The sequence below is a fragment of the Pantoea sp. Taur genome (assembly GCF_009830025.1).
GTDB classification, from domain to species: Bacteria; Pseudomonadota; Gammaproteobacteria; order Enterobacterales; family Enterobacteriaceae; genus Pantoea; species Pantoea communis.
The window spans coordinates 1-115343 of record NZ_SZZZ01000008.1; the positions used below are offsets into that span (position 1 = coordinate 1).

Sequence of the window (115343 nt, forward strand, 5' to 3'; positions counted from 1 at the left end):
AGTCCTGAAGGGACGTTGAAGACGACGACGTTGATAGGCCGGATGTGTAAGTGCAGCGATGCATTGAGCTAACCGGTACTAATGACCCGTGAGGCTTAACCTTACAACGCCAGAGGCGTTTTTGAGAAGACGCAACAGATTTTCAGCTTTGTTCGAACGGATTGATTTGCGTGGTGACGATTGTCACGGCGTGAATAACAGAATTTGCCTGGCGGCTTTAGCGCGGTGGTCCCACCTGACCCCATGCCGAACTCAGAAGTGAAACGCCGTAGCGCCGATGGTAGTGTGGGGCCTCCCCATGCGAGAGTAGGGAACTGCCAGGCATCAAATAAGTGAAGAAACCCTGAACGAAAGTTCAGGGTTTTTTTACGTCTGCAAATCGGCGAAATCAATGCTAACAGCCACGAAGATCGCCAAAACACCGCTAAATGCGCTGCGAAAATAGATCGAATTGCTCCGTAAAGCCTCCCATTTTTCCTCTCAAACACTGTCATTACACCTCATCTATATGCAAAAAACGCATAGAACACCGCGTTGGTCGCGCAAAGATGTAGCATAAATAGGCGGATCAGACCTCCAAATCCCGCTTTAAACTGAAACATTTTCATAATCCGCATGAAGACTCGACATTCAGCGGATGCCAGGCTAACCTCGGGCATCTGGATGTCTAAACGTTTATATGGTTATCAGTAAGAGGTCAGTCAGTTATGCCAATCAGAATCCCCGACGAATTACCGGCAGTGAATTTTTTGCGTAATGAGAACGTGTTTGTCATGGCCTCATCGCGCGCCAGTGTTCAGGAGATTCGCCCGCTAAAAGTACTGATCCTCAACCTGATGCCAAAAAAGATCGAAACGGAAAATCAGTTCTTACGCTTACTCTCCAACTCACCATTGCAGATCGACATACAGCTACTGCGCATCGACAGCCGTGAGTCACGCAATACGCCGAGCGAGCATCTCAATAACTTCTACTGCAACTTCGAAGATATTGAGCACGATAATTTCGATGGTCTGATCGTTACGGGTGCCCCGCTGGGATTGGTGGATTTCAATGATGTGGCATACTGGCCGCAGATTCAGCGTGTGCTGCACTGGGCGAAAGAACACGTCACATCCACGCTGTTTGTCTGTTGGGCGGTACAAGCCGCGCTGAACATTCTGTACGGCATTCCAAAGCAAACGCGTCAGAACAAACTTTCAGGCGTGTATGAACATCAAATCCTGCATCCGCATGCTTTGTTAACCCGTGGATTTGACGACAATTTCCTCGCGCCGCATTCGCGTTATGCTGATTTCCCGAGCCAGTTAATTCGCGACTATACCGATCTCGAGTTGTTTGCCGAATCTGACGCCACCGGGGCTTACCTGATGGCGAGCAAAGATAAGCGCCTGGCGTTTGTAACTGGCCATCCTGAATACGATGCGCTGACGTTATCCGGTGAATACCATCGTGATTATGATGCCGGGCTGCATCCGGAAGTACCATTTAACTACTTCCCACAAGACAATCCTGAACTGCCACCGCGTGCCACCTGGCGCAGCCACGGTAATCTGTTGTTCTCAAACTGGCTAAACTATTACGTTTACCAGATTACACCGTTCGATCTGCGTCATATGAACCCCACACTCGACTAAAGCAAAGCTCGCTTTTCTCGTTAAATGTGCCGTGACAGCCTTGTGCTGTCGCGGCATTTTTTTTGCCTTGCGCAAGCTTGTGGAATCCATTGCCTTTAATTTGAGAGTTTAAATTACATATTTATCAGTATAATAAGTCAGTTTAAATATAAAAATGGAAATAGTTTTTGAAAATAAGATAAAAATCATTATGCTCTGATCTTGCCGGTTAAAAATCACCCTACACCCGGATCCCCGTAAATGGGGACGGATCATAACAGGAGCAGCCCGCATGACAGATTCGGTTATCCACAATACGCTGACCTTCACTCAGCCCTTTACCTACGCGGAAAAGCAGCTGCTCACCCCGCAAGCCATCGACTTCCTGCACACACTGGTCGCGCGTTTTGCACCGGAACGTGAGCGCCTGTTAAAAGCACGTCAGCAGCGCCAGCAGCGTTACGATCAGGGTGCCTTACCTGACTTTGATTCGGAAACAACTTCCATTCGTGAACGTGACTGGCAGGTTCGCCCGATTCCCCAATTGCTGCGCGATCGTCGCGTCGAGATCACCGGCCCGCCGGATCGCAAAATGGTGATCAACGCGCTGAATGCGAACGTCAACGTCTTCATGGCCGATTTCGAGGATTCGCTGGCACCCACCTGGCAGAAATTGATGGATGGCCAGCTGACTCTACGGGATGCGGTCAACGGCACGCTGAACTTCACCAGTGAAGCGGGCAAGATCTACCAGCTGAAATCCGATCCTGCTCTGCTGATGTGTCGTGTACGTGGGCTGCATCTGAATGAAAAACACGTTGAGTGGCGCGATCGGGCCATTCCTGGCGGGCTGTTTGATTTTGCGCTTTACCTGTTCCACAACGTTGATGCGCTGCTTGAGAAGGGGCATGGCCCCTGGTTTTATCTGCCAAAAACCGAGCATGCATCTGAAGTGGCGTGGTGGCGTGAGATCTTCCGCTTTAGCGAGGATCGCTTTGATCTGCCGCGCGGCACCATCAAAGCCACGGTATTGATCGAAACGCTGCCGGCAGTATTCCAGATGGACGAGATCCTGTGGGAACTGCGCGATCACGTGGTCGGCCTGAATTGTGGTCGCTGGGATTACATCTTCAGCTACATCAAAACCCTGGCACAGCACGGCGATCGCATTCTGCCGGACCGCCAGCAAATCAGTATGGATCAGCCCTTCCTCGATGCCTATTCACGGTTGCTGATCAAAACCTGCCACCGCCGCGGCGCACTGGCGATGGGCGGCATGTCCGCGCTGATTCCGAGCAAAGATGCCGAGCGTAATGCGTGGGTGATGCAGAAAGTACAGGAAGACAAAGCGCGTGAAGCCGGTAACGGCCATGACGGCACCTGGGTCGCGCATCCGGGGCTGGCCGATATCGCCATGGCTGAATTCGACCGTCAGCTCGGCAATCAGCCTAATCAGCTGCAGGTCAGCCGCGATCAGGATGCACCCATCACCGCCGAACGTCTGCTGCGGCCATGTCGGGGTCTGCGCACTGAAGTGGGTATGCGCGCCAACATTCGCGTGGCGTTGCAGTACCTTGAGGCGTGGATTGGGGGTAACGGCTGCGTGCCGATTGATGGGTTGATGGAGGATGCCGCCACGGCAGAAATTGCCCGCACCTCCATCTGGCAGTGGATTCATCACAAGCAGATCCTCAGCGATGGCCAACTGGTGACCGCCGAACTGTTTGAGCGGCTACTCGATGAAGAGATGCTGGCCCTGCAACAAACGCTGGGCGAGGAGCGCTTCCGTAGCGGACGCTTTGCCGATGCCGCCGCGCTGATGTCGCAAATCACCACGGATAACGAACTGGTTTCTTTCCTTACTCTGCCGGGCTACCGCCTGCTGCCATGAACCTGGAGATAACGCTATGAATCGTCACCAACAGATCAAACAACTGGAATCGAGCTGGAACGACGCGCGCTGGCAGGGCATTACCCGCCCCTACAGCGCGGAAGATGTTATCAACCTGCGTGGCTCAGTGAATCCGGCCTGCACGCTGGCAGAGCGCGGGGCGCATAAACTGTGGTCGCTGCTCAATGGTGAGTCCACCAAAGGGTATATCAACAGCCTCGGCGCCTTAACCGGCGGGCAGGCAATACAGCAAGCCAAAGCCGGAATAGAGGCGATCTATCTCTCCGGCTGGCAGGTGGCTGCGGATGCGAATATGGCCGGGCAGATGTATCCCGATCAGTCGCTCTATCCGGCGAACTCGGTGCCGAATGTGGTCGAGCGTATCAATCAGAGCTTCCAGCGCGCCGACCAGATTCAGTGGGCGAATGGTCTGTCGCCAGAAGATGAAGGCTTTATTGACTACTTCCTGCCGATTGTGGCGGATGCAGAAGCGGGGTTTGGTGGCGTGCTCAATGCCTTCGAGCTGATGAAATCGATGATTCAGGCAGGTGCCGGTGCGGTGCACTTTGAAGATCAGCTGGCCTCGGTGAAGAAGTGTGGCCATATGGGTGGCAAAGTGTTAGTGCCCACTCAGGAAGCGATTCAGAAACTAGTGGCTGCGCGGCTGGCAGCTGATGTCATGGGCGTGCCGACGATATTGCTGGCACGCACCGATGCGGATGCCGCTGACTTGATTACCTCCGACTGTGACGAGCGCGATGCGCCGTTTATCACCGGGCAACGTACCGCTGAAGGGTTCTTCCGTACTCGCGCCGGTATTGAGCAGGCGATCAGCCGTGGCTTGTCGTATGCGCCGTACGCAGATGTATTGTGGTGCGAAACCTCGACGCCGGATCTCGAACTGGCGCAACGTTTTGCCGACGCGATTCACGCGCAGTATCCGGGCAAGTTGCTGGCCTACAACTGCTCGCCGTCATTCAACTGGAAGAAGAATCTCGACGATCGCACCATCGCCCGTTTCCAGCAGGCATTAAGCGACATGGGCTATCGCTTCCAGTTCATTACGCTGGCCGGCATTCATAGCATGTGGTTCAACATGTTCGATCTGGCACACGCGTATGCGCAGGGTGAAGGGATGCGCCATTACGTTGAGAAAGTGCAGCAGCCGGAATTTGCCGCGCGCGAAAAAGGCTACACCTTCTCCTCTCATCAGCAGGAAGTGGGCACCGGCTATTTTGATCGCATCACCAATGTGATTCAGGGCGGCCAGTCCTCAGTCACTGCGCTGACCGGTTCGACGGAAGCCGCGCAGTTCTGATCAGTCTGCATGCGTACCCTACGAAAATTGCACGACCCATTCGTAGGGTCGCCATTGATGCCGACTAAAACCGCATCGCGGACTTTCATCACGCCTGGCCCATGGATGGGCTCCCTTTGCCGGAGCGTTGCCGATGACACCAAGAGAATCTCTGATCGCCCACACCATTCTGCAAGGTTTCGACGCGCAGTATGGCCGCTTTCTGGATATCACCGCAGGCGCCCAGCAGCGCTTCGAGCAGGCCGACTGGCATGCCGTGCAGCAGGCAATGAAAGCGCGTATCCATCTTTACGATCACCATGTTGGATTGGTGGCCAACCAACTGCGCATCCTCAATGATGTGTCGAACTGGGATGAGGCGTTCTGGCTGCGGGTAAAAAGCCACTATGAGACGCTGCTACCCGGTTATCCGCGCCATGAAATTGCCGAAAGCTTCTTTAATTCCGTCTATTGTCGCTTGCAGGGGCACAGCCATCTCGATCCCAATCGGCTGTTTATCTTCCCGTCGCAGCCCTATGTCGCCGCGCCGATGGCACAACGTCCATTGTCGCGGCTGTACCGTCCACAAGGCAGCTGGCATGAAGTATTAAGGCAGGTTCTGAACGATATTCCTTTGCGCTTGCCCTGGCAGGATATCACCCGCGATATCGGCTGGATCGTCCGCCACTTGCATGAACAGTTCAGCCCCGCTCAACTGGCCACCGCCACGCTGGATGTTGCCGGTGAACTGTTCTACCGCAATAAAACCGCCTGGATCGTGGCGCGATTACAGTTGAGTGATGGCATGGTGCCTTGCTTGCTGCCCATCCAGCGTGATGAGGCGGGACGCTTGTGGATCGACACCTGCTTAACCGATAGCGACGACGCCAGCATCGTGTTTGGCTTCGCCCGTGCCTACTTTATGGTATATGCACCCGTGCCCGCGGCGTTGGTTGCCTGGCTGCAACCGATTCTGCCGGGAAAAACCCTTGCCGAACGCTACATGGCCATCGGCTGCCAGAAACACGGCAAAACCGAATGCTACCGCGAATACCTGCATTATCTGTCACACAGCGACGAAGAGTTCACCATCGCGCCCGGCATCCGCGGCATGGTGATGCTGGTGTTTACACTGCCCGGATTTGATCGCGTATTTAAGGTGATTAAAGATCGCTTCGCGCCGCAGAAAGAGGTCACTGATGCGCAGGTGCGTGACTGCTATCGCATGGTTAAAGAACACGACCGTGTGGGACGCATGGCTGATACGCAAGAGTTTGAGTACTTCGCGATACCGCGCGCACGTATTCCGGCAGCGCTGATGGAGGAATTTCAACGCGATATTCCGGAGAAGATGGAACTGCGTGAAGATGTGCTGATTATCCGTCATCTGTGGCTGGAGCGTCGTATGGAGCCACTCAATTTGTGGCTGGCGCAGGCCACACCAGAACAGCGTCAGCACGCGATTGGCGAATATGGCGATGCGATTCGCCAACTGGCGGCAGCCAACATTTTCCCCGGCGACATGCTATTCAAAAACTTCGGCATGACGCGTCACGGTCGCGTGGTGTTTTACGACTACGATGAAATTCGGCCTATGACCGAACTGCAGTTCCGCGATGTGCCGCCAGCACGTTACGAAGAGGATGAGCTGCAAGCCGAGCCGTGGTACAGCGTGGGGCCGGATGATGTGTTCCCGGAAACTTTCCGCTACGCACTCTGCAGCGAGCCGGGCACCGGTAAGTTATTGCTCGCGCTGCACCCGCAGCTGTTTGATCCGGGCTGGTGGCGCGCGCTGCAAACGCGCATCCGGGAAGGGCATATCGAAGAAGTGATCGCCTGGCGCGCCGGACAGCGTTTCAGCGCGCGCTATGCATCAGTGGCCGCTTAGCGGCCAGAATAGGTCTGCGTGACCAGCCTGGCGGCGCGGATCACCAGCGCGCCGAGTTCAGTCACACGGTCGTCGGTCATGCGTGCTATCGGGCCGGAAATTGAGATAGCGGCAAAAGGCTCGCCGTGCTCATCATAGATGGGTGCCGCCACGCAGCGCAGGCCCAGCGCGTGCTCTTCATCATCATGTGAAAAGCCCATCTTGCGAATCAGCGCCAGATTCTCTTTCAGGCTGTGCGGAGACATCAAAGTTTTCGGCGTGTAGTGGTGCAATCCTTTCTGATGCAACAGCGCGGTCACCTGCTCATCGCTGAGATGGGCGAGAAATGCTTTGCCTGCGCCAGACGCGTGCATCGGTAGCTTACCACCAATCGGTGCCGACATACGCATCAGCTGCGTACACTGCACCTGGTCGATAATCACTGCCTGATAGTCGCTGAGATCCAGCACCGCCAGATTCACTGTCTCTCCGGCATCTTCCATCAGTTTACGCAGGATGGGATGCACAATCGCCAGCAGATTGCGGCTCTGGAGAAAACTGCTGCCGACCACAAAGGCATGTGAGCCGATGGTCCAGAAGCCCAGATCACCAACCTGATGCACAAATCCCTGCTGCTGCATGGTGGTCAGCAAGCGATGCGTGGTGGAATTCGGTAAACCGGCCTGTTGAGCCAGCTCGGTCAGCGCGACGCTGCCGTGAGATTCGGCGATCAGTTCGAGTAAACGCAAACCGCGCGTCAGGGATTGAACTTGCCCACCTACCGGGGCGCTGGTGGCTGTTGCGGCACGCGGTTTTTTTCCACGTTTCGCCGGTACTGGGGTTGCCATAACGTCTCCACAATCGCATCAATGCTGGAAACCATTTTCGTTTTTGGGCGTATGAATGCAAACGCTGCTTTACTGGTCGGATCTGTAATGCTTTCAGGCTGAAAATGTCTCATCTGTCGTGACTTTTGCTCACCGGAAAGTTATGCCAGTATGTTTGGCTGGCATATTAGCCAACGCAATGACGTGGACGGGGCGAGAGTGAGCAATAAAACAGAAATGCTGCATCAGCAACTGGCACAGCGGATTATGATTTTGGACGGTGGCATGGGCACCATGATTCAGAGTTATAAACTCAGCGAAGCCGATTTTCGTGGCAGCCGTTTTGCCGACTGGCCCTCCGATTTGAAAGGCAATAACGACCTGTTAGTGCTCACCAAACCGGACGTTATTCGCGAAATTCATGATGCTTATCTTGCCGCTGGCGCAGATATTCTGGAAACCAACACCTTCAACTCCACCACCATTGCGATGGCAGATTACGCGATGGAAGCTTTGTCAGCGGAGATAAACTTTGAAGCGGCAAAACTGGCGCGCGCCAGTGCGGATGCATGGACGGCGAAAACACCTGACCGACCGCGCTATGTTGCGGGCGTGCTCGGCCCCACCAATCGCACCTGCTCCATCTCGCCGGATGTGAATGATCCTGCCTTCCGAAACGTCACCTTCAATCAGCTGGTGGAAGCCTACCGCGAATCAACGCATGCGCTGATTGAGGGTGGCTCCGACCTGATCATGATAGAGACGGTGTTCGATACCCTGAATGCCAAGGCGGCGATTTACGCGGTGCAGGTCGAGATGGAAGCGATGGGCGTGAAGCTGCCGGTGATGATCTCCGGTACCATTACCGATGCCTCGGGTCGCACACTCTCCGGCCAGACCACCGAAGGTTTCTACAACTCACTGCGCCACGCCGAGCCGCTGTCGTTTGGCCTGAACTGTGCGCTCGGTCCAGACGAGCTACGCCAGTACGTGCAGGAGCTATCCCGCATTGCGGAAGGCTATGTCACTGCTCACCCTAACGCCGGTTTGCCGAATGCGTTTGGTGAATACGATTTAGATGCGGCAACCATGGCTGAACAGATCGGCGAATGGGCGCGAGCCGGTTTCCTGAATATCATCGGCGGCTGCTGCGGTACCACGCCGGAACATATCGCGGCGATGGCGGCGGCGGTTGAGGGCGTTGCCCCCCGCCAGCTGCCTGAAATCCCTGTTGCCTGCCGTCTGTCCGGTCTGGAACCCCTGAATATTCACGCTGATTCGCTGTTTGTGAACGTCGGTGAACGCACCAACGTCACGGGTTCGGCCAAATTTAAGCGTCTGATTAAAGAAGAGAAATACAACGAAGCGTTGGATGTGGCCCGTCAGCAGGTGGAAAGCGGCGCGCAAATTATCGATATCAACATGGACGAAGGCATGCTGGATGCGGAAGCTGCGATGGTGCGCTTCCTCAACCTGATTGCCGGTGAACCCGATATCGCGCGCGTACCGATCATGATCGACTCCTCCAAGTGGGAGGTGATCGAGAAAGGGCTGCAGTGCATTCAGGGCAAAGGCATCGTTAACTCAATTTCGATGAAAGAGGGCGTTGAGCCGTTTATCGAACACGCGCGTAAAGTGCGACGCTACGGTGCCGCCATGGTGGTGATGGCGTTTGATGAAGTCGGCCAGGCGGATACCCGCGCACGTAAAATCGAAATCTGTCGTCGCGCCTACAAGATTCTGACGGAAGAGGTCGGTTTCCCGGCAGAAGACATCATTTTCGACCCAAACATCTTCGCAGTCGCCACCGGTATTGAAGAGCATAACAACTATGCGATGGACTTTATCGGCGCCTGTGAAGACATCAAGCGCGAGCTGCCGCATGCGATGATCTCCGGCGGCGTGTCTAACGTGTCGTTCTCGTTCCGTGGTAACGATCCAGTGCGCGAGGCGATTCACGCGGTGTTCCTCTATTACGCGATTCGCAATGGGATGGATATGGGCATCGTCAACGCCGGTCAGCTGGCGATCTATGACGACTTGCCCGCAGAACTGCGCGATGCGGTGGAAGATGTGGTGCTGAACCGTCGTGACGATGGCACTGAGCGTTTGCTGGAGCTGGCGGAGAAATATCGCGGTAGCAAGAGCGACGGTGATCAGGAGAAGCAGCAGGCCGAATGGCGCAGTTGGGATGTGGTTAAACGTCTGGAATACTCGCTGGTAAAAGGCATCACAGAGTTTATTGAGCTGGACACCGAGGAGGCGCGTCAGGCTGCCGCACGGCCCATTGAAGTGATTGAAGGGCCGCTGATGTCCGGCATGAACGTGGTCGGCGATTTGTTCGGCGAAGGCAAAATGTTCCTGCCGCAGGTAGTGAAATCGGCGCGCGTGATGAAGCAGGCGGTGGCTTATCTCGAACCTTACATTGAAGCCAGCAAAGAAGCCGGGCACAGTAACGGTAAAATCGTGCTGGCGACGGTGAAGGGCGATGTGCATGACATCGGTAAAAACATTGTCGGCGTGGTGCTGCAGTGTAATAACTACGAAATTATCGATCTTGGCGTGATGGTGCCAAGTGACAAAATCCTGAAAACCGCCATTGCTGAAAATGCCGATATCATTGGGCTTTCCGGGCTGATTACGCCTTCGCTGGATGAGATGGTCAACGTGGCGAAAGAGATGGAGCGCCAGGGCTTCACCATCCCGTTACTGATTGGCGGTGCGACCACGTCGAAAGCGCATACGGCAGTGAAGATCGAGCAGAACTACAGTGGTCCAACGGTGTATGTGCAAAACGCCTCACGCACCGTGGGTGTTGTCTCTTCACTGCTCTCAGAAAGCCTCAACGAGGAGTTTGTGGCCCGCACGCGCAAAGAGTACGACACGGTGCGCATGCAGCACGCACGTAAGAAGCCACGCACGCCGCCGGTCAGCCTGCAAACCGCACGCGACAACGATTACGCCATCGACTGGGAAAGCTATACGCCGCCGGTCGCGCATCGCCTTGGGGTCAGCGCGGTTGAAGCCAGTATCGACACCCTCCGTAACTACATCGACTGGACGCCGTTCTTTATGACCTGGTCGCTGGCGGGGAAATACCCGCGCATTCTCGAAGATGAAGTGGTGGGTGAAGAGGCTAAACGCCTGTTTGCCGATGCCAACGCCATGTTGGACAGGCTCAGTGAAACCGGCACCCTCAATCCGCGTGGCGTAGTCGGGATTTTCCCGGCAAACCGCGTCGGAGACGATATTGAAGTCTACCGTGATGAAAACCGCGATCAGGTGATAGGTGTGAGCCATCACTTACGTCAGCAGACCGAGAAAACCGACTTCGCCAACTACTGCTTAGCTGACTTTGTGGCACCGAAATCCAGCGGTAAAGCCGATTATCTCGGTGCGTTTGCTGTCACCGGTGGACTGGAAGAGGATGCGCTGGCCGAAGCGTATGAGCAGCAGCATGATGATTACAACAAGATCATGGTCAAGGCGCTGGCAGATCGTCTGGCAGAAGCTTTTGCCGAATATCTGCATGAGCGGGTACGTAAGGTGATTTGGGGCTTTGCCGCTCATGAGAACCTGAGTAACGAAGAGCTCATTCGCGAAAATTATCAGGGCATTCGTCCGGCACCGGGCTATCCGGCCTGTCCGGAACACACCGAGAAAGCGCAGATCTGGCAGTTGCTGGATGTGGAGACGCACACTGGCATGAAGCTCACGGAGTCCTTTGCTATGTGGCCGGGCGCGGCAGTATCCGGTTGGTATTTCAGCCATCCGGACAGCAAATACTTCGCTGTGGCGCAGATTCAGCGCGATCAGGTGGAAGATTACGCGGCGCGTAAAGGGATGAGTGTCAGCGAGGTTGAGCGCTGGCTGGCACCGAATCTGGGTTATGACGCGGATTGATGGGCTGATGGCGTAAAAGGATACGCAGAGCATTCAGTCGGGGCCCAACCAGGCAAGGCCCCGAAACCTCCAGGTATGCGCCTGGAGGTCAACGCCGTTTCAACCTTCCACACTTGTCGTTAATTAAACCGCGCATCACGATCTGAGGTCATGTCATACAGCTGATATTTACGCCCCAGCATCTGTCCGCCATCACGCGTTAGCGGCACCCAATTCACCTGCGCACGGCCACGGGTTGGCGTCACGGTAAACAGATCCATTGGAATCGAGATATAGAAGCCTTTGGTGAAGTCGCCTTCGCCATAGGCTTCGGCGGACACGTTGGTTTTGGTGGCGTAGAAGCCGACCATCACACCGCTGTCGAAGCGCTTCGACACATCGACCGTCACACCTTTATCTTTCGCCAGATATTCACCGACGCTGGCTTTCACCAGCACGTCCTGCATGAACCATGGGCGCCAGTACGCGGTGAAGTGTCCGGTTGGCGCTTTGTAGTCGGTGAACTGCATCATGTTGTCCCAGTCACGTTGTTTCACGTAGTTGGCATCAACACCAAAAGCCCAGTTGCTGTCTATCGGACGATACAACACTTCACCACCCACGCCGCCGTACATGGTTTCGAGATAACCGCCGTACACCTGGCCATAGAAGCCATTGCCGAGATACCCCATGTAGTTGGCTTGCAGGTCATTAACGTAGACATTGTTCTCGACGTAGTCGCGAATATGGGTACGCACGCGCGGCAGGGTGGAGTCAGCCGGTGCGCCGTTGTAGTTAAATTTGTCGTAGTTATTGGCGAGGTTACCAAACAGGCTGCCGCTAACCAGCAGGTGATCGGTCAGTGCGTAATCAACGCTGCCCATCACGCCCAGTTGGTACATGTAGAAGCTCTCAGGCCCACCAACCGACTGATTGAGCACCGGTGCCAGATTGTAGTGAAGGCGATCTTTGCGGATAAAGAAGCCTTGTTCAGTCTCGCCAGGATCGACCGGATTCTCACGCGTCTGCTGCAGCGGCTGCTCATGACCCAGCGGGTAACCGCTCAGCGCATTGTGCAGACTGGCGACATCAGTGCGGGTGGTCACCTGCGGCATATTGAGACGCGACTCGGTGACATCTATGGTATCAATGCCGGCCGGCAGGTTGTTCATGATGATGCGATTGGCACGATCGACGCCTTCGCGCGTATCGCGGTATTTCGTCTGTTCGCCAGAGACATACAGCGTACTGCCTTTGGTCTGGATGCGCGGACCGCTTAATCCGGCGTTGTACTTCAGATCGGTCAGCTGGTTGGCTACCACCGTCGGTTGCAACAGATCGCCCTGCGGCTGCGGGTTATAAGCCGGTTTGGCACTATCAATGTGCGACTGGCGCAAATCGTTGAAGTTAGTGCGCACGGTCACGCCAAACATAAAGGTGTTGCCACGCTCATAGCTGGCGTTGATATCGGCCCAATCGGTCAGGCGATAAATCGCTCCCACGTTGACCTTGCTGCGCTGTTCCAGACGTCCGGCAAAGTCATCCTGATAGTCATTGCCTTCATATTCCACCTTCAGACGTAGCGGCTGCCAGGGGGTTTGATACTCCACGCCGCCAAACAGTGCTGCCGGGCCGTGGAACATCTGGGAACCATTGATAGAACCCGCCGAGCCACCGCCGGTACGGCTACAGAAGCTATCGCTGTAGGAGCAGAACGGGTTTTTGATACTGCCGCTGTTACCGAGGTAGCCCCAGCCGATGCCCATGGTGAAATCAAACGGTCCCCAGGCTTTGGTTGCCACCAGATATTCACTGTCAAACAGGCCGGTACCGCCCAAATCACGCGATCCGACTGCCACTTCAGGCAGCCAGTAGCTCTCCTGCCACAGACGCAGCTTCACATCGAAGGCTTTGTCTTTATAACTTTGGTCGCCACTGAAGCCTTCAACTGCGCTATAGCGGCGCGTACGCACGTCAGTGTAACGCACGGTGGTTTCCAGCCATGGGAACAGCTGCAGCGAAGCAGAGTAGTAGCGATATTGATCGTTATCGCGGAAGTTCAGGCTGAATTCGCCCTCTTTCGCCATGCGTGCCGTGGGGGTCTGCATCAAACCCACGCCGCCGAAATCCGATTGTGATGGCCCGATGGGTTCCGGCCAGGTTTCCGCGTGCACCTGGCATGCCGCAGAGACAGAAGCAGCCAACAGGCTGAGAAGTAATTGTTTTTTCATCAGTCTGGAATCCGGTGTGTCAGAACAGAAAGCATGCGCGCATTCAAATCAGCTTTTCCCCACGGCAGGCTCCACGAGGTAAAGCCCAGCCAGATGATGCTGCCGGGTGCCACTTCCACGTGACGTTGATTCCAGTAGGCGACCGGCACCTGCTGCATCTGGCCCGAAGGCGAGATCACCGTGGCGAAACTGCGCTCGGCTCCTGACAGGCGATCGTGGGTATCAAGGTAATCACGCACGGTGCGACCGGGTTGCCAGCTTGCTTTGCCGGGATGTTCCAGCGCGCCGAGAATCAGCACCTGGTCAGGCCGAGGCAGCGTGTAGAGGTCGTAGCTGCCCTGTAGCGTGCGATTGGCTTCTGGACGCAAGCGCACCCAATCAGGATCGAGTTCAGTGAACTGGCGTCCGGTGACCTGTATCGCGCTGAGCTGGTGGATCACCGCGCCAATGGTCGCTGCCAGCGCATCGCCGCTTTCGGCCTGCCAGGTGCGTAAATCAGCCAGCAACTGTTGCTGTTGTTGCTGTGCCACCGCCGTTGCGCCACGTTCAGCGATCACCGTACCGGGCCACCAGGTGTGCAGTGCCGGGTTGGTGACCAGCTGCGCCAGATTCTGCGCATGATCGATCTGCAGGATGTTTTGGTTGTGCAGGTTATGCACCGTTACCTGACTATCAGCCAGCGCATAACCGGCCGTCAGCAGCGCGATGGCCGTTAACAGAGGGGAGATTATTTTCATGATTTTGCCGGCTTCAGAATAGTGGTTTCAACTGGGAAGGCATCTGCGGCGAGCATTTGATTTGCCTGCAAAACGCTGCCATCACGGTTATCGATCCAGAAGGTGTTTTGCCATTCTGCGCCGACATCATCCATTCGCACGGTCTCGATCCAGATACGGCAGGGCACGCGCTCACCGGCGATGTTCAGCACGGTGTCATCGCCGCGCTGAAAGGTGGAAGTGGCGGTGGCAGCGCGTACTTTCTCTTTCTCGCGCCACTGCACCACGCGGGTCCAGCTGACATTGTTTTGCAGATGCAGCGCATCGGCGAGCGGATCCTGCGCCAGATTGCTGACCTCATCAAGGTTGCTGGCCAGCCCCAGTGTTTTGACGAGCCTGCCATGCTGCATCACCAGCATCGCCTTATCCTGGGTGATCCATTTCTGCTGGCCGTTTTCGTCATACCCAAGTACCACGAAGATACGCGGTCCTTCATTGATGCGCGCATACAGGCTGGCGTAAGGGAGACTGGCAACCTGCTCATCGGTGACGGTGACATCATCCGGACCTTTCACGGCCAGCATCACGGTTTGTTCCAGGCCTTTTTGTGTTTGTGTGCAGGCCTGCAGCAGCAGGCAGAAAAGTAGCAAGGAGAGTCGGTGCACTGTGTATATCCCTGTCAAAAATAAAACCAGGCAAAAAATAACCACACGGCTGTGTGGTTATGTTTAAAGGTGCTACATCAACGCGTGGTGCTCGTTGTGGTGGTGGTTGTTGTGCCGGTATTTGCGCCGTCACCGCCGCCAGCAGCAGCGATGCCGAGTCCTACTAACGCGCCCAGTGCGCCGATACCCACAGCGGTCGTGGCACCGGTCGAGATTGCTCCCGCCTGCGCGCCCGCTGCAGCACCAGCTTCTTCCGGTGCGGCAATCGCAGCGGAAGAAACGGCGACGTAAAGTAAGGCTGCACCGGCAAGCATCAGTTTTTTCATAACAACGTTTCCTGCATTTTTAGAAACAAATGAATGAAGGATGTACCCTAATTTCGGGCGCGTTCAGTATAGGGCAACAAATTACCAGAGTTCATCGCCAGTAAAAGAGGGTGAAAAACAGGGGTTATTCTGGTGATAAATACGGCGAATTGGCGATAGCTGCTTTTTTTAAATGAAGATTTTTCAGGTGGCGGGATATTTGAGTGGTTGTGGCTGACACGGCAGCATTTTTCACTTTTGCATTAAAAAATGGTACGGAATAGGATTAATCAGATTTTCCTGAGTGTGCTTTAATTTTAATGATAGATTAATCAAATAGATGCTTGTTTTTGGTGGGCGAATTAGATCCATTTTTTGATGAGTGCCATGCTATTCATTTTAAACAAACTCCGATTTTCCTTAGCGCATTTTAAGAATTATCTAACCGTAACGGGATCGCTAAATAACAAAATTGCGAGGTTTATTGCATGTTTGATAGAAATAAGGCGGCAATTAAGCCGCCTTATTCAGATTGGCAGGAAAATTAACGCCAGGATTTATAGCGGTTAATTAAGCCATTCGTGGAACTGTCGTGGCTGCTGATCTGCGATTCATTTTCCAGCTCTGGCAGAATACGGTTTGCCAGCTGTTTACCCAATTCAACACCCCATTGGTCAAAGGTGAAGATGTTGAGAATCGCGCCCTGGGTAAAGATCTTGTGTTCGTACAGCGCAATCAGTGCACCCAGGCTGAACGGGGTGATTTCACGCAGCAGGATGGAGTTGGTTGGGCGGTTACCCTCGAACACCTTGAACGGCACGATGTGGGCAACAGACTCAACGGATTTACCGGCATCGGTAAACTCTTTCTCGACCACCTCACGAGATTTACCAAACGCCAGCGCTTCGGTCTGCGCGAAGAAGTTCGACAGCAGCTTCGGATGGTGATCGGTCAGTGCGTTGTGGGTCTGCGCCGGCGCGATAAAGTCGCAAGGGATCAGTTTAGTGCCCTGATGAATCAGCTGATAAAACGCATGCTGGCCGTTGGTGCCTGGCTCGCCCCAAATAATTGGGCCGGTCTGGTAATCCACCGGGTTACCTTCGCGATCCACGTACTTACCGTTGGACTCCATGTTGCCCTGCTGGAAGTACGCTGCGAAACGGTGCATGTACTGGTCGTAAGGCAGGATGGCTTCGGTTTCGGCACCAAAGAAGTTGTTGTACCAGATACCGATCAGTGCCAGCAGCACCGGCAGGTTTTGCTCGGCTGGCGTGTTGGCGAAGTGGTTGTCCATCGCATGTGCGCCGCTCAGCAGCTGTTCGAAGTTCTCGAAGCCCACTGACAGGATGATCGACAAGCCAATCGCTGACCACAGTGAATAGCGACCGCCGACCCAGTCCCAGAACTCAAACATATTGTCGGTATCGATACCGAACTCGCCCACCGCTTTACCGTTGGTCGACAGCGCAGCAAAGTGTTTGGCGACATGCTGCTGGTCGCCCGCAGTTTTCAGGAACCAGTCGCGCGCGCTGTGGGCGTTGGTCATGGTCTCCTGCGTGGTGAAGGTTTTAGACGCCACGAGGAACAGGGTGGTTTCCGGGCTGAGATCTTTCAGCGTTTCGGCAATGTGCGTGCCATCAACGTTAGAAACAAAGTGCATGTTCAGGTGATTTTTATACGGGCGCAGCGCCTCAGTCACCATGAATGGACCGAGATCCGAACCGCCGATACCGATGTTCACCACGTCGGTGATCGCTTTGCCGGTATAACCTTTCCACTCGCCGCTGATGATGCGCTCAGAGAAGCCTTTCATCTTCGCCAGCACCGCATTCACTTCTGGCATCACATCTTTGCCATCCACGATGATTGGCGTGTTGCTGCGATTACGCAAAGCAACGTGCAGCACGGCACGCTCTTCGGTGCGGTTAATCTTCTCGCCAGAGAACATGGATTTGATGGCGCCCGCCAGATCGGTCTCTTTTGCCAGCGCCTGTAACTTATCGAGGGTTTCCTGGGTGATGCGGTTTTTTGAGAAATCCACCAGCATCTGGTCATCGAAGGTGGCAGAGAATTTCGCAAAACGATCGGCATCATCTTTAAACAGGTCGGCGATTTGCACCGATTTCATCTGGTCAAAATGCTGCTGCAGCGCTTTCCAGGCTGCGGTTTGTTTCGGATTGATATTTTTCATGGCAACACTCTTGTTGAAATAAGAACCGTCATTCCAGCCGGGCGCGTCCTGCTGGCCCAGCGTGCTAAGCATTTCTTGTGGCTGATACGCTACCGCGAACGGGTTTCAGTATGACCACAGTTGCAAACGAAGGGAAAAAATTTGTGACCGTGGCCGCAAGGTTTCAGGTTAATCCGGCGGCGATTGTCGATGTTCTGGCAAAAAAATTCCCTGTGCCGCATCAGCAAAAAGCCGCGTTTTTGCGCGCCGTTGACTACTTTAGGCGGGTGCGAGCGCCAGCGTTTGTTCTGCGATGCGCTGGCGTAATTCTAAAAAAGAATTTTCAACGTGTTGCAAGGCTGGACAGCGGAAGAATTAATCAGTATTTTGTGCCCGCGACTTGCACCTTTGGGTGCAAGCCAGAAGAGGCGCGTCGCCCAGGCAGTGTGTTTGAGGATCCGTATCCAACGACAACACATCATGGGGTGCGACGCCGAGATGGAACAACACGCGGAGTGTTGTCCTGTCGGCTGCAGGGGCTGAATCCTCTGGGTTGTCACCAGAAGCGTCCGCAGTCGGACGTTTCGCAAGGTGAAGTGCTTTTGGTGACTCATCTCCTGATCTTGTCTGTCCAATTCTGCTCTTCTCTTGTGCCAAGGCTGAAATCACCGCTTCCGTTTAACCACGGGAGAAAGCTAATCTGACACGAGGTTCGTAACATGTCTCAAAACCTGATCGTGGCAAAATTTGGCGGCACCAGCGTTGCCGATTTTGATGCCATGAACCGCAGCGCGGATGTTGTGCTCTCCGATGCCAATACCCGTTTAGTGGTGCTCTCTGCGTCTGCTGGCGTGACTAATCTGCTGGTTTCTCTGGCTGAAGGCCGGGAACTGGAGCAGCGCGCGCACCTGCTGGACGAAATTCGCAACATTCAATACGCCATCATTGATCGCCTGCAATCCCCTGAAGTGATTCGCCAGGAGATTGATCGCATGCTGGAAAACATCCTGATGCTGGCGGAAGCGACTGCGCTGGCGACCTCACATGCGCTGACCGATGAGTTGGTAAGCCACGGTGAGCTGATGTCGACCCTGCTGTTCGTGGAAGTGCTGCGTGAGCGTCAGGTCAATGCCGAATGGTTTGATGTGCGTAAAGTGATGCGCACCAGCGACCGTTTTGGTCGTGCTGAGCCTGATGTTGCCACGCTGAAAGAGCTGTCCACCGCGCAACTGGCTCCACGTGTTGCAGAAGCACTGGTCGTTACTCAGGGCTTTATTGGTAGCGAAGGCAAAGGGCGCACCACCACGCTGGGACGTGGCGGCAGCGACTATACCGCAGCACTGTTGGGAGAAGCGCTGCAGGCGTCGCGTGTGGATATCTGGACCGACGTGGCCGGCATCTACACCACCGACCCGCGTGTGGTGCCCACCGCGAAACGCATCGAAGAAATTACCTTCGAAGAAGCTGCTGAAATGGCGATCTTCGGCGCGAAAGTGCTGCATCCAGCGACCTTACTGCCTGCGGTGCGCAGTGACATTCCGGTGTTCGTCGGTTCGAGCAAAGATCCGGCTGCGGGTGGCACGCGCGTGTGCAATGAAACGCAGAATCCGCCGCTGTTCCGCGCGCTGGCACTGCGTCGTAAGCAAACGCTGATGACGCTGCATAGCCTGAACATGCTGCACGCGCACGGCTTCCTGGCTGAAGTGTTCGCGATTCTGGCTCGCCATAACATCTCCGTCGATCTGGTCACCACGTCAGAAGTGAGCGTGGCGCTGACGCTGGATACCACCGGTTCTTCGACCACCGGTGAGAGCCTGTTGACGCAAGCACTGCTGACCGAACTCTCTTCACTGTGCCGCGTGGAAGTGGAAGAGAACCTGGCGCTGGTGGCGATTATCGGCAACAACCTGTCGAAAGCCTGCGGCGTTGGCAAAGAGGTGTTTGGTGCCCTTGAGCCGTTTAACCTGCGCATGATCTGTTACGGAGCCAGCAGCTATAACCTGTGCTTCCTGGTGCCAACGCCAGACGCAGAAGAAGTGGTGCGCGCGCTGCATAAGAATCTTTTTGGTTCTTAAGGCAAATTTTTAGCGCAATCCATCAAGCCGGACCTGGTCCGGCTTTTTTATTTTATAAATTTCGTTAAACAATAAATTAAGCCAAACGGCAGCCCGCTTTCCGCACCAGTGATTTCTTGATAACCCCATGATTCATAGCTATTTACTTCGTTTTCCCCACTGGAATTGTCTCCATATCCCACTACGCTGCTAATCAGCGGTTACGTTTTAATCGCCCTTATCGATTGTCCCAACGAGAAAACATTCAATTTTTGAGGGAATGGCTATGCAAAGATTGGTTGCTGAAGGGGTAGGCACGTTTGTTCTGGTGTTAGGCGGGTGTGGCAGCGCGGTATTAGCCGCTACCTTCCCACAAGTGGGGATTGGTTTTGCGGGCGTGGCGCTGGCATTTGGTTTAACGGTGCTGGTGATGGCCTTCGCTGTAGGGCACATTTCCGGTAGCCATTTTAATCCGGCCGTCACCATAGGGTTGACAGTGGGAGGGCGTTTCCCGGCCGCTCAGGTGATCCCTTACATCATCGTGCAGTTAATCGGCGCCGCAGCCGCAGGCGGCGTGTTGTATCTGATTGCCAGCGGTAAACCCGGCTTTGATGCCGCTGCCAGCGGGTTCGCTTCGAATGGCTATGGCGAGCATTCACCGGGCGGATTTAGCCTGCATGCCGGGATGATCTGTGAAACGGTGATGACGGCAATCTTCCTGGTGGTGATCATGGGCGCGACCGATAAACGCGCACCGGCCGGTTTCGCACCGATTGCCATTGGGCTGGCGCTAACGCTGATCCACCTGGTCAGCATTCCGGTGACCAACACCTCCGTCAATCCAGCACGCAGCACCGGTGTGGCGATTTTCCAGGGCGGTTGGGCATTGCAGCAACTCTGGATGTTCTGGCTGATGCCGATTATTGGTGCGGCAATCGGTGGTGTGATCTACCGTGTTTTACTGGAAAAAGCAGAGTAATTTCTCTACAAAGCGCGGATCGACCGCAGACGATCCGCATTTTATCCTGCCAGCGACTTCCCGCCTTACGTCACGATAATGAAATGTTATGATCCCGCGTCCGTCGCTGTGGTCGTTCCCCGCGCGGCACTTCATCTGTGGCATATGAAATAAATTAAAAAATATCTAAGGAAGTCTCTCCATGCTCGCCAAGTTAACCCGCCTGTTCCCGCTCTGGGCCGTGCTGCTCTCGGTCGCGGCGTATTACTCGCCCTCGACATTCCTCGGCATTGGGCCGTGGGTCACTTACCTGCTAATGCTGATCATGTTCGGCATGGGTGTGACGCTGAATATTGATGATTTCAAACGTGTGCTGACACGTCCGGCACCGGTTATCGCCGGCACCTTTTTGCACTATCTGGTGATGCCACTCGCCGCCTGGGGCCTGGCTAAGCTATTCCACATGCCGCCGGACCTTTCAGCCGGGATGATCCTGGTGGGCAGCGTGGCCAGCGGTACCGCGTCCAACGTGATGATCTATCTGGCGAAGGGCGATGTGGCCCTGTCCGTGACCATCTCTTCAGTGTCTGCGCTGGTGGGTGTTTTCGCCACGCCGCTACTGACGCGCTTCTATGTCGATACTCACATTCAGGTCGATGTGATCGGCATGCTGCTCAGCATTATTAAAATCGTGGTTATCCCGATTGGTCTGGGTCTGATCATCCACCACTCAATGAACAGCGTGGTACGCCGTGTTGAGCCCTATCTGCCGGCATTTTCCATGGTCTGCATTCTGCTGATTATCAGCGCAGTGGTAGCGGGTTCTCAGGGCTTTATCGGTTCTGTCGGCCTGGTGGTGATTGCGGCGGTGATCCTGCATAACGCCATCGGCCTGCTGGGCGGTTACTGGGGCGGCAAGCTGTTTGGCTTTGACGAATCCACCTGCCGCACGCTGGCACTGGAAGTGGGTATGCAGAACTCCGGTCTGGCGGCAACGCTGGGCAAACTCTACTTCTCGCCACTGGCCGCCTTGCCAGGTGCGCTGTTCTCGGTGTGGCACAACCTGTCAGGTTCGCTGCTGGCCGGTTACTGGTCGGGCAAACCGATTGAGAAGAAGCAGAAGTAATCCTGCGAGCGGGCGGCCATAGTGCCGCTCGCTGTCTATTTACTTACGCGCTACCGAAGCAGGGAATGCCAGGAAAGGGAACAGCAGATAGGGCGCGATGAGCAAGAGAATAAAAACACCTCGCGAATAACCCGCATCATTAATCCTTCGACTGCCACAGGCCAGCAACGGCATGATAAACAGCAGCAGCGGTACGAAAGCAATTTCGCCACTCTTCAAGGCAAACAGTTGTAGGTAAAGGCAAAACCAAACCACCTGAAACACGACGAACACCACGTAGCCTGCACGTCTTTCCAGCCCACTAAAGTTAAATGTCTTGAGAAAGCCATCTTTGATAATCGTAAAAAATCGGGTTATCAGCATCTTCCCTTCCTATGGCTACAGTTTCAGATAAGCGCGAATCCCATCCAGGAACATCTGCGTTGCCAGCATAATCAAAATCAAGCCCATCAACCGCTCCAGCGCGTTAACGCCTTTGTCGCCCAACAGGCGTAAAAACAGTCCTGACATCAGCAAAATGACCACGGTAACGCCCCAGGCAATCAGCAATGCGCCAACCAAATGTGACATCTGATTGGGATATTGATGTGACAGCAGCATCAGCGTGGCTAACAGCGAAGGGCCTGCAACCAGCGGGATCGCCAGCGGCACCAGAAATGGCTCTTCACCCGCAGGTAATCCGCTGGTACTGGTTTCGCCAGAGGGAAAAATCATGCGGATGGCGATCAGGAACAGGATGATGCCGCCGGAGATCGAGACGGTTTCGGTGCGCAAATTCAGGAACGCCAGAATACGTTCGCCGGTAAACAGGAACAGCAGCATGATGATCAGTGCGATCAGCATTTCACGTATTAGCACCGCGCGCCGGCGCTTGGGTTCGAGATGCTTAAGCACCGACATAAAAATCGGCAGGTTGCCTAGCGGATCCATAATCAACAGCAGCAATATGGTCGCAGATATCATTTCAGTCATAGGTAAAAGCCATCCCTTGTTCCCGTCATTCTTCAACTCAGGTGCGTTGGCGGCGATGGGCTTGCGGAGCGCTGAATCGTGTAGCCGATCGAGATACTCCGAATTTCCGCCTGCCCGTACCTCGATTCATTGAGGGGAGTATTAGTTGTACTGCTGAAAAAGTTGGCGCAATCGAATTAATTCACTTGCCAGAAAGCCTGCATTTTGTAGAGTTGGAGGTCGCAGGTAAACCTGATTATTACGCAGATCAACTGGATATTCCGCTTGGTCTTTTCCTCGCACCACGAAGGGCACAGTGAAAACGCCCCGGACGGACAGAAAATGAAGAATGTAGGCTTTATTGGTTGGCGTGGCATGGTCGGCTCTGTGCTGATGTCACGCATGAGTGAAGAACGCGATTTTGATGTGATCAATCCGGTCTTCTTCTCCACGTCTCAGCTTGGTCAGGCAGCACCGACATTCGGCGGCAAGTCGACCGGTGCGCTGCAGGATGCTTTTGATATCGAGGCGCTGAAGGCGCTGGATATTATTATCACCTGCCAGGGCGGTGACTACACCAGTGAAGTTTACCCTAAGCTGCGTGAAAGCGGCTGGCAGGGTTACTGGATTGATGCGGCCTCGACGCTGCGCATGAAAGATGACGCCATCATCATTCTCGATCCGGTTAACCACAATGTGATTCGTCAGGGCCTCGACAACGGTATCAAAACCTTCGTTGGCGGTAACTGTACCGTCAGCCTGATGCTGATGTCACTCGGCGGCCTGTTCGCTAACGATCTGGTGGAGTGGGCCTCTGTCGCTACTTATCAGGCGGCGTCGGGCGGCGGTGCGCGCCATATGCGTGAACTGCTGACCCAGATGGGCATGTTGCACGACCACGTGGCGAAATCCCTGCAGGATCCGGCTTCGGCGATTCTGGATATCGAACGCAGCGTCACCGATTTCACCCGTTCAGGCACTTTGCCGACCGACAACTTCGGCGTACCGCTGGCGGGCAGCCTGATTCCATGGATCGACAAGCAGCTGGATAACGGCCAGAGCCGCGAAGAGTGGAAAGGCCAGGCAGAAACCAACAAGATTCTGCGCACCAGCAGCGTGATCCCAGTGGATGGTCTGTGTGTGCGCGTCGGTGCACTGCGCTGCCACAGCCAGGCATTCACCCTGAAGCTGAAAAAAGATATCCCGCTGAATGAAATCGAGCAGCTGCTGGCTTCTCATAACGAATGGGTGAAAGTGGTGCCAAATGACCGCGAAATCACCATGCGTGAACTGACGCCAGCGGCCGTCACCGGCACGTTGACCACGCCGGTTGGTCGTCTGCGCAAACTGAACATGGGGCCGGAATACCTTTCCGCCTTTACCGTGGGCGATCAGCTGCTGTGGGGCGCGGCTGAACCGCTGCGCCGCATGTTGCGTTTGCTGATCGACTAAGCGCAGCGACAAACCAGACAGGCCGGGATTTCCCGGCCTTTTTTATGCCAACCAGGTTGCAAAACTTAACCCAAATTGCGCCTGACAAGTGATCCGCTTCCCCTTTTTGCTTGCCCGACAAGATTTTTTTGCTTTCCCCCCTGGCTTCTGCCAGCCCCAAGCTATGATTTAACAGTGATGTGCCGGTTGTTAACTGTTTTTGCTTTCCGAACTGAATGGTTGTTGTACACGGCAAAGATCTTCTCCCATGGACGGTGTCCTCTCTTGCTGGTGTACGTATGGCTCAATGAAAAGCAGCGCACCAGAGGCGGCATTGTTGTCCACTCCGGTCGCCTGCGCAAAATCATAGGAAGAAAGTCATGTCAGAGCTTCCCGATCGCCAGGCGATCAATGCCCTTTTTGCCGGGAATTATGCCGATCCCTTCTCTTTTTTGGGGATGCACCAAACTGTCGAAGGCCTTGAAGTGCGCGCGCTGCTGCCCGATGCCTCCGAAGTCTGGGTGATTGAAACCAACACCGGACGCAAATGCGCGCAGCTTAAATGTCTCGATTCACGCGGCTTCTTCTGCGGTGTGATCCCACGCCGTAAAAACCTGTTTCGCTATCAGCTGGCGGTCACCTGGCACGGCCAGCAAAACCTGATCGATGATGCCTATCGTTTTGGCCCACTGCTTGAAGAAATGGATGCCTGGCTGCTGGCAGAAGGTACACATCTGCGCCCGTATGAAACGTTGGGGGCGCACAACGCGACCATTGACGGCGTCAGCGGCACCCGTTTCTCGGTGTGGGCACCGAACGCACGTCGCGTCTCCGTAGTGGGCGAATTCAATTTCTGGGACGGTCGTCGTCATCCGATGCGCTTCCGCCGTGAGCTGGGTATCTGGGAGCTGTTTGTGCCGGGCGCGGTGAATGGTCAGCTGTACAAATATGAAATTATTGATGCGTCAGGGCAGATGCGCATCAAAGCCGACCCGTTTGCCTTTGAAGCACAGATGCGCCCGCAAACCGCCTCAATGATCTGCGGTTTACCGCCGAAGGTGGAGATGCAGCCGCAGCGCAAAGCCGCCAATGCTTTTGATCAGCCGATCTCGATTTACGAAGTGCATCTGGGTTCGTGGCGCCGCCATACCGACAACAATTTCTGGCTGAGCTACAAAGAGCTGGCCGAACAGCTGGTGCCTTACGTCAAAGAGATGGGCTTCACCCACATTGAACTGCTGCCGATCAACGAACATCCGTTTGATGGCAGCTGGGGCTATCAGCCTCTTGGCATGTATGCACCCACACGCCGCTTTGGTACCCGCGATGAGTTCCGCCACTTTATCGCCGCAGCGCACGATGCCGGCCTCAACGTGTTACTCGATTGGGTGCCGGGCCACTTTCCCAGTGACGATTTCGGATTGGCGAAATTTGATGGCACCGAACTGTATGAGCACAGCGATCCGCGTGAAGGCTACCATCAGGACTGGAACACACTGATCTACAACTTTGGTCGCCGCGAAGTCAGTAACTATCTCTCCGGCAACGCGCTGTATTGGATGGAGCGCTTTGGCATTGATGGCCTACGTGTGGATGCCGTGGCATCGATGATCTACCGCGATTACAGCCGCAAAGAGGGCGAATGGGTGCCTAACCACTTTGGCGGTCGCGAGAATCTTGAAGCCATCTCATTCCTGCGCCACACCAACCGCACGCTGGGCCGTGCTGCACCGGGCACCATCAGCGTGGCAGAAGAGTCCACCGACTATCCGGGTGTGACACGCCCTTCTGAAGATGGCGGCCTCGGCTTCTGGTTCAAATGGAACCTCGGCTGGATGCACGACACGCTTGACTACATGAAGCTCGATCCAGTGCACCGTCGTTATCATCACAACCTGATGACGTTTGGCATGCTTTATAACTACACCGAAAACTTCGTGCTGCCGCTGTCGCACGATGAAGTGGTGCACGGTAAACGCTCGATTCTTGATCGCATGCCCGGCGATGCGTGGCAAAAGTTTGCCAACCTGCGTGCCTATTACGGCTGGATGTGGGGCTTCCCCGGTAAAAAGCTGCAGTTTATGGGCAACGAGTTTGCTCAGGGCCGCGAGTGGAACCACGATTCGAGCCTCGACTGGCATCTGCTGGAGGGCGAAGACAACTGGCACAACGGCGTACAGCGTCTGGTGCGCGATCTCAACCACAGCTACAAACACTTCACGCCATTACATCAACTGGATTTCGATGCGCAGGGCTTTGAATGGCTGGTGGTCGACGATCATGAAAACTCGGTGTTTGTGTTTGCACGTCGCGATCGTGACGGCAATGAAATCATTGTTGCCAGTAACTTCACGCCGGTGGCGCGCCATGACTATCGCTTTGGCGTTAATCAACAAGGCGGCTGGCGTGAGGTACTGAACACCGACCAACAGGATTATCACGGCAGTGATGTGCGCAATCATGGGGTGGTGCATACCGACGTGATTGAGAGCCACGGTCGGCCGCAATCGCTTAGCCTGGTCTTGCCGCCGCTGGCCACGATTTGGCTGGTGCGGGAGGGCGACTGATGCTGGAGACCGGGCAGCCGATGCCGTTGGGCGCCCATTATGATGGGCGCGGCGTAAACTTCACGCTGTTTTCCCGCCATGCCGAGCAAGTGGAGCTGTGCCTGTTTGACGCGCACGGCGTTGAACGGCGCTTTGCGCTGCCCGCGCGCAGTGGGGATATCTGGCACGGCTATTTTCCGGCATTAAAGCCCGGCCAGCGTTACGGCTATCGCGTCCACGGACCATGGGCACCGCAACAAGGACATCGTTTCAACCCGGCAAAATTACTTGTCGATCCCTGCGCGAAAGCGGTGGTGGGGGATATTCCCGACGATCCGCGTTTTAGCGGAGGTGAGCAGCAGCCGGATGAGCAGGATAACGCCGCCATTGCGCCCAAATCACTGGTGATCGCTGAAGATTTTGACTGGGATGATGAGAAACCACTGCGTACGCCGTGGGGCAAGACGGTGGTGTATGAGGCGCACGTGCGCGGCTTAACCCGGCAACATCCGGAAATTCCGGAAAGGCTGCGCGGGACTTATGCGGCACTGGGCCATCCTGCTATGGTGAAGTACTTGCGCCATCTCGGTATTACCGCGCTGGAACTGCTGCCGATAGCGCACTTCGCCAGCGAGCCGCGTCTGCTACGACTCGGGCTGAGCAATTACTGGGGTTACAACCCGTTCGCGCTGTGGGCGGTGGATCCCCGCTACGCGTCCGGCGAGCAGGGTTTAACGCCCCTGCAGGAGTTTCAGCAGGCGGTCAAAGTGCTGCATGCGGCGGGTATCGAAGTGATCCTTGATGTGGTATTCAACCACACTGCCGAGCTGGAAGAGATTGGCCCCAACATTTCACTGCGCGGCGTGGATAACGCCAGCTATTACTGGCTCGACGCGCAGGGTGAATATCAAAACTGGACCGGCTGCGGCAACACGCTCAATCTCAGCGATCCGCAGGTGATGGAATGGGCATTAGAAGCGCTGCGCTATTGGGTGCGGGACTGCCATATCGATGGCTTCCGTTTTGACCTCGCCAGCGTGCTGGGTCGTACGCCGGACTATCGGCAGGATGCGCCGCTGTTCATCGCCATTAAAGCCTGTCCGGTGCTGTCACAGGTCAAATTGATTGCTGAACCGTGGGATATCGGCCCCGGCGGCTATCAGGTGGGCAATTTTCCCGAAGGATTCGCGGAATGGAATGACCATTTCCGCGATGCCGCGCGCCGTTACTGGCTGCACGGCCAGCTCAATAATGGCGAATTTGCCCGGCGGTTTGCCGCCTCCAGCGATGTGTTCCAGCGAGAGGGACGCTTGCCGCACGCCAGTATCAATCTGATCACCGCGCATGACGGTTTTACGCTGCGCGACGTGGTGAGCTTCAACAATAAACACAATCAGGCCAACGGCGAAGACAATCGCGACGGCAGTAGCAGCAACTTCAGCCACAACCATGGCAAAGAGGGGCTACAGGTCAATTTCGATATTGTCGAACGTCGTCGGCGTAGCGTGCATGCTCTGCTGACCACGCTGCTGTTGGCGCAAGGTACACCGATGCTGCTGGCCGGGGACGAACGCGGTCACAGCCAGCACGGTAACAATAACGCGTACTGTCAGGACAACCCACTCACCTGGTTGCACTGGCATCAGGATGATTTTGGACTAGTCGACTTCACTGCCGCGTTAATCCGGCTGCGTCAGCGCATTCCTGCACTGACAGCGGATCGCTGGTGGCAGGAGGGCGATGGCAATGTGCAGTGGTTCAATGCCAGCGGCAAACCACTGGGAAATGAGGAGTGGGAACAGGGGGCGCACAGAATGCAGATCCTGCTCTCCAGCCGCTGGTTAATAACAATCAACGCCACGGAATCGGTGAGTGACCTTGCCTTACCAGACGGAGAGTGGCGTGCCATTCCTCCTTTCGCCGGGGAAGATAACCCCATCCTGACAACTGTCTGGCACGGGCCCGCACACGGCGTGTGTGTGTTCCTAAAGCAATCATAAGGAGTCAGACATGGTTAAGTTAGATAGAACAGATCCACTGATGCTGGCGCGCCAGCTCCCTACACAAACGGTGGCGTTGATCCTTGCTGGCGGGCGCGGTACGCGTCTGAAAGATCTCACCGCGAAACGCGCCAAACCTGCCGTTCATTTCGGCGGCAAGTTCCGCATCATCGACTTTGCGCTGTCGAATTGTATCAATTCGGGTATTCGGCGCATCGGCGTGATCACCCAATATCAGTCGCATACGTTAACGCAGCACATCCAGCGTGGCTGGTCGTTATTCAACGAAGAGATGAATGAATTTGTCGATTTGCTGCCGGCGCAGCAGCGTGCATCCACCGAGCATTGGTATCGCGGTACCGCCGATGCAGTTTCGCAGAACCTCGACATCATTCGCCGCTATCGAGCGCAATACATCGTGATTCTCGCCGGGGATCATATCTACAAAATGGATTACTCGCGGATGTTGCTCGATCACGCTGAACGTGGCGCGAAGTGCACCATCGCCTGCTTACCGGTGCCGCTCGCCGAAGCCACGGCGTTTGGTGTGATGGCGGTGGATGCGGACAACAACGTGGTGGATTTTGTGGAAAAACCGCCGAAGCCACCGTCAATGCCGGGCGATGACACCAAAGCGTTAGCCAGTATGGGGATCTACGTGTTCAACGCTGATTACCTCTACCAGCTATTGGAAGAGGATTTGCTAATCCCTGAATCGAGCCACGATTTCGGCAAGGATTTGCTGCCAAAAATTGTCGCCAGCGGTGAAGCCTACGCGCACTCCTTTACGTTGTCGTGCGTACAGAACGATGAAAACGCCGAGCCTTACTGGCGTGACGTCGGAACGCTGGAAGCTTACTGGCGCGCTAATCTCGATCTGGCCTCGGTCACGCCGGAACTGGATATGTACGACCACGACTGGCCAATCCGTACGCATATGGAACCCTTGCCGCCCGCCAAATTTGTGCAGGATCGCTCGGGCAGCCACGGCATGACGATGAATTCACTGGTTTCCGGCGGCTGCATTATCTCCGGTTCCGTGGTGGTGAATTCGGTGTTGTTCCCACGCGTGCGCATTAACTCGTTTTGCAATATCGACTCATCGGTGCTGTTACCGGATGTGGTGATCAATCGTTCCTGTCGTCTGCGCCGTTGCGTGATTGATCGCGCCTGCGTGATTCCGGAAGGCATGGTGATTGGTGAGAACCCAGATGAAGACAGCCGCCGTTTTTACCGTTCAGAAGAAGGCATCGTTTTGGTGACGCGCGCCATGCTGGCCAAATTGGCTGGCTGACCACGAACGCAACGAGCAAGCACACAGGCAATCGCCGCGGGGAACGCGCGCGATAACACAATAGGGGTCCAGGATGCAGGTTTTACATGTCTGTTCAGAACTTTTCCCGCTGCTGAAAACCGGCGGGTTAGCTGATGTCGTCGGCGCATTGCCTCAGGCTCAGATTGCGGGTGGTACGGATGCGCGAGTATTGCTTCCCGCTTATCCGGATCTGCGTAAAGGGATTCCTGACACCGAGATCGTTGCGGAATTGCATACTTTTGCTGGCCCGGTCCGTTTATTATTTGGACAATTCAATGGAGTTGGCATTTATTTAATTGATGCGCCGGGATTGTATGAGCGTCCCGGCAGCCCTTATCACGACACATCGCAGTTTGCCTACGTGGATAACTATCTGCGTTTTGCGCTGCTGGGCTGGATGGGCGCCGAGCTGGCCAGCGGGTTGGATACCTACTGGCAACCCGATGTGGTGCACGCGCATGACTGGCACGCAGGGTTAACCTGTGCTTACATCGCGGCCCGTGGACACCCGGCAAAAACGGTGTTTACCGTGCACAACCTCGCGTATCAGGGGCTGTTCAATGCGCGTCATCTGGATGAGATCCAGATCCCGCGCAGTTTCTTCACCATGCATGGCCTGGAGTTCTACGGACAAATTTCGTACCTAAAGGCGGGATTATTTTATGCCGATCATATAACCGCAGTCAGCCCGACGTATGCTCTGGAAATCACCCGGCCAGAATTCGGTTATGGCATGGAAGCGCTGCTAGAGCAGCGTCTGAAAGAGGGGCGGCTGAGTGGCATCCTGAATGGCGTTGACCCGGGTATTTGGGACCCGGCGCACGACCTGTTGCTGACGGCGCGTTACGACCGGGAAACGCTGGAGAGCAAAGCGGAGAACAAGCGCCAACTACAGATCGCCATGGGCCTGAAGGTGGATGACAAAGTGCCGGTATTTTGTGTCATCAGCCGTTTGACCAAACAGAAAGGGCTGGATCTGGTGCTGGAAGCGTTACCGGGGCTATTGGCGCAAGGCGGCCAGCTGGTGCTGTTGGGCCAGGGCGATGCAGAGTTACAACAAGGTTTCCTCGCTGCGGCGGCGGAACATCCAGGCAGCGTCGGCGTGCAGATCGGTTATCACGAAGCCTTCTCACACCGCATTGTGGGTGGAGCAGATGTCATCATGGTGCCGAGCCGTTTTGAACCGTGCGGCTTAACTCAGTTGTACGGTTTGAAATACGGCACGTTGCCGCTAGTGCGCCGCACCGGCGGGCTGGCAGATACCGTGCAGGACAGTTCGCTGGAGAACCTCGCTGACGGGGTCGCAAGCGGTTTCAGTTTTGAAGACAGTAACGCCTGGTCGCTGCTGCGGGCGATTCGACGTGCTTTTGTCCTTTGGTCCCGTCCTTCTCTCTGGCGCTACGTTCAGCGGCAGGCGATGGGGATGGATTTTAGTTGGCAGGTGGCCGCACAAGCCTACCGCGATCTTTATCAACGTTTGCTGTAATCAGAGATTGGGATACTGGATATGAATGCACCTTTCACCTATGCCTCACCCACGCTAACGGTTGACGCACTGAAGCACTCAATCGCCTATAAACTGATGTTTACTATTGGTAAAGACCCGTCGATCGCCAATCAGCATGAGTGGCTTAACGCCGCCTTGCTGGCAGTGCGCGATCGTATGGTGGAACGTTGGTTGCGCTCAAGCCGTGCGCAGCTGTCGCAGGATGTGCGTCAGGTTTACTACCTGTCGATGGAATTCCTGATGGGACGCACGCTGGGCAATGCATTGCTGGCGATGGGCATCTATGACGATCTGAATCAGGCGCTGGACGAGATGGGGCTCGACCTCAGTGAACTGATGGACGAAGAGAACGATCCGGGGCTTGGCAATGGCGGCCTGGGTCGTTTAGCGGCCTGTTTCCTCGACTCGCTCGCCACCCTCGGCTTACCGGGACGCGGTTATGGCATTCGTTATGACTACGGCATGTTCAAGCAGAACATTGTCGACGGTCAGCAGCGTGAATCGCCGGATTACTGGCTGGAATACGGCAATCCGTGGGAGTTCCAGCGCTTCAATACCCGCTACAAAGTCCGCTTTGGTGGCCGTCTGCAGCATGAAGGTGCTCGCGTACGTTGGCTGGAAACCGAAGAGATTATTGCGGCGGCTTACGATCAAATCATTCCGGGTTTTGACACCGATGCCACCAACACGCTGCGTTTGTGGAGCGCGCAGGCCAGTAATGAGATCAACCTCGGCAAATTTAACCAGGGTGATTACTTTGCGGCGGTAGAAGATAAAAACCACTCAGAGAACGTATCGCGCGTGCTCTATCCGGATGACTCTACCGATTCTGGTCGTGAACTGCGTTTGCGTCAGGAGTATTTCCTCGTCTCCGCCACGGTGCAGGATATTTTGAGTCGCCACTGGCAAATGCATGAAACCTGGGACAACCTGGCGGATAAAATTGCTATCCATCTCAATGACACCCACCCGGTTTTAGCCATCCCTGAATTGATGCGCTTGTTGATCGACGATCACAAGTTCAGCTGGGATGACGCTTTTGAGGTCACTTGCCAGGTGTTCTCTTACACCAACCACACATTGATGAGTGAAGCGCTGGAAACCTGGCCGGTGGATATGTTCGGCAAGATTCTGCCGCGCCACCTCAGCATTGTGTTTGAAATCAACGATTACTTCCTGAAAACCATCCAGGAATACTATCCGGATGATTGGGATTTGATGTCACGCATCTCGATCATCGACGAAAACAACGGCCGTAAGGTGCGCATGGCGTGGCTGGCGGTGGTGGTCAGCCACAAGGTGAATGGCGTTTCAGAGCTGCATTCCAATCTGATGGTGCAGTCGCTGTTTGCTGATTTTGCGCGCCTGTTCCCGGGTCGCTTCTGTAATAAAACCAACGGCGTAACGCCGCGTCGCTGGCTGGCGCTGGCCAACCCGGCGCTGTCCGATGTATTGGACGAGACCATCGGCCGCACCTGGCGAACCGACCTCAGTCAGTTGAGCGATCTGACGCCACACATTGATTATCCGGTCTTTATCGAGCAAATTTCCGACGCCAAATTCGCTAATAAAAAACGTCTGGCGGATTGGGTGGCGAAGAACATGGATATCGTGCTGGATCCGCATGCGCTGTTCGATGTGCAGATCAAACGTATCCATGAATATAAGCGTCAGTTGCTCAATGTGTTACATGTCATCACGCGCTACAACCGCATCAAAACTGATCCTACTGCGGATTGGGTGCCGCGCGTGAATATCTTCGCCGGTAAAGCCGCATCGGCCTATTACGTGGCGAAGCACATTATCCATCTGATCAACGATGTTGCCAACGTGATCAACAACGATCCGCAGGTGAAGAACAAGCTGAAGGTGGTGTTTATTCCTAACTACAGCGTGAGCCTGGCGCAGATCATTATTCCGGCGGCGGATCTCTCCGAGCAGATCTCTACAGCGGGCACCGAGGCGTCCGGCACCAGTAACATGAAGTTTGCCCTCAATGGCGCGTTGACGATTGGTACGCTGGATGGCGCGAACGTCGAGATGCGCGAGCATGTGGGTGCGGAGAATATCTTTATCTTCGGCAACACCACGCCGCAGGTCGAACAACTGCGCAAGGATGGCTACAACCCGCGTAAATATTATGAGGAAGATGCCGAGCTGCACCAGGCACTGACGCAAATTGCCAGTGGTGCATTCAGCCTGGGAGAGCCAGGTCGCTATCGCAATCTGTTTGATGCGCTGGTGAACTTCGGCGATCACTATCAGCTGCTGGCCGATTATCGCAGCTATGTGGATGCGCAGGATAAGGTGGACAAGCTTTATCGTCAGCCGGATGAGTGGCAGCGCCGTGCGGCATTGAATATCGCCAACATGGGCTACTTCTCAGCAGACAGGACGATCCAGGAGTACGCGGACGAGATTTGGCATATTTCGCCGGTGAGATTGTAAGGTATGAAATGGGTCGCCATTAAAGGCGACCCTGAACGCAATGGATGAGATTTTCGAAGGGTGCGCTTTTATGCGCACCTATAAAGCATTACTTGAGAGTGATGCTTTTCACGATCGCATCAGCATCGCTCTGCGCCTGCTGCTGATTGTCGGCTGGCAGGGTAATTTGCAGGGTCAGCAGTTTGCCATCCACTTTTGCCAGAATCACGGAAGACCATGAGGTTTGGTTGTTGGCCGAAATCACGGTATCCAACTGCTGAGCTGGCTGATCTTTCAGCGTCACCGCTTTGTTAGAAACGACCTGCAACTGCGGATCGCGACCGCGCTGCTGCTGTTCCAGACGCTGTGACAAGGCATCCAGCGCTTCGTTGGTCGGGTCGCCCGCAATCACAATAATTGCGCGCTGGCCGGTTTCATCGGCGTACACATGCATATTGGTAGATTCAGAACCGAGTTTACCGCTTTTATCAGACATGCCCGCCGGCAGACTGAAGCTCAGCTTGCCGTCCATCAGGTTCACCGTCTGGGCTGACTGGCTGGCGCTGGCACCGTTGCTGCCTGCCGCCGCATCTTCTTTCTTCTGATCACAGGCCGCAAGACCTAACACCAACAAACCAATACCCGCATATTTCACTAAGTTACGCATTCTTTTCCCTTTGATGATTCCAGTCAGGTGCTTTCTACCCGGTATAAAAACGGAATCGGCGGTCAAAAGCAACCGCCGGTTTGTCAGGAAATCTTAGCGCGCTGCGGCGTTTCGTCTATGTGCAATTAGCCGAAATTGATCTGACGCTGTGTCGAGCGCTCTGCCAGACGTTTTAGCAGGCTGTTCAGCAACACACCGTAAGCGGGCAGGAAGAAAATCATGCAGATCAGCACTTTGAAGCTGTAATCCACCAGTGCGATCTCCACCCAATGCGCGGCCATGAACGGGTCCGGGCTCTTGTAGAAGGCGATGAAAAAGAAGGCCAGCGTATCGCTGATATTGCCGAGGAACATGGCTGCAGCAGGGGCGATCCACCACTGCGGTAAACGACGCAAACGGTTAAAAACGTGGACATCCAGAATCTGACCGAGCGCATAGGCCATAAAGCTGGCACTGGCGATACGTGCGACAAACAGATTCACCTGTTCCAGCGATGCCCATCCCTGCCATTCGCCCTGGTAAAACACACAGGACACCACGTAAGAGATAAACAGCGCCGGGATCATCACCGCCAAAATAATACGACGGGCTAACGGCGCGCCAAAGATGCGCACGGTGAGATCGGTAGCGAGGAAGATAAATGGAAAGCTAAAGGCACCCCAGGTGGTGTGGAAGCCGAAGATGGAAACCGGCAGCTGGACCAGATAGTTACTGGAAGTGATCACCAGCAGATGGAATAGGGAAAGCCAAAACAGCGCATGCATGCGCTGACGTGCAGAGAAATCAATCATGTCTGACCTTTTTGAGTAATGGGGTGAGGGAACCCAACAATCCTCTTCATACTTCGCGTTGTCGCTTCGTTGGCTACGTTCGCGTACCCCAGCCACTTACTTATGTAAGCTCCTGGGGATACACGCACTTGCCGCCTTGCTAAAACGCGAATTATTTCGAGGATTAAGCAATTTGGTAAAAAAACGGCGGCATCTTAGCGCGTTGCGCAATTAATGCAATGGTTAATTTTAACGCAATCGTTATCGCCTTGCGCTGTGCATTTAGCGCGCTAGAATGAGCGCCCATCTTGAATGAAGACAGAGAATCATGAGCGATCCCTTTTCTGCGCCGGACCACAAGCTTGATGCCCTTGGCCTGCGCTGCCCTGAGCCGGTAATGATGGTGCGCAAAACCGTGCGCACCATGCAGGCGGGCGAAACCTTACTGATCATTGCCGATGATCCGGCCACCACGCGTGATATTCCCGGTTTTTGCCGCTTTATGGAACATCAGTTGCTGGCACAGCAGACGGAAACGCTGCCGTATCAGTATCTGATTCAGAAGGGCACGGCTTAACGCTGTCGCAGCAATCGCAAAGCGTTGGCTGTGACCAGCGCTGTTGCACCTGAATCTGCCAGCACCGCCAGCCACAAACCGGTGAAACCGAGCAGTGTGGTGATCAGGAAAATGCCTTTCAGCCCCAGCGCTATCGCGATGTTTTGACGGATGATGGCGCGCGTGCGACGGGCCAGTGCGATAGTGCGTGGCAGAATTGCCAGACGGTTTTGTGTCAGCGCGGCGTCGGCGGCTTCCAGCGCGACATCGGTGCCGCTGCCCATGGCAATGCCAATCGTGGCCGCTTTCATCGCCGGGGCGTCGTTAATGCCATCGCCTACCATCGCCAGCGGCTGCTGCTCCTCCAGTTTGCGCACCATCTCCACTTTATCGGCAGGCAACAAGCCGGCGCGATAATCGATGTTGAGTTGCGCCGCCATCGACGCCGCCGCACGCGGGTTATCGCCAGTCAGCATCAGGCTATTAATGCCCAGCGCTTGCAACTGTGCCAGCGCCGTGACGGCTTCCTCGCGTAGCTGATCCTGCAACGCCAGGGTGCCGATGACGGTCTCATCCTGTAACAGCACCACCACGGTTTTACCTTGAGCTTCCCGTTGCGCGATCGCCTGCTGCTGATCGACCGTGAGCGTGCTGGCATCGCGTGGTGCCAGCAGCTGATAGGTCACGCCATCAATCTGCGCCCGGATGCCACTGCCAGCCAGCGTTTGCTGCTGCCGGGCGTGCGGTAGCCTAAGCTGGTGCTTTTCGGCCTCGCGCACGATGGCGATCGCCAATGGATGGCTGGAACCTTGCTCCACTGCCGCCGCAATGCTCAGCAGTGCATTTGCTTCCATCGCACTGAAAGATTCGACCTCGGTCACCTGCGGTTTACCCAGTGTGAGGGTGCCGGTTTTATCGAATGCGATGGTCTGGATACGGCTGAGACGTTCCAGCGCGGCACCCCCTTTGATCAGAGCGCCCTGTCGTGCGGCCGCCGCTAAGCCAGAGGTGATTGCAGCGGGGGTAGAAATCACCAGCGCACAAGGGCAACCAATTAACAGCAGCGTCAGGCCTTTATAAATCCACGGCAACCACGCTGCCCCCGCTAACAGTGGCGGCAGCACCATCACTAACAGCGCCAGCAGCATAATGGCAGGCGTATAAATGCGGCTGAAGCGATCGATAAAGCGCTCAACCGGTGCACGGTGGCTTTCAGCTTCTTCGATGAGCTGCAGGATGCGATCAATCGCGCTCTGGCCAGGTTCGGAGATGACTTTCAGCGTGACCAGGCGATCCACGCTAGTGGCGCCAGCCATCACCGTTTCGCCCGGCTGACGGGCAACCGGCACGGACTCGCCCGTCAGCGCACTTTCATCAAAACTGGCGCTCTGGTTCAGCAGCTCGCCATCGGCCGGCAAACGACCGCCAGCCGCGACTTCAATCGTATCGCCAGGATGCAAGTCAGCCAGCGCCACCTGCTCGCGCTGCGTGCCTTTCAAACGCGTAGCAGTATCGGGGCGCAGTGCCATTAACGCCGTCACACCGCGTCGTGCGCGAGAAGCTGCAAATGACTCCAGCCGTTCACCCAGTTGGAACAGCAACAGCACCATCGCGGCTTCGGCATGTGCGCCAATCACCAACGCACCGGTGGCGGCAAGGGTCATCAGGGTTTCGATACTGAAGGGTGAACCGCCTCGCAGCAGTTTCCACGCGCTGAATGCAATCGGAGCCAGGCCGATCAGCGTGGTCATCACAAACAGGCGATCGCCCCATACCGGAGAAACCTGGCTCAGCAGCCAACTGGCAAGCATCAGCAGCGCCAGTAACAGCAAACCGGCATTTTCCTGCCAGCGGCGTTGCGGTTCGGGCTGAGATTGCGGATCGTTTGAGGTCAGGGTAAAACCGACATTTTTGACGGCCTGTTCGATGGCCGGGCGAATATCCTGGTCGGCATCCACCACCAGTTTTTCACTGGCAAAAATCACGCGAGCGGTGCGCACCTGCGCCAGCTGTTGTACAGCACTTTCAATTTTTCGCGCGCAGCTGGGGCAATCCATTCCGGCAATCTGCCAGCGGAATTGATGAGATGTGGATGAGGGCCTGTCGCTTTCGGCGTCGCTTTCGCCGCCGGGACTGCCGCTGTCGTTGTCACAGCAACCGCAACCACTTTCTGGTGTGGCGGGGAGGGCGGCTGAGATTTTCAGCGTCGTAGGTGAAACACTGCGAATGGCGCACAGCGGCTGGGTTTTGCTGTGGGATTTTCCACAACGGCATGAATGAGAATGGGCGTGCATAGAGCCTCCGGGATCAATGCGGGCCACTGCCCGCATCCCGAATGCTACACTCTGGAGTCAACTCCAGAGTCAAGCAAAAGGTCATCTTTTCTTCAATACAGCCACAGCGAACGCACAATCATAAAGTGGCCGGCGAAGTAGCAAGCGGCAACAATGGCGCTATCGGCACTGAAACGGCGGCGATAATGGGTGATAAACCAGATAATGTTGCCTAATAGCAGCAGTCCGGCGCCAACCAATAGTGAGAAGCTGTAATCCGTCGGGCGGAAGAAGTAATTCTCTGCCGCCATCCAGTTCATCACCAGCGTCATCCCAATTAGGGTACAGATCGGCCAGCGCAAATCCTCCAGCTTCGACCAGATAATGCCAATCACCACCACCCCAATCACCAGCAGCGTGACCGGAATCGGCCAGAAGAAACTCATGGTCATGTGGGCAGCAAAGCTGATGGTGTAGAGCAGATGTGACAGGAAGAATGCACCCAGTGCATAGAGCATTTGCTGGCGAGGCAGTAACGTCAGTGCATCACCGACCAGAGTGGCAACCAGGCCAGCCAGAATCAGGTAATCGGTGGTATTCAGTGTGGGTGCTTGCCAGGCCCAGGCGACCAGCAACAGCAAGGTAACAGGTTTGAACAGCCAGCGTTGCCACTGCGGGCCACGGTATGAAGCATCAACGTACAGCCAACCGGAAAAAAGTACGGCAAGGAAAGACCAAAGCATGTTTTCTCCCTTTTCTGAACGCGACGTCCAGAGTCATGAATTTTCCCAAAATCGCGATCTCAGTGTAAGTTACCGGCGACGAATGTGACAATCGGTCAACTCTGGTTGTATGCTTTGTCGTCTTTTACTGTTCCGACATTAACGCAAAGTGCGAGAGAAAACATGAGCAAACCACCGCTAATCTTTTTCATCGTTCTGGCGATTATTGCCGTATTGGCGACCCGTCAGTTTATTAAGCAACGCCGTGAAACCGCGGTAAATGATGCTTCACCGATTCGCTCACTGAGCGTAGAAGTGAAAACCAAACGTGAGTTCCCTTCCCCCAATCGCCGTTCGCGCCAGCGTGAAGAGATTGTGGCTGAAGATATGAAGTACGAAGCCTGGTTTCATCCACTCAATGGGGCGAGTGATATCAAGGTGGTGGTGAGCGCCGATGACTATCATCATATCGATAAGGGCGCGAAGGGAGAGTTGAAAATGCAGGGCAGTCGCTTTGTCAGTTTCACGCCTGCGCCATAAAACGGGCCGCTGCAGCGGCCCGTATCCTTACATCTTCGGGTAATGCTTTTTCTGCCACGCCAGCAGTTCAAACACACCAAAAAAGAAAATCTTCGCTTGCGTGACGCCACTGAGTTTTGGCGCCTCTTTCGGCTGAGTCGCGCGCAGCAGAACCAGCTGCAAGCCGTGCATGATCACCATGAAGAACAGTGCCACATGCACAAAGTAGCGCAGCGGTGTCGGGAAAGGATGCACCAGATTGAGCAGCAGAAATGCCCAGACGCAAATCATCAGTAATCGTCCCAGATTAAGCCACATCGTGCGTCTCCTGTTGGCGTTGATAAAGGCGATATGCCACCTGACCGGCAATTTTTTCGCGGTACAAGTCCCAGTTAGCGGGCGCCACAGGCGTGCCGTGCTCCACTTCGCTTTCGACGTAAATCAGTGCGTTCTCCGCCAGCCAGCCGTTGTTTTCCAGCAGCGTTAGCGTCTCCAGCAGTAATCCTTTACGGAATGGTGGATCAACAAACACCACATCGAACGGCTCTCCGGGTTGGCTCAACCACTGTAGCGTATTGGTCTGCACGACGTTGCCTTGCGTCGCACGCAGGGTTTGCAGATTCTGCGACAGCTGTTGGGCGACGGAACGTTCCATCTCAAGCAGCGTAGCAGACGCCGCATAGCGTGACAGTGCTTCCAGGCCGAGCGCACCGCTACCGGCGAAGCAATCGAGACAACGCGCTTCCTGAATATCCGGCGCTAACCAGTTAAACAGGGTTTCACGCACGCGATCGGTGGTCGGGCGCAGACCCGCGCTATCCGGCACCGGTAATTTGCGACCGCGCCACTGTCCGCCAATGATACGAATCTGGCCAGCAGCGCCGCTGCTGCGGGGGGATTTACTCATTTTGCTCACAACTCGTCATAATTTGTTGCGTAGTTTAACGGGCGTGGCAGGCAGAAGAAACGTAAAAAAGGGTGCTGTGGTGCGCTGGCTGGAAAGTGTTAGACTACTGAGTTGATATGGCGCGCGTAATTGCCTGATTTTTACGCCGCTCACGAACAAAAAATTGAATTTTTTATCCCCTGGGAACAGCGTGCTACCGGGAATAAGCCATCGAGGAGTGTGGTTACACAATGGCAAAAGAGAAAAAACGTGGCTTTTTTTCCTGGCTAGGCTTTGGCAAAGAAGAAGAGAAGCAGCAGCCTGCGGAAGAGCAGCAACCGGCCGAAGCGGCGCAACAGCCGATCGCTGAAGAGAGCGCGTTAGCAAGCGCCGAAGCGCAGGCGGAAGAGACGGTTGCCGTCACTGAGCACGTAGCCGAAGAACAACGGGCACAGCCGGAAGTGGTGGTGTCCAAGCCGATCACGGCAATTGAAGAGGAAGTGCTACCGGAGGAGGAAATCCATCCGGACGTAGCACCTGTCGAAGAAGAGCCTCAGGCAGAAGAACTGATTGTTGAAGCGCCAGCTGCGCAGCACGAGCCGGAGATCGAAGAAGCGTCCGTTGCGCCAGTAGTTGCGCAGTACGAGCCGGAAATCGAAGAAGCAGTCGTTGAGCCAGTGATTGCGAAGCACGAGCCAGAGATCGAAGAAGCGGTCGTTGAGCCAGTGGTTGCGCAGCATGAGCCAGAGATCGAGGAAGCGGCTGTTGAGCCACTCGTTGCGCAGCATGAGCCGGAAATCGAAGCAGCAGCCGTTGAATCGGAAGACGACGCGTTAAGCGACGAAGAACTTGAAGCCTTGGCGTTGGCCGAAACCTATGCGGAAGACGCTGAAGCCGAAGCGCAGGATACCGTCAGCGATTTACCGCTGGCCGCAGCGCCGCTGGTCACGCAGGAGCAGGATCGTCCGACCAAAGAGGGCTTCTTTGCTCGCCTCAAGCGCAGCCTGGTCAAAACCCGAGAAAACCTCGGTTCCGGTTTTGTTAGCCTGTTCCGCGGCAAAAAAATCGATGATGACCTGTTTGAAGAGCTGGAAGAGCAGTTGCTGATTGCTGATGTGGGTGTAGAGACCACGCGCCGCATCATCACCAATCTGACGCAGCAGGCTAACCGCAAGCAGTTGCGTGATGCTGAAGCACTTTACGGCCTGCTGAAAAGTGAAATGGCCGGCATTCTGGAAAAGGTTGATCAGCCACTGGATGTGGGCGGCAAAACGCCGTTTGTTATCCTGATGGTAGGCGTCAACGGCGTGGGTAAAACCACCACTATCGGTAAGCTGGCGCGTCAATATCAGGCTCAGGGCAAATCAGTGATGTTGGCGGCAGGTGATACCTTCCGTGCAGCAGCAGTGGAACAGCTTCAGGTCTGGGGTCAGCGTAACAACATTCCTGTGGTGGCTCAGCATACGGGTGCTGACTCGGCTTCCGTTATCTTCGACGCCATTCAGGCCGCGAAGTCACGCAACGTCGATGTACTCATTGCAGATACCGCTGGTCGCCTGCAGAACAAAGCCCATCTGATGGAAGAGCTGAAAAAAATCACCCGCGTGATGAAAAAGCTGGATGAGGATGCACCACATGAAGTGATGTTAACCCTCGATGCCAGCACCGGGCAAAACGCCGTTAGCCAGGCCAAACTGTTCCATGAAGCGGTGGGACTGACAGGCATCACGCTGACCAAGCTCGACGGCACCGCCAAAGGTGGTGTGATCTTCTCGGTTGCCGATCAGTTTGGCATTCCGATTCGTTATATCGGTGTCGGGGAAGGCATCGAGGATTTACGGCCGTTTAAGGCCGCAGACTTTATTGAGGCACTGTTTGCCCGAGAGGAATGATTGGGATGATTCGCTTTGAAGAGGTCAGTAAAGCATACCTGGGAGGACGTCAGGCGCTGCAGGGAGTGGATTTCCATCTTCGCCCCGGCGAAATGGCATTCCTGACCGGCCACTCCGGCGCAGGGAAAAGTACCTTGCTGAAGCTGATTTGTGGCATTGAGCGCCCGAGCGCCGGGCAAATCTGGTTTAGCGGCCACGATATTTCACGTCTGCGTCGCAGCGAAGTGCCTTTCCTGCGACGTCAGATCGGGATGATTTTCCAGGATCACCACTTGCTGATGGATCGTTCGGTCTATGACAACGTGGCGATTCCACTGATCATTTCCGGCGCCAGTGGTGAAGATATTCGTCGCCGTGTATCGGCAGCGCTGGATAAAGTCGGCTTGCTCGACAAAGCGAAGAGTTATCCGATCCAGCTTTCTGGTGGTGAACAGCAACGTGTGGGTATTGCCCGCGCGGTGGTGAACAAACCTGCGGTGCTGCTGGCGGACGAACCCACCGGTAATCTGGATGATGCCCTGTCAGAAGACATTCTGCGCCTGTTTGAAGAGTTCAATCGTGTTGGTGTGACCGTCTTAATGGCGACGCACGACACCGGGCTGATTGCCCGCCGCAATTACCGCTTGATGACGCTGAATCAGGGACGCCTGCACGGAGGTCATGATGGTCAATAAACGCAATAAGCGCCCAGCGGCGCCGAAGGCGGCGAAGGCGCCTTCAAAAAGTAAGGCGCTGAAAGGCGGCTGGCAGGAGCAGTGGCGCTATGCGCTGCGCGGTACGCTCTCGGATATGTGGCGTCAGCCGCTGGCCACGCTGCTGACCGTGATGGTGATTGCCATCTCGCTGACGCTGCCGAGCGTCTGCTATATGGTGTGGAAAAACGTCAGCCAGGCGGCGACGCAGTGGTATCCGGCACCGCAGTTGACGGTGTATCTGGATAAAGCGCTGGATGATACGGCGGCTGAGAATGTCGCTGCTGAGCTGAAAAAGTTAGATGGCGTGGATAACGTTAACTATCTGACCCGTGAAGAAGCGCTGAATGAGTTCCGTAACTGGTCTGGTTTCGGCGGTTCAATGGACATGCTGGAGCAAAACCCGCTGCCTGCCGTGGCCATCATCACGCCGAAACTGAATTTCCAGAATTCAGACACTATGGCTAACCTGCGCGACCGCGTGTCGAAAGTGCAGGGTGTGGATGAAGTGCGCATGGATGACAGCTGGTTTGCCCGTTTAGCGGCGTTAACCGGGCTGGTAGGGCAAATTGCTTCGATGATTGGTCTGCTGATGGTGGTGGCGGTGTTCCTGGTGATTGGTAACAGCGTGCGCCTGAGCATCTTTGCCCGTCGCGATACCATTAACGTGCAAAAGCTGATTGGTGCCACCGACGGCTTTATCTTGCGTCCGTTCCTGTATGGCGGCGCGCTGTTAGGTTTCAGTGGTGCAGTGCTTTCACTGCTGCTGTCCGAAGTGCTGGTACTGCGTCTGCAATCAGTCGTAGCGCAGGTGGCGACGGTGTTTGGCACCACCTTTGTTCTTGAAGGTTTTTCCTGGGACGAAGGGCTGCTACTGCTGCTCATCGCCGCCATTATTGGCTGGGTTGCCGCATGGTTAGCCACTGTACAACATTTACGCCGATTTACGCCGCAGTAACCAACAGCAACGTTTTTTGATATACTCTTCCTCTGCTGCCGACGATCTGGGAGCAGAGGAATCTTCCTATTTTCCCCGCCGTCATCTGTGTGTAAAATATTCACTGCTAATATTGAACTTGTGGATAACTTTGTCGTCCAAGTAGCACAGATTGCTTTTGGTTTTTTCGCGACGTTGACATAATGTAACGTCTGCGCAAAATACCGCGCAGCAAGTCCATTGAATTTGTGAGGGTTTGAATGACCAAAGAAATGCAAACTTTAGCGATTGCGCCTCTGGGTAACCTGGAATCTTATGTCCGGGCTGCCAACAACTGGCCGGTATTAACGGCAGAAGAGGAGAAGGCATTAGCGGAGAAACTGCATTACCAGGGCGATCTGGATGCAGCTAAGACGCTGATCCTGTCTCACCTGCGCTTTGTTGTTCATATTGCTCGTAACTACTCAGGTTACGGCCTGCCACAGGCGGACCTGATTCAGGAAGGTAACATCGGCCTGATGAAGGCGGTGCGTCGCTTCAACCCTGAAGTTGGCGTGCGTCTGGTGTCATTTGCCGTGCACTGGATCAAAGCAGAGATTCACGAATACGTGCTGCGTAACTGGCGTATCGTGAAAGTCGCGACCACGAAAGCGCAGCGCAAGCTGTTCTTTAATCTGCGTAAAAGCAAACAGCGTCTTGGTTGGTTTAATCAGGATGAAGTGGAGATGGTTGCGCGCGAGTTAGGCGTGAGCAGCAAAGATGTCCTCGAGATGGAATCTCGTATGGCCGCGCAGGATATGACTTTCGACATGTCTTCGGATGACGAAGCTGGCGAAGGTAAGCCGATGGCACCGGTACTCTATCTGCAGGATAAAACCTCAGACTTTGCCGACGGCATTGAAGAGGATAACTGGGATGCGCACGCTGCTGATAAGCTGAGCGATGCCATGCTGAGCCTTGATGAGCGCAGCCAGCACATCATCCGCGCCCGTTGGCTGGATGATGAGAACAAAACCACGCTGCAGGAGTTGGCCGACAAATATGGCGTCTCTGCAGAGCGTGTGCGTCAGCTGGAAAAGAACGCCATGAAGAAACTGCGTATGGCGATTGAAGCCTGAGAACCATCAGGTGAAAAACGGGGCGACTTTATAGTCGCCCTTTTTATTTGCACGAAGTCCGTAGCCGCGCAATGTATTGCGCATCAGTCACCAACCCTGGCGCTTCAGGACAGCGCGATAAATCGCGCCGTTACGTGTCCGCAATAATTAGCGCACCCAGCCATCGGCCTGCGCGCGAAAACCACAGGCCTGCATAAAGGCCGCGCGCACACTCTGATCGTCTTCGCCGTCATCGGCTACCCACCAATCCGCCAGCGCGCTATTCTGCGCTATGGTGTCCTCCAGCAAATATTGCCCGACGCCGCGACGCCGCGTCACTTCGCGCACGGTGAGGTGTGAAATCTTCCCTTGCGTGCCACAAATCTCCAGCTGCAACCCGCCCAACAGACGATCGTTAAACCTTGCCGCATACAACCGCTGCGTCTCGCTTAATGCAGCCTCAAGTTGCGAAATATCGATCTGCGACCAGACTTTAGCTAAATCCAACCGATCCTGCGGCGTGAGTGCGGTGATTCGCTGAATAGTGAGCTTCATTACCCTTACCTGTACTGCCAGAAAGGCCATAGTGTAGCGAATTTAGACAGTCAGCGTGCTGTCACTTTTTTGCGATGAAAATAGGTCAAATGCCAGCCACTTTGCCAGGATTGTGGAGGAAGTCATCAATGTTAGCTGAAAAAGCCAGCATAACGCGCTGGCATTTTGGCTAATAACCGGCCATAAAAACCAGATGATTCTGCTGTGCAACGCGACTAATACTGAATATGTCAGTTGATTTACAGAAGAAAGTTCCTGTTTAATAACCTGAAAAATAAAGCCTTATTACCAATAAATGCCAGAAAAGAGCGCTAACTCATTATTCTTGAATCAGTTTTCCTCTTTGACTGGCAGAAAATAAACCAAACACAACGACACACGACACAACAGATGGGGAAGTTCGCATGAAAATGAGTAAAGGACGCGCATTACTGGCGGGTTGCGTTGCGCTGGCGCTGAGCCACGCGGCACTGGCGAAAGATATCAAGATTGCCATCGTTGGCGCAGCAACTGGTCCGGTTGCACAATACGGTGATATGCAGTTCACCGGTGCAGCGCAAGCCATTAAGGACATCAACGCCAAAGGTGGCGTGAACGGTGACAAACTGGTTGGCGTGGAATATGACGACGCCTGTGACCCGAAACAAGCGGTTGCAGTGGCCAACAAAGTGGTTAACGACGGCATCAAGTATGTGATCGGCCACCTGTGCTCCTCTTCTACTCAGCCTGCTTCCGACATCTATAACGATGAAGGCATTCTGATGATCACCCCAGCGGCAACCGCACCAGAGCTGACCGCGCGTGGCTATGCGGATGTGCTGCGTACTACCGGTCTGGATTCCGATCAGGGTCCAACCGCTGCAACTTACATTCTCAATGAGATCAAACCAAAACGTATCGCTGTGGTGCATGACAAGCAGCAGTACGGTCAGGGACTGGCCGAATCGGTGCAGAAAACCCTGAAAGCCAAAGGCGGCAATGTGGTGCTGTTCGAAGGTATCACCGCGGGCGATAAAGATTTCTCTACGCTGATTGCGCGTCTGAAGAAAGAAAACGTCGATTTCGTTTACTACGGTGGCTACTACCCAGAGCTGGGCCAGATTCTGCGTCAGGCAAAAGCAGCCGGTCTGACTGCTGGCTTCATGGGACCAGAAGGTGTAGGCAACGCCTCACTGTCTAACATCGCCGGTGATGCATCTGAAGGCCTGTACGTCACCTTGCCGAAACGTTATGACCAGTTGCCAGAGAACAAGGCGATTGTTGAAGCCATCAAAGCCAATACCGCGTCAAACCGTAAAGATCCAACCGGTCCGTTCGTCTGGACCACCTATGCGGCCATTCAGTCGCTGGTGGCCGGTATTGAACGTAGCAAGAGCGCTGAGCCAGATGCCATTGCTAAAAACCTGAAAGAGGGCGCAGCGGTTCCAACGGTGATGGGCAACCTGAACTGGGATCAGAAAGGCGACCTGAAGGGCTTCGAATTTGGTGTCTTCAAATGGCACAAAGACGGTTCCTCTACCGCTGTTAAGTAATTCCCAAGCTTAAATAGATTGGCCCTCTCTTTTGCCGGAGAGGGCTGGGGGAGGGACAGCGCGTACCGTCTTGATGAGATCCCGCGCGCCTGTTCCCTCACCCTAACCCTCTGCCAAAAGGGAGAGGGGATTTTTAGTCCACATGCAGGTCCTCACTATGTCCGAGCAGTTTCTCTATTTCATTCAGCAGATGTTCAACGGGGTCACCCTCGGGAGCACTTACGCGCTGATCGCCATTGGTTACACCATGGTTTACGGCATCATCGGCATGATCAACTTCGCCCATGGCGAGGTGTATATGATCGGCAGTTATGTCTCCTTTATTGTGATTGCCGCCCTGATGATGATGGGTATCGATACCACGTGGCTGATGATTGCCGCCGGGTTCGTGATGGCGGTGATCATCTCCAGCGCCTACGGCTGGAGCATTGAGCGCGTGGCGTATAAGCCCGTGCGCTCCTCTAAGCGCTTAATCGCGCTGATTTCGGCTATTGGGATGTCGATCTTTCTGCAGAACTACGTCAGTCTGACGCAAGGTTCGCGCGATCTGGCGTTGCCAAGCCTGATTACCGGCCAGTGGACGCTGGGCGAGAGCAACGGCTTTGCTGCCACGCTCTCCACCATGCAGCTGGTGATTTGGGTCGTGACCTTCCTCTCGATGCTGGCCCTGACGCTGTTTATTCGTTATTCACGTATGGGCCGCGCCTGCCGCGCCTGTGCGGAAGACCTGAAAATGGCCAGTCTGCTGGGGATTAACACTGACCGCGTGATTTCACTGACCTTCATTATTGGTGCGGCGATGGCGGCGGTGGCGGGCGTGCTGCTCGGCCAGTTCTACGGCTCTATTAACCCGTTCATCGGCTTTATGGCTGGGATGAAGGCGTTTACTGCTGCGGTACTGGGCGGCATCGGCAGTATTCCTGGCGCGATGATTGGTGGTCTGGTGCTCGGTATCGCTGAAGCGCTGACCTCGGCGTATCTGTCGACCGAATACAAAGATGTGGTGTCATTCGCACTGCTGATTGTGGTGCTGCTGGTGATGCCTACCGGCATTCTGGGCCGTCCGGAGGTAGAGAAAGTATGAAACGCCTCGGTCTGGTCAATGCCGTGATTTCAACGGTGATGTTACTGATTCTCGCCACTTTCTTTATGGGCGTCCGTCTTGATCTTGATGGCACCAAACTGGTGGTGGCTAACGCTGGCGCGGCGCGCTGGAACTGGATTTTCATCGGCTGTGCGGTGGTTTTTGTCTTCCAGCTGCTGCGCCCGGTGTTCCATGGAAAGTTCAAACGCAGCGGTAAAGGCTTTGTGCTGCCGGGCTTCGATGGTTCGACGCCAAAGCAAAAGCTGGTGATGGCGCTGTTGATTGTTGCTGCGGTGCTGTGGCCGTTTCTGGTGTCGCGCGGCAGTGTCGATATCGCCACATTAACGCTGATCTACGTGATGCTCGGTCTCGGCCTCAACGTGGTCGTCGGCCTGTCTGGTTTGCTGGTGCTGGGCTACGGTGGTTTCTATGCCATCGGCGCTTACACCTTTGCGCTGCTCAATCACTATTACGGTTTTGGTTTCTGGGAAAGCCTGCCGCTGGCGGGGATTGTCGCAGGTGCGTTTGGCCTGATGCTCGGCTTCCCGGTACTGCGCCTGCGCGGTGACTATCTGGCGATTGTGACGCTCGGCTTCGGTGAGATCGTGCGTATTCTGCTGCTCAACAGCACCTCTATTACCGGCGGTCCAAACGGTATCGCGCAGATTCCTAAACCAAGCCTGTTTGGCATTGAGTTTGGGCGTCGCGTCAGTGAAGGCGGCTGGACTACTTTCCATGAGCTAACGGGCCTGCAGTACGATCCTAACCACCGTGTAATCTTCCTCTATCTGGTGGCGCTGCTGCTGGTGGTGCTGACCTTGTTCGTGATTAACCGTTTGCTGCGTATGCCATTGGGTCGCGCGTGGGAAGCGCTGCGTGAAGATGAGATCGCCTGTCGTTCATTGGGGCTCAGCCCAACACGCATCAAGCTGACCGCTTTCACCATCAGCGCCGTGTTCGCCGGTTTTGCTGGCACGCTGTTTGCCGCACGTCAGGGTTTTGTTAGCCCGGAATCCTTCACCTTCGTCGAATCAGCCTTTGTGCTGGCGATTGTGGTACTGGGCGGCATGGGTTCGCAGTTTGCGGTGATCCTCGCGGCCGTGCTGCTGGTGGTGTCGCGCGAATTGATGCGTGATCTGAACGAGTACAGCATGCTGGTGTTGGGTGGTTTGATGGTGCTGATGATGATTTGGCGTCCGCAAGGATTGTTGCCGATGAAGCGTCCACACCTGAAGTTGAAAAGCAGTAAACAAGGAGAGCAGGCATGAGTCAGCCTTTGTTAGCCGTTGAAGGCTTGATGATGCGCTTTGGCGGGCTGTTGGCCGTCAACAATGTGGCGCTGGAACTGCATCCCCAGGAAATCGTGTCACTGATCGGGCCGAACGGTGCCGGTAAAACCACGGTGTTCAACTGCCTGACCGGTTTTTACAAGCCGACCGGCGGTACCATCAAACTGCGCGATCAGGAGTTGCAGGGCCAGCCAGGCCAGAAGATTGCGCGTATGGGCATCGTGCGTACTTTCCAGCACGTGCGACTGTTCCGTGAGATGACGGTGATTGAAAACCTGCTGGTCGCGCAGCATCAGCACCTGAAAAGTGGCGTGTTCTCCGGCCTGTTCAAAACCCCGGCGTTCCGTCGCGGGGAGAGTGAAGCGCTGGATCGTGCTGCCACCTGGCTGGATCGCATCGGCCTGCTGGAGCTGGCCAATCGCCAGGCGGGCAACCTCGCTTATGGCCAGCAGCGTCGTCTGGAGATTGCGCGCTGCATGGTGACGCGTCCGGAAATCCTGATGCTGGATGAGCCTGCCGCAGGACTTAACCCACGCGAAACCCACGAACTGGACGAACTGATTGCCGAACTGCGCGGTGAGCATAAGGTCTCGGTGCTGTTAATCGAACACGATATGAAGCTGGTGATGGGCATTTCTGACCGCATTTATGTGGTGAACCAGGGCACACCGCTGGCTAACGGTACGCCGGAAGAAGTGCGTAACAATCCAGATGTGATCCGTGCTTATTTAGGTGAGGCGTAATATGGCAAACCCAATTTTAACGTTGCAAGGGGTGAGTGCCCATTACGGCCCGATTCAGGCACTGCACAACATCAACCTGCACATCAGTCAGGGTGAAATTGTCACCCTGATTGGGGCTAACGGCGCGGGTAAAACCACGTTGCTCGGCACCCTGTGCGGTGAACCGCGTGCCACCAGTGGCACTATTATCTTCGACGGCAAAGAGATCACCGACTGGCAAACCGCCAAAATCATGCGTGAAGCGATTGCGATTGTGCCGGAAGGCCGCCGCGTGTTTTCCCGGATGACGGTGGAAGAGAACCTGGCGATGGGCGGTTTCTTTGCCACGCGCCAGCAGTATCAGGAGCGCATTGAGCGGGTTTATCAGTTGTTCCCGCGTCTGGCTGAACGTAAAGTGCAGCGCGCGGGCACCATGTCCGGTGGTGAACAGCAGATGCTGGCGATCGGTCGTGCGCTAATGAGTCAGCCGCGTTTGCTGTTACTCGACGAACCTTCTTTAGGTTTAGCGCCGATTATTATTCAGCAGATTTTCGATACGATTGAACAGTTGCGTAAAGAGGGCATGACCATTTTCCTGGTGGAGCAAAACGCTAACCAGGCGCTGAAGCTCGCCGATCGCGGCTACGTACTGGAGAACGGTCATGTGGTGCTGGAAGACAGTGGTGAAGCGTTGCTGTCCAACGAAGCGGTACGCAGCGCTTACCTCGGCGCCTGACCTGGCTTACTTGCCAGCTTGCGGTTGGGCAGTGCTCGCCATCCTCACGTACTAAGAGTACGTTCCGGTGGCTGTGCGCTGTCCGCCCGCAATCTGGCTGCGCCGCCGACGGTCTGATAAAAGGTGCGGTCTGACTGCAACGCTGGCGGTCTAAACAGTGGCTCAAGTTTGAGATAACTTGTGCCACTTTAAACTTTCTAATACGCGCAATCTCCGTCACATTCCCGTCATAAACCTGTTATTAATCCGTCATTTCCCCGTGTCATGTTACTTCGCGAACAAAAAAATGCGTGATATCGCGCGTACCTAACAGCACAGGAAAAAACTTATGTCCGCTTTTACGCTTCGTCCCCGCCTGATGAGTGTTTTGCTTGGTCTGGCGCTCAGTGGTAACGCGCTGGCTGCCACTGACATTCCTTTCTGGCACTCAATGGAAGGCGAGTTAGGCAAAGAAGTCGATTCTCTGGCACAACGTTTTAACCAGGCTCACCCAGAATACAAAATCGTACCGACTTACAAAGGTAACTACGAGCAGAGCCTGGCAGCGGGTATCGCTGCTGTGCGTACCGGTAAAGCACCGGCGATTCTGCAGGTTTACGAAGTGGGTACGGCGACCATGATGGCTTCAAAAGCTATCGTGCCTGTGCATGACGTGTTCAAAGACGCGGGCGTGCAGATGGATCCAAAACAGTTCGTGCCAGCGGTTGCAGGTTATTACAGCGACAGCAATGGCCAGCTGATCTCTCAGCCGTTCAACAGCTCAACCCCAGTGCTGTACTACAACAAAGATGCCTTCAAGAAAGCCGGTCTGAACCCAGACCAGCCGCCTAAAACCTGGCAGGAACTGGCAAAAGACGCCGACGCACTGCGTAAAGCGGGCATGACTTGTGGTTACGCCAGCGGCTGGCAGGGTTGGATTCAAATCGAAAACTTCAGCGCCTGGCATGCACTGCCGGTTGCCACCAAAAACAACGGCTTTGACGGTACCGACGCGGTATTGGAATTCAACAAGCCGGTTCAGGTGCGCCACATCCAGATGCTGGAAGACATGAACAAGAAGGGTGATTTCACCTACTTCGGTCGTAAAGATGAATCCACCGCGAAGTTCTACAACGGCGATTGCGGCATCACCACGGCTTCTTCCGGCTCTCTGGCGGATATCAAGCATTACGCTAAGTTCAACTTCGGCGTCGGCATGATGCCTTATGACTCAACTGTGCCTAACGCACCGCAGAACGCCATCATCGGCGGCGCGAGCCTGTGGGTGATGAAAGGCAAAGATGCCGACACCTACAAGGGCGTAGCAGAGTTCATGAAGTTCCTGGCTCAGCCAGAAATCGCCGCAGAATGGCACCAGAAGACCGGTTACCTGCCAATCACCACTGCTGCATATGAGCTGACCAAGCAACAGGGCTTCTATGACAAGAACCCAGGCGCAGACATCGCCACGCGTCAGATGCTGAACAAAGATCCACTGCCGTTCACCAAAGGCATGCGTCTGGGCAACATGCCACAGATTCGTACCATTGTGGACGAAGAGCTGGAAGGCGTGTGGACGGGCAAACAGGCTCCTCAGGCTGCACTGGATAACGCTGTGAAGCGCGGAAACGAACTGCTGCGTCGTTTTGAACAGCAAGTGAAGTAATTCCGTTGTCTCGGGGCTGGCGCATGGCGTCAGCCCCGATTTCTCTTTTGGCGAGTCTGCTATGTCCTCATCACGCCCCGTTTTTCGCTCCCGTTTTTTGCCCTATTTGCTGGTGGCACCACAGCTGGTCATTACTGCTATATTCTTCCTGTGGCCGGCCGGTGAAGCGCTGTGGTATTCGCTGCAAAGTATCGATCCCTTTGGTATTTCCAGCACCTTCGTCGGGCTGGATAACTTCAAACGCCTGTTCAGCGACAGCTATTACCTGGATTCTTTCTGGACCACCATCGAATTCAGCGCACTGGTTACGGTGTGCGGCATGACCTTCTCGCTGCTGCTGGCGGCGCTGGTCGACTACGTGGTGCGTCTGAAAAAACTGTACCAAACGCTATTGCTGCTGCCTTACGCCGTTGCACCGGTGGTCGCTGCCGTGCTGTGGATGTTCCTGTTCAACCCTGGCCTCGGCCTGTTCAGCCATCTGCTGAACCAGATTGGCTATAACTGGAACTACGCGCAAAACAGCGGTCAGGCGATGTTCCTGATCGTGCTGGCATCCATCTGGCAGCAGATGAGCTACAACTTCCTGTTCTTCTTTGCCGCACTGCAATCGATCCCCAAATCGCTGGTGGAAGCGGCGGCGATTGACGGTGCTGGACCGGTGCGCCGTTTCTTCAATCTGTCACTGCCGCTGATCACCCCGGTGAGTTTCTTCCTGCTGGTCGTCAACCTGGTGTATGCCTTCTTCGACACCTTCCCGGTGATCGATGCCGCGACCGGCGGCGGTCCGGTGCAGGCCACTACCACGCTGATCTACAAAATTTATCGCGAAGGCTTTACCGGTCTGGATCTCTCGTCCTCTGCCGCGCAATCCGTGGTGCTGATGCTGCTGGTGATTGGCCTGACGATCCTGCAATTCCGCTTTGTCGAGCGTAAGGTGCAATACCAATGATTGAGAATCGACGCGGGCTGGACATCTTCAGCCATACCCTGCTGGTGCTCGGTGTCCTGACCATTCTGTTCCCGCTGTACGTGGCGATAGTCGCCGCCACGCTGGATAACGAAGCGGTGTATCAGGTGCCGATGACCTTAGTGCCCGGCACACATCTGTGGGACAACATTTCACGCATCTGGACCCAGGGCGTCAACGGTAGCGGTCCGGCCTTTGGCATGATGATGCTCAACAGCCTGATCATGGCGCTCGGCATCACGGTGGGTAAAATCGCGGTATCGATGCTCTCCGCGTTTGCACTGGTGTGGTTCCGCTTCCCGTTGCGCTCACTGTTCTTTTGGCTGATCTTCATCACCCTGATGCTGCCGGTGGAAGTGCGTATCTTCCCGACGGTAGAAGTGATTTCAAACCTGCACATGCTCGACAGCTACAGTGGCTTAACCCTGCCGCTCATGGCTTCAGCAACGGCAACTTTCCTGTTCCGCCAGTTCTTTATGTCGCTGCCGGATGAGCTGATTGAAGCGGCGCGTATTGATGGTGCCAGCCCGATGCGCTTCTTCTGGGATATCGTTTTACCGCTGTCAAAGACCAACCTCGCGGCGCTGTTCGTGATCACCTTTATCTACGGCTGGAACCAGTATCTGTGGCCGCTGTTGATCATCAACGATCCCAGTCTCAGCACGGCGGTCGCCGGGGTGAAAAGTATGATCAACACCAGCGGTGGGCCGACGCAGTGGAACGAAGTGATGGCGGCAATGTTATTAACCCTGATCCCACCGGTGGTGGTGGTACTCGTGATGCAACGTGCCTTTGTGCGTGGCCTGGTGGAGAGTGATAAATAAATGGCAGGCGTAACCCTTCAGACCGTCACCAAATCGTATGACGGCAAAAATCAGATCATTCAGCCACTGAATATCACCATCAACGATGGCGAATTTATGGTGATGGTGGGCCCTTCCGGCTGCGGCAAGTCGACGCTGCTGCGCATGGTGGCTGGCCTGGAACGTGTGACTTCCGGCGATATCTACATAGACGACAAACGCGTCACCAATATGGAACCGAAAGATCGTGGCATCGCCATGGTATTCCAGAACTACGCGCTTTATCCGCACATGACCGTGGGTGAGAATATGGCCTATGGCCTGAAAATTCGCGGCATGGGTAAAGAGCAGATCGATCAACGCGTAATGGAGGCCGCGCGCAGTCTGGAGCTGGATCACCTGCTGTCACGTCGTCCGCGTGAGCTTTCCGGTGGACAGCGCCAGCGTGTGGCAATGGGCCGCGCCATCGTGCGTGAACCAGCGGTGTTCCTGTTCGATGAGCCATTGTCGAACCTCGATGCGCGCCTGCGTGTGCAGATGCGTCTTGAGCTGCAACAACTGCACCGTCGCCTGAAAACCACCAGTCTGTATGTGACGCACGATCAGGTAGAAGCCATGACGTTGGCCCAGCGCGTGATGGTGATGAACAAAGGTGTAGTCGAGCAAGTCGGCACGCCGGTGGAAGTGTATGAGCGTCCGGCGAGCCAGTTTGTGGCGTCGTTTATCGGTGCACCGGCAATGAACTTGCTGCCAGGCCAGATCAACAGCGACGGCACGCGCTTTACGCTCGATGCGCTTAATAGCTTGCCATTGGGCGAGAGCAAAGCGAAGTGGGCGAATCGTCCCCTTACGTTGGGCATCCGTCCTGAGCATCTGGTGCTCAGCTCGCAAGCAGCGGGCGGCATTCCATTAGTGGTCGATACGCTGGAGATGTTGGGTGCGGATAATCTCGCGCACGGCCGCATCGGTAATACCCGTCTGGTGGTGCGTTTGCCGCACAGTGAACGTCCGCAATCGGGCAGCACCTTATGGCTGCAACTGCCGCCAGATGCGTTACACTTCTTCGATTCAACCCATGGAAAGCGTCTGGAATGAGTGTAGAAAATTGGCCATACCCACAGATCGTCGCCCATCGCGGCGGCGGTAAACTGGCACCGGAAAATACGCTGGCGGCAATAGATGTCGGTGCGCAGTACGGTCATACCATGATCGAGTTTGATGCCAAGCTGTCGGATGATAAACAGGTGTTCCTGCTGCATGACGATACGCTGGATCGCACCAGCAACGGCTGGGGTGTGGCGGGCGATCTCTCATGGAGTAAGCTATCGCAGCTGGATGCGGGCAGTTGGTACAGCCGTGAGTATGAAGGCGAGCCGCTGGCGCTGCTGCGTGACGTGGCCGATCGCTGCCGCCAGCATCAGATGATGGCGAACGTTGAGATCAAGCCGACCACCGGCAAAGAGGTGGAAACCGGACGCGATGTGGCGTTGGCCGCGCGAGAACTGTGGCAGGGGCAAACGGCGCCGCTGCTCTCTTCCTTCTCTTATGAAGCATTGGAAGCAGCGATGCAGGCGGCGCCTGAATTGCCACGCGGATTATTGCTGGATGAGTGGCACGATGACTGGCAGGCGCTGACGAGTGCACTGGGTTGCGTCTCCATCCATCTGAACCATAAATTATTGGATGCCGAACGCACCACGCAGCTGAAAGCCGCCGGATTGCATATTTTGGTGTACACGGTGAATCAGCCCGCGCGAGCGCGCGAGCTGCTGAACTGGGGCGTCGATGCCATTTGTACTGACCGCATCGACATTATCGGTCCCGACTTCCGTTAATTCTGGTTTTGCTGCTGGCCCGGCTGTTGCTGAATCATGCGCTGCTGGGCGCTATCCCTTCGCTCCTGCATTTTCCGCTGTAATTCCTGATTCTGCTGCTGCTGATCCTGACGCAGTTTTTGCTGCTGCTGCTGTTGCTGAACCTGCATCTGCGTTTGCATCCGCTGCTGGCTCGGGTTATAGCCGGGTTTAAAAGGCTCATTCGTATTGTTGAGCATGTTCGCCATGCCGCTCAATGGCAGCAATGCGGCAATCACAATTAGCCATTTTTTCATGGTCTTCCTCCATTAATGCAGCCTGCTGTGTGTAGTTACCGATGATCTGGCAACCAAGGCTGCTGTCATAAGTTTATGCGATGTCACAAAGTCCTGAACCAGGAGTGCGCCGAATTTGGCTTACTGCTACGCTTTTTATCGTGTTTGCAAACACTTGCATCAAAAAATAACAAATGTAAATAACCGCAAAGGAAGATCGCAAATGAGACTAAAGGGCAGCGTGCGCCAGGTTGGCTGGGCATTATTGATGAGTTTCACCGTGGTGCAGGGCGCGTTCGCCGCGCCGGCCAGTGCGCCACCGGTGTCATATGGCGTGGACAGCGACACCTTCCATCCGGTGAAGGCGCAGCACGGTATGGTGGCGTCGGTGGATGCGATGGCCACCCAGGTGGGCGTCGATATTCTGAAGCAGGGCGGTAACGCCGTGGATGCGGCCGTTGCAGTGGGCTTCGCATTAGCCGTCACTCATCCACAAGCCGGTAATCTCGGCGGTGGTGGCTTTATGATGCTGCGTACCGCCTCGGGACGCACCACGGCGATCGATTTTCGTGAAATGGCGCCAGCGCGTGCCTCACGCGATATGTTCCTCGATAAGCAGGGTAATGCTGACCCTAAACTGTCGCTCACGTCCCATTTAGCCTCGGGCACACCGGGCACTGTTGCTGGTTTTGCGCTGGCGGCACAAAAATACGGTACGCTGCCGCTGAGTAAACTGCTGGCACCGGCGATTAAACTGGCGCGTGAGGGCATCATCGTTAACGATGCGCTGGCGGACGATTTGGCGACCTACGGCAAAGAGACGTTGATCAATCACGACAACAGCCGGGCGATTTTCTACAAGGCAGACGGCAAGCCGTATCAAAAAGGTGAGCGTCTGGTGCAAAAAAACCTCGCGCACAGCCTGCAACTGATTGCTCAACAAGGGCCGGATGCGTTCTACAAAGGCAAAATTGCCGATGAGATCGCTGGAGAAATGGCACAGCATGGCGGATTGATTGGCAAACCGGATCTGGCCGCCTATCGTGCGGTAGAGCGTAAACCGGTCAGCGGCACCTATCGCGGCTATGAAGTGTTCTCAATGCCGCCTCCGTCATCGGGCGGGATTCACATCGTGCAGATCCTGAATATCCTCGAAAACTTTGATCTGGCGAAGTGGGGCTTTGGCAGTGCGGACGCTATGCAGGTGATGGCGGAAGCGGAAAAATACGCCTATGCAGATCGTTCGGAATACCTTGGCGATCCGGATTTCGTCAAAGTGCCGCAACAGGCGTTGACCAGCAAAGCCTACGCCAAAACCCTGGCGCAGCAGATTGACGTCAACAAAGCGCGTCCTTCCAGCGAAATCAAACCGGGTAAGCTTGAGCCGTACGAAAGTAATCAAACCACCCACTTCTCGGTGGTGGATAAAGACGGTAATGCGGTCGCCGTGACCTACACGCTGAATACCTATTTCGGTAGCGGCATTGTCGCCGGGCAGAGCGGCATCCTGATGAACAACGAAATGGATGACTTCTCCGCTAAGCCGGGCACACCAAACGTGTATGGTTTAGTGGGCGGCGAGGCGAATGCGGTGCAACCGGCTAAACGTCCATTGTCATCGATGTCACCGACTATCATTGCCAAAGACGGCAAAACCTGGCTGGTGACAGGTAGCCCTGGTGGCAGCCGTATTATCACCACCGTGCTGCAAATGGTGGTGAACAGCATCGATTTTGGTATGAACGTGGCGGAAGCGACCAATGCGCCGCGTTTCCACCATCAGTGGTTGCCGGATCAGTTGCGCGTGGAGAAAGGCTTTAGCCCGGATACGCTGCGTTTGCTGGAAGCTAAAGGTCAGCATGTAAAAGTGATGCCCGCGATGGGCAGCACGCAGAGCATTATGATTGGGCCGGACGGCATGCGCTATGGTGCTTCGGATCCGCGCTCGGTGGATGATTTGAGTGCCGGTTATTAATTTAGCGTAATAAAGTGCGCCGCTACCGCCTCAGTACGAGTTGTAGCGGCGCGATTCATCGCGCAAGTTATTTTAATCGCGCCATGTAATGCGTATCAATCATCTCGCCGTCGCGCATGGCAAAACGCTTCGCCGTCCCTTCGATCTCAAAGCCAAACTTCTGATAAAGACCCATCGCTTTATGGTTATCAGCGAACACGGTTAACTCGATTCGTGTCACTTGTAGCCAGTTGTCACACAGGTCAATCATCGCGGCCATCAGCGCCGAGCCTACGCCGAGACGGTGAAAGGCGGGATCAACGCCCATGCCAAAGGTAGCGGTATGGCGACGTCGTGCGACAGATTGCACTTCTAGCGTGATTTGCCCAGCCAGTTGATCGTCAATCATTGCCACTAGCATATGCACACCCGGACGTGGATTGCTAAGGCGTTCCTGCCATAGCGTGGGTGACTGGTGTGGCAGTTGCAATGTATTCGCCTGCGTCTCCGGTTGGCTGTAGAGACGTGTTAGTGCAGCAGCATCTTCTGGGATTACGTGGCGAATGACGATCTGACTCATAAAGCGACTCCTTGTGCAAAGTGAATAAAATCCCCTTTAACATCAAGGAATTCTCGCAAGTCGTCAATCGAAAATAATTCTCAAAAGGGGTTTACAGACGCGAATGATAATGATTATTATTGTCATGCGGACCGGGAACGTCTCCTGACTACCGGGTAAGCACGACATTGCTCACATTGCTTCCAGTGTTTCTTAGCCAGCTCGGGTGCTGGCTTTTTTTTTGCCTATTGAATGCTGTACCAGGTTGGGGCGCCTGGACCTACCGGCAGATTCAATACGAATACCCACACCACAAACAGCAGCGTCCAGCCAATCATAAATACCACCGAGTAAGGCAGCATCATTGCCACTAATGTGCCAATCCCCATATCCCGACGGTAACGTGCCGCCACGGCCATGATTAGGCCAAAATAGCTCATCATGGGGGTGATTAAGTTGGTTACGGAATCTCCAATACGATACGCCGCCTGAATCACTTCGGGCGCGAATCCCACCAGCATCAACATCGGAACGAAGATCGGTGCTGTTACTGCCCATTGCGCTGAAGCGGAACCAATCATGAGATTAATAAAGCCACAAATCAAAATGAAGCAGACAAATAGCAGAGGCGCACTGATATCCAGTGACGAGAGCAGGGTTGCTCCTTTAACAGCGACCACAGTGCCAAAGTTGCTCCAGTTAAAGAAAGCAACAAACTGTGCAGCAAAGAACACCAGCACGATGTACATACCCATGCTACTCATGCTGGCAGACATCGCATTAATCACGTCACGATCGCTACGCATAGTGCCTGTCAGGCGTCCGTAGACATATCCGGGAATAGCAAAAAACACAAAGATAAAGACCACGATGCCTTTGAGGAATGGTGAACCTGCAAGACTTCCGGTTTTCGGATTGAGCAATATGCCGTAACCCGGAATCACCGTTAATGCCAGCATCAGAGAAACCCCTAATACTGCCCAACCTGCGCCTTTCAGTGCACGGCGTTCTTTAGCGGTAAGTTCACCCATATCGCCGCGTACTGCATCACCTTCGCTATCCTGATAAGTGCCCAATTTTGGTTCGACAATGCTGTTAGTAATCCAGGTGCCTAGCGCGGCGATAAAGAAAGTGCTAATGAACATGAAGTACCAGTTCACTTCTGGTCCTACACTGTAGGCAGGGTCGATAATCTGCGCAGCGCTTTGGGTGATGCCAGCAAGCAGGGGGTCTATCGTGCCGAGTAGTAGGTTCGCGCTGTAGCCGCCGGAGACACCAGCAAAAGCCGCTGCAAGACCGGCGAGCGGATGGCGGCCGAGCGAGTGGAAAATCATCGCTGCCAGCGGTATCAGTACTACGTAGCCCAGCTCAGACGCGGTATTTGAAACGATACCTGCAAACACTACAGTGAAGGTGATCAATTTTTGAGGCGCGTTAAACACCAATGCACGCATTGCTGCTGAGAGCATGCCCGATTGCTCAGCAATACCCACACCCAGCAAAGCGACAAGCACCGTGCCGAGTGGTGCAAAACCCGTAAAGTTGGTCACCAGATTGCTGACAATACGTTGCAATCCTTCCGCATTCATCAGGCTAATGACATGAATGACACCATCAGGTGCCCGACCTGCTGCTCCAGTCGGTCGCGGATCCAGTACGCTAACACCAAAAACAGCGGCAATCGCTGATGCCACGATAATGAAGAGGGAAAAGAGGGCAAACAAGGTTATGGGATGTGGCAGCAAATTCCCCAACCATTCAACGGTATTGAGAAAACGTTCAATGGGGCGCTTAGAAGCGGGCCTGATTTGTTCCGTCATTATATTTTCCTTTTTATCACTATAAGGAGTCGATTTCAGCGAGGCGGACATCTTATAAAATGGAAAAAAATCTTAAACGCGATATAAGCGATTATTCATGCAGGTTTAGCCGAGTATTGGTTTTTACTCTTTGTTAATTAATTATTTTTAATGGCTTTAAATTTTCAATCAATCATTGAATGAGTGTTTTTTTTATGAAAAGTGTGATTTTAAACACCTAACGATATTTTTTATATCAATGGCTCAAATATCAGTTGGAAACTGAAATTCTGAGTCTATTTAAACGACAAATTAGTCAGTCATTTTATTTGAACAGAGGCGTGAAGTTTTTCAACTATCAATCAATCTCCCCCAAGCACACACTGTAAAAAACATTGAGGAGAATTGAACATGATCTACGTACGCAAAGCAGAAGAACGCGGTCACGCCAATCACGGTTGGCTCGATAGCTGGCACACCTTTTCTTTCGCCGATTATTACGATGCCAACTTTATGGGCTTCTCGGCCTTACGCGTTATCAATGAAGACGTGATTGATGGCGGCCAGGGTTTTGGTACCCATCCGCATAAAGACATGGAAATCCTGACCTATGTGTTGTCTGGCACCGTGGAACATCAAGACAGCATGGGCAACAAAGAGCAGATCCCGGCAGGTGAGTTCCAGATCATGAGCGCCGGTACTGGCGTGCGCCATTCAGAGTACAACGCCAGTGATAAAGATCCGCTGCATCTGTATCAGATCTGGATCATTCCAGAGCGCAAAGGCATTGAGCCACGTTATGCGCAGCGCCGCTTTGAAGACGTAAAAGGACGCCAGTTTGTGCTGTCTCCGGATGAGCGTGAAGGATCGCTGAAAGTGTTCCAGGACATGACTTTGTCGCGCTGGGTGTTTGCCGAAGGTGAAAGCGACGCGGTGACTGTCGAAGCGGGTCGTCGTGTGTGGATTCAGGTGGTAAAAGGCCTGGTGAGCGTCAACGGCGAACAGGTCGGCACCAGCGATGCGCTGGCGATCTGGGATGAGAGCGCGCTGACCATCAACGCTGACAGCGATGCAGAGATTCTGCTGTTTGATCTGCCGCCGGTGTAACAGCCTGTCAATAAATCGTGCAAGGTTGCCCTCTATGGCGACCTTGCATTTTTTGCCGACGTTTCGTTGGGTGCGTACCGATGTGCACAAAATCAGAGCGGGAATTCATGGTTTTCCGCAAAGCCTGAAATTGACAAAAAAATGATAGACTCATCGTATCTCTGACCTCAGGCGCATACGATGAAGAAGAAAAGGCCGGTACTACAGGACGTTGCCGATCGCGTCGGCATCACAAAAATGACCGTCAGTCGCTACCTGCGAAACCCCGATCAGGTCTCTGCGGCGCTGCGCGATAAGATCGCCGTCGCACTGGATGAACTCGGTTATATCCCCAATCGCGCCCCCGATATGCTCTCCAATGCCACCAGTCGCGCCATCGGCGTGCTGCTGCCTTCGCTCACCAACCAGGTGTTCGCCGACGTATTACGCGGCATTGAAACCGTCACCGATGAGGCCGGCTATCAAACCCTAGTGGCGCACTTTGGCTACAACGCGGACAAAGAAGAGCTACAGCTGCGATCGCTGCTCGGCTGGAACATCGACGGCGTCATCCTCACCGAACGCACCCACACGCCCGGCACACTGCGCATGCTGGAAGTGGCCGGCATTCCGGTGATTGAGATGATGGATTCGGTGACGCCGTGTCTCGATATGGCGGTGGGCTTCGATAACATCGAAGCGGCGCGGCAGATGACGCATGCTATTCTGAAAAAAGGCCACCGCCACACCGTTTACCTTGGCGCGCGTCTGGATGAACGTACTCTGCAAAAACAGCAGGGCTACGAAAAGGCGATGCGTGAAGCCGGGCTCACCCCGCACAGTGTGATGATGGAAGATGCTTCCTCCTTCAGTGCCGGCGCGCAGCTGCTGCGTGAGGCGCAGAAACGCTATCCCGAAACCGACAGCCTGTTTTGTACCAACGATGACCTGGCAGTCGGCGCGATGTTTGAGTGCCAGCGCCAGGGGTTAAACGTACCTGCGCAAATGGCGATTGCCGGATTCCACGGCCACGACATTACGCAAGTGGTGACACCGCGCCTTGCCACGGTTTTAACGCCGCGTGAGCGCATGGGACGCGAATCGGCCGCGATGCTGCTGGCGCGGATTGGTGGCGACCGCAGCGTGACCGAGCCGCTGGATGTCGGGTTTGAAATTGCTGAAGGTGGCAGCATCTGATTCTGGCGATTATTTGAGTCAGTTCACACTTTCGTGCTTTTCCGCCTAACAAGGGTTGCCAGTCCTGCAGTGGCCTCCGACAATGCTAATCAAATTTGTTATCGGTAACATTGGCAGGCAAACTGCCGGAGCGCAAAACCATGACCACGCCATCTCCATCGCACCACGTCTTTATCCTGATGGGCGTTTCCGGCAGCGGAAAGTCTGCCGTCGCTAATCAGGTTTCTCATCAGTTGAGCACGGCATTTCTGGATGGCGATTTCCTGCATCCGCGTAGCAACATCATGAAAATGGCCGACGGTCATCCGCTGGATGATAACGATCGCCAGCCGTGGCTGCAGGCGCTGAATGATGCCGCCTTCGCCATGCAGCGCACCCAGGCTATTTCGATTATCGTCTGCTCTGCGCTGAAAAAGTCCTACCGCGACATCCTGCGACAGGGCAACCAAAACCTGAAATTCATCTATCTGAAGGGCGATTTCGAAACCATCGAATCGCGTCTGAAAGCACGTAAAGGTCACTTCTTTAAGCCGCAGATGCTGGTGACGCAGTTTGAGACCTTGCAAGAGCCTGGGGCTGACGAGCCCGATGTACTGGTGGTTGATATCAATCATTCACTGGATGAAGTCGTTGCGGCCACGGTTGCGACCATTGAGGAAGCAATCAACAAGGGTTAGTAATGAGTACCGCAACGCTGGTGTTAACCGCAGCAGGCTCCGTCCTGCTGCTGCTGTTTTTGGTGATGAAAGCGCGTATGCACGCCTTTGTCGCCCTGATGTTAGTCTCAATTGGTGCCGGTCTGTTCTCTGGCATGCCACTGGATAAAATTGCTGACACCATGCAAAAAGGCATGGGCGGAACGCTCGGATTTCTCGCCATCGTGGTGGCATTGGGCGCGATGTTCGGCAAAATCCTGCATGAAACCGGCGCAGTCGATCAAATCGCTATCCGCATGCTGAAAGCCTTTGGTGAAAACCGGGCGCACTACGCGATGGGGATTGCCGGACTGATCTGCGCGCTGCCGCTGTTCTTTGAAGTAGCGGTGGTCTTGCTAATCAGCATCGCCTTTGCCGTGGCGCGTCGTACCCATGGCAACTTAGTGAAGTTGGTCATTCCACTGTTTGCTGGTGTGGCGGCCTCTGCGGCGTTTCTGCTGCCGGGGCCGGCCCCGATGCTGCTGGCTTCCCAGATGCACGCGGACTTTGGCTGGATGATCCTGCTGGGCCTGTGTGCAGCGATTCCCGGTATGCTGATTGCGGGTCCGCTGTTTGGCAATTTTATTGCCCGCCATGTTAGTTTCAGTGCGCCGCCGGAAGATCATCAGCCAGAAGTGGAAGAGGATAAGCTGCCGTCGTTTGGCTTCAGCCTGGCACTGATCCTGTTCCCGCTGCTGCTGGTGGGCCTGAAAACCATCGGGGCGCGCTTCACCACACCGGATTCACGTCTCTACGAGTGGCTGGAGTTTATCGGCCATCCGTTTACGGCGATCCTGCTGGCGTGTCTGGTAGCGATTTACGGTCTGGCCTATCGCCAGGGAATGGACAAAGAGAAGGTGATGCAGGTGTGCGGCAGTGCGCTGCAACCGGCAGGCATTATTCTGCTGGTGATCGGTGCGGGCGGTGTGTTCAAGCAGGTGCTGGTGGATTCTGGCGTCGGCCCGGTATTGGGTCACGCGCTCACTGGCGCCGGGATGCCGATTGCGCTGGCGTGCTTCATCCTTTCCGGTGCGATCCGTGTGATTCAGGGATCGGCGACCGTGGCCTGTTTGACGACCGTGGGCCTGGTGATGCCGGTGATTGAACCGCTGCACTACAGCGGCGCGCAGTTGGCGGCGCTGTCGATCTGCATCGGGGGTGGCTCCATCATTATTAGTCACGTCAACGATGCCGGTTTCTGGCTGTTTGGCCGCTTCACCGGTGCAACGGAAGGTGAAACGCTAAAAACATGGACGCTGATGGAAACCATTCTTGGTACCACCGGTGCCATTGTCGGGATGATCGCGTTCACTCTGCTGTCGTAAGTTTTTTTAGGTGCGCCGCAATGCGCACCCTATAAAATTCACCTATCCGCACGGCAGGTTGCCATTGATGGCGACCTGACCGAATAGCACAGCCGATTGGTCGCGCATGTATGACGATGTGGCTGCATCCCGCAGCCGTTGATCATCGCAGTCATTCCAGGCTGTTCGTTAATCCTCATCCCGCTCATCATCCGGCTGATCCAGCACCGTATAAGCCACCGCACAGAACAGCGAGTTCAGACGCTTCATATCTCCCAGCAACCCTAGATGCAGGGAGCTGGTTTCGATGCTCTGCACATTCTTCTGATGCAGGCGCTCGACGTGAGCGTGTGAGAAACGGCGAATCAGGATGCGAAAACGGTGTTTGGAGCGGCGCAGGCGGCGCGCGCTGGGGATATCTTTCGACAGAAACACCGACAAACTGAGGCGCAGATTGTTGAGTACCTGCTCCTGCAATGTGTTCAGCTCTTCCAGCCCTTCGGGGGAAAATGCCCGACGGGCGTTCAGCGATTTCACCGCCACGTCCGCACACATGCGTTCAATGATATCGCCCGCCTGCTCAAGGTTGAGTGCCATCTCGATGACCTCGGCCCAGCGGCGCGAATCCTCCTCGGCCAAATCCTCCTTCGGCATGCGCGCCAGATAGAGTTTGATGGCGGTATACAGCACATCGACATCATCATCCAGACGCCGCACCGCGCGCTCTTCACGCAGTTCGCCATGCACCACTTTATTGAAGGACTCCATCATATGTTCGACGACATCACCGATGCGCAAGGTTTCGCGCGCCGCATTGGCCAATGCCAGCGCAGGGGTATCCAGCGCGCTGCGGTCGAGATGTTTAGGGCGTAAATGGGCATCGGTTTCCGGCTCGTCGGAAATCATACGACGGCACAAGCGCGCCATCGGTTCGGCGAATGGCACCATAATCAGGCAGCGAATCAGGTTGTAAAATACATGGAAAAAGATCACCAGTTCTTCGTCATCGACCGGCATCTTGTCCAGAATATCAGCGATATAATTCACCAGTGGCAAAATCGCCAGGCTGCCAATGAGCTTGAACAGCAGGCTGCCCAGTGCCACGCGTTTTCCCGCAGCATTTGAGCCACTGGCGTTAATCATTGCCAGCAAACCACTGCCGAGGTTGGCACCAATCACCAGACAGAGCGCCACTTTGAAGGAAATCACATCCGCTGCCGTCAGTGTAGCGGTGATCAGCACCGCCGCGAGGCTGGAATAACTGATGATGGCGAATACCGCGCCAATCAGTGCATCCAGCATGACATCTCCGGTTAGCGTGGAGAACAGCACCTGCAAGCCCGCCGCCTGGGTAATGGGTTTAGCAGCGGCCACGATCAACTGTAGCGCTAACAGAATTAAGCCAAGGCCAATGGCAGCTCGACCCATTTGTCCGGCCCGCGTCTGCTTACGGCTGAGGAAGAACACCACACCAAAGAAGATGAAGAGCGGCGATAGCCAGGAGAGATCGAAGGTCAGGATACGCGCCATGATGGCGGTACCGACATCGGCACCGAGCACCACCACCAGCGCAGGCGTCAGACTCACCAGATTCTGTGCGACAAACGAGGTGACGAGCAGGGTGGTGGCATTGCTGCTCTGCACCAGCGCGGTGACGCCAATCCCGGCGAGAAACGCCATTGGCTTCTTTTCCACGCTGCGGCTGAGCACCCGGCGCAAATCGGCACCGTACACGCGCATGATGCCAGTGCGCACAATGTGCGTGCCCCACACCAGCAGGGCTACAGCAGATAAGAGATTGAGCAGGGTCAACACGTCGGGCGGTTCCTTATCCTCAGACTTTCATTGCACCAACTGCAAGCCTGTGGGTAAGTACCGAAGTGTCGGGCGCACCGAAGTGCGGCCATGGGCAGCCTTAAGGCCGCCGCGACAACGATTAACAGGCTGCATTAACGCTGAATACTGCCGCGTTGCGTTGCCCATTTTTCGTTAAATTTAAGCGACCTGGCGCAACGTCGACATCTCTAACTGTAGACCAATTTGCATGCCAGCAGGGTGCAAATCCGCCACGCTGCGGTTCAGCACATCCACTGACAATTCAACCCCATGCGCCAGTACACGATAACGGATCACGTTACCTAGCAGGCTGTGACTGAGAATTGTGGCCGGAATGCCATCCTGCGGTGCACTCAAGCGGATTGACTCAGGTCGAATCGCTACCTGACCCGTGAATGTCTGGCCGGTGAGCTGCGTTGCCTGTTCCGCACTCAGCAGGTTGTAGTTGCCGATAAACCCGGCAGCAAACAGGTCGGCTGGCTGCGTGTAGAGGGCTTCGGCGTTACCGTTCTGTACGATTTTGCCACGATTCATCAGCACGATACGGTCAGACAGCGTCAGCGCTTCTTCCTGATCGTGAGTCACGAAAATGGTGGTGAGCTTCAACTCTTGCTGGATATTGCGGATCTGTTCGCGCAGATGGCGGCGGATGCGCGCGTCCAGTGCGGAGAGCGGCTCATCCAGCAACAGCAAACGAGGGCGCGTCACCAGCGAGCGCGCTAAGGCAACACGCTGGCATTGTCCGCCAGAAAGCTGGTGCGGATAACGGCGGGCGAAATCGGTCAGCTCGACCAGTGCCAGCGCTTCCATTACCCGTTTCTGAATATCGCCGCCTGGCAATTTTTGCATTTTCAGGCCAAACGCCACGTTCTTCTCCACTGTCATGTTGGGGAACAGCGCGTAGCTCTGAAATACCATGCCGATGGTACGTTTCTGCGGCGGCAGCGGCACGATATCCTGACCCTGCAGCAGAATTTTGCCGCTATCGACATCGGTCAGACCGGCGATGCAGCGCAGCAGCGTTGATTTGCCGCAGCCGCTCGGGCCGAGCAGGGTAACAAACTCACCTTCATCGGCGCTGAAATCGATATTTTCAAAGATGCTGGTGGGGCCGTAGCTTTTGTTCAGCTGGGTGACGTTCAGATAACTCATGGTCAGCCTCGTTCAGGATTGAGGGCATTCGCCAGCCAGGTGACCAGCAGGACGACAGCAAAATAAGAGATCACCAGCGCACTGGTAAAGTGGCCGCTGCCGTTACGCATATTGTAGAGATACACCTGCAAGGTTTCATAGCGGGTGCCGACTAACAGGTTAGCGAACACAAACTCACCTATCAGGAATGAGAAGGAGAGCAGCACCGCGATAAACACGCCTTTGCGTAAATTCGGCAGCACCACAAACAGTGCCGCCTGCCAGGTGCTGGCACCCAGCAGATGAGATGCATCAATCAGCTCTTTTAGATTGATCGCCTGCATATTGTTGGCAATGGCACGGTAAATAAACGGCAGTGCGATGGTGAAGTAACAGCCAACCAGAATCCATGGCGTCCCCGTAATCATCAGCGGCGACGAGGAATAAAGCTGCAGCAGGCCAACGGATGACACCACTGGCGGCACGGCAAACGGCATCAGAATCAGCACGTTCATCACCGCATCCAGCTTCGGATAATAGTAAGCGATTACAAACATCGCAGGCAGCACCAGCACTAATGAGAACAGCAGCGCGCCGAAGCAAATCAGCAAAGAGTGGCCCAATGCCGTCAGGAAACGCGGATCGCTCCACAGTTCAATCAACCACTTCAGGGTAAAGCCCTGTGGCAGAATAGTGTCGCTCCAGTCAGTCGAGATGCCATACAGCAGCGTCGCCAGCAACGGGGCGGCGAGGATGATCAGCAGCAGCCAGATAATCAGGCGATGATAAATTTTTTCCGCGCGAGACACGTTCTACTCCTGTGATTTCGCGTTGAGATAACTGCGGCGCACCAGATACTGCTGCACCACGGTAATCAGCGCCATAATGAACACCAGCAACATGGCCAGCGCACCGCCGGTATTCGGATCGAGTGAGATATCCCCTGACACCAGCGCGGCAATACGTACTGGCACCACGTTAAAGTTACCGGTGGTCAGCGCATAAATAGTGGCGTAAGCGCCCAGCGCATTGGCCAGCAGAATCACGAAGGTGCCCAACAGCGCCGGGAACAGAATCGGTAAACCAATATGCCACCAGTAGCGCCAGCGGCTGGCACCGAGCAGGGCAGCAGACTCTTCCCAATCTTTGCGCAGTCCATCAAATGCCGGGTAGAGCAGCAGAATACCGAGCGGGATCTGGAACCAGGTATAAACCAGCACCATGCCGTCACGCGAGAACAGCTTGAACCCCTCCAGCATGCCGAAGTGGCGCAGCAGCAGTGTCAGGCAGCCGTTCATGCCCAGCAGAATCACAAAGGCAAACGCCAGCGGCACACCCGCAAAGTTGCTGGTCATGTTGGTAAACGACATCAGGAAGCGCTGGAAGCGGCCGCTGCCTGGCTGATGCAGCGAATAGCCGGCAATCAACGAGATCAGCAGGCCGTAAATGCTCGACCAGATGGAGATATCCAGCGACAGACGAAATGCCTGCAGATAGAACGGCGAAGTGAGGATATCGGTGTAGTTATCGATACCCCATCGCTCGTTCATGTCGCTCCAGAAGCTGTTGATGGCGATCCACAGCAGCGGCGCGAGCTGGAAGGCAACCCAAAAGAAGGCGAACGGCAGCAGCAACAGCGTGGCGAGGGTTTTGCCCTTCATTAACGCGGCTCCGCCAGCAAACCGTGGCACACCGGTTTATCGTGCTCAATCCCCAGCAGCGTGCAAACGATGCCGCACAGTTCAGTCTGCTGCGGCTCAAGATCGGGCTGACGGGAGAAGCCCGCACCAAACACAAACAGCGGCACCTGCGTCTCTTCCGGCAAAATGCCGCCGTGCGAGCGGTCATCATTCATACCGTGATCGGCGGTGACGATCACCTGATAGCCCGCAGCGAGCCAGCCGGGCATCCACTGCGACAGATAGCCATCGGCCATACGTGCGCGGTTGCGATATTGTGGCGATGACAGGCTATGCTTGTGCCCGGCATCGTCGATATTCATGGGGTGAATCAGTAAAAAGTCCGGATCGTGGTTCAGACGCAGGCTCTCGGCATCTTCAAACAAGTGGGAATCCGGATAACTGTCGTCCCAGTAAAAGTGGCCGTATTGAATCGGCAAATCGGGGGCGACGGTATGGCGATCGCGTGCATTGTTGAACGGGGATTGGTTATACAGCTCACTCACCCAGTGATAGGCGGCAGCGCCCGTGGTTAAACCGGCGGCGCGGGCGTAATGGAAGATGCTGCGCTGATTGCTCAATCGATTGACGCCGTTATGAATAATACCGCTCTGCACCGGTGGAATACCGGTCAGAATGCACTCGTATAGCGGACGCGATAGCGAAGGCAGTTCGCAGGTCAGCGTGTAGTATTGGCCATTACCCTGTTTGCATTCGGCAAACAGATAGCCCATCGCATGCTGTGCCACCTGATTGCTCAGGCCATCCAGTACCACCAGGATTGTCTTCATTCCCGTTCCTTACATCATTCAAATTGCGGGCACTGCGCTTAGCGGCGCAACGTATTGCGTATCGATGCGCAGCGTTGTCGCTACAGATCGATGCGCGACATCGCGCCGCCAGGGTGTGTGCAAATTACTGCTTCATATTGATAATCACGTTCTCTTGCCACAGACGCGGCAGCATTTTCGAGCTCTTATCCCATGCAGCCTGATCTTTGATCGGGCGGGCATTTTTGTACTCAGACTGCGGCAGCAGTTTGGCTTGCACATCGGCTGGCAGAGTTAAATGCTCAGCGCGGATTGGACGTGCATAACCTTTCGCCAGGTTGATCTGACCGGCATCAGAGAAGATGTATTCACGCGCCAGTTTGGCGGCGTTCGGGTGTTTGGCGTATTTGTTGATGATGGTGCTGTAACCGGAAATCACGGAGCCATCAGACGGGATCACCACTTCATAGCGGTTTTTGTCGATCTGATCGCGATAATTCAGTCCGTTGAAGTCCCATACCACGGCAACCTGAATTTCACCTTTCTCAATGTTGGCAATCACCGGATCGGTCACGCCCAGACGGCCTTCTTTAGCCAGCTCGCCAAAGAATTTCAGGGCTGGCATCAGGTTCTTCTCATCACCGCCCATCGCGTAGTTGGCCGCCAGTACGCCGTTAGCCGCCTGAGCAGCCACGCCGACGTCACCGATAGTGACCACATACTTACCTTTCTTCAGATCGGCCCAGCTGTGCGGTGCATCTTTAACCTGCTGCTTGTCGATCAGGAAGGCGATGGTGCCGGTGTAGGCCAGCATCCAGTTACCCTCTTTATCTTTCGCCCAGCTTGGAATTTGATCCCAATGGGTCGGTTTATACGGCTGAGCCACGCCTTTGGTGACCGCGATAGGGCCGAAAGCTGCGCCCACATCACCGATATCGGCGCTGGCGTTCTCTTTCTCTGCATCAAATTTAGCCAGCTCCTGCGCCGATGACATATCGGTATCGCTGTGCTTCAGGCCATATTTGCTGTTGATGTCATTCCATGTGTCTTTCCAGTTCGCCCAGCTGTCTGGCATACCGACGCTGTTGACCTGGCCCTCAGCACGCGCGGCTTTTTCCAGCGCGGCAAGGTCGTTATCGGCGGCGTGCGCGGCGGGCAGCGCAAGCAGTACAGCACTGGCTACTACAGAGGAGATAAACGCTTTCATCTCGGTTGCTCCGGGTGTAAGTTGTGGGACGTCTTGGTCTAGTCCAGCAAGAACCGAGCCAATGTAGCCCGATCAGATGAAGGTTTTATGACCGTGGTGGTGAAATGTGGTGTGTTACGCAGCTCCACATGCGGATACAGCGCGCGAAAGCGTGGGATATGCCTGTCATATTGTAGTCATCGAACTGTCATAGTGCAGAATTGCCCCAAAATGAGGCTAAAAAATGTTGTCGAAAACGGTGGATGTGATTGCGGCGGCGCTAAGTGAACGCATTGAAAATGGTGAATTTGCCAGCGGGCGTTTACCGGCAGAACGCAGTTTAAGTGAATACTATTCCACCACGCGCATTACCCTGCGTGAGGCGCTGGGCTTACTGGAAGCGCAGGGCGTCATTTACCGTGAACTGCGTCGAGGTTGGTTTCTCGCCCCACCCAGGCTGGTGTATAACCCGGCCCATCACAGCCACTTTCATGCCATGGCCGCCGAGCAAGGGCGCATCGCTCTCACTGAAGTGATTGAGGCACGGGAAGTCCCGGCACAGCTGGTGATTGCACGGCATTTGCAGTTACTGGAAGGGGATAGCGTGTTTCGCATTCGACGCCTGCGACGTATTGATGGGCGCGCGGTGTTGTACGTGGAGCATTACCTCAATCCAGCCTTTTTTCCCGGCCTGCTAGAGGAAGACCTCACCCGCTCACTTACCGATCTCTACGATCAGCGCTATGGCATTCGCTACGGCGGTGCACGCTTTACCATTCTTCCTGGTCCATTACCGGCGCGCGCTGCACCTGCACTCAATGTCGCCAGCGGAACTCCCGGATTACTCATTACACGCATTAACCGCGATCAACACAAACGGGTCATCGACTGTGACTGCGAGTACTGGCGCTATGACGCGCTCTGTGTGGATGTTGATGTGTAGCATATTGTGATTTTGATCACACTACAGCATGATAACGCCAGAGAGTTTCCGTACTTTGAGGCGCATAAAAATGACAACAAAATCAGCATCGGGGCAGCTTATTGCTTCGGTATTACAGTGGGTTCTGAATATTGGCCTGGTGACGTTGGCCATCATCCTGGTGGTGTTTCTTGGCAAAGAGACAATCCATTTAGCCAATGTGCTGTTCAGCACCGGTGAGCAGGCGTCTTCTTACCTGCTGATCGAAGGCATCGTGATCTATTTTCTCTATTTCGAATTTATCGCGCTGATAGTGAAGTACTTCCAGTCCGGCTATCACTTCCCGCTGCGTTATTTCATCTATATCGGCATCACCGCAATCATTCGTCTGATTATCGTTGACCATAAAAACCCGTTCGACACGCTTTATTATTCAGCGGCGATTTTAATTCTGGTGGTCACGCTGTGGTTAGCCAATAGCAATCGCTTAAAGCGCGAATAATCCCCCTTCTGTCTGGCGTGGCACAACCAGCAGTGCCACGCCCGATTCTCTGCGTTAAACTAGGGCAACTTTTTCTCCGGAGATGTCCTGATGTCGCATCACGCGCTGCGCCAGTTACTCGCACTGCATTGGCTGCCAGCCACTTCCCCCTTGCTTTCCCCCCCTCTGCTTGACTGGTTGCTGGAGGAAGACTCCATGACGCGTCGCTTCGAGCAGCATTGCCAGCAGGTGACGGTGGAACTGATCCGCGAAAGCTTTATTACCGCTGACGAGATGGCGCCAGAAGCGGAATTCCTGCCCGCCGATGATCGCTTTTGGTTACGTGAAATCGTGCTGTGCGGCGATGGCGAACCCTGGTTGATTGGGCGAACCGTGGTGCCAGAAAGCACGTTGAACGGCCCGGAGCAGATGCTGCAAAATCTTGGCACCCGTCCGCTGGGGCGCTATCTTTTCGCCTCCTCGACGCTGAGCCGCGATTTTATCGATCCCGGTCAGGTGGACGATCTGTGGGGACGTCGCTCGCGCCTGCGTTTATCAGGCAAACCGCTGCTGCTAACTGAACTGTTTTTACCAGCGTCGCCGTTGTACCGCGCGCTGAATCAAGGATAAAGGATTGTGGAAAAAACCTTAACCATGACCAAATGGCAGGCTTATCGACGCCTGATGCGCATCGATAAACCGATTGGCACGCTGTTGCTGTTGTGGCCCACCATGTGGGCACTGTGGCTATCAGGCATGGCGGTGCCGCCTTTGTCTGTGCTGGTGGTATTTGTGCTCGGCGTCATTGTGATGCGTGCCGCGGGCTGCGTGATCAATGATTATGCGGACCGTAAGGTGGATGGTCATGTCAAACGGACCGCATCGCGTCCGCTGGCGAGCGGCGCGGTGACGGAGAAAGAGGCCAAAATCCTGTTTGTCGTGCTCGGGTTGCTGGCATTTGCGCTAGTGCTGACCATGAACCGTATGACGATTTTGCTGTCATTTGGTGGCCTGGCACTGGCGTGGGTCTATCCGTTTATGAAGCGCTACACCCATTTACCCCAGGTGGTATTGGGAGCGGCATTCGGCTGGGCGATTCCAATGGGTTGGGCGGCGGTTAGTGAGTCCTTACCTCTTGTTTGTTGGCTGGTGTTCTTCGCGAATATCTGCTGGACGGTGGCTTACGACACGCAATATGCGATGGTTGATCGTGATGACGACCTAAAGATTGGCGTGAAATCCACAGCGATTCTGTTCGGACGTTTCGATAAATTGATCATCGGCTTATTGCAGTTGGCCACGTTGGGGCTAATGGCGCTAGTCGGATTGATGTTGCATCTGAACGGGGCGTTTTACTGGTCATTGCTGGTGGCGGGCGGCTTCTTTGTGTATCAACAAAAGCTGATTGCTCAACGTGAACGCGATCCTTGCTTCCAGGCCTTTCTGAATAATAACTACGTTGGTCTGGTGCTGTTTATCGGCGTACTTCTCAATACTCAGCCATTTATTGACCTGTTTTAAGGGGTTGCTGCCATAAAAAAGGCGACCCGTTGAGGGTCGCCTTTCTATTTTTATGCCCGACGTTATTCGTGGGCTACAGCACTTTCAATGGTCAGACGGACATCACTGGTCACCAGCTCTGCCAGCATCTGCCACATAATGTGGGTGCGTTCCGCATCGGCATCGCCTGAATCACTGATGTAGCCTTCATCACGCAGTGACAGCACCAGCGCGGTAAACACCGCTTTGTCGAAGAACTCTGGCGCGTTAATGCCATGCAACACTGACAAACGCTGCGCCAGCGTGCGGCTCTCTTTCTCCAGCGTGCCGCGGTTAATCGTCGGCTTGGCACTCAGAATGGCGAAGGTGATGGCAAAACGCTGCAGCGTTTCACGGATACCGGCAGCCAGCAGTTGCAATGAACGATGGCGGGCCGGATTCATGCGTAACTGCCCATCATGCTCGGTAATCAGGCCTTGTCGCGCCATCTCAGCACAGAGGGCATTCAGCACGCCTGGCAGCTCTGCGTTATCCCAGCGCAGGAACAGCTCACTCTTCAGCATCGGGTAAACCAGACTCACCTGACGCAGCAGTTCCGCCTCACTGATCTCACGATGCTGCTGCACAATAGCGGCAATCAGCGATGGCATGACCAGCATGTGGTGGATGTTGTTGCGGTAGTAGGTCATCAGGACGGCCTGCTCGCGCGGCAGAATGATGATATCGCCGATACTGTCTTGTTCCGTCTCAAACTTGTTCATGCCCATGGCGTGATCAAGCAGCGCTTCAGCACTCATCTCCGGCACGGTCGCTTCCGGCGAATAAGGCACGGTACGCAGCAGCTGGGTGTAGCATTCCAGTTGCTCAATCAACTGTTCACGCGTCAGGGAGCGCTGACGTGAAGCCAGCAGTGCAGTGACGCACAGGTTCATGGCATTGGCGGCACCGGCTTCGTTAATACGCACCATCAGACGTGCCGCAATATCATTTACGGTCGGCGTCATCCATGCCGGGCGTTGTGGTTCAATCGGATCGATCGCATCACGCCATTCCGGCACGTTTTTGTTCAGATAGTTCATCAACGGCAGGGGTTCGCCGAAGTTAACGTAGCCCTGGCCAAGATTGCGCAGTTTACGTAACCCGCGCACCATCTGCAGGAAACTCTCTTTCTCTTTGGCCGCGCCACGTAACTCTTTGGCGTAAGTACCCACTTCCATGACGTGTTCATAGCCGATGTAGATCGGAACAAACGTAATCGGACGGCTACCGCCGCGCAACATGGCTTGCAAGGTCATCGACAGCGTGCCGGTTTTAGGATCCAGCAGTCGGCCCGTGCGCGAGCGCCCGCCTTCAACGAAATACTCGACTGAATATCCGCGGCTGAACAACTCGCCCAGATATTCACGGAACACCGTGGAATAGAGTTTGTTGCCCTTGAAGGTACGGCGAATAAAGAAAGCACCCAGACGACGGAAAATCGGACCTGCTGGCCAGAAGTTCAGGTTGATACCGGCCGCGATGTGTGGCGGCACCAGCCCCTGATGGTAGAGCACGTAAGAGAGCAGTAGATAGTCCATGTGGCTGCGATGGCAGGGCACATACACAATCTCATGGCCATCTTGCGCCAGCTGACGGACTCGCTCGCCACCGTTGACGTTGATGCCCTGATAAAGGCGGCTCCACAGCCAGCCCATCACGCGGTCTGTGACGCGAATGGCCTCATACGAGAAGTTCGCTGCGACCTCTTCCATCATCTCAACAGCATTCTGCTGGGCTTTCTCGTGCGAGATTTTTTTGCTACGCGCTTCATCTTCAACCGCTTTTTCAATCGCTTTGGATTGCAGCAGCTTGTTGAACAGATCCTGACGCGCAGGCAGACGTGGGCCTACAGCAGCCAGGCGCTGACGCGCGAAGTGAATGCGAGCCACGCGTGCCAGCTTCTGGGCTATCGACTTATCCGTACCGTGCTCCGTCGCCATCTGGCGCAGGGAAACGGTCGGCGAGAAGCGCACAAAGCTGTCACGTCCGTGCCACAAAATGGCGAAGAATTTCTCTACACCATTAAGGATGCGCAGATGTGGCGTATCTTCTCCCTGGATTTCGCGTCCCGGCGCACGACCAAACATCACCGCCACCGGTAACATCTGTACGTCGAGATCAGGGTTACTACGGTGCAAATCGAGATAGTCGTGGAATAGCTTCACCGACTCAGGATTGGCAACGAAATAGGGGAATACGCGTGGGCCATCATGAATAAACACGTGACGCGGCAGTAGCGTGCCGTCGATCTCCAGCGGAGCCAGCGGATCGGGCAGATCATGTTTCAGGCACTGTGTCCGAAGAGTGAGCAGGTCAGCCTTTGAATCATAAGGCAAAACATACATCACTGGACGAGTCGGATCGATCCCGTGTTCTGAGACAGGATCGGTCGGAATGACCTTACTCTTTACCAAAAAAGAGAGTGGTAAATTCAATAGTTTGTAATAAAGTTTACGCCAACCTGACATAGACAACTTAAAGCCTCTTGTTAGCAAAGCGCGGCAAGCATACCAGAAAGTGCAACGAAGATCTGTGGCTTACACGACCTCAGATAGCCCACATATTGACGCCAAATCACATCAAGGGTTCCAAAGCATGGCAAATAACGTCACCGGTATTCAAAGAATAGTGAATGCAGCCGGTTATTCCTGGCAGGGCTTGCGCGCCGCCTGGAAACATGAAGCCGCATTTCGTCAGGAAGCCATTGCTGCACTGGTGGCGATTGTGGTGGCTTGCTGGCTGGATGTTGATGCGATTTCCCGTGTGCTGATGATTGGCTCCGTGGTGCTGGTGATCATCGTTGAAATCCTGAATAGCGCCATCGAAGCGGTGGTGGACCGCATTGGGCAAGAGCGCCATCCTTTAGCCGGACGAGCTAAAGATATGGGCTCAGCGGCGGTGTTGCTGGCTATCTTACTGGCTCTGTTTGTCTGGATCGCACTGCTCTGGTCGCATTTGCGATAGGTATTCCAGAATCTTCAAACCGCTGATTTTTCCCTCTGTTTTGGTTTTCATTTCGCCAATACCTGTATATACTCACAGCGACTGTATAAACAACCAGGGGGCGGGATGAAAGCGTTAACCACCAGGCAGCAACAGGTCTATGATCTTATTCGCGACCACATTAACCAGACCGGCATGCCGCCAACGCGTGCGGAAATTGCTGCGCAACTGGGTTTTCGCTCGCCCAATGCTGCGGAAGAACATCTGAAAGCACTGGCGCGTAAAGGCGTCATCGAAATTGTATCTGGCGCTTCTCGCGGCATCCGCCTGCTAATGGAAGAAGAAGTCTCCGAAGGGTTGCCGCTGATCGGTCGCGTGGCCGCCGGTGAGCCGCTGCTGGCGCAAGAGCACATCGAAGTGCACTATCAGGTTGATGCCAATCTGTTTAAACCTACCGCCGATTTTCTGCTGCGGGTGAGTGGTATGTCGATGAAAGACATCGGGATTATGGACGGTGACTTGCTTGCCGTGCATAAAACCCAGGAAGTCCGTAATGGTCAGGTTGTAGTGGCGCGCATTGATGATGAAGTAACTGTCAAACGCTGGAAAAAGCAGGGTGCCATTGTGCATTTGCTGCCAGAAAACACCGAATTCCAGCCGATTGTGGTCGATACCCGTGAGCAGGCTCTGACCGTTGAAGGTTTGGCTGTGGGCATCGTACGTAACGGCGAATGGCTGTAATCTCTCATTGAATTCCCCCGCTGCGGTTGGTCGCTGTGCTGACCGCAGTCTGATACATTGATTTTCCTCCTCAGGCTGATTGTCGGTTAATGGTCCTATTGACCAGCGCAACAATGGAACGGGCGAATGCGGCTGTTTTCCTCTTCAGATAAAGCATTGTGGCGGCTGGCGCTGCCGATGATTCTCTCCAATATTACCGTTCCTCTGCTCGGTGTCGTCGATACGGCAGTGATTGGCCATCTCGATAGCCCCATTTACCTCGGTGGCGTGGCGGTAGGTGCAACGGCGACCAGTTTCATCTTTATGTTGCTGTTGTTCCTGCGCATGAGCACCACGGGTTTGACTGCGCAGGCGTTTGGCGCGAACGATAAAACCGCCTTAGCGCGGGCGTTGACGCAACCTCTGCTGATCGCTCTGGTGGCGGGCGTGCTGTTTTTATTACTGCGCGCGCCCTTCAGTTTGATCGCAGCCTCATTAATGGGCGGCAGCCCGGAAGTGCAACACCAGGCACAAATTTTTATCAACATTCGCTGGCTTAGCGCACCGGCGACCTTAGCCAATCTGGTAATTTTGGGCTGGTTGCTTGGCGTGCAATATGCGCGAGCGCCGATGGTGCTGCTCATTGTCGGTAACCTGCTGAATATCCTGCTCGATCTCCTGTTTGTGCTGAAGCTTCACTGGGGCGTTGCAGGTGCGGCGGCGGCAACGGCGGTGGCAGAGTACGTCACGCTGGGTGTGGGGTTATGGATGGTGGTACGTGTGCTTAAGTTGCGCGGCATTTCTTTCAATCAGCTAAAACAGAGTTGGCGTGGTGATGCGGCACGCCTGTTCCGGCTCAACCGCGACATCATGCTGCGTTCGCTAATGGTGCAAATCTGTTTCGCGTCACTCACCTTGCTGGGCGCGCGTTTAGGGCCGGATGTTGTTGCGGTGAATGCCGTACTGCTGATGTTCCTGACGTTTACGGCCTATGCGCTGGATGGTTTTGCCTATGCCGTGGAGGCCTGCTCCGGTGAAGCGGTGGGGGCGCGAGATCGCAGTCGCTTATTACTGATTTGGCATGCTGCCTGCCGTCAGGCTGGTATCGTTGCCCTGGCGTTCGCAGCCATCTATGCAATAACCGGCCCCGAAATTGTGGCGTTGCTCACTTCGCTTGAGCCACTGCGAGAGATGGCCGATCGCTATCTTGGCTGGCAGGTGATTCTTCCGCTGATCGGTGTCTGGTGCTATCTGCTGGACGGTATGTTTATCGGTGCCACGCGCGGGCGCGAAATGCGCAACAGCATGGTGATGGCGGCAGTGGGTTATGGGCTTGCCTTGCTGACACTCCCGTGGCTCGGTAATCACGGCTTATGGCTGGCGGTGACGGTGTTTCTTGCCTTGCGTGGCTTGACGCTCTGGTGGATGTGGCGACGTCACTGGCGACACGACAGCTGGTTCACTGTTTGAATAAGCGAAGCGTAAACTACAGATTATTCTGTATTTTTTGCGTAATCCTATCTGGCTACTATAATTATCTCATACGGCGCAATTGAGTAGCGCGTTGTGTGGGTGATTACCTGATTTATCAGGATATCATCGCATCTCACTCAGGATGATGTGGAGGATTATGATGAACAAAGACGAAGCGAGCGGTAACTGGAAGCAGTTTAAAGGGAAAATGAAAGAGAAGTGGGGCAAGCTGACGGATGACGATATGACGGTCATCGAAGGTAAGCGCGAGCAGCTTGTCGGTAAAATTCAGGAACGCTACGGCTACGCGAAAGACCAGGCCGAAAGCGAAGTGAAAGACTGGGAAAGTCACAATAAAGATTACCGCTGGTAACCGGAATTAAGGAAGATGCTCCTACCCCGCCGATCACCCGTCGGCAAGGCACAAGGAAGTGCCACTCACCCTTTTCTCACTCTCTTTTTCGTATCAATCTCATGATCGTGATCGCAGCTATCGTGATGATTGCACGCTGCGACTTCTGCGCAGTTTTCACACAAACCATGGGCTTCAATAACCGTGTGGCGCAATGAGAAACCGGCTTGATCGGCCAATCCCGAAATAATCTTTTCTACGCCCTGTGCGTGTTTTTCACTGACTGCCGCACAACCATCACACACCAGCATCACCGAAGTATGCGCAGGCTCGTCGAAATGGTGGCAAACCACATAACTATTATTTGATTCGACACGATGAATAAAACCCTGTTCCAGCAGAAAATCCAACGCGCGGTAAATGGTCGGAGGTTTAGCCTGCGGCTCGCTGATGCGAAGTTGATCCAGCAGATCGTAAGCACTGATCGAACCATTCTGCTCAGCCATTAAACGCAACACTTCAGCGCGTTGAGTGGTCAGGCGCACGCCGCGGTCAAGGCAAAGGGATTCTGCCTGAGTAAGCAGTTGTGCGGGCGTGAGGTTTGACATAAGTGTTCTCCAGGTTGCAGGCGATGTTATTTTATCACACAAACTTTTACCCTGCTGTGATTGCTTTTTACCCGGTTAAAGACCAGGAAAAATCTCGTTAATCAATAAATTAACTTAACCTTCCTGTTGTGCTGATAAAACTGCTCATTTCAGACCCTCTATGAGATCAGTCATATAGCGTAATTATCACGCTATTTTTGCTTTGCAACTCACCGGGTTAGCGTCTAAGGTTCAAAAGGCCTTAAGTAATATCTGGCATCAATTTAGGATTTGTTCATTTTTCTGCATAACTAAACAACAGAATGGTGTGGTTGTATCCAATTCTGTGAACAGCAGTGCTATTTCCTTTTAATTCACAGCAATGATGTGTTAGCTAGGGTTCAGAATAGCGGCTAACTAAACTGTTTCGTTTCTGAGTTATTCAGCGACATTTCAAAGGTGATGGCAGGCTCATGGTGAAGACATTATTCAGGCACAAAAAAGTAGCTTATCTTGTTGGTTTGAATGCAGTATTTCTTTCTTCTTCAGCTCTGGCAGCAGGTACATGGTATGACGCGCGTAACGATGCCATGGGTGGCACCGGCGTCGCTTCGTCAACCTGGAGTTCAGCGGTGCTGGCTAACCCGGCATTGATGACCAAAGCCAAACCTGAAGATAACGTCAGCGTCATATTCCCTTCAGCCGGTGTGCAGGTTACCGACAAAGACAAATTAATTAACAAAGTTGATGACATCACGGACAGTGTTGATCGCTACAAAAACGTGATCGACAATCTGACGTTTGCCGACTATTTAAGAGGTTATCCGGAATTAAAGGCTGCGGCTGGTGATATGGCTAATCAGCTGGATGACTTAAAGGGTGATAAAGCACACGGTACTGCGGGTGTCGCTTTTGCTGTTACTGTACCGAATGAAACACTGCCTTTTGCCTTTATTACCAAAGCCTACGGCACGGCCAGTGTGCGGGCTAACGTTGTGGACAGCGATATTACCTATCTGCGCGGTGTGGCTAACGGCACGGTGATCCCCGTGCCAGGCGATCAGGATAAACTGAGTTCGAGCGGTCATGGTCTGGCAGCACTAGTCACGGACTATGGTGTGGCACTGGCACATGAATTTGATGTCGCTGGCCATCCGGTTTCTGTGGGCGTGACACCAAAGCTGCAAAAAACCTGGCTGTATAACTACACCGCCAGTATTTATAACTTTGATAAAAGTAATATCAACAACAGCCAATACCGCAGTTCCGATACCGGCTTCAACATTGATGCAGGCATCGCGACCGACTTTGGTGAGCATTGGACGTTGGGTGTGACAGGGCAGAACCTGATCTCACGCGACATCGACACCAAAACAGTGGAAGGCTACCGCGATACCTATCAAATCCGTCCGCTGGTCACGTCAGGTCTGGCCTGGAACTACGGCGCGTTCACCCTGGCAGGCGATGTTGATTTGACGCAAACCAAGCGTTTCAAATCGGAAGAAAGCAGCCAATATGCGGGAGTGGGGGCCGAGTATCGCGTGCTGGATTGGTTAGCACTGCGCGCGGGTTATCGTGCGGATATGAAATCAAATGATGCCAATGTGTTTACCGCAGGTCTGGGCGTTTCACCGTTTAACAACACGGTGCATCTGGATCTTGCTGGTTCAGTGGGTGACGATAATACCTGGGGCGGCATGCTGCAGCTCGGATTTAACTTCTGATTGCGTCATTTCACATCACGCTAACATTCACCCTGAAATGGCGTGAACATGCTCACAAAAACAGGTCGCCATTGGCGGCCTGTTTCATTCCTGGGCGCAGAATTTGTGATCGTTATCAATCAGCGAAGCTGTGCCAGATTCAACTGGGAAAGTAGCCAATCTTTAAAGCTATCTAACGCAAAGTGGCGATGCTGATGCCGTGGGAACACCAGGTAATGGCCGATATAGTGAATCTCCTGGGTGGTCTCAATCAGCGGACAAACTAAGCGCCCACTGGCAAGCTCTCGTTCTGCTAATAATTTGGATTCCAGCACCACTCCCAGACCATCAACGGCAGCGGCAATCGCCATAAAACTGCGGTCAAAGCGCAAACCATAATGGCGCGGAGGCGTCAGGTGATTGGCTTCAAACCAGCCCTTCCATTGGTAGAGTTGCACATCGCACTGAATCAACGATTGGTGATAGAGGTCCTCCGGGCAGCGGATGCGTGCGGCAATCTGTGGTGAGCAAAGCGGTGTTAATTCCTCCACGGCCAGCGGGATTTTCTCGTAAGGCGAAGGACGCGGCTCGCCATAAACAATATCTAAATCATAGTCATCCTGCTCAAAGCGCGCATATTCGGTGCTGGCTGAAAGACGCAGATCAATATGTGGGTGTGCGGCAATAAAGCTTCCCAGGCGGGGTAATAGCCACTGATGGGCAAAGCTTGGCGCGGTGTGCAGACGCAGTGGCCGCGATTCATCAGCGGTGACGAGCGAAAGTCCACGCTGCATCTCATCAAATCCCCGCTGGATATGTTCCAGCAAGATTGCCCCTTCTTTGGTTAGCATGATTTCGCGTGTACTGCGCTGAAACAGGCGCGTGTCGAGCGTCTCTTCCAGCTTACGAATCGCATGACTAATGGCGCTAGGCGACAAATCCAACTCTTGCGCTGCGGCGGTAAATGCCCCTGTGCGGCCTGCGGCTTCAAACGCGCGCAACAGCGACAGTGGGGCTTTTTTTAATAATGTCATTTGTGAATCCCATTCAACAGTTGATGCATTTTTTGCTTTTGTCGGCAGGCGCCAGGGCTGAGTAATCTGCTGCTAAACGGCAAGCAGGTGAAAATGGCACGTGAATCCGCTGCAGCTTTCACCATGACAGATCGCTCTTCTGCTTGCCAACTCTGCTGATTTTCTCTTCTTTCAGGAACAGATATGACGACTCTTGCAGAACCGGAATTGAGCCTTACACAGCGGCTGTCACAGCACGCTTATCGTATTCGCCGCTACGCATTGCAAATGGGCGAAGTACAGGGGCAAGGCTATATCGGCCAGGCTCTGGGACTGGCTGATATGCTGGCCGTGGCATGGTGCCATGCGATGAATTACCGCGCGGAAGAACCCGAATGGGAAGGCCGCGACCGTTTTCTGCTTTCCCACGGCCACTATGCGATTGCTCTTTATGCGGCGTTGATTGAAGCGGGCGTGATTCCTGTGGAGGAGCTGGAAACGTACGGATCTGATGATAGTCGCTTACCAATGTCTGGCATGGCGACCTACACGCCAGGCATGGAAATTTCAGGCGGATCGCTCGGACAGGGGCTGACGATTGGTGTCGGTATGGCATTGGCATTGCGTCATAAAGGAAATCCGGCTTTTGTTTACAACTCAATGTCAGATGGCGAACTGGATGAAGGGGCAACCTGGGAAGCTGCGATGGGAGCGGCGCATCATCAACTGAGTAATTTGATCGTCATGGTGGATATCAACCAGCAGCAGGCAGATGGCCCCTCTGGCAAGGTCATGGGATTTGAACCGCTGGCAGATAAGTGGCAGGCATTTGGCTGGCATGTACAGCGTGTGGATGGCAATGACATTGCTGCTGTTAAGCAGGCATTTGATCGGGCACGCGCGTTAAGCGAACCCAAGCCGCGCGTCATTCTGCTGGACACGCTAATGGGTAAAGGCGTGCCATTCCTGGAAGCGCGTGAAAAGAATCATTTTATTCGTGTGGATGCTGACGAGTGGCAACAGGCCATCACCATCCTCGATCAGGCTCAGGAGGCCACGCAATGAGCAGCATCACCACAGAGAAAAAGCCACGCCTGACAACGTCGGCGATGATTGCCTCAATTGCCGCAGAAGGTCAAGCCACGGTTGCTGCGCCCTTTGGTCATGCGCTGGTCAAAGCCGCTGCGACCCGGCCGTCGATCGTTGGGTTGACTGCCGACCTGTCAAAATACACCGATTTGCATATCTTCGCCCAGGCCTATCCAGAACGTCATTTTCAGATGGGCATGGCAGAGCAGCTATTGATGGGCGCAGCCGGTGGCATGGCGAAGGAGGGCATGACGCCATTTGCGACCACCTATGCGGTGTTTGCCACGCGTCGTGCCTACGACTTTATCCATCAGGTGATCGCGGAAGAGCAGCTGAATGTGAAAATCTGCGCTGCGCTGCCGGGGTTAACCACCGGCTACGGCCCAAGCCATCAGGCCACTGAAGATATCGCGCTGATGCGGGGTATTCCGGGCATGACCATTGTTGATCCTTGTGATGCGCTGGACACGGAGCAAGCCGTTGCCGCTATCGCTGACCATCAGGGGCCGGTTTATATGCGTCTGTTGCGCGGTAAGGTGCCGCTGGTGCTGAACGAATACAATTATCAATTCGAACTGGGCAAAGCCAAATTGCTGCGCGATGGCCGTGATGTGCTGCTGATTTCCAGTGGGATTATGACAATGCGAGCACTGGAGACAGCAAAAGCGTTGGCAGCCGATAACGTTGATGTTGCGGTATTGCACGTACCGACCATCAAGCCTCTGGACACTGAAACCATTATCACCCAGTGCCGCCGTGCCGGGCGTTTAGTGGTGGTGGTTGAGAACCATAGCCTGGTCGGCGGTTTGGGTGAGGCGGTGGCGACCACGTTAATGCATGCGCAGGTCATGCCCGTGTTTCGTCAAATCGGCTTGCCCGATCAGTTCCTGGATGCGGGCGCGTTGCCCACTTTGCACGACCGCTACGGCATTTCCACAGAAGCGATGGTCAGCGCGATTCGCGTCTGGCTGGCATAACGGCGCGAAAGGAGAACAGCATGAAGGTGATATTTGTCGGCACCGGGGCAATTGGTGTTCCTATGGCTTGCCAGATTCAGCGTGCAGGGCATGCGGTAATCGGAGTGGATGTGTTTGAAGCGTCGCGCCAGCGTGCTCAGGCGCAGGGAATTGAAGCGGTTAGTCGCATTGCAGAAGCACCTGAAGCGGATGTAGTAGTGGTGATGGTCGCCACGCCACAGCAGCTGCAGGCGCTGGTGGCGGAAGCGCTGCCGCAGGTGACTGGTCAGCACTGGGTCATCATGTCCACTGTCGGGCCGCAGGCGGTACGTGAGACGGCTTCTTCACTGATTGCTGCCGGTGCGCAGGTGGTGGATGCACCGGTCACGGGCGGAACCGCCCGCGCCAGCACCGGTGAGTTAGTGATTTTTGCTTCCGGCGCATCTGCCGCCATTGCCTTTGTTGAGCCAGTACTCAAAACCATGGGATCGGTGTCGATAGTGGGTGACGAGGTTGGCGAGGGGCAGGGGATCAAGGTGATCAATCAGCACCTTTGCTCGGTGCATATTGTGGCAGCCGCGGAGGCGCTAAGTCTGGCAAAGTCGCTGGGGTTAGCACCCGCTCAGGTATTGAAACTGGTCGAGCGCGGCGCGGCGGGATCGTGGATGTTGTCAGATCGTGGTCCGCGCATGCTGGAGGGGACAGATGTCCCGGTCTCCAGCGCCATCAACATCTTTGTCAAAGATAGCGGGTTAGTGGCAGAGGCGGCGACCGCCTGCCACGCTGAGGTTCCGCTGTTACAGGTCGCTCATGCTCGTTATCTGGCGGCAGCAGAAGCCGGATTGGGGCAACGTGATGACAGCAGAGTGATCGAGACCTGGAGCAAACCTGCAAATTAACCGCTCCATCACTGCTGCCCGAAAAATACGATAATACCGGGGTAACACATGAACACGACTTCTGTACCTGCAAACACCCGCGACAATGCGGCGAAAGTCTCTTTCGCCTCAATGATTGGCTCAGCGGTGGAGAGCTATGATTTCTTTATCTACGGCACCGCCGCTGCAGCCTGGTTCGGCAAAATCTTTTTCCACACGCAAGAGCCTATCGTCGGCATTCTGGCGGCATTCGCCACTTTAGCGGTCGGCTTCCTGATGCGCCCGTTTGGCGGCTACCTCGCCGGCCATTTCGGCGATCGCTATGGCCGAAAAACCGTGCTGTTCTGGTCATTACTGGCCATGGGCGGTGCCACCGTATTGATCGGTGCGTTGCCAACCTATGAGCAGGCTGGCGTGCTGGCACCGATCTTGTTGATCTTATTACGCATGATCCAGGGGATCGGATTCGGCGCAGAGTGGGGCGGCGCGGTGTTAATGGCCTTCGAACATGCACCCGTGAAAAAGCGCGGTTTCTATGGTGCAGTACCGCAACTCGGGATACCGCTCGGCCTGCTGCTGGCGAATGGTTCTTTCCTGCTCTCTGCGGCACTGTTTGAAGGTGATTGGGTGTGGCGCATGCCGTTCCTGATCTCGTTTGTGATGGTGGCCATTGGCATCTTTATCCGAATGCAGGTCGCGGAATCGCCGGAATTCGAGAAAGCCAAAGCAGATAAGCAGATTGTGCAACAGCCCGCGCTGGAAGTGATTCGTCGCGACTGGCGCACCATCGTCAAAATTATGGGGCTACGCCTGGCAGAGACGGGTGGCTACTACATCACGACCAGTTTTATGTTGTCCTATGTGGTGCTGGCGGAAATCACAGATACGCGCCATGTGTTATGGGGCACGTTGATTGGTTCAGCGCTGGGGCTCGGCAGCCATCTGCTGTATGGCGCGCTAAGTGATAAGGTGGGACGTCGCCCAATATTCCTGATTGGCGCCATCTTCACCATTCTGTTTGGCATTCCTATGTTTATGCTGATCAACACCGGTGCAGTGATGATGGTGATTGTCGCTGTCGCTATGTCTCTGCTCTTTAGCCATGACCCGATTTTTGCGGTGGAGTCGAGTTGGTTTTCCGAGCAGTTTCCGGCTAACGTCCGCTCCTCGGGTATTTCATTGGGCTACAACGGCGCGTCCGTAGTGGCGGGGCTGTTACCGTTCATCGCAACAGGCGTGTACGGCATGGTCGGCTGGATCGGACCGGCGGTGATGTTCTCGTTACTGGGTGTTATTTCAACCTGGGTCGCCTTCAACACACGGGAAACCGCGCCGGTGAAAGTGGGCGAGCCCTCTCTGCCAGCCTCATCAACCTCAACAGCCCCGACGGTGTGAGTGAAATAACGGGCGGCTGTGTCGCCCGTTATTGCTGTGGTATCATTGCGCAGTTTCTCGTCACTCACTAACTCCGGATTTACTGCGTTTCATGACCGATACTTTCTCTTCGCAACGTTTTTCTATCGCTCCGATGCTGGACTGGACCGATCGCCACTGCCGTTATTTTCACCGTAAGCTGAGCGGCGATACGCTGCTGTATACCGAAATGGTGACCACGGGCGCCATTATTCACGGCAAAGGCGATTATCTGGCTTACAGCGAAGAGGAGCATCCGCTGGCGCTGCAGTTGGGCGGCAGCGATCCGGCAGCCCTGGCGCAATGTGCGAAGCTGGCGGAAGCGCGCGGTTACGACGAGATTAACCTTAACGTCGGTTGCCCATCCGATCGCGTGCAGAATGGGCGCTTTGGTGCCTGTCTGATGGCTGACGCCGCGCTGGTCGCAGATTGCATTAAAGCGATGCGCGATGTGGTCAGTATTCCGGTGACGGTGAAAACCCGTATCGGAATTGATGAGCAGGACAGCTACGCATTTCTGTGTGATTTCATTGGTACGGTGGCCAATAAGGGCAACTGCGATACCTTTATTATCCATGCGCGTAAGGCATGGCTTTCTGGTTTAAGCCCGAAAGAGAACCGTGAGATTCCGCCGCTGGATTATCCGCGTGTCTATCAGCTGAAGCGTGATTTTCCGGCGCTGACCATGGCGATTAACGGCGGCATCAAGACGCTGGAAGAGGCGAAAACGCATTTGCAACATATGGATGGTGTGATGATGGGCCGTGAAGCGTATCAGAACCCCGGCATCCTGGCGCAAGTGGATCGTGAACTGTTTGGCCGCGATACGCCGTCTGTCGATCCGGTCGCGGTGGTGCGTGCGATGTACCCTTACATCGAAGCGGAGCTGAGCAAAGGCACCTATCTGGGGCACGTTACACGCCATATGCTGGGCCTGTTCCAGGGCATTCCTGGTGCGCGCCAGTGGCGTCGTCATTTAAGTGAGAATGCCCATAAGCCGGGTGCCGATGTACGGGTGCTGGAAGCGGCACTGGCGCTGGTCGCGGATAAGATTCCACAGGAAGCCTGATTGTAGGTGAGTCGTGGTGGGCCGGTGTGCCCGGCCATAAAAGGGCAGTCCGAACGCCAGGGAAAGCACCTCTGTGCCGATCTGCCGCGCGAACATTCGCCCCATTTTTGGGAAACGGCCCGATGCTGCGCATGGCTGAAAACGCTCTCAGCGTATTTGTCTCTGGCGCGGAAGCTTTGCTTTTCTGACGGGCCATTTCTGTCCCTTCAGAGGAGCATCGCTGCCGTTAATACGGTTTAAAATGCACCAATAATTAGTGAATTTCATCACTGCTGAAATACCTCTTCTGAATATAACATCTTATTTTTCAATGTATTAACCGTATTCCTATATTGGCACGTATTTTGTAATACATTCTGTGTTACTTACACAGGAGAGCCTTCGTGGAAATTTTATTTGTTATCGGCTTTTTTCTGATGCTGTTGCTGACTGGCGTTTCACTGCTGGGCGTTATCGCTGCATTGGTTGTTGCCACTGTTGTGATGTTCCTCGGCGGGTTATTCGCGCTTGTTATCAAGTTGTTACCGTGGCTGGTGTTGGCGGTGGTAGCCGTGTGGCTTTATCGCGCCTTTACGACACCGAGCGGTGAAGTGAAATTGAACAGACTGAAAAGAAAAATCAGTAAGTTAGAGCGGCGTGGTTGGCGCTAAATGCGGGAGCGATCACAGAGTCGGTAATTGCTTAGTACGAATCTGCAATTAAACATATTTTTTACTTATGTTTTCTGTCAGGATGCGTAAAGTAATTCAAAACGAATTCATCGCCGCTGACCCTACACCAGCGCGAACTATAAAAAGAAAGAAAAAAGGGCTTCCTTCGGGAAGCCCTTAACTTTTTAGGGAATCAGCAAGCTGGAACCTTGCGTGGCGCGGCTCTCAAGAACCTGATGCGCGCGCACCGCATCGCTCAAGGCAAACTTCTGCTCTTCTGGTACCTTCAGCTGAATCGCACGACTGGCAATTAACGAGAACAACTCGTTGCTGGCGTTATCCAGTTCCTGACGATTGGTAATGTAACCAAACAGCGAAGGGCGTGTGACAAACAGCGAACCTTTCTTGTTCAGAATCCCAAGATCAACGCCGGTGACGGGGCCCGAGGCATTACCAAAACTCACCATTAAGCCATGACGACGCAGGCTATCGAGAGAAGGTTCCCAGGTATCTTTCCCCACCGAGTCATACACCACCGCGACCTTTTCACCGTCAGTCAATTCACTGACGCGCTGAGCGATATTCTCCTCGCGATAGTTAATGGTCGCCCAGGCACCGGCATTTTTTGCAATCTGCGCTTTTTCGGCGGAGCCCACGGTACCAATCAGATGCGCGCCCAGCGCTTTAGCCCACTGACAGGCAATCAGTCCCACGCCGCCCGCTGCGGCATGGAACAGGAAGATTTCATCGGCTTTCACTTTGTAGGTCTGACGCAGCAAATACTGCACGGTTAAGCCTTTCAAAAACGAGGCAGCACCTTGTTCAAAGCTAATGCTCTCCGGCAGGATCACCAGGCGCTCTTCCGCCACGTTATGCATTTCGCTATAGGCACCCAGCGCAGCCTGACAATAGACCACGCGATCGCCGGGCTTAAAGCGCGTCACGCCTGAGCCAACGCGTTTCACCACGCCAGCGGCTTCAGTGCCCAGCCCGGACGGGAAAGCTGTCACCGGATAGAGCCCGCTGCGCACATAGGTGTCGATATAGTTGATGCCAATCGCCTTGTTTTCGACCTGAACCTCATGTTCGGCGGGATCGGCCAGCTCAAAATCGACCCATTGCAGTACCTCCGGGCCACCGTGTTGGTTGAACTGAATACGCTTTGCCATTCTGACTCCTGTGATTGTTCATCCTGGGACGGTATACTTGCGCGTCCCTTTCACGATCGGTAATGCATTCACTATGGCAGGAAATAAACCCACCAACAAATCCAACGAACCCCGCGATCGTCAGCTGGAAGGCGTGAAAATGCCGCCGCACTCTATTGAAGCGGAGCAGTCGGTGCTCGGTGGGTTGATGCTGGATAACGAACGCTGGGATAACGTCTCCGAGCGCGTGGTGGCGGATGATTTCTTCAACCGTTCGCACCGCATGATCTTCTCTGAGATGCAGCGTCTGCTGGAAATGGGCCAGCCGATTGACCTTATTACGCTCTCTGAATCGCTGGAAACACTGGGCGAGCTGGAGATGGCCGGTGGCTTTGCTTATCTTGCAGAGCTGGCGAAAAACACGCCAAGTGCAGCGAATATCGGCGCTTATGCGGATATCGTGCGTGAACGTGCCGTTGTGCGCCAAATGATCTCGGTCGCGAACCAAATTGCTGATGCCGGTTACGATCCGCAGGGGCGCAGCAGTGAAGATTTGCTCGATTTCGCAGAATCCAACGTCTTTAAGATTGCTGAACAGCGCGCCAATAAAGCAGAAGGCCCGCAGAACATTGAGCAAATTCTGGAAGCCACGGTATCGCGTATTGAAGCGCTGGTGTCGACCCCGCACGATGGTGTCACCGGAGTGGATACCGGCTATCAGGATCTCAACAAAAAGACCGCCGGTTTGCAGGGTTCAGATTTGATCATCGTGGCGGCGCGTCCGTCGATGGGTAAAACCACTTTCGCCATGAACCTGTGCGAAAACGCCGCGATGCTACAGGACAAACCGGTGCTGATTTTCAGTCTGGAGATGCCCAGCGAACAGCTGATGATGCGTATGCTGGCGTCATTGTCGCGCGTGGACCAGACGCGCATTCGTACCGGCCAGCTGGAAGACGAAGATTGGGCGCGCATCTCTGCCACCATGGGCATCCTGCTTGAGAAGAAGAACATGTTTATCGATGATTCTTCTGGTCTGACGCCCACGGAAGTGCGTTCGCGCGCGCGCCGCGTGTTTCGTGAGAATGGCGGTTTAAGCCTGATCATGATCGACTATCTCCAGTTGATGCGCGTGCCGGCGTTATCGGACAACCGTACGCTGGAAATCGCAGAGATCTCGCGCTCGCTCAAGGCCTTGGCGAAAGAGCTTAATGTTCCGGTGGTGGCGTTGTCGCAGCTTAACCGCTCACTGGAGCAGCGCGCCGATAAACGTCCGGTGAACTCGGATCTGCGTGAATCGGGTTCGATCGAGCAGGATGCTGACTTGATTATGTTCATCTATCGCGATGAGGTGTATCACGAAAACAGCGATCTTAAAGGGATCGCCGAGATCATCCTCGGTAAGCAGCGTAACGGCCCTATCGGCACAGTACGATTGACCTTCAATGGCCAGTGGTCGCGTTTTGATAACTACGCAGGGCCGTCTTACGACGACGAATAATCCTTTCCAACGAGATGCATGCACGATTTGTGCATGCATTTCACGTCATCAGAAAATAGTGTTGGACAACCTTGGCTTTAATCAGGTTATCTGTACCAAAGCGCACCCTATAACGCTGTGGAAGCAGAATGACTCAGGTAGACGATTACGACCTTAAGATATTGACACTATTACAATCTAACGGCCGCCTTACCAATCAGGAACTCAGTGATTTAGTCGGTCTTTCGGCGTCTCAATGTTCACGCCGCCGCATCAATCTCGAACAGGCAAACCTCATCCTCGGCTATCACGCACGGCTCTCGCCGGACGCGGTGGGTCTTGGCATGGTGGGCTTGATTGAAGTGCGTTTAAAGAATCACACGCCAGATTATGAAGAGAGTTTCCATCGCATGGTGGCAGAGGAGGATGCGATTGTTGATGCCTTCAAAACCACCGGTGATGCTGATTATCTGCTGAAAGTGGCCGTGGCTGATTTAGCCTCGCTGAGTGCGTTGATCAGTCAGCTGGTGGCCGGCCATCAGAGTGTGGCCCATGTGAAAACCTCCGTGGTGTTGAGCCGTTTAAAAGAGAACGGCTTGATGATTATCCCCGAGCACAAAACGCGCCAAAAAAGTGCATGATGTGCTAATCTGGTGCAATTAACGCACGATGAATGCAAAAAACGCGCACCAGAAAACAGATTTGTGCATGAATCAACGATCATGGTTTGGGTTGATGCACAAAAACCTGCAATAAAAGCGCCTTAGATATCAATTGGATAATCGCTGGCACCCCATAGGTGGCGACTTAGCGCCGCCTATGTGGTGCGTTTTTTGCATTTGAACCGCATCATTTGCACTGAGATTACTCCATGGATAACGTTGTTCAACCCACTAAAATTCCTCATTCACGTATTGAAGATGCGCTGGCGATAGTGCTCGGCACGTTAATGGTTTCCTTTGGCGTGATGATGCTGAAACAGGCGGGTGCGCTGACTGGCAGCACTGCAGGTATCGCGTTCTTAATCAGCTATCTGACGCACCTCTCTTTTGGTAGCGCATTTTTCCTGATTAACCTGCCGTTTTACTGGCTGGCAGTGCGCCGCATGGGCTGGGAATTCACGATTAAAACGTTCTGCGCGGTGGGGCTGGTTTCACTGTTCACACACTTGCATCCGATGTTCATCCATTTTTCTGCGCTAAATCCGTTTTATGCGACATTGTTCGGTAACGTGGTGATGGGGATTGGGTTTATAGTGTTGTTTCGTCACAAAGCCAGTCTCGGCGGTATCAATATTTTGGCACTCTGGCTGCAGGACCGCATCGGTCTGCGCGCCGGCAAACTGCAAATGGCGGTAGATACCTGCGTGGTACTCGCTTCGCTTTTCGTGGTGTCGCTGCCGATACTTTTGGCCTCAATTGCGGGCGCGGTGATCCTCAATCTCATCATCGCTATGAATCATCGTCCCGGCCGCTACATGGTTTAATGACGCCTCTTTACCGACTATTTATGACCAATCATGGAGATCTGCACCGTGTTTCAAAACGTTGATGCTTATGCTGGCGATCCAATTCTGTCGCTGATGGAAACCTTCAAACAGGACCCACGCGACAATAAAGTGAATCTGAGCATTGGTCTCTATTACAACGAGGCGGGCATCATTCCTCAGTTGCAAGCCGTGGCTGCGGCAGAAGAACGCCTGCAGGCGCAGCCGCATCAGGCGTCGCTTTACCTGCCGATGGAAGGCCTGGGCCCATACCGTAATGCGATTGCACCGCTGCTGTTTGGCAAAGAACACCCGATGCTGAAGGCCGGCCGCATTGCTTCCATCCAGACGTTGGGTGGCTCCGGTGCACTGAAAGTAGGGGCGGATTTCCTCAAGCGTTACTTCCCGAACTCAAATGTTTGGGTGAGCGATCCGACCTGGGAAAACCACATCGCGATTTTCAACGGTGCTGGTTTCGACGCTCAGACTTATCCGTGGTACGACGAAGAGACCAACGGTGTGAAGTTTGATGCGTTTATTGCCAAGCTGAAAACGCTGCCGAAGCAATCTATCGTGCTGTTGCACCCATGCTGCCACAACCCGACGGGTGCGGATCTGACGAACGCACAGTGGGATGAAACCACCGAAGTATTGAAAGCGCAGGAACTGATTCCCTTCCTCGATATCGCTTATCAGGGCTTTGGTGCCGGTATGGAGCAGGATGCTTACGCGATTCGCGCGATTGCGGCTGCGGGCTTGCCAGCACTGGTCAGCAACTCATTCTCGAAAATCTTCTCGCTGTACGGCGAGCGCGTTGGCGGCCTGTCCATCGTGTGCGAGAGCGCAGAAGAATCTGCACGCGTGCTGGGTCAGCTGAAAGCTACCGTGCGTCGCAACTACTCCAGCCCGCCAAACTTTGGTGCGCAGGTGGTTTCTTGCGTACTGAACGATGAAGCACTGTTGAACAACTGGCTGGCCGAGGTGGAAGCGATGCGCCTGCGCATCATCGAAATGCGCCAGACGCTGGTCAACGTATTAAGCACCAAGCTGCCAGGCAAAAACTTCGATTACCTGCTGAAGCAGCGCGGCATGTTCAGTTACACCGGTTTAAGCGCGCAGCAGGTTGATCGCCTGCGTGATGAGTTCGGCGTGTATCTGATCGCCAGCGGCCGCATGTGTGTGGCTGGCCTTAACAGCCGCAACGTTAACCAGGTGGCTGAGGCCTTTGCTGCCGTGATGTAACGCACTTCACAGCAGGAGAAAACCGCCATGCCTTCGGGCTGGCGGTTTTTTTATGCGCGTAATCGGGTGCCACCGCCTTTACCTTTGGCTGACTTGCTGCACACTTAAACGGTGTCATGACGTCTGTATTGCAGCCGATGGCAGACGTCATCGGGCCTCACATCGGCCTCTACCAAGGAGAATACCGCATGAACATTTCGGATCTCCTCACCTACTGCATGAGCAAATCGGGTGCGGAGCAGAGCTATAAAAATGAATGGGATGCCACACAGGTAAAAAGCGAAGGCGTACTGTTTGCCATGGTGCATGAGGTGAAAGGGCGTCCGGCGCTCTCGTTGAAAACCTCGCCTGCGCTGGCCGATTTATTGCGCGAAGAGCACAGTGATGTGTTTCCGAGTGAGCATTTAAATAAGTCGCACTGGAGTACGCTGTGGCTGGATGGATCCCTAAAGGATTCGCAGATTTATTATCTGGTGGAGGCTTCCTGGCAACAGGCTGACGCCACGCGCGCGGCGGGCGTCAGCCATGATGAAGACGCGCGCTAATTAAGCCGCTGACTCTTCACGCAGGGTGTTGATATCAATCACGAAGCGGTATTTCACGTCGCTTTTCAGCATACGTTCGTAGGCTTCGTTAATCTGGTTCATGGCGATCAGCTCGATATCTGAAGTGATACCGTGCTTGCCGCAGAAATCCAGCATCTCCTGTGTCTCAGCGATACCACCGATCAGTGAACCGGCGATGCTGCGACGCTTGAAGATCAGATTAAAGACCTGTGGAGCCGGATGATCGTGCTCTGGCGCGCCCACCAGCGTCATGTTGCCATCGCGTTTCAGCAGGGCAATAAACGGGTTGAGATCGTGCTGAGCAGCCACGGTGTTGAGGATGAAATCGAAGCTGTTGTTGTGCTGCGCCATTTGATCAGCATCTTTCGAAATCACCACTTCATCAGCACCCAGGCGCTTACCGTCTTCAATCTTCGATGGTGAGGTGGTGAACAGCACCACATGCGCGCCCATCGCATGCGCGATTTTCACGCCCATATGGCCGAGGCCGCCCAGACCGACGATGCCCACTTTCTTACCTGGACCGACGTTCCAGTGACGCAGCGGTGAGTAGGTGGTGATACCGGCACACAGCAGCGGGGCAACGCCTGCCAGCTCAAGGTTTTCCGGCACGCGCAGCACAAAGCTTTCATCAACCACCATGCTGGTAGAGTAACCGCCGTAGGTGATGGCGCCGGTTTCGCGATCTTCACCGTTATAGGTGCCAACAAAACCGTTTTCGCAATACTGCTCCAGTCCTTCCTGGCAGCTTGGACAGCTGCGGCAGGAGTCAACCATACAGCCGACACCGACCAGATCGCCCACTTTGTATTTGTGAGTGTGGCCGCCAACGGCGGTAACGCGTCCAACGATCTCATGGCCTGGCACCACCGGGAAGATGGTGTTTTTCCATTCGTTGCGCGCCTGATGCAGGTCAGAGTGGCAAACGCCACAGTACAACACTTCAATCTGCACATCATGAGCGCGCAGCTCGCGCGGCTTATAGTCGAACGGGGCGAGTTTAGTTTTCGCGTCCTGTGCGGCATAGGCATGCGTAATATTCATGGTGTCTCCAATCGGGTGTGTCGTGAGTGTTTTGCGGGATCCCGTTCAGCGAGCTGAAGGGACAAAGGCGTAACGAGCTACGCCAAAAAGGAACTGTGTAAGGATAGTCAGCAGGATGAGATGCGTATATGCCTGAAGTTGTCTGATTCTTGCCTGTTTCTGCATTTTGCTGCGGAATCTGACAGCGAGGTATCAGGCCCGACTGACTGCAATATTCAGCGAGTAAACTAGAGAGTGCGGCGTATGTGGATTGAAAGAAATAAGAAGGCCCGCACTGCGGGCCTCCAATTTTATTTCTTCTTCAACATCGGCTTAAGGAAGCGAGCGGTGTGGGATTTTTCACACTCCGCCACGGTTTCTGGCGTGCCTGAAATCAGGATTTCGCCGCCGCCGCTACCGCCTTCTGGGCCGAGATCGACAATCCAGTCAGCGGTTTTGATCACGTCGAGGTTGTGTTCAATCACCACAATGGTATTGCCCTGATCGCGCAGCTGATGCAGCACTTCCAGCAACTGCTGAATATCAGCAAAGTGCAGACCCGTGGTTGGCTCATCAAGGATATAGAGCGTCTGCCCGGTACCGCGTTTCGATAGCTCACGTGCCAGTTTCACACGCTGCGCTTCACCGCCTGACAGCGTGGTTGCAGACTGACCGAGGCGAATGTAGGACAAGCCCACGTCGATCAGCGTTTGCAGTTTACGCGCCAGCGCAGGGACAGCATCAAAGAACTCACGCGCTTCTTCGATAGTCATATCCAGCACTTCGTGAATGCCTTTGCCTTTGTATTTAATCTCCAGCGTTTCGCGGTTATAGCGTTTGCCTTTGCACTGATCGCACGGCACATACACATCCGGCAGGAAGTGCATTTCGACCTTGATCACGCCATCGCCCTGGCAGGCTTCGCAGCGTCCGCCACGTACGTTAAAGCTGAAGCGCCCCGGATTATAGCCACGTGAACGCGCTTCCGGCACACCCGCAAACAGCTCACGCACCGGAGTGAAAATGCCAGTGTAAGTAGCCGGGTTCGAGCGCGGCGTACGGCCGATTGGGCTCTGGTCGATGTCGATGACTTTATCGAAATGCTCCAGACCGGCGATCTCGCGATACGGCGCCACCTCCGTGGTGGTCGCGCCGTTCAGCTGACGCTGCGCAATCGGGAACAACGTATCGTTAATCAGCGTGGATTTACCGGAACCGGATACGCCAGTGATACAGGTAAACAGACCCACCGGGATCGTCAGCGTGACGTCTTTCAGGTTGTTGCCGCGCGCGCCGGTAAGTTTCAGCACTTTTGCCGGATCGCCTTTCACGCGCTGTTGCGGAATGGCGATTTCGCGCTTGCCACTCAGATACTGACCGGTCAGCGAGGCTTCGTTAGCCATAATGGCATTCACGTCACCCTCAGCCACCACCTGACCGCCGTGCACACCCGCGCCAGGACCGATATCAATCACGTGGTCAGCGGCGCGAATCGCATCTTCATCGTGCTCGACCACAATCACGGTGTTGCCGAGATCGCGCAGGTGAATCAGCGTACCAAGCAGACGTTCGTTATCTCGCTGATGCAGGCCAATTGAGGGCTCATCCAGCACATACATCACGCCCACCAAACCCGCACCGATTTGACTTGCCAGACGAATACGCTGCGCTTCGCCGCCAGAGAGGGTTTCTGCGGAACGCGACATCGACAGATAATTCAAACCGACATTAACGAGAAAGCTCAGGCGATCGCCGATCTCTTTCAGGATTTTTTCGGCGATCTGCGCACGCTGCCCGCTCAGTTTCAGATTGCGGAAGAAGTCGGTGGCATGTCCAATACTCATCTCAGAGATGGTCGGCAGGTTGGTATTCTCAACAAATACATGGCGTGCTTCACGGCGCAGGCGTGTGCCTTCGCAGCTGGTGCAGGAGCGGTTGCTGATGAATTTCGCCAACTCTTCACGCACCGCATTGGATTCCGTCTCTTTATAACGGCGTTCCATGTTGTGCAGCACACCTTCAAACGGATGACGACGTACTGAAGTGTCGCCCCGATCGTTGATGTATTTAAATTCGATACTCTCTTTGCCGGAACCGTACAGAATCACTTCACGCGCTTTGTCGCTCAGGCTGTTGAACGGCGCTTCGACATCGAAATCCAGATGCTCTGCCAGCGAGCGCAACATCTGGAAGTAATAGAAGTTGCGGCGATCCCAGCCACGAATTGCACCGCCAGCCAGTGACAGTTCAGGGTTCTGCACCACACGATCGGGATCGAAATACTGCTGCACGCCGAGCCCATCACACGTTGGGCAGGCACCAGCCGGGTTGTTGAACGAGAACAGGCGCGGTTCCAGTTCACTCATGCTGTAGCCACAAATAGGGCAGGCAAAGTTAGCCGAGAACAGCAGCTCTTCGGCATCGCTGTCATCCATGTCGGCGACGATGGCGGTGCCACCACTCAGTGCCAACGTGGTTTCAAAGGATTCGGCTAAGCGCGTTGCCAGGTCATCGCGCACGCGGAAGCGGTCCACCACGACTTCGATGGTGTGTTTTTTCTGCAATTCCAGCTTTGGCGGATCGGAGAGATCACAGACTTCGCCATCAATACGGGCGCGGATGTAGCCTTGCGCCGCGAGGTTTTCCAGCGTTTTGGTGTGCTCGCCTTTGCGATCTTTCACCACGGGTGCCAGCAGCATCAGACGACGGCCTTCTTCCTGCGCCATCACCTGATCCACCATCTGGCTCACGGTCTGTGCCGCCAGCGGAACATCGTGATCCGGGCAGCGCGGCTCACCCACACGGGCAAACAGCAGACGCAGATAGTCATGGATTTCAGTAATCGTGCCGACCGTCGAGCGCGGGTTATGCGATGTGGATTTCTGCTCAATAGAGATAGCGGGCGAGAGACCTTCAATATGGTCCACGTCCGGTTTCTCCATTAATGAAAGAAACTGGCGCGCATAGGCCGAGAGCGATTCAACATAGCGACGCTGACCTTCGGCATACAACGTATCAAACGCCAGCGAAGACTTACCGGAACCCGACAGACCGGTGACCACAATCAGCTTATCGCGAGGGATGATCAGGTTGATATTCTTCAAATTATGGGTGCGAGCACCGCGGACTTCGATCTTATCCATTCACCTTTCCCGGATTGAACAACACTCGCCATGCCTTGCCAGCATGACCAGCAGAAACGCGTTAGTATGGCACAAAAAATAAACTGAATAAATATCCAGTGTTTTTGCTATTCTGTGTGCCAAATAAAAATTGCGAGCCTGCTCTGAAGTGGGCACCGTCATTGTGACGTGATACAATTTTTGGCTTAGACTTTTAGCATCAACTCATCGGGAGACAGCAACATGGCCAGTCGTGGCGTAAACAAAGTGATTCTTGTCGGGAATCTGGGTCAGGATCCGGAAGTGCGCTACATGCCAAATGGTGGCGCGGTAGCCAACATTACGCTGGCCACGTCGGAAAGCTGGCGCGACAAGCAAACCGGTGAAAACAAAGAGATCACTGAATGGCACCGCGTTGTGCTGTTCGGCAAACTGGCTGAAGTGGCGGGTGAATACCTGCGTAAAGGCTCTCAGGTTTACATCGAAGGCCAGCTGCGTACCCGTAAATGGCAGGATCAGAGCGGTCAGGAAAAATACACCACCGAAGTGGTTGTTAACGTTGGCGGCACCATGCAGATGCTGGGTGGACGTCAGCAGGGCGCGAACGCAGGTGGCGCACCGATGGGCGGCCAGGGCGGCGGCAATAACAACGGTTGGGGCCAGCCACAGCAACCTCAGCAGCAGCCTCAGGGCGGCAACCAGTTCAGCGGCGGCGCACAGCAGCGTCCGCAGCAGCAGAGCGCCCCGGCGAACAACGAACCGCCAATGGACTTTGACGACGACATCCCGTTCTGAGTCAACGCTCACGCATAACTACTCGCTAAGGCCTCGTTTTACGGGGCTTTTTTGTATCTGGCTCTCAGGTTTCTCAATCAAAAGAAGGGACGCATTTCCCATCAAGGAGTGATAATGAAACAGTATCAGGCAGAAGTGTTATTAAAAACCGCACTGGCGGATGAGCAGGCTCAGTTTCGTCGTGGGCAGTGGGAAGCGATTGATGCTTTGGTCAATCATCGACAGAAATTATTGGTGGTGCAGCGCACGGGTTGGGGTAAAAGCTCCGTCTATTTTATCAGCGCCAAAATTTTTCGCGATCGCGGTATGGGTCCGACCATCATTGTTTCACCGCTACTGGCGCTGATGCGTAACCAAATTGAGTCGGCTCGTCGACTGGGTATTGTTGCTGAAACCCTCAATTCTTCGAACAGCAGTGACTGGTCTTCAGTGACACAACGGGTGCTGGACAATCAGGTCGATTGTTTACTCATCTCTCCAGAACGTCTCGCCAATGATCAATTCATCGAAACCGTACTGCAGCCGATTGCCAACCGTATCGCGCTCATGGTGATTGACGAGGCGCACTGTATCTCCGATTGGGGGCACGATTTCCGTCCTGACTATCGGCGCATTGTCAGCATCTTGCGGCAACTACCGGCGAATACGCCAGTGCTCGGCACCACCGCTACCGCCAATAATCGTGTCGTTGCAGATATACAGCAACAGATGGGCGACATCGTGATTCAGCGCGGTGAGCTGATTCGTAAAAGTCTGGCGCTGCAAACGCTCATTTTGCCGAATCAGGCCTCTCGTCTTGCCTGGCTGGCGCAGGTCATTCCCTCTCTTCCGGGAACCGGTATCGTCTATACGCTCACCGTGCGGGATGCCGAGCAGGTTGCGGCCTGGTTACGCACGCAGCACATTGATGCGCGCGCCTATCATGGCAGCGTTGAGGCCGCCGGTTTCGACAGCAGCAACGACTATCGTCAACACCTTGAGACCTTGCTGCTAACTAACCAATTGAAAGTTTTGGTGGCGACCACCGCACTGGGAATGGGATATGACAAACCTGATTTGAGCTTCGTGCTGCACTATCAGGCCTCCGCTTCCATTGTTGCTTACTACCAACAGGTAGGGCGTGCGGGACGTGGCATCGATCATGCGGTTGGCGTGTTAATGTCAGGCGGTGAAGATCGTGATATTCATCAGTTCTTCCGGCAGTCTGCGTTTCCAGCAGAAACTCAGGTATATGATATTTTGCAGGTGCTGGAGGAGAGTGATGGGTTGTCGATTCGTGATATCGAACAGCAGACCAATCTGCGGCAGGGGCAAATTGAAAAAGTGCTGAAATTGCTCAGCGTTGAGAATCCTGCTCCGGTGATTAAGGTTAAATCCCAATGGCGGAGAACGCCGGTCGCTTATCAGTTGAATCGCGAACGTATTGGGCATCTGACGCAACAGCGCGAGCAAGAGTGGCAGGAGGTGCAGCGTTATATCTCACAGCGCGGTTGCCTGATGACGTTTCTGCGATTATCGCTGGATGATGCCGACCCCGTATCCTGTGGCAAGTGTGCATGCTGTCTCGGTCGACCTTTGATTGACCCGCAGGTGGATGCGACACTGGCTCATCAGGCAGCGACTTTTCTACAGCGCGCCGAAACGGTGATTTCGCCCAAAATTCAGGTGGCTGCTCAGGCATTTGAAGAATACGGTTTTCGCGGCAATTTACCCGCCACTCTGCGCGCGCAGGAAGGTCGGGTACTTTCGCGCTGGGGAGATGCCGGATGGGGATCTCGCGTAGTGGCCGAGAAAGCAGCCGGTCATTTCAGTGATGAACTGGTTGCTGCCATAGTGGAAATGATTGAACAGCGCTGGCAGCCAGCACCTGCGCCACAGTGGGTTTGCTGCGTACCGTCGTTGCGTCAGCCTCAATTGGTAGTGGATTTTGCCCGCCGATTGGCAGAGCGACTCGGCTTACCCTTTGTCGATGCACTGCAAAAAGTGAAAGATAACCCTCGGCAGCGTCTGCAAAATAATCGCTTCCATCAATGTCGTAATCTGGATGGCGCATTTGCCACCAGCGCTAATCTGCCAGCCACTGCCGTGTTACTGGTAGACGATATTGTCGATTCAGGCTGGACGATGGCAGTGACTGCAGCCCTGCTTCAGCAAGCGGGTAGCGGCATTGTCTATCCACTGGCGCTGGCAACCTCAACGGTGAAAGAGTGATGAATTTATCTCCTGTTGCACAGGCAACGCTTTTGTTAACCAGCGACTTCTCGCGCCAGAGTGAGGATGAGGTGAAGCCGCTAGGTAATGCTGAATGGGGACGATTCGCCCTGTGGCTGAAACAACAATCTGCAACGCCCGCCGATCTGCTCGGCTCTGGTGCTGATGTCATGCTAGCCGCCTGGGTTGATTCACATATCACGCGCGAGCGTATTGAAGCGCTACTGAGCCGTGGACATAGCCTGGCGTTAGCGATTGAACGCTGGCAGCGTGCGGGGTTGTGGGTGTTAACACGTTCTGACGCTGAATATCCAAGGCTGCTAAAGCAACAGCTGCGTACTGACGCGCCGCCGGTGCTGTTCGGCTGTGGTGATATCACTCTGTTGAATCACCCAGGCCTTGCGGTGGTTGGGTCAAGAAATGCCAGCGAGCGGGATTTAACGTTCAGCCGTCAGGTTGCGGCAAGAATTGCTTCTGCGAATATAAATCTGATTTCGGGTGGTGCACGAGGCATTGATGAAGCCGCGATGCTGGGCGCTTTGCAACATAACGGAGCCGTCATTGGTGTCCTCAGTGATAGTCTGCTCACCGCTGCGACCAGCGCCAAATGGCGTAAGGGGCTAATGGCAGGAAAGTTATTGCTGCTTTCGCCTTTCTATCCGGAAGCAGGCTTTACTGTGGGTCATGCGATGGCGCGCAATCGATATGTTTATTGCCTGGCGAAGAGTGCGTTGGTCGTACACGCGGGTCACAAGGGTGGTACGCTGGCGGGTGCGGAAGAGAATCTGCGCAAGAAATGGGTACCGTTGTGGGTTAAGCCGACCGACGATGTACAGGCCAGCAACGCCCAACTGGTCACACAGGGTGGGCAATGGTGCGCTGCTCACCCCGATGGCATTGATGTTGCGCAATGGATGACGACTCACCGTCATCAGCCTTACCAGCAGGATGATCTATTGAGCGGCGCATGGCACACGATGCCCGACAAGATCGCGGATGCTAATGTGGCTCAGGAACCAGAAGGAATCTGGCATCCATCCGATTTTTACCTGATTTTTCAGGCGCAATTGCCTGCACTGGCCGCCTATCCGGTCACGATTGAAGATCTGGGCTTGCGAACCGGTCTGCATCAGATTCAGCTGACTGAATGGTTGCAGCGTGCGGAGCATGAGGGGCTGATTGAACAGCTGTCAGGATCAAACCGTTATCAATGGAAGCGTAAAATCTAGCTGCTGAATGCCGCCCATAATGGAAGCCGGACAATTCTGCCCGGCAAAGTGACTGCTAATGCGGTCGCCACTCCCGCAAAATCACCTCAGTATCGCGCACTAACACCGGGTTGCCCGGCAGAATCAAATCCGCCCAGATTTCATTGTGCTGATTAATCTGCTGTTGTGCGGAAACGTAAGTCCGATCGGCGGTGGTATGCGCATCGGCGGCAACGGTGATGTGATAACCCAGGCTGGCACCTACCTTGATGGTGGTATCCACGCAGTAATCGGTCGCGCAGCCGCAAATCACAAAGCTTTCAATGCCATGCTGATCAAGCTGAGCCGCCAGGTCGGTTTGCCAGAAGCTGTCGCAGGCGGTCTTATTAACGTAGATCGCATTGGCAGGCTGTTCCAATTCCGGCACAATCTGCCAGCCTTCGCTATTCACTTCCAGGCCTGGCCCAACGTGCTGGATAAAAATCACCTGATCGGCCGCTGCCGTCAGTTGATTGATGCGTTGACAACGCCCGTCACGATCGAAACGTGGCGAAGCCAGCACGCCGTTTTGCATATCCACTACCACGACAACCCGATTAGCCATCACTGCCTCCTTTGTATAGTGGATGACAGTATCGCGATTGTTACGCATGCAGGTAAAGCAAATCTGTTTTGCATTTCAGCTCGCCGCCGCGCATGCTAATTAACCTGTTTTTAGGAGGTGTGACGTGAAGGTGGTTCCGGAAATCTTTCCTGATAAGTGCGATCAGGCGCAGTTCCAGCATTTTGCTGAACTGCCGGGTATCGAGCTGTATCAGGCGCACATCTCGCGTTACGCTTTTGAGCCGCATACCCATGAAGCCTTCGGTATCGGCACCATTGAATCGGGTGCACAGCGTTTTCGCTACCGCGGCACGCACTATACGGCACCGCAGCATTCACTGGTGATGATGAACCCTGATGAATTGCACACCGGGGAATCGGCCTGTGATGAGGGCTGGCGTTATCGCATGATCTATATTGATCCGCAGGAGATGGATCGCCTGACCGGCGATCGTCACTGGTGGTTTAGTGAAGCGCTGCGTACAGACGCCCGTCTGGCACAGCCGTTTTCCCAGCGACTGGCGCAGATGTGGCAGGCCACCAGCGCGCTGGAACGCGAGAGTCTGTTGCTGGAACTGCTGGAGCTATTACGCCCGCTGGCACATCAGGGAAAATCCCGACCCGAAGAGGGCGCCCATCGCTTTGATGCGGTAAAAACCTATTTGCGTGAAAACCTGGCGGAGCCGGTTCGTCTTGATGAGCTGGCTGCCCTGGCGTCTTTGTCGCCGTGGCATTTTCTCCGCAGTTTTAAACACCACTTCCATGTCACGCCACATCAGATGCTGATGGCCTTTCGTCTGTTTGATGCCAAGCAACGTTTGGGGAGGGGGGAAAGTGCAGCTTCGGTGGCGGCCGCCGTTGGATTGACCGATCAGGCACACCTCACGCGCGCTTTTGCCCATCGCTATGGCATCACACCAGGGCGTTATCAAAAGCAAGTTTTCCTCTCACGTTAACCGCAATCTGCTACAAGCCTTTATTATCCGGTTACGCCACACTGCGACGGAAAAGTGATAAAGGAAAAGAGAATGTTTGCAGGAATCGTGTTTGCACTTGCCGCAGGATTAATGTGGGGGCTCATTTTTGTGGGACCGCTGCTGATACCTGACTATCCGGGGACCTTACAATCGGCCGGACGATACGTGGCTTTTGGGCTGGTGGTATTACCGCTGGCATGGCTGGATCGCCGCCGTCTGAAACAGCTGGCACGTAAAGATTGGCTGGAAGCGCTGAAATTGTCGCTGGTCGGTAATCTGCTCTATTACGCCTGCCTCGCCAGTGCTATCCAGCGCACCGGTGCGCCTATCTCGACCATGATAATTGGCACTTTGCCGGTGGTCATCACTGTGACGGCCAACCTCTGCTACGGCCATCTTGAAGGGCGACTTTCCTGGCGTAAACTCTTTCCGGCGCTACTGATTATTGCTGCTGGCCTGGGCTGCGTGAATGCCGCTGAGATGCAAATGCAGGGGCCGGAATTTGACTGGTCGCGCTACCTGACAGGGCTGTTACTGGCGATTTTAGCGGTCGCCTGCTGGACCTGGTATCCGCTGCGCAATGGCATCTGGCTGCGCGCGCATCCACAGCATAAAGCCGGTAGCTGGGCAACGGCACAAGGGTTGGTGACCTTACCGCTGGCGCTGGTGTTCTATTTATTCGTGTGCGGTCAGCTTTACTGGCAGCAGCCTGAGTTCGCTCTGCCATTTGGCCCACAGCCCACGCGTTTTCTCCTCATCATGCTGGCGATTGGGCTGATATGTTCATGGTTAGGCACGCTATGCTGGAATGCGGCCAGCCAGCGTGTGCCAACGGTCATCATGGGGCCGCTGATTGTGTTCGAAACGCTGGCGGGTCTGCTGTGGACCTTCCTCTGGCGACAGAGCTGGCCGCCGCTGCTCACTGGCATCGGTATTGGCTGTCTCATCGTTGGCGTAATCTATGCGATGCGTATTAAACCGCAGCCGAAAGTCAGTGCGGTCTGAGGTGAATTTTTGGTTGCTGGGCAGGGTGCTCAGCAGCTCTTTCTCTAGTGTTTTTAGGAATTTGCCCCCTCCGTTTTACGTCTCTCTTCGCCGTTTTTATCTCCAGTCTCTCATGCGATATAACTTTTCTTCGCTTTACCCTGCCTGTTTTTCCCCCGCTTTGTCATAACCCGGGCTGCATCCTGAAGGTTTCTCCGTTCACTCAACCGTGGGAAAACAGGATGAAAGGCCTCGGGAAGGGTAAAGAACAGGCGCTGGAAGGGGCTAAAAATGTGTTCTATCTGCATTTTTATTGCGATTTGGCACTGAAAATCACCGCTTTGAGCCACGATTTTCTCAAGATGCCGCTCAGGTGTTGAGAAACATCCGCTGAATTCGCACAAAAAAATGATTAAACACAGCGATGAATTACCGGGGGATATTTCCCATAAGTCGCCATTTTTTACTGTTATTGTTTAGGCTTGATAACGTTTCTAATCCGGATCAATCCTGGTGAGGTTATCCACTTATCGCTCCGACTAAATGCCTCCCAGTGATCGTCACATAATGTGATAGGTCCAATTAAAAAGAGAGGGTGTGTGCGACTGATTACATGCCGTTGTTCATGACTGCTTAACAGATTTATCTGTATTCAGTCCTGATCATTAATATCAGTTAAGTAATAAAACGAAGCACCAATCTCACCGTAATGAGATTGGGCTGCGTCTAAAAGGCTTGAATAGCGAGACTTTTGCTGATGTGAATCAATTTTACCGCAAAAAAGGAAGCAAATCCGCGATGATATTCATCAGGAAAAAATGGTGCGAATTGTTATGTTACGAACGCCGAATTAAATGATCTTCATCTCTTCTGGTAAGAACAAATCTCAGCATTAAGTCAAATAACAACGGTCTTAATGGTGTTAACGATTATCGGAGCCTGAAGGATAGTGGTAAACACTGCGGCTAATATCCAGCAAGCGGCAGCTGCGACGCGTTCCAATGTCGAAGGTGGTTTGCAGGAAGTTAACAGCTTGCCGCTTCTCATTTGTGGTGAAGAAGTTTTTCAGCACGCTTTGCAGCATCTCTTTGTCGGAACTCAGTGACTGCAGCTCACGGGTAAGGTTTTGTAGTTTATCCTCCAAGTCTTTGATTTTTCTGCCTTCTTCTGAGGAAAGCCCAGAAAACTTTTTCTTCCAGCTGTAGAAGGTGGCCTCGGAAATGCCAAGCTCTTCACAAATCTCCCTGACTTTCACTCCCGTTTCAGAAGCTTTAATGGCATTTGTGATTTGCTCTTCGCTATATCGTGACTTTCTCATAAATGCTCTTACCTTTCTTATCAATTAGTGGATGAGAATTACTGTATTAATATCTGGTACTGCAAAAAGAGTATTAATGCAGTATTAAAGTGCGCGATTAGAATTGCGAGGTTTAAATTAAGTTATTTGGAATAAATATCATCATGGGATAAATCTTATTTTATTCTGAATGCCATTGAACGCCTTCCTGGCTTTGGGTTTTTGATATAGATTCATTTCATCCCAAATGCAGAAAAATACTACAATCATTGGAAATACGGCATAACCTGTTTGTGAAAATCACAGGGTGTGCCAGTAAACCTTTGCTTCGAATTTAGGCTGAAATCGTTTACATCCGCAGAGTTTCGCACCAGGTTTAATCGGAATTTTCCTGAATTCATTCAAAGTATCCTGACGGGAGTCTCATTTTTCGGACCAGTTTGGTTTGAAGTTATTAATTTCAGTCAGGCCCACTGAGCGCTTGTTAATTCATTTCAAGGACGTTGTACCGAAAGGCAGTTGCTGTAAGTAATACTAAGGATCAGTCGATGAAATTGAGCGTAATGTCTAATGCCGCCTGGATGATGTCTGAGAAGATCGTCTCGGTGTTCGGCGTCATATTTGTGACCTCCTACGTGGCTAAGTCATTTGGCCCGACCATCTTCGGTCAGATGGCGTTTTCAACCTCGTTGTTTTCGATGGTGCAGACAGTAGCGATTTTCGGTACCGAAACCATCCTGTTCAAACGCATCAGCAAGAGCGCGCCGAAAGGGCTGCGGTTGATGGCGGTGGCGCGCACCTTGCGGTTGGTCTTATTACTGCTGACCTCCATCCCGGTGTTGATTTGGGTGTGGTACAACATGCAGGAAAATTTCCTCGCATTTGCCCTGGCCTCGTTTATCTCTTCCGTATTTGTGACGCAGGATACGTTCAGCGTCTATAACAACGCGCGGCTGGCTTCCCGGCTTAACACGGTGGCTAACTCGGTCGGTCTGCTATTGGGCTTTATCCTGAGTTTCACCATTGCCTGGCTGCACCTCAATCCCTTGTGGCTGACGCTGTCGATTGTGCTGGTCACGCTGGTGCCGTACGTCATTAAACGGTCTAACTTTTACCGCGAAAACCAGGACATGGCGCCACCGCAGGAGAAGCGCAATACCTACCTGCGTTATCTGCTGTACGCCGGTTTACCGTTGGCAATTTCCAGCATCTTCATTTCCGTGCAGGTTAAGGCGGCCCAGATGTTTCTGGCGGGTATAGCCTCCGCTCGCGATCTCGGCCTGTTTGCTGCCGCCAATACCATTTCGGCGTCCTGGATATTCATTCCGGTTGCCATCATCACTTCCTGCTTCTCGGAGATCTTCCGGGAGCGCGGAGCAGCCGCCATCAAGCTCACTGCGCGGCTGAACGGCTATGTCATGGGTGTTTCATTGTTGTTGTTAGCGGTGATCGCGCTGTATGGCGAGCAAATCATCATCGCTTTGTATGGTCACGAGTACACACAGTCAGGGAGTCTCATTACGTTACTGTCGTTAGCAACCTGCTTTTCGGCAATGGGGACCGTAGCGTATCGCTACATGGTGAAAGAGGGCGGATTTAACTATCTGCTGAAGAAGATCATCTGCCTGATGGTGATCAGTCTGCCGCTGTCGTGGTGGCTGATCCAGGGCTACGGCATCATGGGTGCCGCCTGGAGCGTCTTCATCTCTGAACTTCTGTCCCTCACCGTAATGAATTACTTCTTCAATAACGGCGTCATTCAGAAGATTCAAGTTTCCTCACTCAACTACAAAACCTACAAATGAGGTCCGATATGCTCAAGTTGAAAGATGAACTCAGAAGAAGTGTCCAGTACTTCATCAAGAAGATGCCCTGGGCTTACCAGGACCGCATCTATTACTTTCATAAATTCCGCAAACTGCCCAATTTGCGTCAACCGAAAGTGTTTAATGAGAAGGTGCTGTACCGGAAATTCGTTTTTGGCGATTACCAAATCTATGGCCGCCTGTCGGATAAATATTCGGTGCGCGAATACATCGCCGAGAAAGTGGGCAGCGAATACCTGATCCCACTGGTGTATGAGACCAGCGACCCGCACTCGCTGCATACGCTGCCGAGCTGGAAGAACACGGTAATTAAGCCCAATCACGGCTCCAATATGGTGGAAATTCTGCTGGAAGAGCCGGATGCGCTGAAGAAGCAGAAAATTATCAGTGACTGCCATCGCTGGTTGAAGACCGACTTTGCCAATGAAGCGCGTGAGATTCACTATCGCTACATCAAGCCGCGTATCCTGGTGGAGCAGTACATTGGTGATGGCAAAACCGCGCCGATTGATTATAAGTTTCACATGTTCAATAAGCGTGACGGCAGCTTTGAATATGTGCTGCAGGTGATTTACAACCGATGTAACCCGTTACTGTCGATGAATTTTTATGTGAACAACCTCAATGAGGCGTACCACAAAATTCGCGATACCGGGCTGGATGTGAATCCACAAATGGCGCAGTTACAGCACGCATTAGCGCTGAGTAAAACCCTGGCGAGCGATTTTGATTATGTGCGTGTGGACTGGTATATCGATGGTGATCGGATTTACTTTGGCGAGCTGACGTTTACGCCAGGTGCCGGGTTGGTAACCGGGTTGGACCGTGGATTAAACCAGATGATGGGTGATATGTGGATTCAAGACCGCCGCGGTACGCAGATACCGGGTGTGACGGTGCCGGAAGTCGCTATTCCAGCTGTACTGAAGAAAATTTGAGTATCACACAGCAAAATAAAAAACCCCGCTTAGCGGGGTTTTTTATTGGCTGCGATTAAGGCATCGGCCAATCAGCAGGCGTCTGGCTCATCACTTCAACGAAGGCGTTTTTGGAGATTTCCATGAAGTTGTGCAGATTTTCCATGCTCAGGGTAATGCCGAGCAGGCCGGTAACGAACCAGCATGACATGCCTACACCAATACCGCCGCACATCAGTGCCATCACGTGGTGACTGTTCTGACGCAGTTTAATTTTCATGGTGCTGGCAAAGAACATCATGATGGCGCTGAGCAGCTCCCAACGCATGACGATTAAACTGGTGGTTAACGTAGCCATCTGCAAAAACCTCTTCAAATCAGTAATATCCCTGACATTGATTGGACATCACTGGCGGCAAAGAAGGAGGGTCAGGGAGGCCCTTCTGGCCGTCTTACGCGGGGGTAAATCTGTGACTTGGGTCACATTATATCACCCGATTTGAAAGTTTGAACAAAATTTATACCTGGTATGGTAGAAAGATTTTTATCGAAGCGGGAGAGATGGCAGAGGCAAAGCGGGAAGGTGCGCCCGTGAAGGGCGCGCAGAATGTCACTGAACCGGGCAGCACTCGCCGGTTGTGCGCTGGGCAAAGCTGTTCATATTTTCACTGCAATCGAAACTCAGCAGACGCGGACGCTGAATCATCGCCTGACGGCGCATGGTGTGACGATAGGCGGTCGGCGTCTGGGAAAACTGACGGCGGAACACGCGCGAAAAAGTTTGCTGTGAATCGTAACCGTATTGCATCGCGATATCGAACACTGGACGCTGAGTCTGGCGTAACGCTTCAGCGGCCAGAGTCAGGCGGCGCTCACGAATATAGCCACCCAGCGTTTGTTTCGTCACGGTACGGAACATACGCTGCAGGTGCCATTTTGAGTAGCCGGATTTTGCTGCCACTTCGTCGATCGACAGGGCCTTATCCAGATTTTCATCGATCCAGTGTGTCAGTGAATGAATGATTTCCTGTTGCATCATAGCCTCATCCTTCTGAAAGGTTTATCGGGTTTGAAATTCGAAGTTTTGATGGGGTGCGAGTATAATTCCTCAAGTTAACTTGAGGTAAAGGCCCTAAATGAAAAAAGAACGCAATTACCCAAAACCGGTGTTAACGCCGGGTGAAGTGGCGAAACGTAGCGGCGTGGCCGTTTCCGCGCTGCACTTTTATGAAACCAAAGGTTTAATTTTCAGTTCGCGCAATGGCGGCAATCAACGGCGTTACAGCCGCGATGTGCTGCGCCGTGTGGCGATTATCAAGATTGCGCAGCGCATCGGTATTCCGCTGGCCACTGTCAGCGACAGTTTGATGCATGTACCAGCCAACAAGCGTATGTCGACGCAGGAGTGGGATGCGCTGACGCAGCACTGGCGTGAAGAGCTGGATAAGCGTATCGAAACCCTGACGCGTCTGCGCAACGATTTGGACGGGTGTATTGGCTGTGGCTGCTTATCGATGCGCGATTGTCCACTGCGCAATCCCGGTGACCGTCTGGCACAGCAAGGTTCGGGGGCGGTGTTACTCGATCCTGAGCAAGACGAGCACAAAGGTTAATCCGCTATACTTGCCGGGAGACTTTTACCGGCAAGGAAAACCGCATGATTACCGTTCACCATCTGGAAAATTCCCGTTCGCATCGCGTGTTGTGGCTGCTGGAAGAGCTGTCGGTGCCGTATCAAATTAAACGTTATCAGCGCGAGGAGACGCTGCTGGCGCCAGAGTCATTAAAGAAAATTCACCCGTTGGGGAAGTCGCCGGTGATTACCGATGGCAATCGGGTTATCGCCGAGTCAGGGGCGATTCTGGCGTATCTGCAGCAGAAATATGACAGCGAGCATTTGTTCGCCATCACGGATGAGGATGAACAGATTCAGGCGAGTTACTGGCTGCATTACGCAGAAGGGTCGCTGATGCCATTGCTGGTGATGAAGCTGGTGTTTGGGAAACTCGGGAAGAAGCCGGTGCCGTGGATTTTACGTCCGGCAGGCGTGGCGTTGAGCAAAGGGATTCAGAAGGCCTGGCTGAACAAGCAGCTAAAACTGCACAGTGGCGTGATTGAGCAGCATCTTAGCCAGCATCGTTATTTCGCCGGGTCACGGTTTAGCATCGCCGATGTGCAGATGAGTTTCCCGCTGCTGGCGTTGCAAGTGCGGGGATCGTTGAAAGAGATGCCGGCCACCGCACGCTGGCTGGAATCGATGCAGCAACGTGCTGCCTGGCAACGCGCGATTGAGCAGGGCGGGGCGATTACGTTTAGTTAGTTTGTCGCTGCAGTGCTGTGGGTTGGTAGCTATGAGTTGGGTACTATAGGTTGAGTGCTGTGGGTTAGTCGTTGTGGGTTGGGTGCTGTGGATTATCGCTGTGAGTTGGGTGCCATGCCCATCAAAGGCCCGCCCGATCGCAAAGGAATAACGCATCCATGCAGATCGGCCGCGCCGTCCATGGCGCGGACGCTTTGCTCTTCGAGCGGGCCTTTGCTGGGCCTCAAGTTGGTCATCGCTTCAACTCGCAGCAACCTCATACCTTTGGTGCCGTTGGTGAGAATATTATGCGATGAATGGAATAGGTCGCGATTTTCCATACATTCATCGCATGGACGCTTTGCTCTTCGGGCGGGCCTTTGCTGGGCCTCAAGTTAATTATCGCTTCATGAGGCATCCACCTCTTACCATCGGTGCAGTTGGGGAGGAAAAACTGTGCGATGAATGAAAAATATCGATATTTTCCAGCCAGTTCCGACCCCTTAAGTTTCGCCAAAAGCAGTGTAACCACATTGTTAACCCGCGCCAGTCTGCGCTTTATCCTGCCTGATAATCGATTAGTAGTTGAAAACCCCATAGCAAACGCCAGATAATCGTTTGCCTTTTTCCGTGTCCCCCTTTTACGACCTGGAATACGCGGCCACGTAAACGTTTGCCTCTTTTCTCTTTGAGAACCTTCACCAGGATGATGCGCAAACGCGGGCCGTGGGGCTCATTACATCTTAAAAAACGCAGAGGATTTACTATGTCTGGCGACTCACGCCCGGCCAGTGGAAAACTGGACGCCTGGTTCAACATCTCGGCACGCGGCAGCAGCGTGCGTCAGGAAATTTTGGCGGGGCTAACCACCTTTTTAGCCATGGTTTACTCCGTCATTGTCGTACCGGGTATGCTGGGTAAAGCCGGCTTCTCGCCGACTGCCGTGTTTGTAGCGACCTGCCTGGTCGCCAGCTTTGGTTCGATCATCATGGGATTGTGGGCCAACCTGCCCATGGCGATCGGCTGTGCGATTTCCCTGACCGCCTTCACCGCGTTTAGCCTGGTGCTGGGCCAGCACATTAGCGTCCCGGTTGCCCTTGGCGCGGTATTCCTGATGGGTTTGCTGTTCACGTTGATTTCGGTCACCGGGATTCGCGCCTGGATTTTGCGTAACCTGCCGATGGGCGTGGCGCACGGCACGGGAGTCGGTATTGGCTTGTTCCTGCTGCTGATTGCGGCCGATGGTATTGGCTTGGTTGTGAAGAACCCAGCGCCGGGCTTGCCGGTGGCACTCGGCCACTTCACCTCGTTCCCGGTGATTATGGCGCTGATCGGGCTGGCGGCCATCTTTGGTCTGGAAAAACGTCGTGTGCCAGGCGGAATTTTGCTGACCATCGTAGCTATTTCTGTGGTGGGTCTGATCTTTGATCCGGCTGTCACCTATCAGGGGCTATTCGCTATGCCGAGCCTGAAGGATGCCAACGGCCAATCCGCGATGTTTAGTCTCGATATCATGGGCGCGTTGCAGCCAGTGGTTTTACCAAGCGTGTTGGCGCTGGTGATGACCGCTGTGTTTGATGCCACCGGCACCATTCGTGCAGTGGCGGGCCAGGCGAATCTGCTGGATAAAGACGGCCAGATCATTAACGGTGGCCGCGCGTTGACCACCGACTCCGTCAGCAGTCTGTTTGCCGGTTTAGTCGGTGCTTCGCCTGCGGCGGTGTATATCGAATCTGCAGCCGGAACGGCAGCGGGCGGTAAAACTGGCCTGACAGCGATCGTTGTCGGTCTGTTGTTCTTGCTGATTCTGTTTATGTCCCCGCTGGCCTATCTGGTACCGGCCTACGCGACGGCACCAGCATTGATGTACGTTGGCCTGCTGATGCTGAGCAATGTGGCGAAGATCGATTTCAATGATTTCGTCGATGCGATGTCGGGTCTGGTGACCGCCGTGTTCATTGTGCTGACCTGCAACATCGTCACCGGTATTATGCTCGGCTTCGGCTCGTTGGTGATTGGCCGCGTGTTTGCGGGCGAATGGCGCAAATTGAACGTGGGCACCGTGGTGATTGCTGTTGCACTGGTGGCCTTCTACGCGGGTGGTTGGGCCATCTGACTTTTGAACGCGCTTATTTCCAGATAAGTCTCTTTCTGGTCCACGCCGCACGCAGGGTTGCCCCTTTGTGCGGCGTTTTGTTTTACACTTTCCTGCGCAACAACATCGCTTTAATGAAATTGATTCGCCTAAGGAAAGCATGGAAATCTTCTTTACTATTCTCATCATGACGCTGGTGGTGTCCCTCTCCGGCGTGGCGGCGCGCATATTGCCGTTCCAAATTCCCCTGCCGTTGGTGCAGATTGCCGCTGGTGCATTGCTGGCCGTGCCGAGCTTTGGCCTGCATGTCGATTTTGACCCCGAACTGTTCCTCGTGCTGTTCATTCCGCCGTTGCTGTTTGCCGATGGCTGGAAAACGCCGATTAACGAATTCCTGCACCACGGACGCGAAATCATGGGCCTGGCACTGGTGCTGGTGCTGATTACCGTGGTCGGAATTGGTTATCTGATTTACTGGCTGGTGCCGGGTATTCCGCTGATCCCTGCCTTCGCGCTGGCTGCGGTGCTGTCACCCACCGATGCCGTGGCGCTCTCCGGCATTGTCGGGGAAGGGCGTATTCCGAAAAAGATCATGTCGATTGTGCAGGGTGAAGCCCTGATGAACGACGCATCCGGCCTGGTATCACTGAAGTTTGCGGTCGCGGTGGCGATGGGCACCATGGTGTTTACCTGGGGTGGCGCCAGCGTGGAGTTCCTCAAAGTGGCGATCGGCGGTCTGGTCGCGGGTGTGGCGGTATGCTGGCTATATGGCCGCTCGCTGCGTCTGCTGAGCCGCTGGAGCGGTGACGATCCGGCGACGCAAACCGTGCTACTGCTGCTGCTGCCTTTCGCCTCTTATCTGATT

Annotated in this window: 100 protein-coding genes, 2 rRNA genes and 1 riboswitch (1 of these 103 running past the window's edge); of the genes, 68 read left to right on the forward strand and 34 right to left on the reverse strand. The window is 54.4% G+C overall.

Annotated features, from left to right (window positions below; all coding sequences use genetic code 11):
* From FD744_RS12540 to aceK, 6 genes are all read left to right on the forward strand, one after another.
* A 23S ribosomal RNA gene (locus tag FD744_RS12540) occupies positions 1–103 on the forward strand; the annotation flags it as partial.
* A 104-nt stretch (positions 104–207) separates the two neighbouring features.
* Positions 208–323 (forward strand): 5S ribosomal RNA (gene rrf, locus FD744_RS12545).
* A 384-nt stretch (positions 324–707) separates the two neighbouring features.
* Positions 708–1637: a homoserine O-succinyltransferase gene (gene metA / locus FD744_RS12550; protein WP_034827128.1), complete on the forward strand. Its 930-nt coding sequence runs from the start codon at positions 708–710 to the stop codon at positions 1635–1637.
* 271 nt (positions 1638–1908) lie between these two features.
* Positions 1909–3507, forward strand: a complete 1599-nt coding sequence (gene aceB / locus FD744_RS12555) for a malate synthase A (RefSeq protein ID WP_160868381.1) — start codon at positions 1909–1911, stop codon at positions 3505–3507.
* A gap of 16 nt (positions 3508–3523) precedes the next feature.
* Positions 3524–4825, forward strand: coding sequence for an isocitrate lyase (gene aceA, locus FD744_RS12560; RefSeq protein WP_160868382.1), 1302 nt, complete (start codon positions 3524–3526; stop codon positions 4823–4825).
* Positions 4826–4958: 133 nt separating this feature from the next.
* Positions 4959–6692 carry a bifunctional isocitrate dehydrogenase kinase/phosphatase gene (gene aceK / locus FD744_RS12565; RefSeq protein ID WP_160868383.1) on the forward strand — a complete coding sequence of 578 codons (1734 nt, stop codon included), beginning with the start codon at positions 4959–4961 and terminating at the stop codon, positions 6690–6692.
* Here the strand turns inward: aceK and iclR are convergent.
* Positions 6689–7519, reverse strand: a complete 831-nt coding sequence (gene iclR, locus FD744_RS12570) for a glyoxylate bypass operon transcriptional repressor IclR (protein WP_160868384.1) — start codon at positions 7517–7519, stop codon at positions 6689–6691. The genes aceK and iclR overlap by 4 nt on opposite strands.
* 198 nt (positions 7520–7717) lie before the next feature.
* Between iclR and metH the strand changes: the two genes are divergently transcribed.
* Positions 7718–11401, forward strand: a complete 3684-nt coding sequence (metH, locus tag FD744_RS12575) for a methionine synthase (protein WP_160868385.1) — start codon at positions 7718–7720, stop codon at positions 11399–11401.
* A 119-nt stretch (positions 11402–11520) separates the two neighbouring features.
* On the opposite strand, the gene FD744_RS12580 is transcribed toward metH, so the two are convergent.
* From FD744_RS12580 to pgi, 5 genes are all read right to left on the reverse strand, one after another.
* On the reverse strand, positions 11521–13611 hold the full coding sequence (locus tag FD744_RS12580) for a YjbH domain-containing protein (RefSeq protein ID WP_160868386.1): 2091 nt from the start codon (positions 13609–13611) through the stop codon (positions 11521–11523).
* Positions 13611–14348: a capsule biosynthesis GfcC family protein gene (locus FD744_RS12585; protein WP_160868387.1), complete on the reverse strand. Its 738-nt coding sequence runs from the start codon at positions 14346–14348 to the stop codon at positions 13611–13613. The genes FD744_RS12580 and FD744_RS12585 overlap by 1 nt, the downstream gene beginning before the upstream one ends.
* A complete protein-coding gene (locus tag FD744_RS12590) occupies positions 14345–14992 on the reverse strand; it encodes a YjbF family lipoprotein (protein WP_034827114.1) in 648 nt (215 codons plus the stop codon). The genes FD744_RS12585 and FD744_RS12590 overlap by 4 nt, the downstream gene beginning before the upstream one ends.
* A gap of 77 nt (positions 14993–15069) precedes the next feature.
* Positions 15070–15318: an exopolysaccharide production protein YjbE gene (yjbE, locus tag FD744_RS12595; protein ID WP_160868388.1), complete on the reverse strand. Its 249-nt coding sequence runs from the start codon at positions 15316–15318 to the stop codon at positions 15070–15072.
* A 523-nt stretch (positions 15319–15841) separates the two neighbouring features.
* On the reverse strand, positions 15842–17488 hold the full coding sequence (pgi, locus tag FD744_RS12600) for a glucose-6-phosphate isomerase (RefSeq protein WP_160834053.1): 1647 nt from the start codon (positions 17486–17488) through the stop codon (positions 15842–15844).
* Between the two features lie 394 nt (positions 17489–17882).
* Positions 17883–18077, forward strand: a riboswitch (Lysine riboswitch).
* 109 nt (positions 18078–18186) lie between these two features.
* On the opposite strand from pgi, the gene lysC reads away from it, so the two are divergent.
* From lysC to panS, 3 genes are all read left to right on the forward strand, one after another.
* Entirely contained in the window at positions 18187–19542 is a 1356-nt protein-coding gene (gene lysC, locus FD744_RS12610; protein WP_034827106.1) for a lysine-sensitive aspartokinase 3, read from the forward strand.
* Positions 19543–19807: 265 nt separating this feature from the next.
* Complete coding sequence (gene aqpZ / locus FD744_RS12615) at positions 19808–20500, forward strand: aquaporin Z (protein ID WP_160868390.1); 693 nt, start codon at positions 19808–19810, stop codon at positions 20498–20500.
* A gap of 181 nt (positions 20501–20681) precedes the next feature.
* On the forward strand, positions 20682–21605 hold the full coding sequence (gene panS, locus FD744_RS12620; protein WP_034827093.1) for a ketopantoate/pantoate/pantothenate transporter PanS: 924 nt from the start codon (positions 20682–20684) through the stop codon (positions 21603–21605).
* Between the two features lie 39 nt (positions 21606–21644).
* Here the strand turns inward: panS and FD744_RS12625 are convergent, their stop codons facing one another.
* Together FD744_RS12625 and FD744_RS12630 are read right to left on the reverse strand one after the other, a co-directional pair.
* Positions 21645–21968 carry a DUF805 domain-containing protein gene (locus FD744_RS12625; RefSeq protein WP_160868391.1) on the reverse strand — a complete coding sequence of 108 codons (324 nt, stop codon included), beginning with the start codon at positions 21966–21968 and terminating at the stop codon, positions 21645–21647.
* A gap of 15 nt (positions 21969–21983) precedes the next feature.
* Complete coding sequence (locus tag FD744_RS12630) at positions 21984–22577, reverse strand: YhgN family NAAT transporter (RefSeq protein ID WP_034827091.1); 594 nt, start codon at positions 22575–22577, stop codon at positions 21984–21986.
* A gap of 321 nt (positions 22578–22898) precedes the next feature.
* On the opposite strand from FD744_RS12630, the gene asd reads away from it, so the two are divergent.
* From asd to glgP, 6 genes are all read left to right on the forward strand, one after another.
* On the forward strand, positions 22899–24008 hold the full coding sequence (asd, locus tag FD744_RS12635) for an aspartate-semialdehyde dehydrogenase (protein WP_097118913.1): 1110 nt from the start codon (positions 22899–22901) through the stop codon (positions 24006–24008).
* Positions 24009–24367: 359 nt separating this feature from the next.
* Complete coding sequence (gene glgB, locus FD744_RS12640; RefSeq protein WP_160868392.1) at positions 24368–26554, forward strand: 1,4-alpha-glucan branching enzyme; 2187 nt, start codon at positions 24368–24370, stop codon at positions 26552–26554.
* Positions 26554–28533, forward strand: coding sequence for a glycogen debranching protein GlgX (gene glgX, locus FD744_RS12645; RefSeq protein WP_160868393.1), 1980 nt, complete (start codon positions 26554–26556; stop codon positions 28531–28533). Before glgB ends, glgX begins: the two co-directional genes overlap by 1 nt.
* A gap of 10 nt (positions 28534–28543) precedes the next feature.
* Positions 28544–29827 carry a glucose-1-phosphate adenylyltransferase gene (gene glgC, locus FD744_RS12650; protein ID WP_034827087.1) on the forward strand — a complete coding sequence of 428 codons (1284 nt, stop codon included), beginning with the start codon at positions 28544–28546 and terminating at the stop codon, positions 29825–29827.
* 73 nt (positions 29828–29900) lie between these two features.
* On the forward strand, positions 29901–31334 hold the full coding sequence (gene glgA / locus FD744_RS12655) for a glycogen synthase GlgA (RefSeq protein ID WP_160868394.1): 1434 nt from the start codon (positions 29901–29903) through the stop codon (positions 31332–31334).
* A 21-nt stretch (positions 31335–31355) separates the two neighbouring features.
* Entirely contained in the window at positions 31356–33803 is a 2448-nt protein-coding gene (gene glgP / locus FD744_RS12660; protein WP_160868395.1) for a glycogen phosphorylase, read from the forward strand.
* An 88-nt stretch (positions 33804–33891) separates the two neighbouring features.
* Here the strand turns inward: glgP and FD744_RS12665 are convergent, their stop codons facing one another.
* Together FD744_RS12665 and FD744_RS12670 are read right to left on the reverse strand one after the other, a co-directional pair.
* Positions 33892–34449 (reverse strand): DcrB family lipoprotein, encoded by a 558-nt coding sequence (locus FD744_RS12665; RefSeq protein WP_034827084.1) that lies wholly within the window; start codon positions 34447–34449, stop codon positions 33892–33894.
* A gap of 125 nt (positions 34450–34574) precedes the next feature.
* Positions 34575–35240 carry a 7-cyano-7-deazaguanine/7-aminomethyl-7-deazaguanine transporter gene (locus FD744_RS12670; RefSeq protein WP_034827083.1) on the reverse strand — a complete coding sequence of 222 codons (666 nt, stop codon included), beginning with the start codon at positions 35238–35240 and terminating at the stop codon, positions 34575–34577.
* 307 nt (positions 35241–35547) lie between these two features.
* Between FD744_RS12670 and tusA the strand changes: the two genes are divergently transcribed.
* Positions 35548–35796, forward strand: coding sequence for a sulfurtransferase TusA (gene tusA, locus FD744_RS12675; protein WP_034827082.1), 249 nt, complete (start codon positions 35548–35550; stop codon positions 35794–35796).
* Here tusA and FD744_RS12680 read toward each other — a convergent pair.
* Positions 35793–38069: a zinc/cadmium/mercury/lead-transporting ATPase gene (locus FD744_RS12680; RefSeq protein ID WP_160868396.1), complete on the reverse strand. Its 2277-nt coding sequence runs from the start codon at positions 38067–38069 to the stop codon at positions 35793–35795. The two genes, tusA and FD744_RS12680, sit on opposite strands and share 4 nt — an antisense overlap.
* A gap of 92 nt (positions 38070–38161) precedes the next feature.
* A complete protein-coding gene (locus FD744_RS12685) occupies positions 38162–38791 on the reverse strand; it encodes a lysoplasmalogenase (RefSeq protein ID WP_034827077.1) in 630 nt (209 codons plus the stop codon).
* Positions 38792–38953: 162 nt separating this feature from the next.
* On the opposite strand from FD744_RS12685, the gene FD744_RS12690 reads away from it, so the two are divergent.
* The gene (locus tag FD744_RS12690; RefSeq protein ID WP_160868397.1) at positions 38954–39310 is read left to right on the forward strand and encodes a DUF2500 domain-containing protein; all 357 of its coding nucleotides are present in this window, start codon (positions 38954–38956) and stop codon (positions 39308–39310) included.
* Between the two features lie 27 nt (positions 39311–39337).
* On the opposite strand, the gene FD744_RS12695 is transcribed toward FD744_RS12690, so the two are convergent.
* Both FD744_RS12695 and rsmD read right to left on the reverse strand, forming a co-directional pair.
* Positions 39338–39607 carry a DUF1145 family protein gene (locus FD744_RS12695; RefSeq protein ID WP_034827067.1) on the reverse strand — a complete coding sequence of 90 codons (270 nt, stop codon included), beginning with the start codon at positions 39605–39607 and terminating at the stop codon, positions 39338–39340.
* Entirely contained in the window at positions 39597–40196 is a 600-nt protein-coding gene (rsmD, locus tag FD744_RS12700) for a 16S rRNA (guanine(966)-N(2))-methyltransferase (protein ID WP_058960042.1), read from the reverse strand. Before rsmD ends, FD744_RS12695 begins: the two co-directional genes overlap by 11 nt.
* 230 nt (positions 40197–40426) lie before the next feature.
* On the opposite strand from rsmD, the gene ftsY reads away from it, so the two are divergent.
* From ftsY to rpoH, 4 genes are all read left to right on the forward strand, one after another.
* The gene (ftsY, locus tag FD744_RS12705) at positions 40427–42067 is read left to right on the forward strand and encodes a signal recognition particle-docking protein FtsY (protein ID WP_160868398.1); all 1641 of its coding nucleotides are present in this window, start codon (positions 40427–40429) and stop codon (positions 42065–42067) included.
* Positions 42068–42072: 5 nt separating this feature from the next.
* A complete protein-coding gene (gene ftsE / locus FD744_RS12710; protein ID WP_034827061.1) occupies positions 42073–42741 on the forward strand; it encodes a cell division ATP-binding protein FtsE in 669 nt (222 codons plus the stop codon).
* Positions 42731–43717 (forward strand): permease-like cell division protein FtsX, encoded by a 987-nt coding sequence (gene ftsX / locus FD744_RS12715; protein WP_058960044.1) that lies wholly within the window; start codon positions 42731–42733, stop codon positions 43715–43717. Before ftsE ends, ftsX begins: the two co-directional genes overlap by 11 nt.
* Before the next feature lie 239 nt (positions 43718–43956).
* Positions 43957–44814: an RNA polymerase sigma factor RpoH gene (rpoH, locus tag FD744_RS12720; protein ID WP_034827057.1), complete on the forward strand. Its 858-nt coding sequence runs from the start codon at positions 43957–43959 to the stop codon at positions 44812–44814.
* 147 nt (positions 44815–44961) lie between these two features.
* On the opposite strand, the gene panM is transcribed toward rpoH, so the two are convergent.
* Positions 44962–45348: an aspartate 1-decarboxylase autocleavage activator PanM gene (gene panM, locus FD744_RS12725; RefSeq protein ID WP_160868399.1), complete on the reverse strand. Its 387-nt coding sequence runs from the start codon at positions 45346–45348 to the stop codon at positions 44962–44964.
* A gap of 404 nt (positions 45349–45752) precedes the next feature.
* Between panM and FD744_RS12730 the strand changes: the two genes are divergently transcribed.
* The 10 genes from FD744_RS12730 to ugpQ all read left to right on the forward strand — a co-directional run bounded on the left by FD744_RS12730 (position 45753) and on the right by ugpQ (position 55961).
* Positions 45753–46880, forward strand: coding sequence for a branched-chain amino acid ABC transporter substrate-binding protein (locus tag FD744_RS12730; RefSeq protein WP_045815772.1), 1128 nt, complete (start codon positions 45753–45755; stop codon positions 46878–46880).
* A 157-nt stretch (positions 46881–47037) separates the two neighbouring features.
* On the forward strand, positions 47038–47964 hold the full coding sequence (gene livH, locus FD744_RS12735) for a high-affinity branched-chain amino acid ABC transporter permease LivH (protein WP_034827036.1): 927 nt from the start codon (positions 47038–47040) through the stop codon (positions 47962–47964).
* The gene (locus FD744_RS12740; RefSeq protein WP_160868400.1) at positions 47961–49232 is read left to right on the forward strand and encodes a high-affinity branched-chain amino acid ABC transporter permease LivM; all 1272 of its coding nucleotides are present in this window, start codon (positions 47961–47963) and stop codon (positions 49230–49232) included. The genes livH and FD744_RS12740 overlap by 4 nt, the downstream gene beginning before the upstream one ends.
* A complete protein-coding gene (gene livG / locus FD744_RS12745; RefSeq protein WP_034827032.1) occupies positions 49229–49996 on the forward strand; it encodes a high-affinity branched-chain amino acid ABC transporter ATP-binding protein LivG in 768 nt (255 codons plus the stop codon). The genes FD744_RS12740 and livG overlap by 4 nt, the downstream gene beginning before the upstream one ends.
* Position 49997: 1 nt before the next feature.
* Complete coding sequence (livF, locus tag FD744_RS12750) at positions 49998–50711, forward strand: high-affinity branched-chain amino acid ABC transporter ATP-binding protein LivF (RefSeq protein WP_034827030.1); 714 nt, start codon at positions 49998–50000, stop codon at positions 50709–50711.
* 328 nt (positions 50712–51039) lie between these two features.
* Positions 51040–52356: a sn-glycerol-3-phosphate ABC transporter substrate-binding protein UgpB gene (ugpB, locus tag FD744_RS12755; RefSeq protein ID WP_034827028.1), complete on the forward strand. Its 1317-nt coding sequence runs from the start codon at positions 51040–51042 to the stop codon at positions 52354–52356.
* A 61-nt stretch (positions 52357–52417) separates the two neighbouring features.
* On the forward strand, positions 52418–53305 hold the full coding sequence (gene ugpA / locus FD744_RS12760; RefSeq protein ID WP_034827026.1) for a sn-glycerol-3-phosphate ABC transporter permease UgpA: 888 nt from the start codon (positions 52418–52420) through the stop codon (positions 53303–53305).
* Positions 53302–54147: a sn-glycerol-3-phosphate ABC transporter permease UgpE gene (ugpE, locus tag FD744_RS12765; RefSeq protein WP_034827014.1), complete on the forward strand. Its 846-nt coding sequence runs from the start codon at positions 53302–53304 to the stop codon at positions 54145–54147. Before ugpA ends, ugpE begins: the two co-directional genes overlap by 4 nt.
* Positions 54148–55221: a sn-glycerol-3-phosphate import ATP-binding protein UgpC gene (locus tag FD744_RS12770; RefSeq protein WP_058960051.1), complete on the forward strand. Its 1074-nt coding sequence runs from the start codon at positions 54148–54150 to the stop codon at positions 55219–55221.
* On the forward strand, positions 55218–55961 hold the full coding sequence (gene ugpQ, locus FD744_RS12775; protein ID WP_160868401.1) for a glycerophosphodiester phosphodiesterase: 744 nt from the start codon (positions 55218–55220) through the stop codon (positions 55959–55961). Before FD744_RS12770 ends, ugpQ begins: the two co-directional genes overlap by 4 nt.
* Here the strand turns inward: ugpQ and FD744_RS12780 are convergent.
* Positions 55958–56236: a DUF2756 domain-containing protein gene (locus FD744_RS12780; RefSeq protein WP_058960053.1), complete on the reverse strand. Its 279-nt coding sequence runs from the start codon at positions 56234–56236 to the stop codon at positions 55958–55960. The two genes, ugpQ and FD744_RS12780, sit on opposite strands and share 4 nt — an antisense overlap.
* A 202-nt stretch (positions 56237–56438) precedes the next feature.
* Between FD744_RS12780 and ggt the strand changes: the two genes are divergently transcribed.
* Positions 56439–58190 (forward strand): gamma-glutamyltransferase, encoded by a 1752-nt coding sequence (ggt, locus tag FD744_RS12785; RefSeq protein ID WP_045815776.1) that lies wholly within the window; start codon positions 56439–56441, stop codon positions 58188–58190.
* Positions 58191–58257: 67 nt separating this feature from the next.
* Here ggt and FD744_RS12790 read toward each other — a convergent pair whose 3' ends face one another.
* On the reverse strand, positions 58258–58749 hold the full coding sequence (locus FD744_RS12790) for a GNAT family N-acetyltransferase (protein WP_160868402.1): 492 nt from the start codon (positions 58747–58749) through the stop codon (positions 58258–58260).
* A 224-nt stretch (positions 58750–58973) separates the two neighbouring features.
* Entirely contained in the window at positions 58974–60548 is a 1575-nt protein-coding gene (locus tag FD744_RS12795) for an AbgT family transporter (RefSeq protein ID WP_034826994.1), read from the reverse strand.
* A 390-nt stretch (positions 60549–60938) separates the two neighbouring features.
* Here FD744_RS12795 and FD744_RS12800 point away from each other — a divergent pair, with 390 nt between their 5' ends.
* From FD744_RS12800 to gntU, 4 genes are all read left to right on the forward strand, one after another.
* A complete protein-coding gene (locus tag FD744_RS12800) occupies positions 60939–61634 on the forward strand; it encodes a pirin family protein (RefSeq protein WP_045832395.1) in 696 nt (231 codons plus the stop codon).
* 180 nt (positions 61635–61814) lie between these two features.
* A complete protein-coding gene (gntR, locus tag FD744_RS12805) occupies positions 61815–62810 on the forward strand; it encodes a gluconate operon transcriptional repressor GntR (RefSeq protein WP_160868403.1) in 996 nt (331 codons plus the stop codon).
* A 140-nt stretch (positions 62811–62950) separates the two neighbouring features.
* Positions 62951–63487: a gluconokinase gene (gntK, locus tag FD744_RS12810; protein ID WP_038649722.1), complete on the forward strand. Its 537-nt coding sequence runs from the start codon at positions 62951–62953 to the stop codon at positions 63485–63487.
* Positions 63488–63489: 2 nt separating this feature from the next.
* Complete coding sequence (gntU, locus tag FD744_RS12815) at positions 63490–64830, forward strand: gluconate transporter (RefSeq protein WP_160868404.1); 1341 nt, start codon at positions 63490–63492, stop codon at positions 64828–64830.
* Positions 64831–64998: 168 nt separating this feature from the next.
* On the opposite strand, the gene FD744_RS12820 is transcribed toward gntU, so the two are convergent.
* The 6 genes from FD744_RS12820 to FD744_RS12845 all read right to left on the reverse strand — a co-directional run bounded on the left by FD744_RS12820 (position 64999) and on the right by FD744_RS12845 (position 71432).
* Entirely contained in the window at positions 64999–66624 is a 1626-nt protein-coding gene (locus FD744_RS12820) for a Na/Pi cotransporter family protein (RefSeq protein ID WP_160868405.1), read from the reverse strand.
* 180 nt (positions 66625–66804) lie between these two features.
* Positions 66805–67797 carry an ABC transporter ATP-binding protein gene (locus tag FD744_RS12825; protein ID WP_058960059.1) on the reverse strand — a complete coding sequence of 331 codons (993 nt, stop codon included), beginning with the start codon at positions 67795–67797 and terminating at the stop codon, positions 66805–66807.
* A gap of 2 nt (positions 67798–67799) precedes the next feature.
* Positions 67800–68585, reverse strand: a complete 786-nt coding sequence (locus FD744_RS12830) for an ABC transporter permease (RefSeq protein WP_034826980.1) — start codon at positions 68583–68585, stop codon at positions 67800–67802.
* A gap of 3 nt (positions 68586–68588) precedes the next feature.
* Complete coding sequence (locus FD744_RS12835; RefSeq protein WP_160868406.1) at positions 68589–69437, reverse strand: ABC transporter permease subunit; 849 nt, start codon at positions 69435–69437, stop codon at positions 68589–68591.
* Positions 69437–70246: an alkaline phosphatase family protein gene (locus tag FD744_RS12840; protein ID WP_160868407.1), complete on the reverse strand. Its 810-nt coding sequence runs from the start codon at positions 70244–70246 to the stop codon at positions 69437–69439. Before FD744_RS12840 ends, FD744_RS12835 begins: the two co-directional genes overlap by 1 nt.
* A gap of 124 nt (positions 70247–70370) precedes the next feature.
* Positions 70371–71432 (reverse strand): ABC transporter substrate-binding protein, encoded by a 1062-nt coding sequence (locus tag FD744_RS12845; protein ID WP_160868408.1) that lies wholly within the window; start codon positions 71430–71432, stop codon positions 70371–70373.
* A 223-nt stretch (positions 71433–71655) separates the two neighbouring features.
* On the opposite strand from FD744_RS12845, the gene FD744_RS12850 reads away from it, so the two are divergent.
* The 4 genes from FD744_RS12850 to ubiA all read left to right on the forward strand — a co-directional run bounded on the left by FD744_RS12850 (position 71656) and on the right by ubiA (position 74335).
* The gene (locus tag FD744_RS12850; protein ID WP_160868409.1) at positions 71656–72354 is read left to right on the forward strand and encodes a UTRA domain-containing protein; all 699 of its coding nucleotides are present in this window, start codon (positions 71656–71658) and stop codon (positions 72352–72354) included.
* A 70-nt stretch (positions 72355–72424) separates the two neighbouring features.
* Complete coding sequence (gene psiE / locus FD744_RS12855; RefSeq protein ID WP_160868410.1) at positions 72425–72835, forward strand: phosphate-starvation-inducible protein PsiE; 411 nt, start codon at positions 72425–72427, stop codon at positions 72833–72835.
* A 90-nt stretch (positions 72836–72925) separates the two neighbouring features.
* A complete protein-coding gene (gene ubiC / locus FD744_RS12860; protein ID WP_160868411.1) occupies positions 72926–73444 on the forward strand; it encodes a chorismate lyase in 519 nt (172 codons plus the stop codon).
* A 24-nt stretch (positions 73445–73468) separates the two neighbouring features.
* Complete coding sequence (ubiA, locus tag FD744_RS12865) at positions 73469–74335, forward strand: 4-hydroxybenzoate octaprenyltransferase (protein WP_200538060.1); 867 nt, start codon at positions 73469–73471, stop codon at positions 74333–74335.
* A gap of 62 nt (positions 74336–74397) precedes the next feature.
* Here the strand turns inward: ubiA and plsB are convergent, their stop codons facing one another.
* Positions 74398–76821 carry a glycerol-3-phosphate 1-O-acyltransferase PlsB gene (gene plsB / locus FD744_RS12870; protein WP_160868412.1) on the reverse strand — a complete coding sequence of 808 codons (2424 nt, stop codon included), beginning with the start codon at positions 76819–76821 and terminating at the stop codon, positions 74398–74400.
* A gap of 127 nt (positions 76822–76948) precedes the next feature.
* Here plsB and FD744_RS12875 point away from each other — a divergent pair, with 127 nt between their 5' ends.
* The 4 genes from FD744_RS12875 (at position 76949) to FD744_RS12890 (ending at position 79862) form a co-directional block, all read left to right on the forward strand.
* Positions 76949–77317 carry a diacylglycerol kinase gene (locus FD744_RS12875; protein WP_034826963.1) on the forward strand — a complete coding sequence of 123 codons (369 nt, stop codon included), beginning with the start codon at positions 76949–76951 and terminating at the stop codon, positions 77315–77317.
* 105 nt (positions 77318–77422) lie between these two features.
* Positions 77423–78037 (forward strand): transcriptional repressor LexA, encoded by a 615-nt coding sequence (lexA, locus tag FD744_RS12880; RefSeq protein ID WP_160868413.1) that lies wholly within the window; start codon positions 77423–77425, stop codon positions 78035–78037.
* Positions 78038–78163: 126 nt separating this feature from the next.
* Positions 78164–79486, forward strand: a complete 1323-nt coding sequence (gene dinF / locus FD744_RS12885; protein ID WP_160868414.1) for an MATE family efflux transporter DinF — start codon at positions 78164–78166, stop codon at positions 79484–79486.
* A 163-nt stretch (positions 79487–79649) separates the two neighbouring features.
* The gene (locus FD744_RS12890) at positions 79650–79862 is read left to right on the forward strand and encodes a CsbD family protein (RefSeq protein ID WP_097118939.1); all 213 of its coding nucleotides are present in this window, start codon (positions 79650–79652) and stop codon (positions 79860–79862) included.
* A 65-nt stretch (positions 79863–79927) separates the two neighbouring features.
* On the opposite strand, the gene zur is transcribed toward FD744_RS12890, so the two are convergent.
* Positions 79928–80449, reverse strand: a complete 522-nt coding sequence (gene zur / locus FD744_RS12895) for a zinc uptake transcriptional repressor Zur (protein WP_097118940.1) — start codon at positions 80447–80449, stop codon at positions 79928–79930.
* Positions 80450–80901: 452 nt separating this feature from the next.
* On the opposite strand from zur, the gene traF reads away from it, so the two are divergent.
* A complete protein-coding gene (gene traF / locus FD744_RS12900) occupies positions 80902–82152 on the forward strand; it encodes a conjugal transfer protein TraF (protein ID WP_160868415.1) in 1251 nt (416 codons plus the stop codon).
* A 119-nt stretch (positions 82153–82271) separates the two neighbouring features.
* On the opposite strand, the gene FD744_RS12905 is transcribed toward traF, so the two are convergent.
* Positions 82272–83165 carry a LysR substrate-binding domain-containing protein gene (locus tag FD744_RS12905; RefSeq protein ID WP_097118942.1) on the reverse strand — a complete coding sequence of 298 codons (894 nt, stop codon included), beginning with the start codon at positions 83163–83165 and terminating at the stop codon, positions 82272–82274.
* Positions 83166–83348: 183 nt separating this feature from the next.
* On the opposite strand from FD744_RS12905, the gene FD744_RS12910 reads away from it, so the two are divergent.
* From FD744_RS12910 to pspG, 6 genes are all read left to right on the forward strand, one after another.
* The gene (locus FD744_RS12910; protein WP_058960071.1) at positions 83349–84209 is read left to right on the forward strand and encodes a transketolase; all 861 of its coding nucleotides are present in this window, start codon (positions 83349–83351) and stop codon (positions 84207–84209) included.
* Positions 84206–85210, forward strand: coding sequence for a transketolase family protein (locus tag FD744_RS12915; RefSeq protein WP_160868416.1), 1005 nt, complete (start codon positions 84206–84208; stop codon positions 85208–85210). Before FD744_RS12910 ends, FD744_RS12915 begins: the two co-directional genes overlap by 4 nt.
* A gap of 20 nt (positions 85211–85230) precedes the next feature.
* Positions 85231–86088 (forward strand): NAD(P)-dependent oxidoreductase, encoded by an 858-nt coding sequence (locus tag FD744_RS12920; RefSeq protein WP_202403506.1) that lies wholly within the window; start codon positions 85231–85233, stop codon positions 86086–86088.
* Between the two features lie 48 nt (positions 86089–86136).
* Complete coding sequence (locus FD744_RS12925; RefSeq protein ID WP_058960074.1) at positions 86137–87462, forward strand: MFS transporter; 1326 nt, start codon at positions 86137–86139, stop codon at positions 87460–87462.
* A gap of 91 nt (positions 87463–87553) precedes the next feature.
* On the forward strand, positions 87554–88549 hold the full coding sequence (gene dusA / locus FD744_RS12930; protein ID WP_160868417.1) for a tRNA dihydrouridine(20/20a) synthase DusA: 996 nt from the start codon (positions 87554–87556) through the stop codon (positions 88547–88549).
* 383 nt (positions 88550–88932) lie between these two features.
* Positions 88933–89199: an envelope stress response protein PspG gene (gene pspG, locus FD744_RS12935; protein WP_034826939.1), complete on the forward strand. Its 267-nt coding sequence runs from the start codon at positions 88933–88935 to the stop codon at positions 89197–89199.
* A gap of 185 nt (positions 89200–89384) precedes the next feature.
* Here the strand turns inward: pspG and FD744_RS12940 are convergent, their stop codons facing one another.
* The gene (locus FD744_RS12940) at positions 89385–90368 is read right to left on the reverse strand and encodes a quinone oxidoreductase (RefSeq protein WP_160868418.1); all 984 of its coding nucleotides are present in this window, start codon (positions 90366–90368) and stop codon (positions 89385–89387) included.
* Positions 90369–90441: 73 nt separating this feature from the next.
* Here FD744_RS12940 and dnaB point away from each other — a divergent pair, with 73 nt between their 5' ends.
* The 5 genes from dnaB to FD744_RS12965 all read left to right on the forward strand — a co-directional run bounded on the left by dnaB (position 90442) and on the right by FD744_RS12965 (position 95100).
* Positions 90442–91848 carry a replicative DNA helicase gene (gene dnaB, locus FD744_RS12945; RefSeq protein ID WP_034826934.1) on the forward strand — a complete coding sequence of 469 codons (1407 nt, stop codon included), beginning with the start codon at positions 90442–90444 and terminating at the stop codon, positions 91846–91848.
* 128 nt (positions 91849–91976) lie between these two features.
* A complete protein-coding gene (locus tag FD744_RS12950) occupies positions 91977–92468 on the forward strand; it encodes an Lrp/AsnC family transcriptional regulator (protein ID WP_034826932.1) in 492 nt (163 codons plus the stop codon).
* A gap of 230 nt (positions 92469–92698) precedes the next feature.
* Positions 92699–93313 carry a YitT family protein gene (locus tag FD744_RS12955; protein WP_034826930.1) on the forward strand — a complete coding sequence of 205 codons (615 nt, stop codon included), beginning with the start codon at positions 92699–92701 and terminating at the stop codon, positions 93311–93313.
* Between the two features lie 48 nt (positions 93314–93361).
* Positions 93362–94555, forward strand: coding sequence for an amino acid aminotransferase (locus tag FD744_RS12960; protein WP_097119024.1), 1194 nt, complete (start codon positions 93362–93364; stop codon positions 94553–94555).
* A gap of 188 nt (positions 94556–94743) precedes the next feature.
* Positions 94744–95100: an MmcQ/YjbR family DNA-binding protein gene (locus FD744_RS12965; RefSeq protein ID WP_034826926.1), complete on the forward strand. Its 357-nt coding sequence runs from the start codon at positions 94744–94746 to the stop codon at positions 95098–95100.
* Here FD744_RS12965 and FD744_RS12970 read toward each other — a convergent pair whose 3' ends face one another.
* On the reverse strand, positions 95101–96165 hold the full coding sequence (locus FD744_RS12970) for an NAD(P)-dependent alcohol dehydrogenase (protein WP_034826924.1): 1065 nt from the start codon (positions 96163–96165) through the stop codon (positions 95101–95103).
* A gap of 290 nt (positions 96166–96455) precedes the next feature.
* Positions 96456–99287 (reverse strand): excinuclease ABC subunit UvrA, encoded by a 2832-nt coding sequence (uvrA, locus tag FD744_RS12975; protein ID WP_034826922.1) that lies wholly within the window; start codon positions 99285–99287, stop codon positions 96456–96458.
* Between the two features lie 222 nt (positions 99288–99509).
* Between uvrA and ssb1 the strand changes: the two genes are divergently transcribed.
* From ssb1 to FD744_RS12990, 3 genes are all read left to right on the forward strand, one after another.
* Positions 99510–100061 (forward strand): single-stranded DNA-binding protein SSB1, encoded by a 552-nt coding sequence (gene ssb1 / locus FD744_RS12980; RefSeq protein WP_034826920.1) that lies wholly within the window; start codon positions 99510–99512, stop codon positions 100059–100061.
* A gap of 114 nt (positions 100062–100175) precedes the next feature.
* The gene (locus tag FD744_RS12985; RefSeq protein ID WP_160868419.1) at positions 100176–102272 is read left to right on the forward strand and encodes a RecQ family ATP-dependent DNA helicase; all 2097 of its coding nucleotides are present in this window, start codon (positions 100176–100178) and stop codon (positions 102270–102272) included.
* Positions 102272–103501: a DNA-processing protein DprA gene (locus FD744_RS12990; RefSeq protein ID WP_160868420.1), complete on the forward strand. Its 1230-nt coding sequence runs from the start codon at positions 102272–102274 to the stop codon at positions 103499–103501. Before FD744_RS12985 ends, FD744_RS12990 begins: the two co-directional genes overlap by 1 nt.
* A 55-nt stretch (positions 103502–103556) precedes the next feature.
* On the opposite strand, the gene FD744_RS12995 is transcribed toward FD744_RS12990, so the two are convergent.
* On the reverse strand, positions 103557–104084 hold the full coding sequence (locus FD744_RS12995; RefSeq protein ID WP_160868421.1) for an isochorismatase family protein: 528 nt from the start codon (positions 104082–104084) through the stop codon (positions 103557–103559).
* Positions 104085–104208: 124 nt separating this feature from the next.
* Between FD744_RS12995 and FD744_RS13000 the strand changes: the two genes are divergently transcribed.
* On the forward strand, positions 104209–105039 hold the full coding sequence (locus FD744_RS13000) for an AraC family transcriptional regulator (protein WP_160868422.1): 831 nt from the start codon (positions 104209–104211) through the stop codon (positions 105037–105039).
* Between the two features lie 72 nt (positions 105040–105111).
* Positions 105112–106065 (forward strand): DMT family transporter, encoded by a 954-nt coding sequence (locus FD744_RS13005; RefSeq protein WP_034826909.1) that lies wholly within the window; start codon positions 105112–105114, stop codon positions 106063–106065.
* 901 nt (positions 106066–106966) lie between these two features.
* Here FD744_RS13005 and FD744_RS13010 read toward each other — a convergent pair.
* The gene (locus tag FD744_RS13010; RefSeq protein WP_034826907.1) at positions 106967–107362 is read right to left on the reverse strand and encodes a transposase; all 396 of its coding nucleotides are present in this window, start codon (positions 107360–107362) and stop codon (positions 106967–106969) included.
* Positions 107363–107889: 527 nt separating this feature from the next.
* On the opposite strand from FD744_RS13010, the gene FD744_RS13015 reads away from it, so the two are divergent.
* Positions 107890–109146, forward strand: coding sequence for a polysaccharide biosynthesis C-terminal domain-containing protein (locus FD744_RS13015; RefSeq protein WP_160868423.1), 1257 nt, complete (start codon positions 107890–107892; stop codon positions 109144–109146).
* An 8-nt stretch (positions 109147–109154) separates the two neighbouring features.
* Positions 109155–110105 carry an ATP-grasp fold amidoligase family protein gene (locus FD744_RS13020; RefSeq protein WP_034826903.1) on the forward strand — a complete coding sequence of 317 codons (951 nt, stop codon included), beginning with the start codon at positions 109155–109157 and terminating at the stop codon, positions 110103–110105.
* A 55-nt stretch (positions 110106–110160) separates the two neighbouring features.
* Here FD744_RS13020 and FD744_RS13025 read toward each other — a convergent pair whose 3' ends face one another.
* Together FD744_RS13025 and soxS are read right to left on the reverse strand one after the other, a co-directional pair.
* A complete protein-coding gene (locus tag FD744_RS13025; RefSeq protein ID WP_034826901.1) occupies positions 110161–110442 on the reverse strand; it encodes a YjcB family protein in 282 nt (93 codons plus the stop codon).
* A 252-nt stretch (positions 110443–110694) separates the two neighbouring features.
* Positions 110695–111123, reverse strand: coding sequence for a superoxide response transcriptional regulator SoxS (gene soxS, locus FD744_RS13030; RefSeq protein ID WP_034826899.1), 429 nt, complete (start codon positions 111121–111123; stop codon positions 110695–110697).
* 97 nt (positions 111124–111220) lie between these two features.
* Here soxS and soxR point away from each other — a divergent pair, with 97 nt between their 5' ends.
* The 4 genes from soxR to FD744_RS13050 all read left to right on the forward strand — a co-directional run.
* Positions 111221–111697 carry a redox-sensitive transcriptional activator SoxR gene (gene soxR / locus FD744_RS13035; protein WP_034826898.1) on the forward strand — a complete coding sequence of 159 codons (477 nt, stop codon included), beginning with the start codon at positions 111221–111223 and terminating at the stop codon, positions 111695–111697.
* A 44-nt stretch (positions 111698–111741) separates the two neighbouring features.
* Entirely contained in the window at positions 111742–112404 is a 663-nt protein-coding gene (locus tag FD744_RS13040; RefSeq protein ID WP_160868424.1) for a glutathione S-transferase family protein, read from the forward strand.
* 745 nt (positions 112405–113149) lie between these two features.
* Positions 113150–114499 (forward strand): NCS2 family permease, encoded by a 1350-nt coding sequence (locus tag FD744_RS13045; protein WP_034826890.1) that lies wholly within the window; start codon positions 113150–113152, stop codon positions 114497–114499.
* 139 nt (positions 114500–114638) lie between these two features.
* Positions 114639–115343 carry the start of a Na+/H+ antiporter gene (locus FD744_RS13050; RefSeq protein WP_160868425.1) on the forward strand. It continues 945 nt past the right edge of the window, so 705 of the gene's 1650 nt are visible here — the first part of the coding sequence; the start codon lies at positions 114639–114641; the stop codon falls past the right edge of the window.

Excerpts from the sequence above, each read along its gene's own strand:
- metA (WP_034827128.1), top strand. The coding sequence starts at position 708 with ATGCCAATCAGAATCCCCGACGAATTACCGGCAGTGAATTTTTTGCGT.
- aceB (WP_160868381.1), top strand. The coding sequence starts at position 1,909 with ATGACAGATTCGGTTATCCACAATACGCTGACCTTCACTCAGCCCTTT.
- aceA (WP_160868382.1), top strand. The coding sequence starts at position 3,524 with ATGAATCGTCACCAACAGATCAAACAACTGGAATCGAGCTGGAACGAC.
- aceK (WP_160868383.1), top strand. The coding sequence starts at position 4,959 with ATGACACCAAGAGAATCTCTGATCGCCCACACCATTCTGCAAGGTTTC.
- iclR (WP_160868384.1), bottom strand. The coding sequence starts at position 7,519 with ATGGCAACCCCAGTACCGGCGAAACGTGGAAAAAAACCGCGTGCCGCA.
- FD744_RS12580 (WP_160868386.1), bottom strand. The coding sequence starts at position 13,611 with ATGAAAAAACAATTACTTCTCAGCCTGTTGGCTGCTTCTGTCTCTGCG.
- FD744_RS12585 (WP_160868387.1), bottom strand. The coding sequence starts at position 14,348 with ATGAAAATAATCTCCCCTCTGTTAACGGCCATCGCGCTGCTGACGGCC.
- yjbE (WP_160868388.1), bottom strand. The coding sequence starts at position 15,318 with ATGAAAAAACTGATGCTTGCCGGTGCAGCCTTACTTTACGTCGCCGTT.
- pgi (WP_160834053.1), bottom strand. The coding sequence starts at position 17,488 with ATGAAAAATATCAATCCGAAACAAACCGCAGCCTGGAAAGCGCTGCAG.
- lysC (WP_034827106.1), top strand. The coding sequence starts at position 18,187 with ATGTCTCAAAACCTGATCGTGGCAAAATTTGGCGGCACCAGCGTTGCC.
- aqpZ (WP_160868390.1), top strand. The coding sequence starts at position 19,808 with ATGCAAAGATTGGTTGCTGAAGGGGTAGGCACGTTTGTTCTGGTGTTA.
- panS (WP_034827093.1), top strand. The coding sequence starts at position 20,682 with ATGCTCGCCAAGTTAACCCGCCTGTTCCCGCTCTGGGCCGTGCTGCTC.
- FD744_RS12625 (WP_160868391.1), bottom strand. The coding sequence starts at position 21,968 with ATGCTGATAACCCGATTTTTTACGATTATCAAAGATGGCTTTCTCAAG.
- FD744_RS12630 (WP_034827091.1), bottom strand. The coding sequence starts at position 22,577 with ATGACTGAAATGATATCTGCGACCATATTGCTGCTGTTGATTATGGAT.
- asd (WP_097118913.1), top strand. The coding sequence starts at position 22,899 with ATGAAGAATGTAGGCTTTATTGGTTGGCGTGGCATGGTCGGCTCTGTG.
- glgB (WP_160868392.1), top strand. The coding sequence starts at position 24,368 with ATGTCAGAGCTTCCCGATCGCCAGGCGATCAATGCCCTTTTTGCCGGG.
- glgX (WP_160868393.1), top strand. The coding sequence starts at position 26,554 with ATGCTGGAGACCGGGCAGCCGATGCCGTTGGGCGCCCATTATGATGGG.
- glgC (WP_034827087.1), top strand. The coding sequence starts at position 28,544 with ATGGTTAAGTTAGATAGAACAGATCCACTGATGCTGGCGCGCCAGCTC.
- glgA (WP_160868394.1), top strand. The coding sequence starts at position 29,901 with ATGCAGGTTTTACATGTCTGTTCAGAACTTTTCCCGCTGCTGAAAACC.
- glgP (WP_160868395.1), top strand. The coding sequence starts at position 31,356 with ATGAATGCACCTTTCACCTATGCCTCACCCACGCTAACGGTTGACGCA.
- FD744_RS12665 (WP_034827084.1), bottom strand. The coding sequence starts at position 34,449 with ATGCGTAACTTAGTGAAATATGCGGGTATTGGTTTGTTGGTGTTAGGT.
- FD744_RS12670 (WP_034827083.1), bottom strand. The coding sequence starts at position 35,240 with ATGATTGATTTCTCTGCACGTCAGCGCATGCATGCGCTGTTTTGGCTT.
- tusA (WP_034827082.1), top strand. The coding sequence starts at position 35,548 with ATGAGCGATCCCTTTTCTGCGCCGGACCACAAGCTTGATGCCCTTGGC.
- FD744_RS12680 (WP_160868396.1), bottom strand. The coding sequence starts at position 38,069 with ATGCACGCCCATTCTCATTCATGCCGTTGTGGAAAATCCCACAGCAAA.
- FD744_RS12685 (WP_034827077.1), bottom strand. The coding sequence starts at position 38,791 with ATGCTTTGGTCTTTCCTTGCCGTACTTTTTTCCGGTTGGCTGTACGTT.
- FD744_RS12690 (WP_160868397.1), top strand. The coding sequence starts at position 38,954 with ATGAGCAAACCACCGCTAATCTTTTTCATCGTTCTGGCGATTATTGCC.
- FD744_RS12695 (WP_034827067.1), bottom strand. The coding sequence starts at position 39,607 with ATGTGGCTTAATCTGGGACGATTACTGATGATTTGCGTCTGGGCATTT.
- rsmD (WP_058960042.1), bottom strand. The coding sequence starts at position 40,196 with ATGAGTAAATCCCCCCGCAGCAGCGGCGCTGCTGGCCAGATTCGTATC.
- ftsY (WP_160868398.1), top strand. The coding sequence starts at position 40,427 with ATGGCAAAAGAGAAAAAACGTGGCTTTTTTTCCTGGCTAGGCTTTGGC.
- ftsE (WP_034827061.1), top strand. The coding sequence starts at position 42,073 with ATGATTCGCTTTGAAGAGGTCAGTAAAGCATACCTGGGAGGACGTCAG.
- ftsX (WP_058960044.1), top strand. The coding sequence starts at position 42,731 with ATGGTCAATAAACGCAATAAGCGCCCAGCGGCGCCGAAGGCGGCGAAG.
- rpoH (WP_034827057.1), top strand. The coding sequence starts at position 43,957 with ATGACCAAAGAAATGCAAACTTTAGCGATTGCGCCTCTGGGTAACCTG.
- panM (WP_160868399.1), bottom strand. The coding sequence starts at position 45,348 with ATGAAGCTCACTATTCAGCGAATCACCGCACTCACGCCGCAGGATCGG.
- FD744_RS12730 (WP_045815772.1), top strand. The coding sequence starts at position 45,753 with ATGAAAATGAGTAAAGGACGCGCATTACTGGCGGGTTGCGTTGCGCTG.
- livH (WP_034827036.1), top strand. The coding sequence starts at position 47,038 with ATGTCCGAGCAGTTTCTCTATTTCATTCAGCAGATGTTCAACGGGGTC.
- FD744_RS12740 (WP_160868400.1), top strand. The coding sequence starts at position 47,961 with ATGAAACGCCTCGGTCTGGTCAATGCCGTGATTTCAACGGTGATGTTA.
- livG (WP_034827032.1), top strand. The coding sequence starts at position 49,229 with ATGAGTCAGCCTTTGTTAGCCGTTGAAGGCTTGATGATGCGCTTTGGC.
- livF (WP_034827030.1), top strand. The coding sequence starts at position 49,998 with ATGGCAAACCCAATTTTAACGTTGCAAGGGGTGAGTGCCCATTACGGC.
- ugpB (WP_034827028.1), top strand. The coding sequence starts at position 51,040 with ATGTCCGCTTTTACGCTTCGTCCCCGCCTGATGAGTGTTTTGCTTGGT.
- ugpA (WP_034827026.1), top strand. The coding sequence starts at position 52,418 with ATGTCCTCATCACGCCCCGTTTTTCGCTCCCGTTTTTTGCCCTATTTG.
- ugpE (WP_034827014.1), top strand. The coding sequence starts at position 53,302 with ATGATTGAGAATCGACGCGGGCTGGACATCTTCAGCCATACCCTGCTG.
- FD744_RS12770 (WP_058960051.1), top strand. The coding sequence starts at position 54,148 with ATGGCAGGCGTAACCCTTCAGACCGTCACCAAATCGTATGACGGCAAA.
- ugpQ (WP_160868401.1), top strand. The coding sequence starts at position 55,218 with ATGAGTGTAGAAAATTGGCCATACCCACAGATCGTCGCCCATCGCGGC.
- FD744_RS12780 (WP_058960053.1), bottom strand. The coding sequence starts at position 56,236 with ATGAAAAAATGGCTAATTGTGATTGCCGCATTGCTGCCATTGAGCGGC.
- ggt (WP_045815776.1), top strand. The coding sequence starts at position 56,439 with ATGAGACTAAAGGGCAGCGTGCGCCAGGTTGGCTGGGCATTATTGATG.
- FD744_RS12790 (WP_160868402.1), bottom strand. The coding sequence starts at position 58,749 with ATGAGTCAGATCGTCATTCGCCACGTAATCCCAGAAGATGCTGCTGCA.
- FD744_RS12795 (WP_034826994.1), bottom strand. The coding sequence starts at position 60,548 with ATGACGGAACAAATCAGGCCCGCTTCTAAGCGCCCCATTGAACGTTTT.
- FD744_RS12800 (WP_045832395.1), top strand. The coding sequence starts at position 60,939 with ATGATCTACGTACGCAAAGCAGAAGAACGCGGTCACGCCAATCACGGT.
- gntR (WP_160868403.1), top strand. The coding sequence starts at position 61,815 with ATGAAGAAGAAAAGGCCGGTACTACAGGACGTTGCCGATCGCGTCGGC.
- gntK (WP_038649722.1), top strand. The coding sequence starts at position 62,951 with ATGACCACGCCATCTCCATCGCACCACGTCTTTATCCTGATGGGCGTT.
- gntU (WP_160868404.1), top strand. The coding sequence starts at position 63,490 with ATGAGTACCGCAACGCTGGTGTTAACCGCAGCAGGCTCCGTCCTGCTG.
- FD744_RS12825 (WP_058960059.1), bottom strand. The coding sequence starts at position 67,797 with ATGAGTTATCTGAACGTCACCCAGCTGAACAAAAGCTACGGCCCCACC.
- FD744_RS12835 (WP_160868406.1), bottom strand. The coding sequence starts at position 69,437 with ATGAAGGGCAAAACCCTCGCCACGCTGTTGCTGCTGCCGTTCGCCTTC.
- FD744_RS12840 (WP_160868407.1), bottom strand. The coding sequence starts at position 70,246 with ATGAAGACAATCCTGGTGGTACTGGATGGCCTGAGCAATCAGGTGGCA.
- FD744_RS12845 (WP_160868408.1), bottom strand. The coding sequence starts at position 71,432 with ATGAAAGCGTTTATCTCCTCTGTAGTAGCCAGTGCTGTACTGCTTGCG.
- FD744_RS12850 (WP_160868409.1), top strand. The coding sequence starts at position 71,656 with ATGTTGTCGAAAACGGTGGATGTGATTGCGGCGGCGCTAAGTGAACGC.
- psiE (WP_160868410.1), top strand. The coding sequence starts at position 72,425 with ATGACAACAAAATCAGCATCGGGGCAGCTTATTGCTTCGGTATTACAG.
- ubiC (WP_160868411.1), top strand. The coding sequence starts at position 72,926 with ATGTCGCATCACGCGCTGCGCCAGTTACTCGCACTGCATTGGCTGCCA.
- ubiA (WP_200538060.1), top strand. The coding sequence starts at position 73,469 with ATGACCAAATGGCAGGCTTATCGACGCCTGATGCGCATCGATAAACCG.
- plsB (WP_160868412.1), bottom strand. The coding sequence starts at position 76,821 with ATGTCAGGTTGGCGTAAACTTTATTACAAACTATTGAATTTACCACTC.
- FD744_RS12875 (WP_034826963.1), top strand. The coding sequence starts at position 76,949 with ATGGCAAATAACGTCACCGGTATTCAAAGAATAGTGAATGCAGCCGGT.
- lexA (WP_160868413.1), top strand. The coding sequence starts at position 77,423 with ATGAAAGCGTTAACCACCAGGCAGCAACAGGTCTATGATCTTATTCGC.
- dinF (WP_160868414.1), top strand. The coding sequence starts at position 78,164 with ATGCGGCTGTTTTCCTCTTCAGATAAAGCATTGTGGCGGCTGGCGCTG.
- FD744_RS12890 (WP_097118939.1), top strand. The coding sequence starts at position 79,650 with ATGAACAAAGACGAAGCGAGCGGTAACTGGAAGCAGTTTAAAGGGAAA.
- zur (WP_097118940.1), bottom strand. The coding sequence starts at position 80,449 with ATGTCAAACCTCACGCCCGCACAACTGCTTACTCAGGCAGAATCCCTT.
- traF (WP_160868415.1), top strand. The coding sequence starts at position 80,902 with ATGGTGAAGACATTATTCAGGCACAAAAAAGTAGCTTATCTTGTTGGT.
- FD744_RS12905 (WP_097118942.1), bottom strand. The coding sequence starts at position 83,165 with ATGACATTATTAAAAAAAGCCCCACTGTCGCTGTTGCGCGCGTTTGAA.
- FD744_RS12910 (WP_058960071.1), top strand. The coding sequence starts at position 83,349 with ATGACGACTCTTGCAGAACCGGAATTGAGCCTTACACAGCGGCTGTCA.
- FD744_RS12915 (WP_160868416.1), top strand. The coding sequence starts at position 84,206 with ATGAGCAGCATCACCACAGAGAAAAAGCCACGCCTGACAACGTCGGCG.
- FD744_RS12920 (WP_202403506.1), top strand. The coding sequence starts at position 85,231 with ATGAAGGTGATATTTGTCGGCACCGGGGCAATTGGTGTTCCTATGGCT.
- FD744_RS12925 (WP_058960074.1), top strand. The coding sequence starts at position 86,137 with ATGAACACGACTTCTGTACCTGCAAACACCCGCGACAATGCGGCGAAA.
- dusA (WP_160868417.1), top strand. The coding sequence starts at position 87,554 with ATGACCGATACTTTCTCTTCGCAACGTTTTTCTATCGCTCCGATGCTG.
- FD744_RS12940 (WP_160868418.1), bottom strand. The coding sequence starts at position 90,368 with ATGGCAAAGCGTATTCAGTTCAACCAACACGGTGGCCCGGAGGTACTG.
- dnaB (WP_034826934.1), top strand. The coding sequence starts at position 90,442 with ATGGCAGGAAATAAACCCACCAACAAATCCAACGAACCCCGCGATCGT.
- FD744_RS12950 (WP_034826932.1), top strand. The coding sequence starts at position 91,977 with ATGACTCAGGTAGACGATTACGACCTTAAGATATTGACACTATTACAA.
- FD744_RS12955 (WP_034826930.1), top strand. The coding sequence starts at position 92,699 with ATGGATAACGTTGTTCAACCCACTAAAATTCCTCATTCACGTATTGAA.
- FD744_RS12965 (WP_034826926.1), top strand. The coding sequence starts at position 94,744 with ATGAACATTTCGGATCTCCTCACCTACTGCATGAGCAAATCGGGTGCG.
- FD744_RS12970 (WP_034826924.1), bottom strand. The coding sequence starts at position 96,165 with ATGAATATTACGCATGCCTATGCCGCACAGGACGCGAAAACTAAACTC.
- uvrA (WP_034826922.1), bottom strand. The coding sequence starts at position 99,287 with ATGGATAAGATCGAAGTCCGCGGTGCTCGCACCCATAATTTGAAGAAT.
- ssb1 (WP_034826920.1), top strand. The coding sequence starts at position 99,510 with ATGGCCAGTCGTGGCGTAAACAAAGTGATTCTTGTCGGGAATCTGGGT.
- FD744_RS12985 (WP_160868419.1), top strand. The coding sequence starts at position 100,176 with ATGAAACAGTATCAGGCAGAAGTGTTATTAAAAACCGCACTGGCGGAT.
- FD744_RS12990 (WP_160868420.1), top strand. The coding sequence starts at position 102,272 with ATGAATTTATCTCCTGTTGCACAGGCAACGCTTTTGTTAACCAGCGAC.
- FD744_RS12995 (WP_160868421.1), bottom strand. The coding sequence starts at position 104,084 with ATGGCTAATCGGGTTGTCGTGGTAGTGGATATGCAAAACGGCGTGCTG.
- FD744_RS13005 (WP_034826909.1), top strand. The coding sequence starts at position 105,112 with ATGTTTGCAGGAATCGTGTTTGCACTTGCCGCAGGATTAATGTGGGGG.
- FD744_RS13010 (WP_034826907.1), bottom strand. The coding sequence starts at position 107,362 with ATGAGAAAGTCACGATATAGCGAAGAGCAAATCACAAATGCCATTAAA.
- FD744_RS13015 (WP_160868423.1), top strand. The coding sequence starts at position 107,890 with ATGAAATTGAGCGTAATGTCTAATGCCGCCTGGATGATGTCTGAGAAG.
- FD744_RS13020 (WP_034826903.1), top strand. The coding sequence starts at position 109,155 with ATGCTCAAGTTGAAAGATGAACTCAGAAGAAGTGTCCAGTACTTCATC.
- FD744_RS13025 (WP_034826901.1), bottom strand. The coding sequence starts at position 110,442 with ATGGCTACGTTAACCACCAGTTTAATCGTCATGCGTTGGGAGCTGCTC.
- soxS (WP_034826899.1), bottom strand. The coding sequence starts at position 111,123 with ATGATGCAACAGGAAATCATTCATTCACTGACACACTGGATCGATGAA.
- soxR (WP_034826898.1), top strand. The coding sequence starts at position 111,221 with ATGAAAAAAGAACGCAATTACCCAAAACCGGTGTTAACGCCGGGTGAA.
- FD744_RS13040 (WP_160868424.1), top strand. The coding sequence starts at position 111,742 with ATGATTACCGTTCACCATCTGGAAAATTCCCGTTCGCATCGCGTGTTG.
- FD744_RS13045 (WP_034826890.1), top strand. The coding sequence starts at position 113,150 with ATGTCTGGCGACTCACGCCCGGCCAGTGGAAAACTGGACGCCTGGTTC.